The sequence below is a fragment of the Kitasatospora sp. NPDC048365 genome (genome assembly GCF_043200835.1).
Classification (GTDB): Bacteria; Actinomycetota; Actinomycetes; order Streptomycetales; family Streptomycetaceae; genus Kitasatospora; species Kitasatospora terrestris.
This window is the reverse complement of the sequence record NZ_JBICYJ010000036.1, coordinates 1-93,733: the sequence shown is the minus strand read 5'-3', so window position 1 is coordinate 93,733 and position 93,733 is coordinate 1. Positions and strand designations below refer to the sequence as shown.

The 93,733-nt window shown below is 72.3% G+C and carries 88 protein-coding genes and 5 tRNA genes; 72 read left to right on the top strand and 21 right to left on the bottom strand.

Annotated elements, in window-relative coordinates:
• Window positions 1–47: 47 nt before the first annotated feature.
• The 3 genes from ACGFX4_RS30360 to ACGFX4_RS30350 all read right to left on the bottom strand — a co-directional run bounded on the left by ACGFX4_RS30360 (window position 48) and on the right by ACGFX4_RS30350 (window position 4,693).
• On the bottom strand, window positions 48–494 hold the full coding sequence (locus ACGFX4_RS30360) for a DUF742 domain-containing protein (protein WP_393080961.1): 447 nt from the start codon (window positions 492–494) through the stop codon (window positions 48–50).
• Window positions 495–630: 136 nt separating this feature from the next.
• Window positions 631–1,044, bottom strand: coding sequence for a roadblock/LC7 domain-containing protein (locus ACGFX4_RS30355; protein WP_030057391.1), 414 nt, complete (start codon window positions 1,042–1,044; stop codon window positions 631–633).
• Window positions 1,045–1,054: 10 nt separating this feature from the next.
• Window positions 1,055–4,693, bottom strand: a complete 3,639-nt coding sequence (locus tag ACGFX4_RS30350; protein ID WP_393080958.1) for a nitrate- and nitrite sensing domain-containing protein — start codon at window positions 4,691–4,693, stop codon at window positions 1,055–1,057.
• 523 nt (window positions 4,694–5,216) lie between these two features.
• Between ACGFX4_RS30350 and ACGFX4_RS30345 the strand changes: the two genes are divergently transcribed.
• The 8 genes from ACGFX4_RS30345 to ACGFX4_RS30310 all read left to right on the top strand — a co-directional run bounded on the left by ACGFX4_RS30345 (window position 5,217) and on the right by ACGFX4_RS30310 (window position 8,470).
• Complete coding sequence (locus ACGFX4_RS30345) at window positions 5,217–5,438, top strand: hypothetical protein (protein ID WP_393080955.1); 222 nt, start codon at window positions 5,217–5,219, stop codon at window positions 5,436–5,438.
• 132 nt (window positions 5,439–5,570) lie between these two features.
• Complete coding sequence (locus ACGFX4_RS30340; protein WP_393080953.1) at window positions 5,571–6,371, top strand: fumarylacetoacetate hydrolase family protein; 801 nt, start codon at window positions 5,571–5,573, stop codon at window positions 6,369–6,371.
• A complete protein-coding gene (gltX, locus tag ACGFX4_RS30335; protein WP_393080950.1) occupies window positions 6,364–7,860 on the top strand; it encodes a glutamate--tRNA ligase in 1,497 nt (498 codons plus the stop codon). Before ACGFX4_RS30340 ends, gltX begins: the two co-directional genes overlap by 8 nt.
• A 177-nt stretch (window positions 7,861–8,037) precedes the next feature.
• Window positions 8,038–8,109 (top strand) — tRNA-Gln (locus tag ACGFX4_RS30330).
• A 22-nt stretch (window positions 8,110–8,131) separates the two neighbouring features.
• Window positions 8,132–8,204, top strand: a tRNA-Glu gene (locus tag ACGFX4_RS30325).
• Window positions 8,205–8,236: 32 nt separating this feature from the next.
• Window positions 8,237–8,309 (top strand) — tRNA-Glu (locus ACGFX4_RS30320).
• A gap of 9 nt (window positions 8,310–8,318) precedes the next feature.
• A tRNA-Glu gene (locus ACGFX4_RS30315) sits at window positions 8,319–8,391 on the top strand.
• 4 nt (window positions 8,392–8,395) lie between these two features.
• Window positions 8,396–8,470 (top strand) — tRNA-Gln (locus ACGFX4_RS30310).
• 143 nt (window positions 8,471–8,613) lie between these two features.
• On the opposite strand, the gene ACGFX4_RS30305 is transcribed toward ACGFX4_RS30310, so the two are convergent.
• Window positions 8,614–9,327 carry an IclR family transcriptional regulator gene (locus ACGFX4_RS30305; protein ID WP_345699088.1) on the bottom strand — a complete coding sequence of 238 codons (714 nt, stop codon included), beginning with the start codon at window positions 9,325–9,327 and terminating at the stop codon, window positions 8,614–8,616.
• Window positions 9,328–9,497: 170 nt separating this feature from the next.
• Here ACGFX4_RS30305 and leuC point away from each other — a divergent pair, with 170 nt between their 5' ends.
• The 4 genes from leuC (at window position 9,498) to ACGFX4_RS30285 (ending at window position 12,832) form a co-directional block, all read left to right on the top strand.
• The gene (gene leuC / locus ACGFX4_RS30300; RefSeq protein ID WP_393080947.1) at window positions 9,498–10,919 is read left to right on the top strand and encodes a 3-isopropylmalate dehydratase large subunit; all 1,422 of its coding nucleotides are present in this window, start codon (window positions 9,498–9,500) and stop codon (window positions 10,917–10,919) included.
• 3 nt (window positions 10,920–10,922) lie between these two features.
• Complete coding sequence (gene leuD / locus ACGFX4_RS30295) at window positions 10,923–11,519, top strand: 3-isopropylmalate dehydratase small subunit (protein WP_393080944.1); 597 nt, start codon at window positions 10,923–10,925, stop codon at window positions 11,517–11,519.
• A gap of 157 nt (window positions 11,520–11,676) precedes the next feature.
• Complete coding sequence (locus ACGFX4_RS30290) at window positions 11,677–11,967, top strand: hypothetical protein (RefSeq protein WP_393080941.1); 291 nt, start codon at window positions 11,677–11,679, stop codon at window positions 11,965–11,967.
• Window positions 11,968–12,100: 133 nt separating this feature from the next.
• On the top strand, window positions 12,101–12,832 hold the full coding sequence (locus ACGFX4_RS30285; protein ID WP_393080938.1) for an HU family DNA-binding protein: 732 nt from the start codon (window positions 12,101–12,103) through the stop codon (window positions 12,830–12,832).
• Between the two features lie 87 nt (window positions 12,833–12,919).
• Here ACGFX4_RS30285 and ACGFX4_RS30280 read toward each other — a convergent pair whose 3' ends face one another.
• Window positions 12,920–13,660, bottom strand: a complete 741-nt coding sequence (locus ACGFX4_RS30280) for a GntR family transcriptional regulator (RefSeq protein WP_393080935.1) — start codon at window positions 13,658–13,660, stop codon at window positions 12,920–12,922.
• Between the two features lie 118 nt (window positions 13,661–13,778).
• Here ACGFX4_RS30280 and ACGFX4_RS30275 point away from each other — a divergent pair, with 118 nt between their 5' ends.
• Together ACGFX4_RS30275 and ACGFX4_RS30270 are read left to right on the top strand one after the other, a co-directional pair.
• The gene (locus tag ACGFX4_RS30275) at window positions 13,779–14,021 is read left to right on the top strand and encodes a hypothetical protein (RefSeq protein ID WP_345699093.1); all 243 of its coding nucleotides are present in this window, start codon (window positions 13,779–13,781) and stop codon (window positions 14,019–14,021) included.
• A complete protein-coding gene (locus ACGFX4_RS30270) occupies window positions 14,018–14,290 on the top strand; it encodes a hypothetical protein (RefSeq protein WP_345699094.1) in 273 nt (90 codons plus the stop codon). Before ACGFX4_RS30275 ends, ACGFX4_RS30270 begins: the two co-directional genes overlap by 4 nt.
• 441 nt (window positions 14,291–14,731) lie before the next feature.
• On the opposite strand, the gene ACGFX4_RS30265 is transcribed toward ACGFX4_RS30270, so the two are convergent.
• Together ACGFX4_RS30265 and cofC are read right to left on the bottom strand one after the other, a co-directional pair.
• Window positions 14,732–14,953, bottom strand: a complete 222-nt coding sequence (locus tag ACGFX4_RS30265; protein WP_393080931.1) for a hypothetical protein — start codon at window positions 14,951–14,953, stop codon at window positions 14,732–14,734.
• A gap of 22 nt (window positions 14,954–14,975) precedes the next feature.
• Complete coding sequence (gene cofC / locus ACGFX4_RS30260) at window positions 14,976–15,650, bottom strand: 2-phospho-L-lactate guanylyltransferase (protein WP_393080928.1); 675 nt, start codon at window positions 15,648–15,650, stop codon at window positions 14,976–14,978.
• A 215-nt stretch (window positions 15,651–15,865) separates the two neighbouring features.
• On the opposite strand from cofC, the gene ACGFX4_RS30255 reads away from it, so the two are divergent.
• The 3 genes from ACGFX4_RS30255 to ACGFX4_RS30245 are packed head-to-tail and all read left to right on the top strand — an operon-like array spanning window position 15,866 to window position 18,834.
• Window positions 15,866–16,663, top strand: a complete 798-nt coding sequence (locus tag ACGFX4_RS30255; protein WP_393080925.1) for a lysophospholipid acyltransferase family protein — start codon at window positions 15,866–15,868, stop codon at window positions 16,661–16,663.
• Window positions 16,660–17,661, top strand: a complete 1,002-nt coding sequence (locus ACGFX4_RS30250; protein WP_393080923.1) for an NAD(P)H-dependent glycerol-3-phosphate dehydrogenase — start codon at window positions 16,660–16,662, stop codon at window positions 17,659–17,661. Before ACGFX4_RS30255 ends, ACGFX4_RS30250 begins: the two co-directional genes overlap by 4 nt.
• Window positions 17,662–17,691: 30 nt before the next feature.
• Complete coding sequence (locus ACGFX4_RS30245) at window positions 17,692–18,834, top strand: D-alanine--D-alanine ligase family protein (protein ID WP_393080920.1); 1,143 nt, start codon at window positions 17,692–17,694, stop codon at window positions 18,832–18,834.
• A gap of 27 nt (window positions 18,835–18,861) precedes the next feature.
• On the opposite strand, the gene ACGFX4_RS30240 is transcribed toward ACGFX4_RS30245, so the two are convergent.
• The gene (locus tag ACGFX4_RS30240) at window positions 18,862–19,365 is read right to left on the bottom strand and encodes a DUF3515 domain-containing protein (protein WP_393080918.1); all 504 of its coding nucleotides are present in this window, start codon (window positions 19,363–19,365) and stop codon (window positions 18,862–18,864) included.
• Between the two features lie 20 nt (window positions 19,366–19,385).
• Window positions 19,386–19,619 (bottom strand): Lrp/AsnC family transcriptional regulator, encoded by a 234-nt coding sequence (locus ACGFX4_RS30235; RefSeq protein ID WP_393080915.1) that lies wholly within the window; start codon window positions 19,617–19,619, stop codon window positions 19,386–19,388.
• Window positions 19,620–19,792: 173 nt separating this feature from the next.
• Between ACGFX4_RS30235 and ACGFX4_RS30230 the strand changes: the two genes are divergently transcribed.
• The 3 genes from ACGFX4_RS30230 to thiD all read left to right on the top strand — a co-directional run bounded on the left by ACGFX4_RS30230 (window position 19,793) and on the right by thiD (window position 22,761).
• Window positions 19,793–20,761, top strand: a complete 969-nt coding sequence (locus ACGFX4_RS30230; RefSeq protein WP_393080913.1) for a thiamine-phosphate kinase — start codon at window positions 19,793–19,795, stop codon at window positions 20,759–20,761.
• Window positions 20,762–20,914: 153 nt separating this feature from the next.
• Window positions 20,915–21,940, top strand: a complete 1,026-nt coding sequence (locus tag ACGFX4_RS30225; RefSeq protein WP_393080910.1) for an ATP-dependent 6-phosphofructokinase — start codon at window positions 20,915–20,917, stop codon at window positions 21,938–21,940.
• Between the two features lie 23 nt (window positions 21,941–21,963).
• Window positions 21,964–22,761 carry a bifunctional hydroxymethylpyrimidine kinase/phosphomethylpyrimidine kinase gene (thiD, locus tag ACGFX4_RS30220; RefSeq protein WP_393080907.1) on the top strand — a complete coding sequence of 266 codons (798 nt, stop codon included), beginning with the start codon at window positions 21,964–21,966 and terminating at the stop codon, window positions 22,759–22,761.
• A gap of 118 nt (window positions 22,762–22,879) precedes the next feature.
• Here the strand turns inward: thiD and rpmB are convergent, their stop codons facing one another.
• Window positions 22,880–23,065, bottom strand: a complete 186-nt coding sequence (gene rpmB / locus ACGFX4_RS30215) for a 50S ribosomal protein L28 (protein ID WP_344639849.1) — start codon at window positions 23,063–23,065, stop codon at window positions 22,880–22,882.
• A 294-nt stretch (window positions 23,066–23,359) separates the two neighbouring features.
• Between rpmB and ACGFX4_RS30210 the strand changes: the two genes are divergently transcribed.
• The 10 genes from ACGFX4_RS30210 to mutM all read left to right on the top strand — a co-directional run bounded on the left by ACGFX4_RS30210 (window position 23,360) and on the right by mutM (window position 33,010).
• Window positions 23,360–24,982 (top strand): DAK2 domain-containing protein, encoded by a 1,623-nt coding sequence (locus tag ACGFX4_RS30210; protein WP_393080904.1) that lies wholly within the window; start codon window positions 23,360–23,362, stop codon window positions 24,980–24,982.
• Window positions 24,983–25,039: 57 nt separating this feature from the next.
• Window positions 25,040–27,283, top strand: coding sequence for an ATP-dependent DNA helicase RecG (recG, locus tag ACGFX4_RS30205; RefSeq protein WP_393080902.1), 2,244 nt, complete (start codon window positions 25,040–25,042; stop codon window positions 27,281–27,283).
• Between the two features lie 137 nt (window positions 27,284–27,420).
• Window positions 27,421–27,927, top strand: coding sequence for a hypothetical protein (locus tag ACGFX4_RS30200; protein WP_345699106.1), 507 nt, complete (start codon window positions 27,421–27,423; stop codon window positions 27,925–27,927).
• Window positions 27,928–28,003: 76 nt separating this feature from the next.
• Window positions 28,004–28,588 carry a 16S rRNA (guanine(966)-N(2))-methyltransferase RsmD gene (gene rsmD, locus ACGFX4_RS30195; RefSeq protein ID WP_393080899.1) on the top strand — a complete coding sequence of 195 codons (585 nt, stop codon included), beginning with the start codon at window positions 28,004–28,006 and terminating at the stop codon, window positions 28,586–28,588.
• Between the two features lie 27 nt (window positions 28,589–28,615).
• The gene (gene coaD, locus ACGFX4_RS30190; protein ID WP_393080897.1) at window positions 28,616–29,101 is read left to right on the top strand and encodes a pantetheine-phosphate adenylyltransferase; all 486 of its coding nucleotides are present in this window, start codon (window positions 28,616–28,618) and stop codon (window positions 29,099–29,101) included.
• A gap of 125 nt (window positions 29,102–29,226) precedes the next feature.
• Window positions 29,227–30,339, top strand: a complete 1,113-nt coding sequence (locus ACGFX4_RS30185; protein ID WP_393080895.1) for an ATP synthase F0 subunit B — start codon at window positions 29,227–29,229, stop codon at window positions 30,337–30,339.
• Window positions 30,340–30,490: 151 nt separating this feature from the next.
• Window positions 30,491–31,135, top strand: a complete 645-nt coding sequence (locus ACGFX4_RS30180; protein ID WP_393080892.1) for a YceD family protein — start codon at window positions 30,491–30,493, stop codon at window positions 31,133–31,135.
• A gap of 2 nt (window positions 31,136–31,137) precedes the next feature.
• Entirely contained in the window at window positions 31,138–31,311 is a 174-nt protein-coding gene (rpmF, locus tag ACGFX4_RS30175; RefSeq protein WP_344639841.1) for a 50S ribosomal protein L32, read from the top strand.
• Window positions 31,312–31,331: 20 nt separating this feature from the next.
• Window positions 31,332–32,114, top strand: a complete 783-nt coding sequence (gene rnc / locus ACGFX4_RS30170) for a ribonuclease III (RefSeq protein ID WP_393080889.1) — start codon at window positions 31,332–31,334, stop codon at window positions 32,112–32,114.
• A gap of 41 nt (window positions 32,115–32,155) precedes the next feature.
• Window positions 32,156–33,010, top strand: coding sequence for a bifunctional DNA-formamidopyrimidine glycosylase/DNA-(apurinic or apyrimidinic site) lyase (gene mutM, locus ACGFX4_RS30165; protein WP_393080887.1), 855 nt, complete (start codon window positions 32,156–32,158; stop codon window positions 33,008–33,010).
• A 4-nt stretch (window positions 33,011–33,014) separates the two neighbouring features.
• Here mutM and ACGFX4_RS30160 read toward each other — a convergent pair whose 3' ends face one another.
• Window positions 33,015–33,935 (bottom strand): hypothetical protein, encoded by a 921-nt coding sequence (locus tag ACGFX4_RS30160; protein ID WP_393080885.1) that lies wholly within the window; start codon window positions 33,933–33,935, stop codon window positions 33,015–33,017.
• A gap of 182 nt (window positions 33,936–34,117) precedes the next feature.
• Between ACGFX4_RS30160 and ACGFX4_RS30155 the strand changes: the two genes are divergently transcribed.
• The 5 genes from ACGFX4_RS30155 (at window position 34,118) to ftsY (ending at window position 41,447) form a co-directional block, all read left to right on the top strand.
• Complete coding sequence (locus tag ACGFX4_RS30155; RefSeq protein WP_393080883.1) at window positions 34,118–35,467, top strand: hypothetical protein; 1,350 nt, start codon at window positions 34,118–34,120, stop codon at window positions 35,465–35,467.
• Between the two features lie 94 nt (window positions 35,468–35,561).
• Window positions 35,562–35,855, top strand: coding sequence for an acylphosphatase (locus tag ACGFX4_RS30150; protein ID WP_393080880.1), 294 nt, complete (start codon window positions 35,562–35,564; stop codon window positions 35,853–35,855).
• A 381-nt stretch (window positions 35,856–36,236) separates the two neighbouring features.
• Entirely contained in the window at window positions 36,237–36,440 is a 204-nt protein-coding gene (locus tag ACGFX4_RS30145) for a hypothetical protein (RefSeq protein WP_393080878.1), read from the top strand.
• 227 nt (window positions 36,441–36,667) lie between these two features.
• On the top strand, window positions 36,668–40,228 hold the full coding sequence (gene smc, locus ACGFX4_RS30140) for a chromosome segregation protein SMC (protein WP_393080876.1): 3,561 nt from the start codon (window positions 36,668–36,670) through the stop codon (window positions 40,226–40,228).
• A gap of 13 nt (window positions 40,229–40,241) precedes the next feature.
• Window positions 40,242–41,447, top strand: a complete 1,206-nt coding sequence (gene ftsY / locus ACGFX4_RS30135; protein WP_393080875.1) for a signal recognition particle-docking protein FtsY — start codon at window positions 40,242–40,244, stop codon at window positions 41,445–41,447.
• A gap of 48 nt (window positions 41,448–41,495) precedes the next feature.
• Here the strand turns inward: ftsY and ACGFX4_RS30130 are convergent, their stop codons facing one another.
• Window positions 41,496–42,206, bottom strand: coding sequence for a bifunctional DNA primase/polymerase (locus tag ACGFX4_RS30130; protein WP_393080873.1), 711 nt, complete (start codon window positions 42,204–42,206; stop codon window positions 41,496–41,498).
• 366 nt (window positions 42,207–42,572) lie between these two features.
• Between ACGFX4_RS30130 and ACGFX4_RS30125 the strand changes: the two genes are divergently transcribed.
• The 7 genes from ACGFX4_RS30125 (at window position 42,573) to ftsH (ending at window position 52,809) form a co-directional block, all read left to right on the top strand.
• A complete protein-coding gene (locus ACGFX4_RS30125) occupies window positions 42,573–44,027 on the top strand; it encodes a hypothetical protein (protein ID WP_393080870.1) in 1,455 nt (484 codons plus the stop codon).
• Window positions 44,028–44,243: 216 nt separating this feature from the next.
• Window positions 44,244–45,578, top strand: a complete 1,335-nt coding sequence (locus tag ACGFX4_RS30120) for an ammonium transporter (protein ID WP_393080868.1) — start codon at window positions 44,244–44,246, stop codon at window positions 45,576–45,578.
• Entirely contained in the window at window positions 45,578–45,916 is a 339-nt protein-coding gene (locus ACGFX4_RS30115) for a P-II family nitrogen regulator (protein ID WP_345699122.1), read from the top strand. Before ACGFX4_RS30120 ends, ACGFX4_RS30115 begins: the two co-directional genes overlap by 1 nt.
• Before the next feature lie 105 nt (window positions 45,917–46,021).
• Window positions 46,022–48,499 carry a [protein-PII] uridylyltransferase gene (locus ACGFX4_RS30110; RefSeq protein ID WP_393080865.1) on the top strand — a complete coding sequence of 826 codons (2,478 nt, stop codon included), beginning with the start codon at window positions 46,022–46,024 and terminating at the stop codon, window positions 48,497–48,499.
• A 111-nt stretch (window positions 48,500–48,610) separates the two neighbouring features.
• Window positions 48,611–50,176 (top strand): signal recognition particle protein, encoded by a 1,566-nt coding sequence (gene ffh / locus ACGFX4_RS30105; RefSeq protein ID WP_393080863.1) that lies wholly within the window; start codon window positions 48,611–48,613, stop codon window positions 50,174–50,176.
• Between the two features lie 129 nt (window positions 50,177–50,305).
• Window positions 50,306–50,833, top strand: a complete 528-nt coding sequence (locus tag ACGFX4_RS30100) for a GNAT family N-acetyltransferase (protein WP_393080861.1) — start codon at window positions 50,306–50,308, stop codon at window positions 50,831–50,833.
• Between the two features lie 59 nt (window positions 50,834–50,892).
• Window positions 50,893–52,809, top strand: a complete 1,917-nt coding sequence (ftsH, locus tag ACGFX4_RS30095; RefSeq protein WP_393080858.1) for an ATP-dependent zinc metalloprotease FtsH — start codon at window positions 50,893–50,895, stop codon at window positions 52,807–52,809.
• 99 nt (window positions 52,810–52,908) lie between these two features.
• On the opposite strand, the gene ACGFX4_RS30090 is transcribed toward ftsH, so the two are convergent.
• Window positions 52,909–53,904, bottom strand: a complete 996-nt coding sequence (locus tag ACGFX4_RS30090) for an SAM-dependent methyltransferase (RefSeq protein WP_393080856.1) — start codon at window positions 53,902–53,904, stop codon at window positions 52,909–52,911.
• Between the two features lie 251 nt (window positions 53,905–54,155).
• Between ACGFX4_RS30090 and proS the strand changes: the two genes are divergently transcribed.
• The 17 genes from proS (at window position 54,156) to whiG (ending at window position 70,913) form a co-directional block, all read left to right on the top strand.
• Window positions 54,156–55,568 carry a proline--tRNA ligase gene (gene proS, locus ACGFX4_RS30085; protein ID WP_393080854.1) on the top strand — a complete coding sequence of 471 codons (1,413 nt, stop codon included), beginning with the start codon at window positions 54,156–54,158 and terminating at the stop codon, window positions 55,566–55,568.
• A gap of 371 nt (window positions 55,569–55,939) precedes the next feature.
• A complete protein-coding gene (locus ACGFX4_RS30080; protein ID WP_345699128.1) occupies window positions 55,940–56,518 on the top strand; it encodes a hypothetical protein in 579 nt (192 codons plus the stop codon).
• A gap of 414 nt (window positions 56,519–56,932) precedes the next feature.
• Window positions 56,933–57,361 carry a 30S ribosomal protein S16 gene (gene rpsP, locus ACGFX4_RS30075; protein WP_345699129.1) on the top strand — a complete coding sequence of 143 codons (429 nt, stop codon included), beginning with the start codon at window positions 56,933–56,935 and terminating at the stop codon, window positions 57,359–57,361.
• A 2-nt stretch (window positions 57,362–57,363) separates the two neighbouring features.
• Window positions 57,364–57,603, top strand: coding sequence for an RNA-binding protein (locus ACGFX4_RS30070; protein ID WP_014138265.1), 240 nt, complete (start codon window positions 57,364–57,366; stop codon window positions 57,601–57,603).
• A gap of 144 nt (window positions 57,604–57,747) precedes the next feature.
• The gene (rimM, locus tag ACGFX4_RS30065; RefSeq protein WP_393080852.1) at window positions 57,748–58,395 is read left to right on the top strand and encodes a ribosome maturation factor RimM; all 648 of its coding nucleotides are present in this window, start codon (window positions 57,748–57,750) and stop codon (window positions 58,393–58,395) included.
• A 5-nt stretch (window positions 58,396–58,400) separates the two neighbouring features.
• Window positions 58,401–59,219 (top strand): tRNA (guanosine(37)-N1)-methyltransferase TrmD, encoded by an 819-nt coding sequence (gene trmD / locus ACGFX4_RS30060; RefSeq protein WP_393080974.1) that lies wholly within the window; start codon window positions 58,401–58,403, stop codon window positions 59,217–59,219.
• A gap of 153 nt (window positions 59,220–59,372) precedes the next feature.
• On the top strand, window positions 59,373–59,723 hold the full coding sequence (gene rplS, locus ACGFX4_RS30055; protein ID WP_393080849.1) for a 50S ribosomal protein L19: 351 nt from the start codon (window positions 59,373–59,375) through the stop codon (window positions 59,721–59,723).
• A 70-nt stretch (window positions 59,724–59,793) separates the two neighbouring features.
• On the top strand, window positions 59,794–60,759 hold the full coding sequence (gene lepB / locus ACGFX4_RS30050; RefSeq protein ID WP_393080846.1) for a signal peptidase I: 966 nt from the start codon (window positions 59,794–59,796) through the stop codon (window positions 60,757–60,759).
• 181 nt (window positions 60,760–60,940) lie between these two features.
• On the top strand, window positions 60,941–61,711 hold the full coding sequence (gene lepB, locus ACGFX4_RS30045) for a signal peptidase I (protein WP_393080844.1): 771 nt from the start codon (window positions 60,941–60,943) through the stop codon (window positions 61,709–61,711).
• Window positions 61,712–61,958: 247 nt separating this feature from the next.
• Entirely contained in the window at window positions 61,959–62,876 is a 918-nt protein-coding gene (gene lepB, locus ACGFX4_RS30040; protein ID WP_393080971.1) for a signal peptidase I, read from the top strand.
• Between the two features lie 234 nt (window positions 62,877–63,110).
• Window positions 63,111–63,857 carry a signal peptidase I gene (gene lepB / locus ACGFX4_RS30035; RefSeq protein WP_393080841.1) on the top strand — a complete coding sequence of 249 codons (747 nt, stop codon included), beginning with the start codon at window positions 63,111–63,113 and terminating at the stop codon, window positions 63,855–63,857.
• A gap of 46 nt (window positions 63,858–63,903) precedes the next feature.
• A complete protein-coding gene (locus ACGFX4_RS30030; protein WP_393080968.1) occupies window positions 63,904–64,377 on the top strand; it encodes an NUDIX hydrolase in 474 nt (157 codons plus the stop codon).
• A gap of 57 nt (window positions 64,378–64,434) precedes the next feature.
• Window positions 64,435–64,764, top strand: coding sequence for a DUF2469 domain-containing protein (locus ACGFX4_RS30025; RefSeq protein ID WP_345699135.1), 330 nt, complete (start codon window positions 64,435–64,437; stop codon window positions 64,762–64,764).
• Between the two features lie 205 nt (window positions 64,765–64,969).
• Entirely contained in the window at window positions 64,970–65,440 is a 471-nt protein-coding gene (locus ACGFX4_RS30020; protein ID WP_393080838.1) for a YraN family protein, read from the top strand.
• 1 nt (window position 65,441) lies between these two features.
• The gene (locus ACGFX4_RS30015) at window positions 65,442–67,094 is read left to right on the top strand and encodes a YifB family Mg chelatase-like AAA ATPase (RefSeq protein ID WP_393080836.1); all 1,653 of its coding nucleotides are present in this window, start codon (window positions 65,442–65,444) and stop codon (window positions 67,092–67,094) included.
• Window positions 67,095–67,825: 731 nt separating this feature from the next.
• A complete protein-coding gene (gene dprA, locus ACGFX4_RS30010) occupies window positions 67,826–68,860 on the top strand; it encodes a DNA-processing protein DprA (protein ID WP_393080833.1) in 1,035 nt (344 codons plus the stop codon).
• Window positions 68,861–70,079: 1,219 nt separating this feature from the next.
• Window positions 70,080–70,913, top strand: a complete 834-nt coding sequence (gene whiG / locus ACGFX4_RS30005) for an RNA polymerase sigma factor WhiG (RefSeq protein ID WP_393080966.1) — start codon at window positions 70,080–70,082, stop codon at window positions 70,911–70,913.
• Between the two features lie 87 nt (window positions 70,914–71,000).
• Here the strand turns inward: whiG and ACGFX4_RS30000 are convergent, their stop codons facing one another.
• Window positions 71,001–71,567: a murein hydrolase activator EnvC family protein gene (locus tag ACGFX4_RS30000; RefSeq protein ID WP_393080830.1), complete on the bottom strand. Its 567-nt coding sequence runs from the start codon at window positions 71,565–71,567 to the stop codon at window positions 71,001–71,003.
• Between the two features lie 576 nt (window positions 71,568–72,143).
• On the opposite strand from ACGFX4_RS30000, the gene rpsB reads away from it, so the two are divergent.
• The 5 genes from rpsB to ACGFX4_RS29975 all read left to right on the top strand — a co-directional run bounded on the left by rpsB (window position 72,144) and on the right by ACGFX4_RS29975 (window position 76,659).
• Window positions 72,144–73,010, top strand: coding sequence for a 30S ribosomal protein S2 (rpsB, locus tag ACGFX4_RS29995; protein ID WP_345699178.1), 867 nt, complete (start codon window positions 72,144–72,146; stop codon window positions 73,008–73,010).
• Window positions 73,011–73,139: 129 nt separating this feature from the next.
• On the top strand, window positions 73,140–73,979 hold the full coding sequence (tsf, locus tag ACGFX4_RS29990) for a translation elongation factor Ts (protein WP_393080827.1): 840 nt from the start codon (window positions 73,140–73,142) through the stop codon (window positions 73,977–73,979).
• Window positions 73,980–74,230: 251 nt separating this feature from the next.
• Window positions 74,231–74,986 carry a UMP kinase gene (gene pyrH, locus ACGFX4_RS29985; RefSeq protein WP_393080824.1) on the top strand — a complete coding sequence of 252 codons (756 nt, stop codon included), beginning with the start codon at window positions 74,231–74,233 and terminating at the stop codon, window positions 74,984–74,986.
• An 81-nt stretch (window positions 74,987–75,067) separates the two neighbouring features.
• Window positions 75,068–75,625: a ribosome recycling factor gene (frr, locus tag ACGFX4_RS29980; RefSeq protein ID WP_014138333.1), complete on the top strand. Its 558-nt coding sequence runs from the start codon at window positions 75,068–75,070 to the stop codon at window positions 75,623–75,625.
• Entirely contained in the window at window positions 75,622–76,659 is a 1,038-nt protein-coding gene (locus ACGFX4_RS29975) for a phosphatidate cytidylyltransferase (RefSeq protein ID WP_393080964.1), read from the top strand. The genes frr and ACGFX4_RS29975 overlap by 4 nt, the downstream gene beginning before the upstream one ends.
• A gap of 86 nt (window positions 76,660–76,745) precedes the next feature.
• Here the strand turns inward: ACGFX4_RS29975 and ACGFX4_RS29970 are convergent, their stop codons facing one another.
• A complete protein-coding gene (locus ACGFX4_RS29970) occupies window positions 76,746–77,048 on the bottom strand; it encodes a hypothetical protein (RefSeq protein ID WP_393080821.1) in 303 nt (100 codons plus the stop codon).
• 21 nt (window positions 77,049–77,069) lie between these two features.
• The gene (locus tag ACGFX4_RS29965; RefSeq protein WP_393080819.1) at window positions 77,070–77,576 is read right to left on the bottom strand and encodes a hypothetical protein; all 507 of its coding nucleotides are present in this window, start codon (window positions 77,574–77,576) and stop codon (window positions 77,070–77,072) included.
• 219 nt (window positions 77,577–77,795) lie between these two features.
• Between ACGFX4_RS29965 and rlmN the strand changes: the two genes are divergently transcribed.
• Window positions 77,796–78,896: a 23S rRNA (adenine(2503)-C(2))-methyltransferase RlmN gene (gene rlmN, locus ACGFX4_RS29960; protein WP_393080817.1), complete on the top strand. Its 1,101-nt coding sequence runs from the start codon at window positions 77,796–77,798 to the stop codon at window positions 78,894–78,896.
• 78 nt (window positions 78,897–78,974) lie between these two features.
• On the opposite strand, the gene ACGFX4_RS29955 is transcribed toward rlmN, so the two are convergent.
• From ACGFX4_RS29955 to ACGFX4_RS29940, 4 genes are all read right to left on the bottom strand, one after another.
• Complete coding sequence (locus ACGFX4_RS29955; protein WP_393080815.1) at window positions 78,975–80,126, bottom strand: hypothetical protein; 1,152 nt, start codon at window positions 80,124–80,126, stop codon at window positions 78,975–78,977.
• A gap of 11 nt (window positions 80,127–80,137) precedes the next feature.
• Entirely contained in the window at window positions 80,138–80,929 is a 792-nt protein-coding gene (locus ACGFX4_RS29950; protein ID WP_393080812.1) for an ABC transporter ATP-binding protein, read from the bottom strand.
• Window positions 80,930–81,144: 215 nt separating this feature from the next.
• Window positions 81,145–82,539: an aspartate aminotransferase family protein gene (locus tag ACGFX4_RS29945; RefSeq protein ID WP_393080809.1), complete on the bottom strand. Its 1,395-nt coding sequence runs from the start codon at window positions 82,537–82,539 to the stop codon at window positions 81,145–81,147.
• Complete coding sequence (locus ACGFX4_RS29940) at window positions 82,536–83,009, bottom strand: Lrp/AsnC family transcriptional regulator (RefSeq protein WP_345699192.1); 474 nt, start codon at window positions 83,007–83,009, stop codon at window positions 82,536–82,538. Before ACGFX4_RS29940 ends, ACGFX4_RS29945 begins: the two co-directional genes overlap by 4 nt.
• A gap of 264 nt (window positions 83,010–83,273) precedes the next feature.
• On the opposite strand from ACGFX4_RS29940, the gene ACGFX4_RS29935 reads away from it, so the two are divergent.
• The 3 genes from ACGFX4_RS29935 to ACGFX4_RS29925 all read left to right on the top strand — a co-directional run bounded on the left by ACGFX4_RS29935 (window position 83,274) and on the right by ACGFX4_RS29925 (window position 86,903).
• Complete coding sequence (locus ACGFX4_RS29935) at window positions 83,274–84,719, top strand: gamma-aminobutyraldehyde dehydrogenase (protein ID WP_393080805.1); 1,446 nt, start codon at window positions 83,274–83,276, stop codon at window positions 84,717–84,719.
• Between the two features lie 93 nt (window positions 84,720–84,812).
• Window positions 84,813–86,171: an aspartate aminotransferase family protein gene (locus tag ACGFX4_RS29930; RefSeq protein WP_393080803.1), complete on the top strand. Its 1,359-nt coding sequence runs from the start codon at window positions 84,813–84,815 to the stop codon at window positions 86,169–86,171.
• 102 nt (window positions 86,172–86,273) lie between these two features.
• Window positions 86,274–86,903 carry a hypothetical protein gene (locus ACGFX4_RS29925; protein ID WP_393080800.1) on the top strand — a complete coding sequence of 210 codons (630 nt, stop codon included), beginning with the start codon at window positions 86,274–86,276 and terminating at the stop codon, window positions 86,901–86,903.
• 51 nt (window positions 86,904–86,954) lie between these two features.
• Here the strand turns inward: ACGFX4_RS29925 and ACGFX4_RS29920 are convergent, their stop codons facing one another.
• Window positions 86,955–88,604, bottom strand: a complete 1,650-nt coding sequence (locus tag ACGFX4_RS29920) for a PucR family transcriptional regulator (RefSeq protein WP_393080797.1) — start codon at window positions 88,602–88,604, stop codon at window positions 86,955–86,957.
• A 196-nt stretch (window positions 88,605–88,800) separates the two neighbouring features.
• On the opposite strand from ACGFX4_RS29920, the gene ACGFX4_RS29915 reads away from it, so the two are divergent.
• The 4 genes from ACGFX4_RS29915 to ACGFX4_RS29900 all read left to right on the top strand — a co-directional run bounded on the left by ACGFX4_RS29915 (window position 88,801) and on the right by ACGFX4_RS29900 (window position 93,271).
• Window positions 88,801–90,315: a gamma-aminobutyraldehyde dehydrogenase gene (locus ACGFX4_RS29915; protein WP_393080795.1), complete on the top strand. Its 1,515-nt coding sequence runs from the start codon at window positions 88,801–88,803 to the stop codon at window positions 90,313–90,315.
• A gap of 88 nt (window positions 90,316–90,403) precedes the next feature.
• Window positions 90,404–90,844: a hypothetical protein gene (locus ACGFX4_RS29910; RefSeq protein ID WP_393080792.1), complete on the top strand. Its 441-nt coding sequence runs from the start codon at window positions 90,404–90,406 to the stop codon at window positions 90,842–90,844.
• 35 nt (window positions 90,845–90,879) lie between these two features.
• Window positions 90,880–91,635: a hypothetical protein gene (locus ACGFX4_RS29905; protein WP_393080789.1), complete on the top strand. Its 756-nt coding sequence runs from the start codon at window positions 90,880–90,882 to the stop codon at window positions 91,633–91,635.
• 106 nt (window positions 91,636–91,741) lie between these two features.
• Window positions 91,742–93,271 carry a CoA-acylating methylmalonate-semialdehyde dehydrogenase gene (locus ACGFX4_RS29900; RefSeq protein WP_393080786.1) on the top strand — a complete coding sequence of 510 codons (1,530 nt, stop codon included), beginning with the start codon at window positions 91,742–91,744 and terminating at the stop codon, window positions 93,269–93,271.
• Window positions 93,272–93,733 lie beyond the last annotated feature (462 nt).

Below are 93,733 nucleotides of genomic sequence, written 5' to 3'. Positions count from 1 at the left end.
CGACGACGATCTTCGCGGAGGTGGTGGCGCGGCTGGGGGCGGCCGCGTTAGAGCTTGCGAAGTCCACTGAGGACCCTTTCGAGCAGCGTGACGTCAGGCGTACCGCCCGACTCGCCCGCGGCGGCGGGCTGGTGGATGGCGACGAGACCGGCCTCCGCGAGGTCGGCGACGAGGATGCGGGCGACCCCGAGCGGGACCCCGGCCAGGGCCGAGATCTCGGCGACCGACTTGACCTCACGGCACAGCGCGACGATCCGCTGGTGCTCCGGCAGCAGGCCGCCGGAACCGGCGCTGCCGGTCGTCGAGATCAGCGCCTCGATGGCCAGCTGGTAGCGCGGGCGGGTGCGGCCACCGGTCATCGCGTACGGGCGGACCAGCGGCTGCTGCTCGTAGCCGTCGGACTGCTGGCCGCCGTAGCCGCCGCCGGCCTGCTGGCCGCCGTAGCCACTGCCGTACCCGTTGCCGTACCCGGCGGGTGTCGGGGGCGGGGTCATGCGTCCTCCTAGTGCTGCAGCCTGTCGCCGGTGCCCGGCCGGGGGGTTCGGTCGGGAAGGGTGTCAACCACCGGGCGGAGACTGTGGGGTGGAGCGCCGGGCCTGGTCGGGCGGCCCGGCGCCTGGTGAGGGACGGTCAGTGCAGGAGACTGCCCTGGAGTTCCGCGCGCAGTGCGGGGGTGAGGACCGCGCCGGCGCGGTCGACCAGGAGGGCCATCTCGTAGCCGACGAGGCCGATGTCCGAGTCCGGCGAGGCGAGGACGGCGAGGGCGGAGCCGTCGCTGACCGCCATCAGGAACAGGAAGCCGCGCTCCATCTCGACGACGGTCTGGTTGACCTCGCCGCCCTCGAAGATCCGGCTGGCGCCGGAGGTCAGCGAGGTGAGACCGGAGGCGACCGCGGCGAGCTGGTCGGCGCGGTCCCGAGGGAATCCCTCCGACATGCACAGCAGCAGACCGTCGGCGGAGACCACCACCGTGTGGGACACCCCGGGGGTGTTGTCCACGAAATTGGTGATCAGCCAGTTCAGGTTCTGTGCGGCCTGGCTCATCTGGATCAACTCAACGCTCCTGGTACTCGGGGCCGAAGCCGTTGTTGCCCTCGGCGTTGAACTGGCCGCCCTGGGTACCCCGGTTGCCACGGGCCGACCCGCCGAAACCGTCGAAGCCCTGCTGCTGCGGGGCCTGCTGGCCCGCACCGGCCTGGCGGCCCTGCTGGATGCCGCGGCGCAGGTTGGTCAGCCGGCCGCGCACCTCCTCCGGGCTGCGGGAGACCTGCGGACCGGTCAGCGGCGCCGCCTCGGCGGTGCCGGAGACCAGATTGGCCTGCGGGGTGCGACGGGGCAGCCCCGAGGTGGTGAGACCGCTGGTCGAGGGCTCGCGCACCTGCTCGGCCCGGCGCCAGCGCTCGTCGTTGGCCGAGGCGCGCCACGGGGCGTCGTCCTCCGACCGGCCGGGCGGCTGGGCGCCGTACGGCTGCTGCGGCGCCTGCTGGGCCTGCTGGGCCTGCGGAGCCTGCGGCTGCTGGGCCTGGGGCTGCTGGGCCTGCGGGGCCTGCTGCGGCGCGGCCTGGGGGGCCTGCCGCTGCGGGGCCTGCTGCTGGGCGGCCGGCGCCGGCCGGGCCTGGCCGAGGCCGGGAGCGGTGGTGCCGGGCCGCTGCGGCCGGTACGACTGCGACGCCTCGGGGGAGGCGGTCGGCAGCGCCATCGGCTGCGGACGCTCGGCCGGGGCCGGGGCCTGCGGCTGGAACGCCTGCGGAGCGACGGGCTGCTGGCCGGTCGGGTCCGGCAGCACCGGCTCGACCAGACCGAGACCCAGCGGGTCGCGCGGGTCGATGTCGGACGCCTCGAACCGCGGCCGGGCGAACTGCATGGTCGACTCGGCCGGGGACTGCTCGATCGGCGCGGGCGCCTGGCCGGCGCCCGGACGACCCGGCAGCCCCTGGCCCGGGCCCTGCGGCTGCGGACGGCGCTGCGGACCGCCGGTCGGGCCCTGGCCCGCCCAGCCGTGCTGGCCGGCCTCGGTGGGCCGCTGGCGCTCGGGCATCGGACGCCGGGCACCGGGCATGTTCGGAGCCTGCTGACCACCCTGCGGGCCGCCCTGCGGAGCCTGCTGGCCGCCCTGGGGGCCCTGCGGACCGCGGCGGGGCATCCCGCCCTGCGGGGCCTGGCCACCCGGACCGCCCTGGACGCCCGGGGCGCCGGAGGCACCCGGGACCCGGCGCGGGGGCAGGCCCTGCGCGGGGTTCTCGCGCAGCGACTGGCCGACCTCGCGGGTCGGCAGGCCGCCGGCCGGACGCTCGCCCTGCGGCGCCTGGGCACCGCCCTGCGGGGCGAACAGGTCGCCACCGCGCGGGGCGCCGGCCGGGCCGGACGAACCGCCCTGCGGGGCGAAGAGGTTGCCGCCACCCTGCGGAGCGCCGCCCTGCGGGCCCTGGCCCAGCTGCGGACGGCCGCCCGGGGCACCGCCCGCGGTCTGGCCGAGCGCGGCGGCCGGACGGCCACCGGACAGGCCGGCCGCCAGGTCGCCACCGGGACGTCCCTGCTGGCGCGGGGTCGGACCGACGCCGCGCTGCGGACCCTTCGGGCCCTGGCCGGGACGGCCGCCACGGCGGTCGGCGGTGTTGGTGACGTCGACCGGCAGCATGACCAGCGCGGTGGTGCCACCGGAGTCGGACGGGCGGAGCTGGATCCGGATGCCGTGTCGCAGGGACAGGCGGCCGACCACGAACAGACCCATGCGGCGGGAGACCGACACGTCCACGACCGGCGGGTTGGCCAGGCGCTCGTTGATGTCCGCCAGGTCGTCGGGGGAGAGGCCGATGCCGGTGTCGTGGATCTCGATCAGCACCCGGCCGTCCGGCAGGGCGTGGCCGGTGACCCGGACGCGGGTCTGCGGGCTGGAGAACGAGGTGGCGTTCTCCAGCAGCTCGGCGAGCAGGTGGACGAGGTCGTTGACGACGCGGCCGGCGACCTCGGCCGACGGCACGGAAGCCAGCTCGATGCGCTCGTACTGCTCCACCTCGGAGGCGGCGGCGCGGAGCACGTCGACCAGCGGGACCGGGCGGGTCCAGCGACGGCCCGGGTCCTCACCGGCGAGGACGAGGAGGTTTTCACCGTTGCGGCGCATGCGGGTCGCGAGGTGGTCGAGCTTGAACAGCGAGGCCAGCTGGTCCGGGTCGGCCTCGCGGCTCTCCAGCTCGGAGATCAGCGACAGCTGGCGCTGGATGAGGCCCTGGCTGCGGCGCGAGAGGTTGGTGAACATCGCGTTGATGTTGCCTCGCAGCAGCGCCTGCTCGGCGGCGAGGCGGACGGCCTCGCGGTGCACCATGTCGAACGCGTGGGCCACGTGGCCGATCTCGTCCGCGGAGTCGACGCCGACGGGCTCGACGGTGACGTCGACGTCGTGCGGGTCGCTCTCGGAGAGGGTCTTGACCAGCTCGGGGAGGCGGCGCTCGGCGACGTCCTCGGCCGCGGTCTGCAGTCGGGTCAGCGAGCGCACCATCGAGCGGGCCACCAGGGCGGCACCGGCGATGGCCACGATCAGCACCAGTGCGACCAGCGCGGCGTTGATCAGCGACTCGGTGTCGGCGTCGGACTGCAGCTGCTGGGCCTTGCCGTCCAGGTCGTCGAGGAGCGAGGTCTCGATCGACCGCTCGGCGATGATCTTGGCGCTGGCGTCGTCGTACCAGTTCTTGTAGGACCGGCTGTCGGCCTGGCGGATGCCGTTGGTGGTGAGGACGGCCTTGCTGAACCGGTCCGCGTCGGCGATCACCTGGTTCAGGCTGAGCTTGGAGAGCTTGGCGCGGGCCGCGGCCTCACCGTAGATCGCGGAGAAGTTGGCGCGGGCGTTGTCCTCGGTGTTCTGCAGCCGGATGCCGAAGGTCTCGTCCGATGCGGAGAACGAGGCGCCCTGCGGGTTGGCGAGCGCGGCGCTGATCAGCGCGCGCTGCATCGAGGAGGCCTCCTTGGCCAGCGAGAACTGCTGCAGCGCCCGGGTGATCTTGATCAGCTCGGTGGAGTTCGAGGTGATCGCGATGTCCTGGGTGATGCCGACCAGGTCCTTGATGATCACGTCGTAGCTGGTGATCGTGGCCTGGATGTTCTCGGCCTGCTTGTACGCGCTGTTGCGCGCGTCGGTCAGCTGGTTGAGGTCCTTGCGGACCTGCAGCAGCAGGGTCTTCGAGCCGGCCTGGTCGAGGTCGTCGAACTTGTCCGCGCTGGCCGCGAAGGCCTTGCTCAGCGCGTTGGTGTTCTTGTACGCCTCGGCGACCTCGGGGTCGTCGTGGCCGACGCCGGCGGTGAGCGGGCCGGCGCTGATGTCGCGCTCGGTCTGCAGGGCGTCCGCGAGCGCGGTCGCCCGGCGGGCCAGGTCGGCGAGGTCGCTCATCTGGGCGAGCTGACGGGAGTTCTCCATCGAGCTCTGCACGCGCAGGCCGCCGAAGGCGAGCGCCACCACCACGGGGAGCAGCAGCAGCGCGATCAGGCGCGTCCGGATTCGCCAGTTGCGCATGGCGAACCGGCTCATGCCGGTGGCGCGGCGGCGGTTGAGCGTGCCGCGCAGGCGCGAGCGGCGACTGACCTTCTCGGCGTCGCTCTCCTCGGCGGAGCCGGCACCGGCCTCGATGGTGGGCTCGGTGGTACCGCCGAAGGGTCGGTCGCCTGGACCCGTGTTCGGCGCTGCCTGGTGGGGGCCTGCCATGGGCTCCCGCGACTCCGGGTCACCCGCGGCGCCGCTGCCCCTCTTGAAACGTCCCTGCACTGGCGTCGCAACCTCTGGACCGGGCGCCCCTCCCCCTGCTCGGGGGTAGGGCGGTGTCGAGTTTTTCCGTCGCATTCCAGCACAGCGGGAGAAGTCCAACAAGGGCGGTTACGAGTCCGTGTCCTGGGCTACCCACTGCGTGCACCGTCTCACTGACTGTGCGGCTCCGGACCGGTAATACCGCTCTTTTCGGACACTCGCCGGATACATGCCAAGTCATCCGTTGATCGACTTCTGTGGAGAATGTCCGAGATGAGATGAATGCCGGAAATCGACAGCGACCCGAATTGCCCGTCCACGGCCAATTCCAACCACAATTGTGAGCAAAGTCACAGACAAATGTGTAGCTTTGGTCACGGCGGCTGTGGAATGCGATCTCTAACCTGGCAGGGTTGCGATGAGCCTGCCCAGCGGCCGGCCACCGCAAAAGTCCGACCACTCACGAAACCCAAGGTGTGACGCAATGTCCGAGACCCAGCAGGCCACTCGCTCCACGCTGAGCAGCGGTTCCACGGCCAACCCGCGCCGCACGACCCTGGCCTCCGTCGCGGACTTCAGCCGCCTCCCCGGCTTCGTGGCCTCCCAGGAGCCCCGCGAGTACGCCGTCGAGCTGCCCGGCAACACCGCCAACCCGCGCCGCAGCCAGCTGCGGGTCGCCCCCGCGCCCCGCGTCCCCCAGGACTGAGCTGCGGCAATATCGGCAGCGGTACCGATCCGCGGCCACTAACCTGGACAGCGCGAGCCGGGCCCGGGACTGCGGGCTCGGCCACCGTCCGGGAGCGTCCGGGCGGCCGACGAACCGAGAGGTTGCAGGGCAGTGCGTATTGCCAGGTTCTCCGTCCGGGAAGGGAGCCCTGCAGCGGGCTCCGTCTCCTTCGGCGTGGTCGAGGGGGAGGTGAACGAGCCCGACTCGATGGTGGTGCACGCCTTGGCCGGCCACCCCTTCGGCCCCCAGCAGCTGACCGGCGAGAGCTTCCGTCTCCAGGACGTGCGCCTGCTCTCCCCGATGCTGCCCAGCAAGATCGTCGCGGTGGGCCGCAACTACGCGGCGCACGCCGCGGAGCTGGGCAACGAGGTCCCGGCCGTGCCGCTGACCTTCTTCAAGCCCTCCACCGCCGTCATCGGCCCCACCGAGTCGATCGCCTACCCGCCGTTCTCCTCGGACGTGCAGCACGAGGCCGAGCTCGCCGTGGTGATCGGCCGGATGTGCCGCGAGGTGCCGCTGGAGCGGGTGCCCGAGGTGATCTTCGGCTACACCTGCGCCAACGACGTCACCGCGCGCGACGTGCAGCAGCGCGAGGGCCAGTGGGCCCGCGCCAAGGGCTTCGACACCTCCTGCCCGATCGGCCCGTGGATCGAGACCGACCTCGACCCGGACGACCTCGCCGTGACCTGCACGGTCAACGGCGAGCTCCGCCAGGCCGGCCGGACCTCCCAGATGGTCCGTTCGGTGGCCGAGCTGATCGTCCACATCTCCGAGGCGATGACCCTGCTCCCGGGCGACATCGTCCTGACCGGCACCCCCGCGGGTGTCGGCCCCCTCAACGTCGGCGACGAGGTCGCCGTCTCCGTCGAAGGCATCGGCACTCTCGCCAACAAGGTGATCAAGCGTGGCTAACAACCCTGACGTCCGGGTCCGTTTCTGTCCCTCCCCGACCGGCAACCCGCACGTGGGTCTGGTCCGCACCGCCCTGTTCAACTGGGCGTACGCGCGCCACCACGGCGGCACCCTGGTCTTCCGGATCGAGGACACCGACGCGGCCCGCGACTCCGAGGAGTCGTACGACCAGCTGCTCGACGCGATGCGCTGGCTCGGCTTCGACTGGGACGAGGGCCCCGAGGTCGGCGGCCCGCACGCGCCGTACCGGCAGTCGCAGCGGATGGACATCTACGCGGACGTCGCGCAGAAGCTGCTGGCCGCCGGCCACGCGTACCGCTGCTACTGCTCCACCGAGGAGCTGGACGCCCGCCGCGAGGCCGCCCGCGCGGCCGGCAAGCCGTCCGGATACGACGGCCACTGCCGCGAGTTGAGCGACGATCAGGTCGCCGTGTACGAGCAGGAGGGGCGGCAGCCGATCGTCCGCTTCCGGATGCCCGACGCCCCGATCTCCTTCGACGACCTGGTCCGCGGCCCGATCACCTTCGACCCCAAGGACGTGCCGGACTACGGCATCGTCCGGGCCAACGGCGCACCGCTGTACACCCTGGTGAACCCGGTCGACGACGCGCTGATGGAGATCACCCACGTGCTCCGCGGCGAGGACCTGCTCTCCTCGACGCCCCGTCAGATCGCCCTGTACGCCGCCCTCGCCGAGGTCGGCGTCGGCAACGGCACCACCCCGCGCTTCGGCCACCTGCCGTACGTGATGGGCGAGGGCAACAAGAAGCTCTCCAAGCGCGACCCGCAGGCCTCGCTCAACCTGTACCGCGAGCGCGGCTTCCTGCCCGAGGGCCTGCTCAACTACCTGGCCCTGCTGGGCTGGTCGCTCGCCGAGGACCGCGACATCTTCGACACCGACGAGATGGTCGCCGCCTTCGACATCGACGACGTCAACGGCAACCCGGCCCGCTTCGACCTGAAGAAGTGCGAGCACATCAACGCCGAGCACCTGCGCCGCCTCGCGCCGGAGGAGTTCGTCCGGCGCCTGGTGCCGTACCTGCAGGCCCCCGGCCTGCTGCCGGCCGAGCCCACCGCCGCCCAGCTCGACCTGCTGGCGAAGGTGGCGCCGCTCACCCAGGAGCGGATGGTCGTGCTCAGCGAGATCGTCAACATGGCCGGCTTCCTGTTCGTCGCCCCGGCCGACTTCGCGGTCGACCCGGAGGACGCCGCCAAGGTGTTGACCGCGGACGCCGCCCCGGTGCTGGAGGCCTCCATCAAGGCCCTGGAGGGCCTGGCGGACTACACCCCGGACCCGATCCAGGCCGCGCTGCGCGAGGCCCTGGTGGAGGGCCTGGGCATCAAGCCCAAGTTCGCCTTCACCCCGCTGCGGGTGGCGGTCACCGGCCGCCGGGTCTCCCCGCCGCTGTTCGAGTCGATGGAGCTGCTCGGCCGCGAGGAGACGCTGCGCCGTCTGCGCGCCGCGCTGGAGCTGGTCCCGGCCTCCTGACGGCCGCCCGCGGTGGCTGCGGGCCCGGTCGCTGACCAGGCCCGCAGCCACCCGGGGCCCTGCCTGCGGTTATCGATTTTGGAGCGGGGCCGCGCGTCGGGTAATGTTCTTTCTGCGCCGCCCGGTCCGGGAGGCGCAAGACACCGAGGAAGACCCCGCAAGGGGGTTGAACTCTGGTGGGGTATGGTGTAATTGGCAGCACGACTGATTCTGGTTCAGTTAGTCTAGGTTCGAGTCCTGGTACCCCAGCGCAGCACCCAGTGTGACGCAAGCCCCCGTTGTGTAGCGGCCTAGCACGCCGCCCTCTCAAGGCGGTAGCGCCGGTTCGAATCCGGTCGGGGGTACGCAATCTCAACAATTGCAAAATGATGAGCAAGCCCCCGTTGTGTAGCGGCCTAGCACGCCGCCCTCTCAAGGCGGTAGCGCCGGTTCGAATCCGGTCGGGGGTACTCATCAAGGCCCCCGTTGTGTAGCGGCCTAGCACGCCGCCCTCTCAAGGCGGTAGCGCCGGTTCGAATCCGGTCGGGGGTACTTTTGGGGTATGGTGTAATTGGCAGCACGAGTGATTCTGGTTCATTTAGTCTAGGTTCGAGTCCTGGTACCCCAGCCAGAAATCCGAGAAGCTCCGGCGAAAAGCCGGGGCTTTTTTTGCATTTCCGGCCCATCGGGGGGGCGCGGACCGCGCGGGCCGGGGCGCGCGGGCCGGGGCACGCGGAAGGGCCCGCCCCTCGGGGGCGGGCCCTCGCGCGTGGCTCAGCCGCGGCGCAGTGCCTCGGTGAGGCGGTTGGCGGCCTCGATGATGGCCTGGGCGTGCAGCCGGCCGGGGTGGCGGGTCAGGCGCTCGATCGGGCCGGACACCGACACGGCGGCCACCACCCGGTTGGAGGGGCCGCGGACGGGCGCGGAGACGGACGCCACGCCCGGCTCCCGCTCGCCGATCGACTGGGCCCAGCCGCGCCGCCGGACGCCGCTCAGCGCGGTGGCGGTGAAGCGGGCGCCCTGGAGGCCGCGGTGCAGGCGCTCGGGCTCCTCCCAGGCCAGCAGGACCTGGGCGGCGGAGCCGGCCTTCATCGGCAGCGTGGAGCCGACCGGCACGGTGTCCCGCAGGCCCGAGAGGCGCTCGGCGGCGGCCACGCAGATCCGCATCTCGCCCTGCCGGCGGTAGAGCTGGGCGCTCTCGCCGGTGACGTCGCGCAGGTGCGTGAGCACCGGGCCGGCGGCGGCCAGCAGCCGGTCCTCGCCGGCCGCGGCCGAGAGCTCGGCGAGTCGGGGGCCGAGGATGAACCGGCCCTGCATGTCCCTGGTGACCAGGCGGTGGTGTTCGAGAGCGACGGCGAGCCGGTGGGCCGTGGGCCGCGCCAGACCGGTGGCGGCGACCAGCCCCGCCAACGTGGCGGGGCCCGACTCCAGTGCGCTGAGCACCAGAGCGGCCTTGTCGAGAACGCCGACGCCGCTAGTGTTGTCCATGCTCCGATACTGCAGTCTCAGTCCGCGAGACGCAAGTTCAATCTTCCGAGAAAAGCGCCACTCTTGATGCAGCAGCCCGGAAGACACCCAGGATGGACCCTTACCAGGCTGTCCACATCCTGGACAACAGAGACGAGCGGCCGGCAACGCGGCCGGCTGGAGGGATTCCGATGGGACGGACACTGGCAGAGAAGGTCTGGGACGACCACGTCGTCAGGCGCGCCGAGGGCGAGCCCGACCTGCTCTACATCGACCTGCACCTGCTGCACGAGGTGACCAGCCCGCAGGCGTTCGACGGCCTCCGTCTGGCCGGCCGGAAGGTCCGCCGGACCGATCTGACGATCGCGACCGAGGACCACAACACCCCGACCCTGGACATCGACAAGCCGATCGCCGACCCGGTCTCCCGGGTCCAGCTGGAGACGCTGCGCAGGAACGCCGAGGAGTTCGGCGTGCGCATCCACTCGCTGGGCGACGTCGAGCAGGGCGTGGTCCACGTGGTCGGCCCGCAGCTGGGTCTGACCCAGCCCGGCACCACCGTGGTCTGCGGCGACTCCCACACCTCCACCCACGGCGCCTTCGGCGCACTGGCGTTCGGCATCGGCACCAGCCAGGTCGAGCACGTGCTGGCCACCCAGACGCTGCCGCTGGCCCCGTTCAAGACCATGGCCATCACGGTCGAGGGCGAGCTGCCCGAGGGCGTCACCGCCAAGGACCTGATCCTGGCCATCATCACCAAGATCGGCACCGGCGGCGGCCAGGGCTACGTCCTGGAGTACCGCGGCTCGGCGATCCGCAGCCTCTCCATGGAGGCCCGGATGACCATCTGCAACATGTCCATCGAGGCGGGTGCCCGGGCCGGCATGATCGCCCCGGACCGGACCACCTTCGACTACCTCGAGGGCCGTCCGCACGCCCCCCAGGGCGAGGACTGGGACGCCGCCGTCGCGTACTGGAGCACCCTGACCACCGACGAGGACGCGGTCTTCGACGCCGAGGTCTTCATCGACGCGAACGAGCTGACCCCGTTCGTCACCTGGGGCACCAACCCCGGCCAGGGCGCGCCGCTGGGCGCCAACGTGCCGAGCCCCGAGGACTTCGAGGACCCGCAGGAGAAGATCGCCGCGGAGAACGCCCTCAAGTACATGGGCCTGGAGGCCGGCACCCCGCTGCGCGAGGTCAAGGTCGACGCCGTCTTCGTCGGCTCCTGCACCAACGGCCGGATCGAGGACCTGCGCGCCGCCGCAGCGATCCTGGAGGGCCGGCAGATCGCCGAGGGCCTGCGGATGCTGGTCGTCCCCGGCTCGGTGCGGGTCGCCCTGCAGGCCGTCGAGGAGGGCCTGGACAAGGTCTTCACCGCCGCGGGTGCCGAGTGGCGCCACGCCGGCTGCTCGATGTGCCTGGGCATGAACCCGGACCAGCTCGCCCCGGGCGAGCGCTGCGCCTCGACCTCGAACCGCAACTTCGAGGGCCGCCAGGGCAAGGGTGGCCGCACCCACCTGGTCTCCCCCCAGGTGGCCGCCGCCACCGCGCTGGTGGGCCGTCTGGCCGCACCGTCCGACCTGACCGACCGCGTCGCCGTGGAGGCCTGAGCCATGGAGAAGTTCACCACCCACACCGGCCGCGCCGTCCCGCTGCGCCGCTCGAACGTGGACACCGACCAGATCATCCCGGCGCACTGGCTGAAGAAGGTCACCCGCTCCGGCTTCGAGGACGGCCTGTTCGAGGCCTGGCGCAAGGACGAGGACTTCGTCCTCAACCGCCCCGAGCGGCAGGGCGCCAGCGTGCTGGTGACCGGCCCCGAGTTCGGCACCGGCTCCTCCCGCGAGCACGCCGTCTGGGCGCTGCAGAACTACGGCTTCCAGGCGGTCATCTCCTCCCGCTTCGCCGACATCTTCCGCGGCAACTCGCTGAAGAACGGCCTGCTGACGGTCCTCCTCCCGCAGGAGACCGTGGAGGCGCTGTGGGCGCTGATCGAGGCGGACCCGACCGCCGAGATCACCGTCGACCTGGAGGCCCGCGAGGTGCGCGCCGAGGGCATCACGGCCTCGTTCGAACTGGACGACAACGTCCGCTGGCGCCTGCTGAACGGCCTGGACGACATCTCCATCACCCTTCAGAACGAGGGCGACATCGCGGCGTTCGAAGGCACCCGGCCCGCGTTCAAGCCGCGTACTCTGCCGGCCGCCTGAGTGGCGACCGAGTAGCACCTTTCTGACGCAGCGACGGAAGACCCGCCCCCACCCCGGGGGCGGGTCTTCCGCGTTGAGTGCGCGTAATCAACCCGCATCAACCCGCTGAAAGCCGCCCTGGTGTAGTGCAACTCGCAACAGATGGCACAATCGTTGCGTGCACCGGAACCCCGAACCTCCGTACCCGGGTGGCGAACCCGCGTCACCGGAGGGGACGGACGGTGCTACCGACTCGGAAGTCACCGCGCTCTACGCGCTGGTGGCCGAGCGGTTGAAGCAAGCCCATGCCCGCGTTCATGCGCTGAACGTGTCAACGGACGCAAAGACCGCTCTCACCCGTCAACTGCTCATCGTCACCGAGACCGCCAAGCGTGATCTCCCGGAGGCGGCGCGGCGGTTGAGTCGCTTTGTGCAGGACCTCGACGAGGGGCGCATCCCGCCCACCTGAGGTCGCCGATGCGCAAATTCGTTGCGACACTAGGGTGATTCACGCGTTTGGTAATTGAAAGTCCGCACATACATACCTAACGTGCGAAATGAACGGATGGATTCATCCGGCGCCCGTTTCCGAAGGGGAAGACGTGAACAAGGCTCAGCTTGTCGAAGCGGTGGCCGAGCAGCTGGGCGGTCGCAAGGCTGCCGCAGAGGCCGTCGACGCAGTGCTCGACACCATGGTGCGTGCCGTCGTGGCGGGTGACCGCGTGTCGGTCACCGGTTTCGGCACCTTCGAGAAGGTGGAGCGCTCGGCGCGCTTCGCCCGCAACCCGCAGACCGGCGAGCGGGTGAAGGTCAAGAAGACCTCCGTGCCGCGGTTCCGTCCGGGTCAGGGCTTCAAGGACCTCGTCTCCGGCAGCAAGAAGCTGCCGAAGGAGGGCCCCTCCGTGAAGAAGGCGCCCAAGGGCTCGCTCACCCCGGGCAAGTCCGGTGTCGCCGCCACCCCCGCCGCCAAGCGTGCCGCCACCAAGCGCGCCGCGGCCGCCGCCGCCGCCCCGGCCACCAAGAAGGCCGCCGCCGCGAAGAAGACCACCACCGCCACCGCCGCGAAGAAGGCGACCGCGGTCAAGAAGACCACGGCCACCAAGACCACCGCCGCGAAGACGACCGCTGCGAAGACGACCGCCGCGAAGACCACGGCGGCCAAGACCACCGCGGCCAAGACCGCCGCGGCGAAGAAGGCCGCTCCGGCCAAGACCGCCGCCGCCGCCAAGAAGGCCGCTCCGGCGAAGAAGGCCGCGACCACCGCGAAGAAGACCGCTCCGGCGAAGAAGACCGCCACGCGCAAGACCGCCGCGCGCAAGTCGACCGCCAAGTAGTCGCCCCGACGGCCGGTCAGGCCGTCAACAGCTGCGGCGGCCCACCCCGGTGCAATACCGGGGCGGGCCGCCGCAGCTGTCTGCTGTTCAGGAGAATTCGCCGACCGGGAGCTCGTAGACGATTTCCCAGCGGGAATCCGGAACGACCAGATCGGCGGTCTCCACCGCGCGGCCGGCGTCGTCGTAGTGCGTCCGCTCGATGACGGTGACCAGATCACCCGCCGAAATGCCGAGCAGCAGAGCCTGCTCCACGGTCGCGCGCGCCGGGCGCGGACGCTCCACCACCCGCACCACGCGTACGCCGATCGAGTCCATCCGCTTCAGCACGCCGCGCCCCGAACCGATCGGGTTCCGCTCCGGCAGCAGCACCGGCTGGCCGCGGGTGATGGCCATCGGCTCCCAGCTGTCGGCGAGTTGGACCGGTCGGCGGTCGGCGAAGAACTCGTACCGGGTGCGCACGGTGGGCTCGCCCGGCGCGATGCCCAGCCGCTCGGCGATGTGCTCGGGCGCCGGCTCGCGGGCGAAGGAGTGCGAGTCGTAGCTGTCCGGCTTCAGCTCGTTCGGGAAGGACGAGCCCAGGCGCGAGCGGACCATCGTGCGGTGCTCCGGCGGCTGCCGGACGTACGTCCCCGAGCCGGCCCGGCCCTCCAACAGGTTCTGCTCGATGAGGAGTTCCTGCGCGCGCTGCAGCACGTTCGGCCCCACGCCGTAGTCCTGGGCCAGCCGGGCCCGGGACGGCAGCCGCTCACCGACCGACCACTCGCCGGCCGCGATGCGGCGGCGCAGGTCCTCGGCGATCCGCTGGTACGGGGGCTCCTGCGACGGCATCTGGCTCTCCCGGCGGCAGCTGACGGGTGATACGAGGTTGACAATCTAATGCATCAGGTGGAATCTAATGCGTTAGATTCACTTTGCGTGACCAGCTGCTCTCGGGGAGAGGCGTTGCGTGCGAACCACCAGGGCGTTTGACCTCGCCGCCCGCCTGGCGACCGCGACCGGTGGCCGGGCACGCATCCGCCGCCTTCCCGGTGGCGGCTTCCGGGTGGAGGCCGAACTGCCCGCGGAGCTCGACCGGGACGCCCACCTGGAGATGCTGGCCGCGCTGTCCTCGGCCGACCGCTTCGGCCACCAGTACATCGCCACGGTCCACCTGGTGTGGGCCGAACTCGACGAGGAGTCAGTGCAATGAACGCCACCGCGCCCGCGCCCAAGGGGTACACCGTCTCGATCGAGGACATCACCGAGCCGGCCACCTTCACCCGGCTCCCGGACGCGCTCGACGCGCTCTGGCAGTCGCTCCGCGTCCTCCCGCTCGGGTGGACCCAGTACGAGGCCTACCGCTACTTCTTCGGGCCGGGCGCCGTCGAACGCGTCGAGACCTTCCTCGCCCGCGACGGCCGACTCACCCTCAGCTTCCACATGGCCGGCCGCGCCCACGCGATCCGTCTCGACACCTGACCCCCGAGCGCACGACGAACCCCCCACTCCCGGCAGGACGCGCCCCCTGGCCGGGATTTCGCCTGTCCGGACCTGATGCGCCTCCGGCGGACCGGCCGTTGCCGCCTTCGGCGGGGGCCGCGCAGCGGTAAGGACTTGGCGGGTCGCCCGGGCGCAATTCGCCTTCGGCGGCTCGGCGTTGCCGGGGGAGTCCGCCTCCGGCGGGGCCGCGTGGCGGTGGGCCGGCGGCCGGCAGGGTCCGCCCCCGGCGGGGATTCCGGTCGCCCGGACGCGATTCGCCTCCGGCGGGGCCGCGAAGCGGTAAGGACTTGGCCGGTCGCCCGGACGCGATTCGCCTTCGGCGGGCCGGTGTTGCCGGGGGAGCCCGCCTCCGGCGGGGTGCGCCGGCGGTGGGGTTTCGACTGCCTGCGGGGCTGCGGGGCTGCGGGGCCTGGTGGCCGGTCAGGCGTCGGCGGGGTCGGGGAAGGTCTGGAGGGTGATGAAGACGACGCGGCGGGCGTCGCCGCTGCCCTCGGTGCGGATGCGGACGCGCTGGCCGGGGCGGAGCAGTCGCAGGCCGCCGGCGTCGAAGGCGGCGGCGTCGAACGGGACGGGGGTGCCGTCGTCGAGGAGGACGGAACCGGTCCGGGTCGCCGGGTCGAAGGTGAAGGAGGTGGCCTGCATGCAGGCAGCATAGCGAGCCCGGTCAGTGGAGCAGGGCGGCCGTGTGCGGGCCGACGCCGAGGGCGAGGGCCTCGGCGAGGTCGGCGGGGGTGTCGACGTCCCGGCGGACGGACGGTACGTCGGCGACGGCGAGTTCGCGGGCGCCGCCGCTCGCGTGGTCGCGCCGCGAGGTCGGCCCGAACGCGGGGGAGAGCGGCGCCCCGGGCCGGCAGGCGAGCAGGACGGTGCCGGTGCCGGGTGCGTCGGGCAGGAAGGCGCGGCCGACGGCCGGCACCGCGCCGAGCACCCGGCCGAGTTCGCCGGCCCGCAGGGCGGGCAGGTCGGCGGAGAGGGTGGCGACCGGCGCGTGCGGGTCGCTCTCGCGTGCCCGCCGCACGCCGTGCGCGAGGGCGGGGTTGAGTCCGCCGCCGGGTTCGTCGGCGACGACGGTGGCGCCGAGCGCGGTGAGCCGGCGGCCGGCGGCGGGGTCGCGGGTGACCACCAGGACGCGGTGGACCTCGCGGCAGGCGAGGGCGGCGGTGACGGTGTCCAGGGCGAAGGCGAGCGCGAGGTCCGGCCGCCGTGCGCCGGGGAATCCGGCGAGCCGGCTCTTGGCGAGTTCCAGCCGCTTCACGGGCAGCACCAGGGACCAGCCGGCGCCGCCACCGGACGGTCCGGGCGGGACGGGCGCGACGGGGCGTACGGTGTCCTCTGTCATCGGCGTCAATTCTGGCGCCGGTGCCAATGCGCAGGCCAACCCCGTCGGGCCCCGGCGGTGCGTGTGCCTGATCACTCGCGCCGGGCCACCGGCGGGGGCTGCTCGACAGCCGGTCCGCCCACGGGCGAGACTGGTCGCCGCTCGGAGCCGAGACCGGCCCAGGTGAGGACAGACCGCGGCACCCCGGGTGCCGCACCGGATGAGGAGGAGCTGGGGTGGCGCGCCGCTCTAACGCCAGGTTCGGCAATCCCGACTACGGGATCTGGTACCGCTTCGCGGCCGTGCTCGTGAAGCCGGTGACCCTCGCCCTGGCGACGCGGGACTGGCGCGGCTGGGAGCACCTGCCCGAGAAGGGCGGGTTCATCGCCGCGGTGAACCACAACTCGGTCATCGACCCGGTGTTCTACGCGCACTGGCAGTACAACAGCGGCCGCCCGCCGCGGATCCTCGGCAAGTCCTCGCTGTTCTCGATCCCGTTCATCGGGTTCATGCTGCGCAAGACCGGCCAGATCCCGGTGTTCCGGGAGTCGACGGACGCCGCCGAGGCGTTCCGCGCCGCGATCGAGGCGATCGACAACGGCCAGTGCGTGCAGTTCTACCCGGAGGGCACGCTGACCCGGGACCCGGAGCTGTGGCCGATGACCGGCAAGAGCGGCGCCGCCCGGGTCGCGCTGATGACCGGCGCGCCGGTGATCCCGGTGGCGCACTGGGGCGCGCACGAGATCATCCCGCCTTACGGGCGCGGCGGCGGTGCCAAGTACCGGCCGTTCCCGCGGCACAAGGTGATCGTGTCGGCGGGCCCGGCGGTCGACCTGTCCAAGTACCAGGGGCAGGAGATCACCGCGCAGGTGCTGCGGGACGCCACGGACGACATCCTGGCGGCGATCACCGAGGTGCTGGAGGGGATCCGCGGGGAGAAGGCGCCCGCCGAGCGGTACGACATGCGCAGGGCGGCCCGGGAACGGGCGGCCGCGGCGGAGGCGAAGAAGGACCGGGCGGAGGGCGGCCGATGACCCGCTGCGCCGTGATGGGCACCGGCTCCTGGGGCACCGCGTTCGCGATGATCCTGGCCGACGCCGGCTGCGAGGTGGTCCTGTGGGGCCGCCGCAAGGAACTGGTCGACGCGATCGACCGGGACCACGTCAACCCGGACTACCTGCCGAACCTGCGGCTGCCGGAGTCGATCCGGGCCACCACCGACCCGGCCGAGGCGCTGGCCGGCGCGGACTTCGCGGTGCTCTCGGTGCCGTCCCAGACGCTGCGCGACAACCTCGCGCACTGGGCGCCGCTGCTGGGCCCCGAGACCGTGCTGGTCTCGCTGATGAAGGGCATCGAGCTCGGCACCGCGAAGCGGATGAGCGAGGTCGTCCAGGAGGTCGCCGGGGTCGGCCCGGAGCGGGTCGCGGTGGTCTCCGGACCCAACCTGGCCGGCGAGATCGCCAACCGGCAGCCCGCCGCCACCGTGGTCGCGTGCACCGACGAGGCGGTCGCCAAGCGCTTCCAGACCGCCTGCCACACCCCGTACTTCCGCCCGTACACCAACACCGACGTGATCGGCTGCGAGCTCGGCGGCGCGGTGAAGAACGTGATCGGCCTGGCGGTCGGCATGGCCAACGGCATGGGCCTGGGCGACAACACCAAGGCCACCCTGATCACCCGCGGCCTGGCCGAGACCACCCGGCTGGGACTGGCGCTCGGTGCCGACGCGCACACCTTCGCGGGCCTGGCCGGCATGGGCGACCTGGTGGCCACCTGCTCCTCGCCGCTGTCGCGCAACAACACCTTCGGCACCAATCTCGGCCGCGGCATGACGCTGGCCGAGACGATCGCCGCAACCAGCCAGACCGCGGAGGGCGTCAAGTCCTGCGAGTCGGTGCTCGACCTGGCCCGGCGCAACGGCGTCGACATGCCGATCGTCGAGGCCGTGGTCGACGTCGTGCACAACGGCCGGCCCACCCAGGAGGTGCTCAAGGGCCTCATGGCCCGTTCGGCCAAGCCGGAGCGCCGGTGACCGAAAACGGACGGTAGTCTCAAAAGCGATATGAGCATCGAACAGACCTCCCCGAACCACGCGGCCAAGCCGCGCGTCGCGATCGTCTTCGGCGGCCGCAGCTCGGAGCACGGCATCTCGGTCTCCACGGCCGGCAGCGTGCTCAAGGCGATCGACCGGAGCAAGTACGAGGTGCTGCCGATCGGCATCACCCACGAGGGCCGCTGGGCGCTGGTCGCCGACGCGCCGGCCCGGATGTCCATCACCGACGGCCGGCTGCCGGACGTCGACCAGGTCGCCGAGTCGACCGAGGGCCAGGTCGCGCTGCCGGGCAGCCCGGCCAGCCGCGAGGTGGTCCTGAGCGAGCCGGGCGCCACCCCGAAGGTGCTCGGCGAGGTCGACGTGGTGCTGCCGCTGCTGCACGGCCCGTGGGGCGAGGACGGCACCATCCAGGGCCTGCTGGAGCTCTCCGGCGTCCCGTACGTCGGCTCCGGCGTGCTCGCCAGCGCGGTCGGCATGGACAAGGAGTTCACCAAGCGGGTCCTGGAGTCCAACGGGATCTTCGCCGGCAGCTACACGGTGATCAAGCCGCGCGAGTGGGAGAGCGAGGCCGGCCGCGCCGCCGCGCGCTCCCGCGTCGAGGCGCTCGGGCTGCCGCTGTTCGTCAAGCCCTGCCGGGCCGGCTCGTCCATCGGCATCACCAAGGTCAAGGACCTCGCCGACCTGGACGGGGCGATCGAGGAGGCCCGCCGGCACGACCCCAAGGTGATCGTCGAGCTGGGCGTCGAGGGCCGCGAGATCGAGTGCGCGGTGCTGGAGTTCGAGGACGGCCCGCGGGCCAGCGTCCCGGCCGAGATCCTGGTCGGCGGCGACTTCGAGTTCTACGACTTCGAGGCCAAGTACATCGACTCCTCCGAGGTCGAGATCCCGGCCAGGCTGTCGGAGGACGAGACGGCGGAGATCCGCCGGCAGGCCGTCGCCGCGTTCGAGGCGCTCGGCTGCGAGGGCCTCGCCCGGGTCGACTTCTTCCTGCTGAACGACGGCCGGTGGATGGTCAACGAGATCAACACCATGCCCGGCTTCACCCCCATCTCGGCGTACCCGAAGATGTGGGAGGCCAGCGGCCTGTCCTACAGCGAGCTGATCGACCGCCTGCTCGGTGCCGCGCTGCGCCGCTCCACCGGCCTGCGCTGACCCCCGCGCCCCTCGGTCCCCGCCGGCCTACAGGCCGGGGGGGACCGTCGCGGTGATGGCGTCGGTCAGCGAGTTCAGCGGGTCCAGCGGGCCCGGGTACGCGCCCTTCGGCACGTGGATCTCCACGTACGCCCGGCGCAGCGTGGTGACGAACCAGTACCCGCCCGCACCGTCCGGGCCCATGCCGAACTGCACGCCGTTGACCTCGGGGGACTGCTTCAGCGGGTCGTCGTCCAGGTAGTCGGGCCGCTCGATGCCGCAGCGCAGCACGGTGCGCGGCGAGCTGCCCCAGGCCGCCGTGTACGGGGAGGCGGGGGAGGGGTCCTGGCGCTCGTGGCCGAGCACCTTCGCGGGCAGTGCCCGGTCCAGCGCCTCGCACGCGGCCACCGCCGACGCGCGCGGCACCGGCGGCGCGACGTCCTCGGGCGAGGACCACGCGGTCGCCAGCAGGACCGTGCAGCCCAGCAGGGCGGCGGGGGGCGCGAGCCAGCGCACCGGCGCGGGCAGTCGGCTCAGAACGGATCGGACCACCCGCCGATGGTAACCGGGCCCTACAGCCGGACCACCGGACAGGTCAGCGTCCGCGTGATGCCCTCGACCTGCTGGACCTGTGCCACCACCAGCCGGCCCAGGTCGTCGATCGAGCCGGCCTCGGCGCGCACGATCACGTCGTACGGGCCGGTGACGTCCTCGGCGGTGACCACGCCCGGGATCTTGGTGATGGACTGCGCCACCGCGGTGGCCTTGCCCACCTCGGTCTGAATCAGGATGTACGCCTGTACCACGGAGACCTCCAGCGGCATGGGTGGGTGGACCGGCCAGCGGTCTGATCACCACGCTACCGCGCCCCACCCCGGGTAGGGGAGACATCTGCACGGGCACAGGGCGTACGCTGCGCGCGGGGGCGCGTGCGTCCAGGCACTGACTACTCGACACCGTTGGACCGGGAGGACGGCTGATGCAGGGGACCGTGGGCGAGCTCGGTGAGTTCGGCCTCATCCGGGAGCTGACCGCCCGGCTGCCGCTGACCCCGGCCGTCGACCTCGGGCCGGGCGACGACGCCGCCGTGGTGAAGGCCTCGGACGGCCGGGTGGTCGCCACCACCGACGTGCTGATCGAGGGTCGGCACTTCCGCCGGGACTGGTCCACCGCGTACGACGTGGGCCGCAAGTCCGCCGCGCAGAACCTCGCCGACGTGGCGGCGATGGGCGCGGTGCCCACCGCGATCCTGCTCGGCCTGGTCGCGCCCGCCGACCTGCCCACCACCTGGGCCACCGAGCTGATGGACGGGCTGCGCGACGAGTGCCAGGTGGCCGGCGCCACCGTGGTCGGCGGGGACGTGGTCCGCGGCGACACCATCACGCTGGCGATCACCGCGCTCGGCGACCTGCAGGGCCGGGCGCCGGTGGTGCGCAGCGGCGCGCAGGTCGGCGACGTGGTGGCGGTGACCGGCTGGCTGGGCTGGTCGGCCGCCGGGCTGACCGTGCTGCAGCGCGGCTTCCGCTCACCGCGCGCGTTCGTCGAGGCGCACCGCCGGCCCGAGCCGCCGTACCACGCGGGCCCCGCCGGGGCCGACCTCGGCGCCACCGCGATGGTGGACGTCAGCGACGGCCTGGTCGCCGACCTCGGCCACGTCGCCAAGGCCAGCGGGGTCGACATCGACCTGCACGCCGCCGACTTCGACGTGCCTGCCCAGATGGCGGACATCGGCCAGGCCGTGGGCGTGGATCCGCTTGTATGGGTGCTCTCCGGCGGGGAGGACCACGCGATCGTGGCGACCTTCCCGAAGACCGTCCAGCTGCCGGCCCGCTGGCGGGTGGTCGGCGAGGTGGTCCGGACCGCCAACCCCGCGCGCGGGGGCCGCGTCACCGTCGACGGCGCCCCCTGGGACCGCGCGGGCGGCTGGGACCACTTCGGCTCGGAGTAGCCCGGCTTGCGGTGGCGCGCTGAGGGGTCCCCGGACGGGCGGAGCGCGTAGTCTTGCGCTGTCGGACGGTCCGGTATGTCCGGGTCCGTCCGGATGTTCGGATCCAACTACTCGGGGGCCTGCGCCGCCCCAGGAGCGGGAGACCCAGCCACCATGCGAATCGGCGTCCTGACCAGCGGCGGTGACTGCCCGGGCCTCAACGCGGTGATCCGGTCCGTGGTGCACCGCGGCACCGACGTCCACGGCGACGAGATCATCGGCATCGAGGACGGCTTCCTCGGCCTGATCGAGGGCCGGGCCCGGCCGATCTCGCACGACGACGTGACCGGTCTGCTCACCCTGGGCGGCACCGTCCTCGGCTCGGCCCGGGTCCAGCGCGAGCGGATCCGCTGGGCCGTCGACAACGCCGCGGAGCTCGCCCGGGGCCTGGACATCGACGCGCTGATCGCGATCGGCGGCGAGGGCACGCTGACCGCGGCCAAGCTGTTCAGCGACGCCGGACTGCCGGTCGTCGGCGTGCCGAAGACCATCGACAACGACATCGACGCCACCGACGTCACCTTCGGCTTCGACACCGCCGTGCACGTCGCCACCGAGGCGATCGACCGGCTCAAGACCACCGCCGAGTCCCACCAGCGGGTGATGGTGGTGGAGCTGATGGGCCGGCACACCGGCTGGATCACGCTGACCGCGGGCGTGGCCGGCGGCGCCCACGGCATCCTCATCCCGGAGAAGCCGTTCGACATCGAGGCGGTCGCCAGGATGGTCGAGGAGCGCTTCCGGCGCGGCAAGAAGTTCGCCATCATCGCGGTCGCCGAGGGCGCCAAGCCGGCGCCCGGCACGCTGCGCTTCGAGCACGGCCAGGTCGACCAGTACGGCCACCAGACCTTCGGCGGCATCGGCAACCGGCTCGCCCACGAGCTGGAGGACATCCTCGGCACGGAGGCCCGTCCGGTCATCCTCGGCCACACCCAGCGCGGCGGCACCCCCACCGCCCGCGACCGCGTCCTCGCCACCCGGTTCGGCTGGCACGCCGTCGAGGCCGTCCACAAGGGCGCCTTCGGCCACTTCACCGCGCTGCGCGGCAACAATGTCGAGCTGCTGCCGATCGCCGACGCGGTGGTGCAGCTGAAGACGGTGCCCGAGGACCGCTGGGCGGAATCCGAAGCCGTGCTGTAGCAGCGGCCCGGTAGGTTGGGCGCATGGTCTCCAGCGCTCCGCCCCGTGTCCTCACCGTCGCCGGCTCCGACAGCGGCGGCGGCGCCGGCATCCAGGCCGACCTCAAGGCGATGCTCGCCCTCGGCGTCCACGGGATGAGCGTGATCACCGCGGTCACCGCGCAGAACTCGCTCGGCGTCCAGGGCTACTGGGAACTGCCCGCCGAGGCCGTCCGCGCCCAGTTCCGCAGCGTCGTCGACGACATCGGCGTGCAGGCCGTGAAGACCGGCATGCTCGCCTCGATCGAGCTGGTCGAGACGGTGTCCGAGCTGCTCGCCGGCGTGGACGCGCCGGTCGTCGTCGACCCGGTCGGCGTCTCCAAGCACGGCGACGCGCTGCTCGCCGCCGAGGCCGTCGCGACCGTCCGCGAGCGGCTGCTGCCGGTCGCCACCCTCGCCACCCCCAACCTGCACGAGGTGACCCAGCTCACCGGCCGGGTGGTGGCGAGCGAGGCGCAGATGGCCGACGCGGCGAAGGCGCTGCTCGACCTCGGGCCGCGCTGGGTGCTGGTCAAGGGCGGCCACCTGGAGGGCGAGGCCGCCGACCTGCTGCTGGGCGCCGACGGCGAACAGCACTGGTACCGCGCGCCGCGCCACGACAACCGGCACACCCACGGCACCGGCTGCACCCTGGCCAGCTCGATCGCCGCGGAGCTCGCCAAGGGCGCCGACCTGCCGGACGCGGTCGCGGCCGCGAAGGCCTACATCACCGGCGCCATCGAGCACGGCTTCGCGCTCGGCGCCGGCATCGGCCCGGTCGACCACTTCTGGCGCGAGCGCTGAGGCGCCCGGGCGGCCCCGCCCCGGCGGGGCCGCGCACCGCACGGCACCGGAAAAACAGAGAGCCGACCCACCCGAGGGTGGATCGGCTTTCCGGAGGACCGGCTTACCGGTCTGCGCGTCAGCGCGAGACCTTACCGGCCTTGATGCACGAGGTGCAGACATTGAGCCGCTTCGGCGTACGCCCAATCACAGCGCGCACCGTCTGAATGTTGGGGTTCCAACGACGGGAGGTACGGCGGTGCGAGTGGGAGATGCTGTTGCCGAAGCCCGGCCCCTTGCCGCAGACGTCGCAGTTGGCAGCCACAGGAGTCACTCCAAGACTTCAGATCAGTTACTTTCGGAAAACCCCGGCTGAGCCCTCCGGACCACTCGCGTGGACCGGATCGGATCAAGGGGTGAGCCCGGGTTGTTCCAGGCAACCGTGAGAGCATACAACGGTTGCTCCCGCCCCACGAAACTACCACGCCCGGGGCCGTGATCGTCGGCGTACAAGCCGTCCTGCCAGCGCGGACGCGACTCCCGCACCGATAACCTGCCAGCATCGCCCCCGCCACCGCGTCCCGTCGCGTTCCCGTGGCGTTCACCCGGAGGAGACCTGGTGCTGGACACGCTCGACGCCATCGCCGTCCGCACCTGGTGCCGCCTGGCGCTGACCGCCCTCGGTCAGGCCCGCGAGGAGATCGACGCGCTCAACGTCTACCCGGTTCCGGACGGCGACACCGGCACCAACCTCTACCTGACCGTGGAGTCCGCCGCCGAGGCGCTGGACGCGGCGTTCGCCGGGCCCGAGCAGCCCGCGCTCGGACCGGCCGCCACCGCCGCCGCGCGCGGGGCGCTGATCGGGGCGCGCGGCAACTCCGGGGTGATCCTCGCGCAGTGGCTGCGCGGCTTCGCCGAGGTGCTGGCCGCGCACGGCGGCAGCCCCCAGGCGCTGCGCAAGGCACTGCTGCGGGCCGCCGAGGCGGCCTACCAGGCCGTCGCCGAACCGGTCGAGGGGACGCTGCTCACCGTCGCGGCCACCGCCGCGCGGACCGCGGACCGGCAGCAGGAAGGCCTGACCGCGGTGGCCGAGACCGCCTACCGGGCCGCCCGCGAGGCGCTGCTGCGCACCCCCGACCAGCTGGACGTGCTCGCCGAGGCCGGGGTGGTCGACGCCGGCGGGCGCGGACTGGTCGCGGTGCTCGGCGCGCTGGTCGACGCCGTCGCCGGCCAGACCCCGATGGGCCCGGTCGCCCTGCGGCAGGAGATCTCCGTCGCGCACGCCCCCGGCTGCGAGGGCCACGAGCGGCCGCCCGGCCCCGGGCACCCCGCCTTCGAGGTGATCTACCTGCTGGACGCGCCGGACCACGCGCTGCCCGTACTGCGCGAACGGCTCGCCGGGCTCGGCGACTCCCTGGTGATCGGCGGCGGCGACGGCCTGTGGAACGTCCACGTGCACGTGGACGACGCGGGCGCCGCCGTGGAGGCCGGCGTCGAGGCCGGCCGGCCGTACCGGATCCGGATCACGCACTTCGCCGAGGCGGCCGCCCGCGCCGGCGAGCGGGAGGAGACCGTCTCGCACGGCCGCGCCGTGCTCAGCGTGGTCTCCGGCACCGGCCTCGCCGAACTCTGCGCCCAGGCCGGCTCCGCCGTGCTGCCCGCCGACCCGGACCGGCCGCCGGCCAGCGCCGAACTCGCCGAGGCGGTCCGCCGCTGCGCCGCCCGCGAGGTGATCCTGCTGCTCAACGACCCCGAACTGCGGGCCGCCGCCGGGGCCGCCGCCGACCAGCTGCGCGAGGAGGGCCTGCGGATCGCCGTGCTGCCCACCCGCTCCCCGGTCCAGGGCCTGGCGGCGCTCGCCGTGCACGACGCCACCCGGCGCTTCGACGAGGACGTGGTCACCATGACCTCCGCCGCCGGCGCCACCCGGCACGCCGAACTCGCCCTCGCCGAAGGGGAGTCCTGGACCATGGCGGGCGTCTGCCAGGCCGGCGACGTGCTCGGCCTGATCGACGGCGACGTGGTGGTGATCGGCGACGACATCGGCGACACCGCCGTCACCCTGCTCGACCGGATGCTGGCCGGCGGCGGCGAGCTGGTCACCCTGGTCCTCGGCGACGAGCTCCCCGCCGGCCTCACCGACCGGCTGCTCGCGCACGCCCGCCGGACCCGCCCCGAGGTCGACACCGTCGCCTACCCCGGCGGCCAGGAGGCGGCCCTGCTGCTGATCGGCGTCGAGTGACCGGCGTCGAGTGAGCGCTCGCCCGGTCTGTCCCCGCGGTGGTGTAAACAGGTCACGATGGGCGCTCTCGATGAACCACTGACCAAGCTGGTCGGCGACCGTACCGCCAAGGTCCTCGCCGACAGCCTCAAGCTGCGCACGGTCGGCGACCTGCTGCACCACTACCCGCGCCGGTACGTCGAGCGCGGCCAGCTCACCAGCCTGGACGAGCTGGAGGTCGACGAACACGTCACCGTGCTGGCCCGGATCGAGAAGGTCACCCTGATCCCCTTCCGCGGCCGCAAGGGCGACCGGCTGGAGGTCGTGGTCACCGACGGCCGGGCCCGGCTGTCGCTGGTCTTCTTCAACCAGGGCTGGCGGCAGAAGGAGCTGCGCCCCGGCGCGCAGGGCCTGTTCGCCGGCAAGGTCGGCCTGTTCAACCGCACCCGGCAGCTCGCCTCGCCCGACTACCAGCTGCTCGACGAGACCGAAGGCAGCGAAGGCACCGCCGCCGCGCAGTTCGCCGGGCGGCTGATCCCGGTCTACCCGGCCAGCGCCCAGATGCCCAGCTGGAAGCTGTCCATCTGCATCGACACCGCGCTCACCAAGCACCTCGGCGACGTCGGCGAACCGCTGCCCGCCGAGCTGCGCGCCGACCACGACCTGATCCCGCTGCCCGAGGCACTGGAGCTGATCCACCGCCCGCGCAGCCAGGCCGACCGCGAGCGCGCCCAGCAACGCCTGCCCTGGGACGAGGCGTTCGTCCTCCAGGTCGCGCTCGCCCAGCGCCGGGCCGCCGACTCCGCGCTGCCAGCCGTCCCGCGCGAGGCCGTCCCCGGCGGTCTGCTGGACGCCTTCGACGCCCGACTGCCCTTCACCCTGACCGAGGGGCAGCAGAAGGTGTGCGGCGAGATCTTCGCCGACCTCGCCACCGACCACCCGATGCACCGGCTGCTCCAGGGCGAGGTCGGCTCCGGCAAGACGCTGGTCGCGCTGCGCGCGATGCTCGCCGTGGTCGACGCCGGCGGGCAGGCCGCGCTGCTCGCGCCCACCGAGGTGCTCGCCCAGCAGCACCACCGCTCGATCGTCGAGATGATGGGCGACCTCGCCGAGGGCGGCATGCTCGGCGGCTCCGAGCAGGGCACCCGGGTCGCGCTGCTCACCGGCTCGATGGGCACCCCCGCGCGGCGCCAGGCGATGCTCGACATGGCCTGCGGCGACGCCGGCATCACCATCGGCACCCACGCCCTGATCGAGGACAAGGTCCAGTTCCAGGACCTCGGCCTGGTCGTCGTCGACGAGCAGCACCGCTTCGGCGTCGAGCAGCGGGACGCGCTGCGCGCCAAGGGCGGCCAGCCGCCGCACCTGCTGGTGATGACCGCGACGCCGATCCCGCGGACCGTCGCGATGACCGTCTTCGGCGACCTGGAGACCTCGGTGCTGGACCAGCTGCCGAGCGGGCGCTCGCCGATCTCCACCCACGTGGTGCCCTCGCTGGAGAAGCCCAACTTCCTGGCCCGCACCTGGGAACGGGTCCGCGAGGAGGTCGGCAAGGGCCACCAGGCGTACGTGGTCTGCCCGCGGATCGGCGACGAGGAGCCGGACGCGAAGGGCGCCGGGAAGAAGAAGCGGAAGGCGGCGGAGGACCTGGAGGACCTCACCGGCCTCGGCGACCCCGGCGACGCGGGCGCGGACAGCGACGAGCGGCGGCCGCCGCTGTCGGTGGTGGAGACCGCGGCGATGCTCACCAGGGGCCCGCTCGCCGGGCTGCGGGTGGAGATCCTGCACGGGCGGCTCGCGCCCGAGGCCAAGGACGACGTGATGAAGCGCTTCGCGGCGGGGGAGGTGGACGTCCTGGTCGCCACCACCGTGATCGAGGTCGGCGTCAACGTCCCCAACTCCACCGTGATGGTGATCATGGACGCGGACCGGTTCGGCGTCTCCCAGCTCCACCAGCTGCGCGGCCGGGTCGGCCGCGGCAGCGCCGCAGGGCTGTGCCTGCTGGTCAGCGAGATGCCCGGGGCGAGCTCCGCGCGGGCCCGGCTGGACGCGGTGGCCGACACGCTGGACGGCTTCGCGCTCTCCCGGATCGACCTGGAGCAGCGGCGCGAGGGCGACGTCCTCGGCCAGGCCCAGTCCGGGGTGAAGTCCTCGCTCAAGGTCCTCTCGGTGCTCGACGACGAGGAGGTCATCGCCACCGCCCGGGCCGAGGCCACCCGGCTGGTCGCCGCCGACCCCGACCTCGCCGCCCACCCCGAGCTGCGCACCGCCCTGGAGAGCCTGCTCGACGAGGACCGCGCGGAGTACCTGGAGAAGGGCTGACCCCCGTCGGCCCCTCCGACCCCGCCGACCGTGCCCCGGCCTGACGGGACGCCGATTGTCAGTGCCCCAAGAGAGAATGAAGTTGTTCGGGGAGCACGCCAACGGGCTTCCCCGGCACGAGAATTGGGGGTCATTGCATGGCATTCCGTCACCTCAACGAGCTCCCGCTCGGCGACAAGGTCTTCCGGATCGAGCTCGCCAGCGAGGACGACCGCGAAGTCGCCCTCACCCTGACCGGCTGGCGTGAGGGCGCGTCCGCCATCCCGATCGCCAGCGGCGAACTGCGGCTGCCGGTGGAGGACGTCGCCTCCCTGCGGATCGCGCTCAACCGCGCCCTGCGCGCGCTGTCCATCGTCGCCGACGTCTCCGAGCCGATCCCCGACCGGGACGTGCTGCGCGAGCTGTACCCCGGGCACGGCGCGCCGTGGGTGCCGCAGCACGAGGAGGAGCTGGTCCGCCGCTTCCACGACGGCGAGACCATCGCCCGGATCGCCGCCCGCTACGGGCGGACGCCCGACTCCGTCCGCACCAAGCTCCGCGAGCTCGGCCACGACCCGCGCCGTCCCGAGTACTGCCCGCCCGACGGCTGCCTGAGCTGGTCCCGCTACGCCTCGCCGGCGCTGCTGGGGGCGGCCGAGGCGTAGGCGCAACCGAAAACAGGGGCGCGAGGCCGAGCCTCGCGCCCCTTATCGTGGTTGCCGAACTGCGAGAAGGAGACCCATGACCCGCGTGATTGCCGGGGTGGCCGGTGGCCGCCGGTTGGCGGTGCCGCCGGGCCGGAACACCCGGCCGACGTCCGACAAGGCGCGGGAGGCGATGTTCTCCACGCTGGAGGCGCTGGGCGGGCCGATCCGCGGTGCCCGGATGCTCGACCTGTTCGGCGGCAGCGGCGCGGTCGGCCTGGAGGCGCTGTCCCGGGGCGCGGAGCACGCGCTGCTGGTGGAGTCCGACGCGAGCGCGGTGCGCACCATCCGGGAGAACGTCCGGACGCTGGGCCTGCCCGGTGCCGAGGTGCGCGCCGACAAGGCCGAACGGGTGATCGCCGGCCCGCCGCCGGCGACCCCGTACGACCTGGTCTTCCTCGATCCGCCGTACGCGGTGACCGACGAGGAGGTGCGCGAGATGCTGATCACACTGACAGCCGGGGGCTGGCTAGCGGAGCATGCACTCGTCACCGTGGAACGCAGTACTCGCGGCGGCGAGTTCCTGTGGCCGGAGGGCTTCGACGCACTCCGCTCGCGCCGGTACGGCGAGGGCACCCTCTGGTACGGTCGCGCCGCCGACGAGTCCGATCAAGACTCGTAGCACCGACCCCACAAGGGAGCACCCGACATGCGCCGCGCCGTCTGCCCTGGGTCGTTCGACCCGATCACCAACGGCCACCTCGACATCATCGAGCGGGCCTCGAAGCTGTACGACGTCGTGCACGTCGCGGTGCTGATCAACAAGAACAAGCAGGGCATGTTCACCATCGAGGAGCGCATCGCGCTGATCGAGGAGACCACCGCCCAGTACGGCAACATCGAGGTGGAGTCGCACAGCGGCCTGTTGGTGGACTTCTGCCGGGACCGCGGCATCCCGGCGATCATCAAGGGCCTGCGCGCGGTCAGCGACTTCGACTACGAGCTGCAGATGGCCCAGATGAACCACGGGCTGACCGGCGTGGAGACGCTCTTCGTGCCGACCTCGCCGACCTACAGCTTCCTCTCCTCCAGCCTGGTGAAGGAGGTCGCCTCGTACGGGGGCGACGTCTCCCACCTGCTGCCCGGGGTGGTCAACGCCCGACTGGTCGAGCGGATCGCCGAACGGAAGAACTGACAGGGCGTTGTGAGGTCGGGGGGCCGGGGACGTACAGTCTGTATCCCCGCCCCGTGGGCGCCGCGACGCCGACGGGGTCTGCCTCCGCCGCACCTCGGCGGCACACGGAAAGACTGAAGACGCCCGTGGACGTGCAGCAGAAGCTCGACGAGATCGTCTCCATGGTCGAGAAGGCCAAGGCGATGCCGATGTCCGCCTCCTGCGTGGTGAACCGTGCCGAGCTGACCGGGATGCTCCGCGACCTGCGCGAGGCGATGCCGGCCGAGCTGGCGCAGGCCCAGTCGGTGGTCGCCGACCACCAGAGCATGGTGGCCGACGCCCAGGCGCAGGCGGACCAGATCATCCGCGGGGCGCACGACGAGCGCGGCTCGCTGATCTCCGACACCGAGGTGGTCCGCCAGGCCCAGGCGGAGGCGGACCGGATCCTCGCCGAGGCCCGCGCCGAGGTGCAGGGCAAGCGCGCCGAGGCGGACGACTACGTCGACTCCAAGCTGGCCAACTTCGAGGTCGTGCTGACCAAGACGCTGGGCGCGGTCGGCCGCGGCCGGGTCAAGCTGCGCGGCGAGTCCGGCATCTACGAGCCGGAGGCGGAGGGCGAGGCCGACGGCGAGGAGTTCCAGCCGCGGCTCAGCCCCAGCCCCGAGGTGGACGAGTACGTCGATGTGAAGCTCGCCACCCTGGAGGGCGTGCTGAGCGCCACCCTGCAGGCGGTCGGCAAGGGCCGCGACACGCTGCTCGGCAAGGCGCCGATCGACGAGCTGGGCGCCTACCTGGCCGCCGCCGACGAGGCCCAGCAGCTCAAGGACCGGGCCGAGGCGGTCGCCGCCGGCTTCGCCGCGGAGGACGCCGAGCAGCCCTGGTACCGCGAAGAGGTCCCGCAGCAGCAGAGCTGGCCGGAGCAGACCCCGGCCGCGGCCGGCTGGCAGGCCCCCGGCGAGGACCCGTACGCGCAGCCGCAGGCCCCCCAGTACGCCGAGGTGTACGGCGGCGGCTACGACCCGGCCCAGGCGCCGCAGGTCGACCCGTACGGCAACCAGTACGCCTACCAGCAGCAGCCGGTGGACCCGTACTACCAGCAGCAGCAGGCGGGCTACCAGCAGGGCTACGACCAGTACGGCTACCCGCAGCAGCAGCAGCAGGCCGCGCAGCTGCCGCAGCAGGGCAGCCTGGACGAGACCAGCTTCTTCGACACCAGCATGATCGACATGACCCGGCTGCGGGAGCTCGGCGGCCGCTGACGGCGACCGAAGTTGGGCCTGGCGCCTCTCTCCGGTAGTCTGACCACTCCGGCCTGTTCGCGCTGGGGCCGCCGTGTGCCCGCGAACGGGCTCCGCAAGAACCATCCGCGCCACGCAGGGATGCGTGCCGCCGCCAGGAAGTCAGGACACCTTGAACCGCCTCGACCACCGCGACCCGCTCGTGTTCGACACGCATGAGCTCGGCCGTCGCCCCGGCTCGATGCGCAAGGTGTCCCGCTCCCTGGAGGCCCCCGAGGGCCTGGGGATCGCGGACGTGATCGGCGTTCCCGAGAAGAGCGGGATCACGCTGGAGCTCCGCCTGGAGTCGGTGGTCGAGGGCGTGCTGGTGACCGGCACCGCCGAGGCCCACGTCGAGGGCGAGTGCTCCCGCTGCCTGGAGCCGGTGGAGGACGACCTGGAGGTCGACTTCCAGGAGCTGTACTACTACCCGGAGTCCGACGAGCGTCACCGCGCCCGGACCACCGGGACCGACGACCTCGACGAGGAGTCGGACGAGGAGACTTACCGCCTGGAGGGCGACCTGTTCGACCTCCAGCCGGTGCTGCGTGACGCGGTGGTGCTCGCACTGCCGCTGCAGCCGGTGTGCCAGGACGACTGCCTGGGCCTGTGCTCCGAGTGCGGGGCACGCCTGAGCGACGACCCGGACCACCACCACGACGCCGCCGACCCCCGGTGGGCGGCTCTGCAGGGACTCTCCGCCGCCCCCGGCGACGAGGGTGACGAAGACAAGAACAGCGGTACCCGTGAGGGTCTCGCCGAGAACCAGGAGAAGTAGCCGTGGCTGTTCCGAAGCGGAAGATGTCGCGCAGCAACACGCGCCACCGCCGTTCGCAGTGGAAGGCTGTCGCCCCCGCGCTCGTCGCGTGCGACCGCTGCCACGAGCCGAAGCTGGCGCACATCGCGTGCCCGAGCTGCGGCACGTACAACCGTCGCCAGGTCCTCTCGGTCTGATCGGCGGGGTGCACGGTTCGATGTCGGACGGAAACAACTCCTCTCGCAAGCAGGCTCCCGCAGGGGGCAAGAGCGGCGGGCCGGCTTCGACCGAATACGACGTTCTGGAAGGGCGCCTCGGGTACACGCTCGAGCGCGCCCTTCTGGTACGCGCCTTGACCCACCGCTCGTACGCGTACGAGAACGGTGGCCTGCCCACCAACGAGCGCCTGGAGTTCCTCGGCGACTCGGTGCTGGGCCTCGTGGTGACCGACACCCTCTACCGCCTCCACCCGGAGGTCGCCGAGGGCACGCTCGCCAAGCTCCGTGCCGCGGTGGTCAATTCCCGCGCGCTCGCCGAGGTCGGCCGCGGCCTGGATCTCGGCTCCTTCATCCGCCTCGGCAAGGGCGAAGAGGGCACCGGCGGCCGTGACAAGTCGTCGATCCTCGCCGACACCGTCGAGGCCGTGATCGGCGCGGTCTACCTCGACCAGGGCCTGGACGCCGCCACGGTGTTCGTCCACCGCCTGTTCGATCCGCTGATCGCGGAGTCCGCCCAGCTCGGCGCCGGTCTCGACTGGAAGACCAGCCTGCAGGAGCTGACCGCGGCGGTCGGTATCGGTGTGCCCGAGTACGTGGTCACCGAGACCGGTCCCGACCACGAGAAGACCTTCACCGCCGCGGCCCGGGTGGCCGGCGACGACTACGGCACCGGCAGCGGCCGCTCCAAGAAGGAAGCGGAGCAGAAGGCCGCCGAGTCCGCGTGGCGGGCGATCAAGGCGAAGTTCGGCGACGACCGGCCCGGTTCGGGCGCAGCCGCCTGAGGCCTGCCGGCCCGATGGGCCGGTAGGCCTAGACTTGCCGGGTGCCTGAGCTTCCCGAGGTCGAGGTGGTACGGCGCGGTCTGGCCCGCTGGGTCGCCGGCCGCACCGTCGCCGACGCCCAAGTCCTCCACCCGCGCGCCGTCCGCCGACAGGGCGGCGGTGCCGACGAGTTCACCGCGATGCTGGCCGGCGCCACCCTCGGCGCGGCGCAGCGGCGCGGCAAGTACCTCTGGGTGCCGATGGGCAACGGGCTCTCGATGGTCGGCCACCTCGGCATGAGCGGCCAACTGCTGGTGCAGGACGCCGCGGTGCCCGACGAGATCCACCTGCGGGTGCGGCTGCGCTTCTCCGACGGCGGCCGGGAGCTGCGCTTCGTCGACCAGCGGACCTTCGGCGGCCTCGCCGTCGAGGAGGCCGAGCCGGACGACCCCGAGCACACCCCGGTCTCCATCGCGCACATCGCCCGCGACCCGCTCGACCCGCGCTTCGACGACGAGGCGTTCGTCCGCGCGCTGCGGGCCAAGCGCACCACCGTGAAGCGGGCGCTGCTCGACCAGACGCTGATCAGCGGCGTCGGCAACATCTACGCCGACGAGGCGCTCTGGCGGACGAAGCTGCACTACGACCGGGCGACCGCCACGCTGACCCGGCCGCTCGCCCTGCAACTGCTCGGCCACGCACGGGACGTGATGAACGCGGCGCTGGCGGTCGGCGGCACCAGCTTCGACAGCCTGTACGTGAACGTCAACGGCGAGAGCGGGTACTTCTCGCGCGACCTGGACGCGTACGGGCGGGAGGGCGAGCCGTGCCGGCGGTGCGGGACGCCGATGCGACGGGCCGCCTGGATGAACCGGTCCAGCTACTTCTGCCCGCGCTGCCAGCGCCCCCCACGCTGAGCCGTCAGAGCTGCGGGGCCGCCGACGGCTCCTCCTCGCGGCTGCGGTGGTTCGCGTCCTCCGTCTCGTGCTCGCCGAAGTAGGCGACGCCGACGGCGCTGACGACGGCGAGGACGAAGCCGAAGGCGGCGAGCCAGCCGAGGCCGGCCCGGGAGGAGTCGCCGAGCCAGATGACGCCGACCGCGCCCGGGACGACGGTCTCGCCGACCACCAGGGCGGCGGTCGCGCCGTTCACCGAGCCGACCTGCAGGGCGACGGTGTGCAGGTACATCCCGCCGATGCCGCCGACCAGGATCGCGTACAGCGCCGGGTCGGAGAGCAGCTGCCCGAGGTGGAAGGGCTCGACGCCGTTCAGGATGCGCACGCCGATGCCGAGCGCGCCGAAGCCGAGGCCGGAGAGCAGGCCGGCGACGATGGCGCCGCTGCGGCCGAGCCGGCGGACGATCAGGCTGCCGCCGGCGATCAGCACCACGGACCCGGCCAGCAGCCACCAGTGGAAGGACATCGGCGCGTGGTGCTCGCCCTCCGGCCCGGCGGCGACGGCGAGCAGGACCAGGGCACTGCACAGCACCCCGATCGAGACCCACTCCAGCTGCTTCAGCCGCAGGCCGAGCAGTTTGACGCTGAGCACCGCGGTGATCACCAGGTTGGCGCTGATGATGGTCTGCGACAGGAACAGCGGCAGCAGGCGCGCGGCCAGCGCGCCCAGCCCGAAGCCGATGAAGTCGAGCACCGTGCCGAGGATGAATTCCCAGGTCACCGCCGCCTTCGCGGTGGAGGACAGGCTCGGCCCGCCGTGTTCGGTCGTCGCGCCGCCGGCGGCGGTCTCCTGCCGGGCCGAGCGGCGGGTGCCGAGGGCTTGCAGGACCGAGCCGGTGCCGTAGCAGGCGGAGGCGGCGACGGCGGTGACAAGGCCGATGATCAAGGACTGGCTCCGGTTCCGAGCATGGTGACGCGTGGGCAGGCACCACTATGCCCGGTGCCGGCGGGCCCCGGCATCGTCCGCTCGGCGGGGACCGACCCCGCCTCCGGGAGGACGCGGAAGGGGGAGTGTCTCCACCTTGGGTAGCGGGGGGTCCGGCCGGTCGGCCGAGTACCGTTCGAGGTATGAGAACCGCGATCGCGCGTCCCCTGGCCACGGTGCCCGCCGCCCTGCTGGCGGCGCTGCTCGGGTTGCTGCTGCTCGCCGCCGGACCGGCCCGGGCGGCCGGCGGGGTGGACGCGGCGTCCGCCGCCCTGAAGCAGACGCAGGTCTACGTCGACCCGGCGATGACCGGCCGCTTCTCCGAGGCGCAGGCGGCCGACCTGGCGAAGAAGCTGGAGAAGGCGGACAAGCCGATCTTCGTGATGGTGGTGCCCGCGACCCCCGAGTACCCGGCGGCGACGATCGCCGGTGACATCCGCGCCAAGGTCGGCGTGGTCGGCGTGTACGCGATCTGGCGCGGCGACCAGTTCAAGGCGTTCTCCGACCCGAAGGCGCTGCCCCCGGCGTCCGCCGACCGGATCGCGGGCGCGGCCTTCCGGGCCCACCCGAACGACATCGGCGCCACCGTGAACGACTTCGTCGACCAGGCGATCCCGCAGACCAAGGGGAGCGGAGTGAGCGGCGGGGGTGTCTCGGCCGCCGCGATCGTGGTCCCGGTGGCATTGCTGGCACTGGCCGGCGGCGGCGGGTTCCTGCTGCTGCGGCGGTCGAAGAGGCGCAAGGCCGAGCAGGCCCGGGCCGAGCTGGCGCAGCTGCGCACCGTGGTGGACGAGGACATCACCGCCTTCGGCGAGGAGCTCGACCGGCTGGACTTCCACCCCGGCGCCGCCGACGCGGACGACGCCCAGCGCGCCGACTACACGCACGCCCTGGACTCGTACGAGCGGGCCAAGCGGATCATGGAGCAGGCGAAGGCGCCGGCGGAGGTCCGGCCGGTCACCGAGGCGCTGGAGGACGGGCGCTTCGCGCTGGCGACGCTGGCCGCGCGGCGGGAGAAGCTGCCGCTGCCGGAGCGCCGGGTGCCCTGCTTCTTCGACCCGCGGCACGGGCCGTCGGTGCAGGACGTGGACTACGCCCCGGCGGGCGGCGCCGCGCGGACCGTCCCGGCGTGCGCGGCCGACGCCGCCCGGCTGGCGAGCGGGCAGGCGCCGGACGTCCGGACGGTCGACACCGAGCACGGCCGCCAGCCGTACTGGAACGCCGGCCCGGCCTACAGCCCGTGGGCGGGCGGCTACTTCGGCGGCGGGATGCTGCCCGGCCTGCTGGTGGGCACCATGCTCGGCTCGGCGCTGGCCAGCCCCGGCTACGCGTACGCGGCCGGGGTGGACCCCAACGGCGGGGCGGACGCGGGCGAGTACTCCGGCGCGGAGTTCGACTCCGACAATTTCGGCGGCTTCGACGGCGGGTCGGACGGCGGCTTCGGCGGCGGCGGTGACTTCGGCGGTGGGGGAGACTTCGGCGGTGGCTTCTGACCGTCGCGCGGTGTGCGAAGGGTCGGTGGGGGTCGGTGGAAGGCCGGTGAAGCCCGCTCCGTTCGGGCACTGGATGCCCGACCATGGTGGACACATGCAAGGTCACGACGGCCTGCGGCCGGTCCGCGCCACCATCTGGGTGCGCGGCCGGGTGCAGGAGGTCGGTTTCCGCTGGTGGACCAGAGCCCGGGCGTTGGAGATCGGGCTGACCGGTTACACCGCCAACCTCGGCGACGGCCGGGTCCAGGTGGTGGCGGAAGGGCTGCACGGCGAGTGCGAGCAACTGCTCGCCGCGCTGCGCGGCCCGGACACTCCGGGTGAGGTCACCGGCGTGACCGAGATCTGGTCGGCCACCGGGGACGGGTACGACGGCTTCGTGATCCGATGAGCACACCGCAGTTGCCGGTAGGAGGAGAGCCTCCGGCAACTGCCGGTGTCATGCGGTTGCCTTCTGGGCGGACTCGTGGTTGACTCCGCAGCGTAGTGATCCTTTGACCCCTACCCATGGTGTGTCCATCCCGCCATGCAGGTGACAGGGGCGCGGTAGCGTGCGGTGATCGTGTTGACCCGTAGGGTCTTTGGTGAGACGCTGGAAGCCCGCGCACAGGTCTGCGTTTATGTCGACGGGGCCATGCCGAGTGGGCCCAGCTCATCCCGGTCGCCCCGCAGTGCCCAGCCAGCACGTCCGACGGCGTGGACGCGTGCGCACCCTTCCCCCAAGACCCATACCGTACACGGTTCGGTCACTCAGCGTGGAGGACCATACATCATGGCAAAGGCGCTTCTCGGGTACGTCGGCGGCCCCGACCCGCGAATGCTCTCCGAGATGCGACGGCTGCAGCAGCGCGTCCTGGACCTGGAGAACGAGCTCATCAAGCTCCAGGCCGAGAACGACGCTCTCGCCGCTGTCGCTGACGAGCACTCGCTGCTCAACAGCATCGACCTGGACCAGCGGGAGCCGGCCCTCACCTGATAACTGCGATCTCTCGGATCGACGCTGTTGTGCACTCAGCCTCCCCACAGGGCGGCAGCATGCAAGGGACGTCCTGGCCGACGTCCCTTCGTCGTGTCCGAGACACCTTTGCCGTGAGGCTGCCCAGCCCCCGGCGTGGTGAAACCACCTCCTCGACGTCCGGTACGCACCTGTCCGGATACAGTCGCCAGCGGTAGACCCGGCGGCCCGGCGAGGAGGACGGACACGTGCACCTGAAGAGCCTGACCCTGCGCGGGTTCAAGTCCTTCGCCTCGGCCACCACGCTGCGCTTCGAGCCGGGCATCACCTGCGTGGTCGGCCCCAACGGCTCCGGCAAGTCCAACGTCGTCGACGCGCTCTCCTGGGTCATGGGCGAGCAGGGCGCCAAGTCCCTGCGCGGCGGCAAGATGGAGGACGTCATCTTCGCCGGGACCAGCGGCCGCGCGCCGCTCGGCCGCGCCGAGGTCAGCCTCACCATCGACAACACCGACGGCGCGCTGCCCATCGACTACACCGAAGTCACCATCACCCGGACCATGTTCCGCAACGGCGGCAGCGAGTACGCGCTCAACGGCAACGTCTGCCGGCTGCTCGACATCCAGGAGCTGCTCTCCGACTCCGGCATCGGCCGCGAGATGCACGTCATCGTCGGCCAGGGGCAGCTCGACTCCGTGCTGCACGCCGACCCGATGGGCCGCCGCGCCTTCATCGAGGAGGCGGCCGGCGTCCTCAAGCACCGCAAGCGGAAAGAGAAGGCGCTGCGGAAGCTCGACGCGATGCAGGGCAACCTCAACCGCGTCCAGGACCTGGTCGCCGAGCTGCGCCGTCAGCTCGGGCCGCTGGGCCGCCAGGCGAAGATCGCCCGGCGTGCGGCCGGCATCCAGGCCGAGCTGCGGGACGCCCGGCTGCGCCTGCTCGCCGACGACCTGCTGAGCCTGCGCCGGGCCGTGGAGGCCGAGGTCGCCGACGAACTGGCGCTGAAGCTGCGCCGCTCGACCGTGGAGCAGGAGCTGGCCCGGGCGATCCAGCGGGAAGCCGTACTGGAGGCCCAGGTCGAGCAGCTCGGCCCGCAGTTGGAGGCCGCCCGGCAGACCTGGTACCGGCTGTCCTCGCTGGGGGAGCGGACCCGCGGCACGATCGGGCTGGCCGAGGCCCGGGTCCGGTCCGCGGTCGGCGCCGGGCAGACCGAGGAACGGCGCGGGCGCGACCCGGAGGAGCTGGAACGGGAGGCCGAGCGCGTCCGGGAGGAGGAGGCCGCGCTGGCCGAGGCGCTGGAGGAGGCCCAGTACGCGCTGGCCGAGGCGGTCGAGTCGCGCGGCGAGCTGGAGCGCGGACTGGCCGCGGAGGAAGGCCGGCTGAAGGCGGCCGCCCGGGCCATCGCCGACCGTCGGGAAGGCCTCGCCCGCCTGCAGGGGCAGGCGGCCGCGGCACGGTCCGGGGCGGCCGCCGCCGAGGCCGAGATCGGACGGCTGGCCGCCGCCCGCGACGAGGCCGTCGAGCGCGCCGGGAAGGCCGAGGCCGAGTACCGCGACCTGCGCGAGGAGGCCGAAGGGCTGGAGGTCGGCGACGAGCAGCTGGAGGCGGCGTACGAGGCCGCGCGGGCGGCGCTGGCCGAGCTCGAACGGGAGCTGGGCGACGTCCGGGACGCCGGCGCCGCCGCGGAGCGGGAACGCGCCGGACTGGCGGCGCGGCACGAGACGCTGGCGCTCGGATTGCGCCGCAAGGACGGCAGCGGAGCGCTGCTGAACGGCCCGGACCGGCCCGGCGGCGTGCTGGGCGCGGCGGCCGAGCTGCTGGTGGTCGAGCCCGGGTACGAGGTCGCCGTCGCGGCCGCGCTCGGCGCGGCGGCGGACGCGGTGGCGGTGGACGGGGTCGGGGCCGCCGTCGAGGCCCTGCACCTGCTGCGCAAGCAGGACGCGGGCCGGGCGGCGCTGCTCGTCACCGGGCCGGTCGCGCAGGTCCCCGCGCCCTCGGCGGGGCGCGGAGTCGGCGACCTGATCTCCGGTCCGGCGGAGGTCGTGGCCGCGGCGCGGGCCCTGCTGGCGGGTGCCGTGGTCGCCGAGGACCTGGCCGCGGCGGCGGAACTGGTGGCGGCGCGGCCGGAGCTGACGGCGGTGACCCGGGGCGGGGACGTGCTGTCGGCGACCTTCGCGCAGGGTGGCGCGGCGGGGGCGCCCAGCCTGCTGGAGACCCAGGCGGCGGTCGCCGACGCGGCCCGGAAGATCGACGAACTGGACGTGCGGTGCCAGGAGTTGGCCTCGCAGCTGGACGGCTGCAAGGAGCGCGGGCGGGAACTGGCCGCCGAGGTCGAGGCGGTGGGGGCCGAGCGGCGTCGCGGGGAGAAGGAGCGCGCGCAGCTGGCCGGCGCGCTGGGCCGTTCGGGCGGTCAGGCGCGTGCGGCGGCTGGCGAGGCGGAGCGGCTGGCGGCGGCGGTCGCCACGGCGGAACAGGGGCTGACCGAGGCCCGCGAGGCGGCCGAGGAGCTGGCCGAACGGCTGCTGGTGGCGGAGGAGTCGGCGGAGTCCGGCGAGGACGAGCCGGACGGCGCCGAGCGCGACCGGCTGGCGGCGGCCGGGTCGGCGGCGCGGCAGGCGGAGATGGAGGCGCGGCTGGCGGTCCGGACCCACGAGGAGCGGGTCCGCGGGCTGGCGGGCCGCGCCGACCAGCTGGACCGGGCGGCGCGCGCCGAGCGGGAGGCGCGGGCGCGGGCGGCCGAGCGGCGCGAGCGGGCCCGCCGGGAGGCGGCGGTGGCCTCGGCGGTGGCGTCCGGTGCGCGGCAGCTGCTGGGCCGGCTGGAGGAGGCGCTGACCGCCGCGGAGGCCGAGCGCGCCGAGGTGGAGCAGCTGCGGGCCGAGCGGGAGGCGGAGCTGCGCTCCTTCCGCGAGCACGGCCGCGAACTGAAGGCGGAGCTCGACAAGCTGGTCGACGCGAGCCACCGGGACGAGGTGCTGCGGGCCGAGAAGCGGCTGCGGATCGAGCAGTTGGAGGCGCGGGCGCTGGAGGAGTTCGGCATCGAGGGCGGCGAACTGCTCGGCACGTACGGCCCGGACACCCTGGTGCCGCCGCCCGTCCCGGAGGAGGGCGAGGAGCCGGGCGAGCCCCGGCCGTACGTCCGCGCCGAGCAGGAGAAGCGGCTGAAGGCGGCCGAGCGGGCGTACCAGCAGCTGGGCAAGGTCAACCCGCTGGCGCTGGAGGAGTTCGCGGCGCTGGAGGAGCGCCACCGCTTCCTCGGGGAGCAGCTGGACGACCTGAAGAAGAGCCGGCGCGACCTGATGGACATCGTGAAGGACGTCGACGCCCGGGTCGAGCAGCTGTTCACGGCGGCGTACCACGACACGGCGGCGCAGTTCGAGGGCGTCTTCTCGCGGCTGTTCCCGGGCGGCGAGGGCCGGCTGGTGCTGACCGACCCGGAGAACATGCTGACCACCGGCGTGGAGGTGGAGGCGCGGCCGCCGGGCAAGAAGGTGAAGCGGCTGTCGCTGCTGTCCGGCGGCGAGCGTTCGCTGACCGCGGTGGCGATGCTGGTGTCGATCTTCAAGGCGCGTCCCAGCCCGTTCTACGTGATGGACGAGGTGGAGGCGGCGCTGGACGAGACCAACCTGCGCCGGCTGGTCGCGATCATGGAGGAACTGCGGGAGAGCTCCCAGCTGATCGTGATCACCCACCAGAAGCTGACCATGGAGTCCGCGGACGCCCTCTACGGCGTGACCATGAAGGGGGACGGCATCTCCCAGGTGATCAGCCAGCGGCTCCGCGAGGAGCACAAGGAACGCAAGACCCCTACGTGATACTGGACGGGTTATGGAATACGTGATCCTTGCCGTAGTCATCGCCGTGGTCGCCGTCGGCGCGACCGTGGGCCTCGTCGTTTCCGGCAGACGACGCAAGCAGGTGGAGCCCCCGGCGCCGGCGCGGACCCCGGTGGTCACCGCGCCGCCCGCCCCGAAGACCGAGGCGCCCGCCGAGGTCGCGGAGGAGGGCGCCGCGCCGCCGACGGCGGAGACCGCCGCTCCCGAGGTCGTCGAGCCCGAGGTCGAGGAGGTGGTGGTCGAGGAGGCCGTCGCCGCTCCGGCGATCGAGGTCCCGGAGCCGACCGCCGGCCGGCTGGTGCGGCTGCGCTCGCGGCTCTCGCGCTCGCAGTCCACGCTCGGCAAGGGCCTGCTCACCCTGCTCTCCCGGGACCGTCTCGACGACGACACCTGGGAGGAGATCGAGGACACCCTGCTGACGGCGGACGTCGGCGTCGCCGCCACCCAGGAGCTGGTGGAGAACCTCCGCACCCGGGTCAAGGTGCTCGGCACCCGCACCCCGGACGAGCTGCGCGCGCTGCTCCGCGAGGAGCTGATCAACCTGATCGGCCCGGACTTCGACCGGACCGTCCGCTCGGTGAAGCACGAGGAGGGCCCGGCGGTCGTCCTGGTCGTCGGCGTCAACGGCGTCGGCAAGACCACCACCACCGGCAAGCTGGCCCGCGTCCTGGTGGCCGACGGCCGCCGGGTGGTGCTCGGCGCGGCCGACACCTTCCGGGCCGCCGCCGCCGACCAGCTGCAGACCTGGGGCGAGCGGGTCGGCGCGCACACCGTCCGCGGTCCGGAGGGCGGCGACCCGGCGTCGGTGGCCTTCGACGCGGTCAAGCAGGGCATCACCGAGGGCGTGGACACCGTGCTGGTGGACACCGCCGGCCGGCTGCACACCAAGACCGGTCTGATGGACGAGCTGGGCAAGGTCAAGCGGGTCGTGGAGAAGCACGGGCCGGTCGACGAGGTGCTGCTGGTGCTGGACGCCACCACCGGTCAGAACGGGCTGGTCCAGGCGCGGGTGTTCGCCGAGGTCGTGGACATCACCGGCATCGTGCTGACCAAGCTGGACGGCACGGCCAAGGGCGGCATCGTGGTCTCGGTCCAGCGCGAGCTGGGCGTGCCGGTCAAGCTGATCGGTCTCGGCGAGGGCGCGGACGACCTGGCGCCGTTCGAGCCGGGCGCGTTCGTGGACGCGTTGCTCGGCTGACAGCCCGGGTTCTCAGGGGCGCGAGGAACTGCGCGACCGGCACACGCTCTACGTGAGCGCGTGGTCGGGCGCGCAGTTCCTCGCGCCCCTGTTGTGGTTGACCGTGTCGCGCAGGTGCCGGTGGCAGGCGTACGCCAGGGTGCCGAGCAGGAGGCGGGCCTCCGGGGGGCAGGCGGCGTTCTCCCGGGTGGGGCGGCGCAGCCAGCGCATCGGGCCGAGCCCGCCGAGCGGGGTGGGCGGCGCGGCGATGTAGCCGCCGGTGCCGTGGCAGGCGAGGTCGAGCGAGGCGTCGTCCCAGCCCATCCGGTAGAGCAGGTCGGGGAGGCGCTGGGCGGTGCCGGGGGCGACGAAGAACAGCAGCCGCCCGGTGGGGGAGGCGAGCACCGGGCCGAGCTGGGTGCCCATCCGCTCCAGCCGGACCAGGGCCTGCAGGCCGGGCTGGGCCTGCACGTCGAGCACGTCGAAGTGCAGGCCGGTGGGGAGCAGCAGCGGCCCGTCGGCGGTGCGCGGCAGGTCGAGCTCGCGGGCGGTGAGCGCGGGGCCGGCGCCGGCGTGCAGACCGGGCGCGGCGCAGTGCGCGGTGCCGCAGTCGCACCGGCCGTCGGTACGCGTCGGCGCGGCGCCGACGGCGACGGACCAGCCCCAGCGGCCGGTGTACTCGGCGGCCGCCCGGGGCGCGGAGGGCTTGGTGCGGCGGCGAGCGGCGAGCGGGGCGAACCGCAGGGTGCCGAGCCGGAGATCGCCCAACAGGTTGTCCATGCCTCCCCCAACAGATTCTGGTTGCCGGTGGTTACGGGACGGTGACATTGCGTCGATTGTCCGACGCGTAGCGCGCTGTGTGTTCGAGGCGCGCGCGGCGTGGCGCACACCGATTCGATCCGGTCGCTTCCGTCCCGGCAATTGCCGGGGTCATGGGGAGCTGAGTATTAGTGAAGCGCGCCGCGGGCCGTGGTTGTTCACTCGTGGGGGTGGCGAAAGGTGGCGTTTCCCCGGCGGTGCTCCCCCGGATGGCGCAAGGCCCGCTACGTTCAACACTACGGAATGCAGTGGACTGCTCACACCGGTGGCGGTAGGGCAGGTCGGACGAGCAGGGCCCCGGACTCGGGGCGGGATGGGGACGGTCCCATGGCAGACAAGCAACCGAACGAGAAGCTCACCTCGTGGTTCACCCGCAGCGGATGGTCCAAGGGCGAGCTCGCGCGCCAGGTGAACCGCAGGGCGCGCCAGATCGGTGCTCACCACGTCTCCACCGACACCTCCCGGGTCCGCCGCTGGTTGGACGGCGAGCAGCCGCGCGAGCCGATCCCGAAGATCATGTCCGAGCTGTTCTCCGAGCGCTTCGGCTCGGTGGTCTCGATCGAGGACCTGGGCCTGCGCACCACGGTCCAGGTCTCCACCGCCGGCAGCACGGTGGACCTGCCGTGGAGCGCCCCGCAGACCGTCCAGCTGATCAGCGAGTACTCGCGCAGCGACCTGATGCTCAACCGGCGCGGCTTCCTCGGCACCTCGCTGGCGCTGACCGCCGGCGCGGCGCTGATCGAGCCGATGCAGCGCTGGCTCACCCCCGGCCCGAGCGGCGCGCCCACGCCGATCCTGGCCGCGGCCAACGGCGGCGAGCCGTACACCGGCCGGCTGTCCGAGCCCGAGCTGCAGCTGCTCGAACAGACCACCGAGATGTTCCGCCAGTGGGACGCGCAGAACGGCGGCGGCCTGCGCCGCAAGGCCGTGGTCGGCCAGCTCCACGAGGTCACCGACCTGCTGCAGGAGACCTACCCGGAGTCGACCACCAAGCGGCTGTTCCGGCTGACCGCCGAGCTGGCCCACCTGGCCGGCTGGATGTCGTACGACGTCGGCATGCACCCGAGCGCGCAGAAGTACTACGTGCTCGCGCTGCACGCGGCGAAGGAGGCCGGCGACCGCCCGTTCGGCGCGCTGATCCTGACCGACATGAGCCGGCAGATGATCCACCTCAACCGCGGCGAGGACGCGCTGGAGCTGATCCACCTCGCCCAGTACGGCAGCCGGGACACCGCCACCGCCCGGCAGCAGTCGCTGCTGTACGCGATGGAGGCGCGCGCCTACGCCACCATCGGCGAGGTCAACCGGTGCGCCCGGGCGGCCCGGCTGGCGGAGGACACCTTCAGCGACACCCGCGCCAACGACGGCAGCCCGGACTGGCTCAAGTTCTTCTCCGAGGCCGAGCTGAACGCGGAGAACGCGCACTCCTTCCGCGACCTGGCCTACACCTCCAGCCGCAGCCCGCTGTACGCGCAGATGGCGGCGCCGGTGATGGAGCGCGCGGTCGACCTGTTCCGCCGGGACGGCGACCACGTCCGCAGCTACGCCTTCAATCTGGTCGGAATGGCCAGTGTGCACCTCTTGCAGAACGAGCCGGAGCAGGCTGCGGCGATGTGCGAGCAGGCGGTGGACATCGCCAAGAAGGTGCGCTCCGAACGGCTGAACACCCGGGTCCGCAAGACCTCCGAGGCAGCCAGTCGGCAGTACAAGGGCGTGCCCGGGGTGGAGCGGCTCTCCGAGCGGGTGGTCCAGGACATCCCCGAGTTCGTCCCGGTCGGGTAGCCGCCGTGTTCTGACCCAGCGCGGTCAAACGGCTCGTTTTCGGCCAGCGGTTCACGTGCTCGTAACGCCCGCGACAACCGTGTCACTGGCGCGAAACACCGAGCCGCATCGGTCGAAATCAGCCTTCGGCACTCTCCTCTTCATCGCCGACCACCCGGGATGGCACGGGACAGGTATCCCGGGTGTGGAGCGGCTTTCATCTCGGAGGAGACGCCGATGCCGGACGGCTTCAGCGCGGGCGATACCGCCTTTGTGTTCATCTGTGCGGCCCTGGTCATGTTGATGACCCCGGGCCTGGCCTTCTTCTACGGAGGCATGGTCAGGGTCAAGAGCACGCTCAACATGCTGGTGATGAGCTTCATCTCGCTCGCGATCGTCAGCGTGCTGTGGGTCCTCTACGGCTACTCGCTGTCCTTCGGCCCCGACGCAGGCGCCGGTCTGATCGGCAACCTGGACTACCTGGGGATGCGCGGCATCGACCTGAACGCCATCACCGGCACCATCCCGGTCACCGCGTTCGCCGCCTTCCAGCTGATGTTCGCGATCATCACCCCGGCGCTGATCAGCGGCGCCATCGCGGACCGCGCCAAGTTCACCGCGTGGAGCCTGTTCGTGGCGCTCTGGGTGACCGTCGTCTACTTCCCGGTCGCGCACTGGGTGTTCTTCTTCGACGGCGGCAACGGCGGCTGGCTCGGTGACCGCAACGGCGTGATCGACTTCGCCGGCGGTACCGCGGTCCACATCAACGCCGGTGCGGCCGGCCTCGCCCTGGCCCTGGTGCTCGGCAAGCGGATCGGCTTCAAGAAGGACCCGATGCGCCCGCACAGCCTGCCGCTGGTGATGCTCGGCTCCGGTCTGCTCTGGTTCGGCTGGTTCGGCTTCAACGCCGGCTCGGCGCTCGCCGCCAACGGCGTGGCCGGCATGGCGTTCATGAACACCCAGGTCGCCACCGCCGCCGCGGTGCTCGGCTGGCTCGCCTACGAGAAGATCAAGCACGGCGCGTTCACCTCGCTCGGCGCCGCCTCCGGTGCGGTGGCCGGCCTGGTCGCCATCACCCCCGCCTGCGGCTCGGTCTCGATGCTCGGCGCCATCGCCATCGGCCTGATCGCCGGTGCGGTCTGCGCCGCGGCGATCAGCCTGAAGTACAAGCTCGGCTTCGACGACTCGCTCGACGTGGTCGGCGTCCACCTGGTCGGCGGCATCATCGGCTCGCTGCTGATCGGCTTCTTCGCCACCGGCCACGTCGGCCAGACCGCCTCCGGCCTGTTCTACGGCGGCGGCGTGACCCAGCTGGGCAAGCAGGCCCTCGGCGTGGTCGTGGTCCTGGTCTACTCCTTCGTCCTCTCCTGGCTGCTGGGCATGGCGATCCAGAAGACCATCGGCTTCCGGGTCTCCGAGGACGTCGAGGTCGCCGGCATCGACCAGGCCGAGCACGCCGAGTCCGCGTACGACTTCACCGCGGTCGGCGCCAGCATCGCCCGCGCCGTGGCGGCCACCGCCACCGTCTCCGCCGCCACCGCCACCGCCGAGAAGACCGAGGTCGACGCCTGATGAAGCTCATCACCGCCGTCATCAAGCCGCACCGCCTGGACGAGGTCAAGGAGGCCCTGCAGGCCTTCGGAGTCCACGGCCTGACCGTCACCGAGGCCAGCGGCTACGGCCGCCAGCGCGGCCACACCGAGGTCTACCGGGGCGCGGAGTACACCGTCGACCTGGTGCCCAAGGTCCGGATCGAGATCCTGGTCGACGACGAGGACGCCGAGCAGCTGATCGACGTCGTGGTCAAGGCCGCCCGCACCGGCAAGATCGGTGACGGCAAGGTCTGGTCCGTCCCGGTCGACACCGCGGTCCGCGTCCGCACCGGCGAACGCGGTCCGGACGCCCTGTAGCCCTAGCATTCAGCACAACGCATTCAGCACGACTCCTGGCGGATCCGCTGCCCACCCGGCGGCGGGTCCGCCGCAGGCGTACCGGCACACGGACGGGGACACAACGTGACGACGACCGGAACCCAGCCGACCCCCACGCCCGACGAGGGCCCGCTCGGCACCGGCGACCACGCCGCCGAACGCGCCGCGCTGCTCGCCGATCCCGCCCTCGGCGGCGTCGAACGACGGACCGCGCTGGCCGCGCTGACCGACCGCTGGCTCACCGGGCTGTACCGGGCGGCCGGCTCCCCGCCCGGCACCGCGCTGGTCGCCGTCGGCGGCTACGGCCGCGGCGAGCTCTCCCCGCGCAGCGACCTGGACGTCCTGCTGCTGCACGAGGGTCCGCTCGACGACGAGCTCGCCGAACGGATCTGGTACCCGGTCTGGGACAGCGGTGCCGCGCTGGACCACTCCGTCCGCACCCCCGCCGAGGCCCGCGCGGTGGCCGCCGAGGACCTCAAGGCCCAGCTCGGCCTGCTGGACGCCCGCCACCTGGCCGGCGACCCGGCGCTCACCGCCGCGCTGCGCTCCACCGTCCTCGCCGACTGGCGCACCGGCGCCCCCGCGCGCCTCCCCGAACTCCACGAGCTGTGCACCGCCCGGGCCGAACGCCACGGCGAGCTCTCCTTCCTGCTCGAACCCGACCTCAAGGAGGCCAGGGGAGGTCTGCGCGACGTGGTCGCGCTCAACGCCATCGCCGCCACCTGGCTCGCCGACGCCCCGCGCGACGGCCTCGACGCGGCCGCCGAGCGGCTCGCCGACGTCCGCGACGCCCTGCACCTGGCCACCGGCCGGGCCACCGAGCGGCTCAGCCTCCAGGACCAGGACCAGGTCGCCGCCCAGCTCGGCGTGCTGGACGCCGACACCCTGCTGCGCCAGGTCTACGAGTCCGCCCGGACCGTCGCCTACGCCTCCGACGTCACCTGGCGCTCGGTCGAGCGTGTGCTCGCCGCCCGGTCCAACCGGGGCCGGCGGATCGCCCGGCTGGGCTTCCCGTTCAGCGGCGTCGGGCGGACCGGCGGCGCGGTCGGCAAGGGCGCGGTGGAGCGCCGCCCGCTCGCCGAGGGCGTGGTCGAGCAGGACGGCGAGGCGGTGCTCGCCCAGGGCGCCCGCCCGGCCACCGACCCGGTGCTGCCGCTGCGCGCGGCCGCCGCGGCCGCCCAGGCCGGCCTCACCGTCTCGTACGCCACCGTCCGGCGGCTGGCCGCCGAGGCCAAGCCGCTGCCGGTGCCCTGGCCGGACGAGGCCCGCGAGCAGCTGGTCACCCTGCTCGGCGCCGGCGAGGCCTGCCTGCCGGTCTGGGAGGCGCTGGAGGCCGAGGGGGTGATCAGCCGGCTGCTGCCGGACTGGGAGCGGGTCCGCTGCCGCCCGCAGCGCAACGCCGTGCACCGCTGGACCGTCGACCGGCACCTGATCGAGACCGCGGTGAAGGCCGCCGCGATGACCCGCCGGGTCGCCCGGCCCGACCTGCTGCTGGTCGCCGCGCTGCTGCACGACATCGGCAAGGGCTGGCCCGGCGACCACTCCGAGGCCGGCGAGGTGATCATCCGCGACCTGGCCGTCCGGATGGGCTTCGACAAGACCGACACCGACACCCTGGCCCTGCTGGTCCGCCACCACCTGACGCTGGTCGACACCGCCACCCGGCGCGACCCGGACGACCCGGCCACCGTCGACCTGATCACCAAGGTGGTCGGCACCCTGCCGCACCTGGAGCTGCTGCACGCCCTCACCGAGGCCGACGCCACCGCCACCGGCCCCGCCGCCTGGTCGAGCTGGCGGGCCTCGCTGGTGCACGGCCTGGTCGCCCGGGCCGCCGCCCAGCTGGCCGGCGGCCTCGTCCTGCCGGTCGACGCCGAGCCGACCGCCGACGAGGAGCGGCTCGCCGTCGAGGCCGCCCGCACCCTCGCGCCCGCGCTCGCCCTGCACGCCCAGACCGAGGCCGGCGCGGGAGGAGTCGCCGAGCCGGGCGTGCCGGAGCCGATGGGCGTCGAGCTGACCCTGGCCATCCCGGACCAGCCCGGCCTGCTCGGCACCGTCGCCGGGGTGCTCGCGCTGCACCGGCTCACCGTCCGCAAGGCGGGCCTGCGCGAGCTCGACCCGATCGGCGCCGGGCCGGTCCTGCTGCTGTCCTGGACGGTCGCCGCCGAGTACGGCGAGCTGCCGGAGGCCGCGCGGCTCCGCGCCGACCTGCGGCGCGCCCTGGACGGCTCGCTGGACGTCGCCCGCAAGCTCGCCGAACGGGACGCCGCCGCCCCGAAACGGCGCGGCATCGCCACCCCGCCGCCGGTGGTCACGGTCGCCCCCGGCGCGGTCTCGCTCAGCGCCACCGTGCTGGAGGTCCGCGCCCACGACGCCCCCGGGCTGCTGCACCGGATCGGCCGGGCCCTGGACGCCGCCGGCGTCCGGGTCCGCACCGCGCACGTCTCCACGCTCGGCGCGGACGCGGTGGACGCCTTCTACGTGACCGACCCGGACGGCCGCCCGCTCGCCGCCGGGCGGGCCGCGCAGGTCGCCCGCTCGGTGCAGGAGGCGCTCGGCTGAGCCGGTGTTCGGCCTGCTGGGTACCGGGGTGGAGACCGTTCGACGGGCGGCCGGATACCCTGGGGGCGACGACCATACCCGTACCGATGCCGCAAGGGACCCGCGACCGACGTGTTCGACACTCTCTCCGACCGCCTCGCAGCGACGTTCAAGAACCTCCGGGGCAAGGGCCGCCTCAGCGAGGCGGACATCGACGCCACCGCGCGCGAGATCCGGATCGCGCTGCTGGAGGCGGATGTCGCGCTGCCGGTGGTGCGGGCCTTCATCAAGCAGATCAAGGACCGGGCGCTCGGCGCCGAGGTCTCCGGCGCGCTGAACCCGGCGCAGCAGATCATCAAGATCGTCAACGAGGAGCTCATCGCGATCCTCGGTGGCGAGACCCGCCGTCTGCGCTACGCCAAGAACGGCCCGACCGTCATCATGCTGGCAGGTCTGCAGGGTGCCGGTAAGACCACCCTGGCGGGCAAGCTCGGCCACTGGCTGAAGCAGCAGAAGCACACCCCGCTGCTGGTCGCCTGCGACCTCCAGCGCCCCAACGCGGTCAACCAGCTCCAGGTGGTCGCCGAGCGCGCCGGGGTCGCCTTCTACGGCCCGCAGCCCGGCAACGGCGTCGGCGACCCGGTGCAGGTGGCCAGGGACTCGATCGAGTACGCCAAGCAGAAGCAGTACGACGTCGTCGTCGTCGACACCGCCGGCCGCCTGGGCATCGACGCCGAGCTGATGCAGCAGGCCGCGGACATCCGCGCCGCCGTCCAGCCGGACGAGGTGCTGTTCGTGGTCGACGCCATGGTCGGCCAGGACGCGGTCACCACCGCCCAGGCCTTCCTCGAGGGCGTCGACTTCACCGGCGTGGTGCTCTCCAAGCTGGACGGCGACGCCCGAGGCGGCGCGGCCCTCTCGGTCGCCCACGTGACCGGCCGTCAGATCATGTTCGCCTCCAACGGCGAGAAGGTCGACGACTTCGACGCCTTCCACCCCGACCGGATGGCCTCGCGCATCCTCGGCATGGGTGACGTCCTCTCCCTGATCGAGAAGGCCGAGCAGACCTTCTCGCAGGAGGAGGCCGAGAAGATGGCCGCCAAGCTGCGCGGCGGTCCGAAGGCCTTCACCCTGGACGACTTCCTGTCCCAGCTGGAGCAGGTCCAGAAGATGGGCTCGATCTCCAAGCTGCTCGGCATGCTGCCGGGCATGGGCCAGATCCGGGACCAGATCAACAACATCGACGACAAGGACGTCAACCGGGTCGGCGCGATCATCAAGTCGATGACGCCGCTCGAGCGCGCCGAGCCGGAACTGATCAACGGGTCCCGCCGGGCCCGTATCGCCAAGGGTTCGGGCGTCCAGGTCGGCGAGGTGAAGAACCTGGTCGAGCGGTTCTTCGAGGCGCGGAAGATGATGTCCGCGATGGCCTCCGGCAAGGGCATCCCCGGCATGCCGGGCATCCCCGGCATGGGTGGCGGCGCCAAGAAGTCCGCGAAGAAGGCGCCGGTCGCCAAGGGCAAGCGCAAGAGCGGCAACCCGCTGAAGCGCGCGCAGGAGGAGGCCGAGGCCGCCCAGCGCAAGGCGCTCGGCCCGGCCGGCGAGCAGCCCGCCGCCCCCGGCGGTGCCTTCGGCCTCGGTGCGGGCAAGGGCCCGTCGGACTTCCAGCTCCCGCCGGAGTTCAAGGACCTGCTGTAGGACCTGCTGCAGGATCCGCCGCAGGACCCGACGCAGGGCCCACCGCGGGGTCGCCCGTGGAGAAGCAACGACGGCCGGGGGTGCGCACAGCGCCCCCGGCCGTGCGCTTCCCGGTGCTTTGATGGATCCATGCGAGTGAGGATCCGGGCGCCGAGGCGCGAGGACGTGCAGGCGTACGCGGAGGCGGTGCGACGGTCCGCCGAGCACATCGGCCGGTGGAACCCGGTCGAGCCGGACGGGCTCCCCGAGCTGCTGGACCGCCAGGGCGCCGGGCTGAGGACCTACCTGATCGAGGACGTCGAGACCGGGGGCCTGGTCGGCAAGTGCAACGTGGCCAACATCGTGATGGGCCGCTTCTGCAACGCCGCGCTCGGCTACGACTCCTACCTGCCGTTCGCCGGCACCGGCCGGATGGGCGAGGGCATGCGGCTGGTGGTCGACCGCTGCTTCGCCGTGGAGGACCTCGGCGGTCTCGGGCTGCACCGCCTGGAGATCAACATCCAGCCGGACAACGAGCGCTCGATCGCGCTGGCCCGCCGGCTCGGCTTCCGCCACGAGGGCTTCACGCCGCGGATGCTCTTCCTGCAGGGCGCGTGGCGCGACCACGAGCGGTTCGCGCTCACCGCCGAGGAGTGGCCGACCCCGACCCGGATCTGAGCCGCGCGCCGCCTCGCGCCGCCTGGATCAAGGTTCGGCATGTCCGTATTGTCCGATGGGTGACCAATCCCGTACCGCCCCGTCAGACCCCCGACCAGCCGTGGCGGTCCGAGGGCGCCCCGCCGCCCCCGCCGCGCCGCCGGATGCCCGGCGGCTGGGGCGGGCTGATCCTCACCGCGCTGGTGGTGTTCCTGATCTCCGACCTGCTGCTGAGCTTCGTCGGCAACGGCGGGTCGACCACGATCTCGTACACCGAGTTCAACAACCAGCTGAACAGCGGCAACATCACCAAGATCTACTCCAAGGGCGACGCCATCGAGGGCAGCCTGAAGAACAAGGCGCCCAAGCCCGACGGCGGCAAGGGCGACTACACCGACTTCACCACCCAGCGCCCGGTGTTCGCCGACGACAACCTCTGGGGCACCCTCCAGGCGCAGAACGTCACCGTCACCGCCGAGCCGGTCGTACAGCAGCGCAGCTTCCTCGCCAACCTGCTGATCTCGCTGGCGCCGATGCTGCTGCTGATCCTGGTGTGGGTGCTGATGGCCCGTCGGATGGCCGGCGGCATGGGCGCGGGGGCGCTCGGGCGGAAGGCGCCGCCGAAGCCGGTCGACACCAGCGCCGGCCGGCGCACCACCTTCGCCGACGTGGCCGGCATCGACGAGGTCGAGGCCGAGCTGAGCGAGGTGGTCGACTTCCTCAAAAACCCGCAGGAGTACCGGAGGCTCGGCGCCAAGATGCCGCGCGGCGTGCTGCTCGCAGGCCCGCCCGGCACCGGCAAGACCCTGCTGGCCCGGGCGGTGGCGGGCGAGGCGGACGTGCCGTTCTTCTCCGCGTCCGCCTCCGAGTTCATCGAGATGATCGTCGGCGTCGGCGCCAGCCGGGTCCGCGAACTCTTCGCCGAGGCCCGCAAGGTGGCGCCCGCGATCGTCTTCATCGACGAGATCGACACCATCGGCCGGCAGCGCGGCGGCGGTGGCGGCATGGGCGGCCACGACGAGCGCGAGCAGACGCTCAACCAGATCCTCACCGAGATGGACGGCTTCTCCGGCTCCGAGGGCGTCATCGTCATCGCCGCCACCAACCGGGTCGAGATCCTCGACCAGGCGCTGCTGCGCCCCGGGCGCTTCGACCGCCGGATCACCGTCAGCCCGCCCGACCGCGGCGGCCGCGAGGAGATCCTGAAGATCCACACCAGGTCCGTCCCGCTGGCCACCGGAACCGACCTCGACCAGGTCGCCCGCACCACCCCCGGCATGACCGGCGCCGACCTGGCCAACCTGGTCAACGAGGCGGCGCTGCTCGCGGTCAAGCGCAAGCAGGACGCGGTCGCGCAGGCCGACCTCTCCGACGCGCTGGAGAAGGTCCAGCTGGGAGCCGTCCGGCCGCTGGTGATGCCCGCCGGGGAGCGCGAGCGCACCGCCTACCACGAGAGCGGCCACGCCCTGCTGGGCATGCTGCAGCCCGGTGCCGACCCGGTCCGCAAGATCACCATCGTGCCCCGCGGACGGGCGCTCGGCGTCACCCTCTCCACCCCCGACACCGACCGCTACTCCTACACCGAGCCCTACCTGCGCGGCCGGATCATCGGCGCACTCGGCGGCATGGCGGCCGAGCAGGTGGTCTACGGCATCGTCACCACCGGCGCCGAGAGCGACCTGGAGCAGGTCACCAACATCGCCCGCGGGATGGCCGGCCGCTGGGGCATGAGCGAGCGGGTCGGCCGGCTCACCGCCATCCCCAACGACAGCCAGGGCGCGTACGGGCTGTCCGCCGCGCCGACCACCCTGGACGCGGTGGACGAGGAGGCGCGGCGGATCGTCGCCGAGTGCTACGAGGACGCGGTGCGGTTGCTGGGCGAGCACCGCGGGAAGCTGGACGCCCTCGCCCGCGCCCTGCTCGACGCCGAGACGCTGGACGAGGAGGCCGCGTACGAGGCGGCCGGCGTGCCGCGCAAGGCGCTCGACCGGGCGTGAACGCCGCTCGGCCGCCTGTCCGACCGGATGTGAACGTCCCTCGGCGGCCTGTCCGACCCCGGGTGCCGGGCTCAGCCTGTCCGACTCAGGGTGCCGGGCTCAGCGCTCGGCGACGACGTAGCGGAAGAGGTTGACCATCCGGACCGAGCCGTCCGCCTGGACGTACGGATGCAGCGCCTCCTCCAGCTCCTTGGCCACCAGCGCCTCCCCGGCGTCCGCCACCGCCCGCTCGAACAGCCCGGTGGAGAGCATGCCGCGCACCGCCTCGTCCAGGTCCGCGTAGGCGAACGGGCAGCTGACCCGTCCGCTGCCCGCCGGCCGCAGACCGGCACCGTTCAGCAGCCGCTCCATCGCTCCCGGAGCACTCAACCCGAACGGACCGCGCGCCGGGGGGCGCGGGGCGTGCCGGTGCGCCACCGCCAACACCGACGCGCTCTCGCAGCGCTCCGGCGGACCCCAGCTCGCCAGCACCACCTGACCACCCGGCAGCGTCCGCCGGGCAGCCGCGGCCACCAGCTCGGTCGGCCGCTCGGCGAGCGGCAGCTGCTCGAAAACCGTCACCAGCGAGTGGGCCGGCCGGGCGACGCCGTACGCCGAACGGGCGGCCACGCCGGCCGGTGAGGGGGAGAAGCGCGCGGCGCTGTCGAGGGCCGGCGGGGCGAAGCGTGCGGCGCTGTCCAGGACCGACGGGGCGAAGCGTGCGGCGGAGCCGGCGGCCCGCGAGGGCTCGGAACCGGGCGGCGAGGGTTCGAAGCCGGCTGCCGCGGGCTCCAGGCCGGCCGCCGACGCGGCGGGCCCGGGGGAGACCGCGAGGCCCCGACCCTGCGCCAGCTCCCGCAGCTCGGCGACGTCCTCCTCGCCGGTGACCTGCGCCCCGCGCTCCGCCGCCAGCAGCAGAGCCAGCCCCGAACGGCAGCCCAGGGCCAGCAGGCTGGTCGCCGCACCGACCTCCAGCCGCTGGTAGACGGACTGGTAGAGCGGGACCAGCATCCGCTCCTGGATCTCCGCCCAGTCCCGCGCCCGACCGTGCGACCCCGCGAGGGCCTGCGCCCCCGGGCGTTGTGCGGTGTCGCCGGTCATTTGCGCTGAAGCCATTCCGGTCTCCATTCCCGTCCGTGAGTCCCGGTGCCACCACGGATCCCGCTGTCACTCCGGATCCCGATGCCACCCTGAGTCCCGATGCCACGCTGCCGCCACCGGATGTCCTGCTCCCGCCCCCGGTCGAGCCCGCCCCGGTACCAGCGAACAGCGGCTCGGCCCCGGCGTCCAGACGGGCGGCGCGGGTTGTTGGTCGGACGGTGAAACCGATTCACAGTCCGCGCCCGGATCCCCGTACCATCTGCCCCATGGCTAAGGCACCCGTTCTCACCCCTCAGGCGGAAGACTTCCCCCGCTGGTACCAGGACCTCATCAACAAGGCCGAGCTGGCCGACAACGGTCCGGTGCGCGGCACCATGGTCATCCGACCGTACGGCTACAGCCTGTGGGAGCGGATGCAGCAGGAGATGGACGCCCGGATCAAGAAGGCCGGCGCCCAGAACGCCTACTTCCCGATGTTCATCCCGCAGTCGTACCTGACCAAGGAGGCCGAGCACGTCGAGGGCTTCGCCCCCGAGCTCGCGGTGGTCACCCACGGCGGCGGCAAGGAGCTGGACGAGCCGGTCGTGGTCCGGCCCACCTCCGAGACGATCATCAACGAGTACTTCTCCAAGTGGGTGCAGAGCCACCGCGACCTGCCGCTGCTGATCAACCAGTGGGCCAACGTGGTCCGCTGGGAGCTGCGCCCGCGCGTCTTCCTGCGCACCACCGAGTTCCTCTGGCAGGAGGGCCACACCGCCCACGCCACCTACGAGGACGCCCGCGACTACGCCTCGAAGATCCACACCGACGTGTACGGCGACTTCATGGTCAACGTCCTCGGCATCGACGTGGTGCTCGGCCGCAAGACCGCCAAGGAGCGCTTCGCCGGCGCCATCAACACCCTCACCCTCGAGGGCATGATGGGCGACGGCAAGGCCCTGCAGATGGGCACCAGCCACGAGCTGGGCCAGAACTTCGCCAAGGCGTTCAACACCACCTACCTGTCCGGCGGCTCCGAGCGCGAGCACGTCTGGCAGACCTCGTGGGGCGTCTCCACCCGCATGGTGGGCGGCCTGATCATGTCGCACGGCGACGACAACGGCCTGCGCGTCCCGCCGCGGCTCGCCGCCGTCCAGGCCGTCGTCCTCGCCATCAAGGGTGACGACGCGGTGCTGGCGAAGGTCCGCGAGATCGGCGCCGCGCTGGAGGCCGCCGGCGTCCGCGTGGTGGTCGACGACCGGACCGACACCCCCTTCGGCCGCCGCGCCGTCGACTGGGAGCTCAAGGGCGTCCCGCTGCGCATCGAGGTCGGCCCGCGCGACGTCGAGGCCGGTACCGCGATGCTCGCCCGCCGCATCGCCGGCGGCAAGGAGCCGGTCTCCATCGACTCGCTGGCCGCGACCGTGCCCGGCATCCTCGAGGAGGACCAGGCGCTGCTGCTCCGTCAGTCCCGCGAGCGCCGCGAGGCCCGCACGGTGGACGTCAAGACCATCGACGAGGCCATCGAGGCCGCCGCGACCGGCTGGGGCCGGATCTCCTGGGCCGAGCTCGGCCCGGAGGGCGAGGCCAAGCTGGCCGCGCAGGGCGTCTCGGTGCGCTGCATCATCGCGGCCGACGGCTCCGTCCCGGCCACCGACGACCAGGCCGGCAATCTGGCGCTCGTCGCCCGTGCCTACTGAGCGTCACCGCACCGTTCGACCTGCGTTCCGGCTGACGGACGTTCGAATTCAAGAACCCAGGTTCGCGTACTAGCAGTTGAGACTACTGACCGGTCAACTCCCGGCGGTCGAAAACTAGCGGTACGGTATACGGCCCGTGGCCCTGTCAATTCTCGGCGGGTCACGGGCCGTCCGCTTGGGGGTGCTGGGCCCCCGTGCGGTGCCGAGAGTCCGGCGAAACCCGTCGGGCACGAGAGTTGCAGGGGGTTGGTCTTGCGTCAGATCGGATCAGCGCAATTCGCGCGCGGATGTGCATTCCTGAGAGTTTGCTGGGAATTCCCGGAGGCCGGGAACTCGCGGAACATCGGCTCTCTTCCCATCGTTGGTACAGCGTGAGCACGACACAGCCCCTCGTCCTGGCGGCCGAACTGGCCGCCGCCTGGAGCGACATCCAGGCCCACCACCAGGACCTCCCCGACCTGGCCTCGCCCGAGGCGCTGATCGGCGAGTCCTCCTCGGCCTGTGGCACCCAGCTCAACTTCGAGCGGCTGCTGCACGAGGCCGCCCACGGGCTGGCTGCCGCCCGCGAGATCCGCGACACCTCGCGAGCCGGCCGCTACCACAACCGCCGCTTCCTGATGCTCGCCTCCGAGCTGGGCCTGGCCCACCCGGTCGAGCCGCACGCCAGCAGCGGTTTCTCCCAGGTCACCATGGACATCGCCACCCGCGAGCGCTACACCGGGACCATCGAGCGTCTCGACCGCGCCCTCGGTGCCCACCAGCTCGCCGTCACCGGCGAGGGCAACCACCGGACGTTCCGTGGCCCGGCGGCCCGGCACGGCTCCTCCGGCGGCGGCGTCCGCGTCAAGGCCGTCTGTGGCTGCGGCCGCAACGTCCGGGTCGTGCCGTCCGTGCTCGCCCAGGCCTCGATCGTCTGTGGCGCCTGCCAGCAGCCGTTCAAGATCGCCTGAAGCGGCTGACCTGGACTGAAAGCCGGGCCGGGACCATTGGTCGACGGCTCTACCGGGGGCGGGGGCCCTCGGTCGGGTCGTGGCCGGTCGTGACCGGTCGTGGTCGTGCCGTGGTCGCGTGCTTCCGCCGTGTCATCGGCATGCCGTGCTCTGCTGCTGCCGCTCTCCCCGGGCGCTGCTCCCCGTCCTGGCGCTGCCGCTGTGCGTTCCTCGGGGTGCCTGCGCTGCGCGCTCTCGGGGTGCCTGCGGTCAGGTCGACCTGCCCCTGTGTGGCACAATGGACAGCTGAGTACTCGGCAGCCGAGCAGGACCCTCTCTCCTAAAGGCTGGCGTGTCCCTTGAACGGCCCACCCCGCAACCCCACGCGAGGGTCGGTGCTGCTCACCCACGTCAAGTTCAGGAGAACCCACTCCAGTGGCAGTCAAGATCAAGCTCAAGCGTCTCGGCAAGATTCGCTCCCCGCACTACCGCATCGTCGTTGCCGACTCCCGCACCAAGCGTGACGGCCGCGCGATCGAGGAGATCGGCATCTACCAGCCGACCTACAACCCCTCGAAGATCGAGGTCGACAGCGACCGCGCCCAGTACTGGCTGTCCGTCGGCGCCCAGCCGACCGAGCCGGTGCTCGCCATCCTCAAGCTGACCGGTGACTGGCAGAAGTTCAAGGGCCTGCCGGCTCCGGAGCCGCTGAAGGTCGCGGAGCCGAAGGTCGAGGACTTCTCGCACCTGTTCGCGAAGGCCGTCGCCGGCTTCGAGGACGCCACCACCGGTGTCGCCATCACCCCGAAGGCCAAGAAGTCGGACAAGGCTGACGAGGCCGAGGCCGCTTCCACCGAGGCCTGAGCGTGATCGAGGAAGCCCTCGACCACCTGGTGAAGGGCATCGTCGAGCACCCGGACGAGGTGCAGGTGCGCTCGCGCAACCTGCGTCGCGGCCACACCATCGAGGTGCGGGTGCACCCCGACGACCTGGGCAAGGTGATCGGCCGGGGCGGCCGGACCGCGCGCGCACTGCGCACCGTGGTCGGCGCCCTGGGCGGACGCAACGTCCGGGTCGACCTGGTCGACGTGGACAGCCTCCGCTGACCTGCGACCACAGGATGTGAGGACCGGCCGGGACGTGACCGTCCCGGCCGGTCCTTCTGCATTCCCCGCTCCACGCTTCTCCTCTCCTGTTCTTCCCAGTTCACTTCCCCTCCCGTCCGCTCATTCGCTTGGAGAACGATCACCGTGCAGCTCGTCGTCGGCAGGATCGGCCGTGCCCACGGCATCAAGGGGGACGTCAGCGTCGAGGTCCGCACCGATGAGCCGGAGCTCCGGCTCGGCCCGGGTGCTGTGGTGATGACCGACCCGGCATCGGTCGGCCCGCTGACCGTCGAGTCCGGCCGCGTCCACAGCGGGCGGCTGCTGCTGCGTTTCGCCGGAGTCAAGGACCGCAACGACGCCGAGGCGCTGCGCGGAACGCTGCTGATCTCCGAGGTCGACCCCGAGGAGCGCCCGGACGACCCGGAGGAGTACTACGACCACCAGCTGATCGGCCTGGACGTCGTCCTCACCGACGGCACCCTGGTCGGCGAGCTCACCGAGGTCGTCCACCTCCCGTACCAGGACCTGCTCACCGTCACCAAGCCGGACGGCACCGAGGTGCTGGTCCCGTTCGTCTCGCAGATCGTGCCGACCATCGACCTGGAGAACCAGCGTGCCGTCATCACCCCGCCGGCCGGTCTGATCGACCCGGCGGACGCGGTGGTGGCCGGTTCCCGTGAGGTCGATGCCGATGCCGATGCGGGGGCCGGGGCTGCTGCCGATGTCGAGGCCGCTGCTGAGGCTGCTGCCGAGGCTGCTGCCGAGGCCGAGGGCGGGAGCGAGTCGGCGTGAGCGAGATGCGGATCGACGTCGTCACGATCTTCCCCGAGTACCTGGAGCCGTTGAACGTCTCCCTGGTCGGGAAGGCCCGTGCCCGCGGCCAGCTGGACGTGCACCTGCACGACCTGCGCGGGTGGACCACGGACATCCACCGGACCGTCGACGACACCCCCTACGGTGGCGGCCCCGGCATGGTGATGAAGCCCGAGCCGTGGGGCGCCGCGCTGGACTCCGTGCTGGGCCAGGGGCCCGAGGGCGAGGTGCCCACCCTGGTGGTGCCCACCCCGAGCGGTCGGCCGTTCACCCAGGAACTCGCGCAGGAGCTGGCCGGCTGCCGCTGGCTGGCCTTCGCCCCCGCCCGGTACGAGGGCATCGACCGGCGGGTCATCGAGGAGGCGGCCACCCGGATGCCGGTGGTCGAGGCGTCGATCGGCGACTACGTGCTGGCCGGCGGCGAGGTCGCCGTCCTGGTGATGGTCGAGGCGATCGCCCGGCTGCTGCCGGGGGTGCTCGGCAACGCCGAGTCGCACCGCGACGACTCCTTCGCCCCGGGAGCCATGGCCGACCTGCTGGAAGGCCCGGTGTACACCAAGCCGGCCGAGTGGCGCGGCCGGGAGGTGCCCGAGATCCTGCTCAGCGGCCACCACGGCAAGATCGCGCAGTGGCGGCGGGAGCAGGCCTTCGCCCGCACCCTCGCCAACCGGCCCGACCTGGTCGCCCGCTGGCAGCGTGCCGACTTCAGCAAGAAGGAGCGGGAGGCGCTCAGCGTGCTCGGCCTGGCGTGGGACGAGCAGCAAGGCCGATTTCTGAGCATGGCCGAGGCTGTGGAAGAATAGGCGACTGTTGTCTGTCGCTGGGCTCCCGCAAGGGGTCACGTGGACCGGTGCCCCCGCCACGGGGGGATCATCGTCAGCCGATGCGACCCGCAACACCTTCCCATTGAGACGAATTTCCGTGGGCGGCCCGTGGCGCCTGCGATGGAGAGCAACATGAGCAACAAGCTCGCTGCTGTCGACGCGGCTTCGCTGCGCACCGACATCCCGTCCTTCCGTCCGGGTGACACCCTCAAGGTGCACGTCCGGGTTATCGAAGGCAACCGCTCGCGCGTCCAGGTCTTCCAGGGCGTTGTCATCCGTCGTCACGGCTCCGGCATCGGTGAGACCTTCACCGTTCGCAAGGTCAGCTTCAACGTCGGTGTCGAGCGCACCTTCCCGGTGCACACCCCGGTCGTCGAGAAGATCGAGGTCGTGACCCGCGGTGCGGTTCGTCGCGCCAAGCTGTACTACCTGCGTGACCTCCGCGGCAAGGCTGCGAAGATCAAGGAGAAGCGCGACGCCTGATCGGCTGCGCTCCTGCTCAGCCCGGACGGGGCCTCCGAACGGCGTACGCCGTGAGGATAAGCTCAGCCCGATGAGCACGCACGAACCACCCGCGGACCGCGATGGCCGTCCTGTCCCTTCGGGGGCGGACCGGCCGTCGCGGTCCGTGGTCGTTTCCGGGGCTGAGGTCGCGGCCGCTTCTGAGGCGGCGGTCGCTTCTGAGGTCGCGGTGGCTTCTGATGCCATGGCCGAGGCGACCGGGACGCTCGTGGCGGAAGCGGTCACGGCTCCGGAGACCGGTGCCGATGGCAGTGGTGGTTCCGACGTCGCTGCGGCCGATGGAGCCGGGGCCGGCTCCGAGGAGGACTCCGCCGCTGCCGGGGAGCCTGCGGGCCACCGCTGGACGCGCGATCTGCTGTGGCTGGCGGCGGTGTGCGTCGCGGTGCTGCTCGTCGTGAACGCCTTCGTCGCTCGGCCGTTCGCGGTGCCGTCGGGCTCGATGGAGGGCACGCTGCAGCCGGGCGACAGGCTGGTGGTGAACCAGCTGGCGTACGCCTTCGGCGGGCACGTCCAGCGGGGCGACGTGGTGGTCTTCGACGGCATCGGTTCGTTCCTTCCGTACGCGGCGGAGCCGGCCGCGCCGCGCCGTGTCCTGTCGGGACTCGGGCTGGCGCCGGCGGGAGACACGGTCTTTGTGAAGCGGGTGATCGGCGTGGGCGGGGACCGGGTCACCTGCTGCGGCTCGGACGGGCGTCTCCGAGTCAACGGGGTCGCCCTGGACGAGTCGGACTATCTCTTCCCGGGGGACACGGCGTCCTCGGTGCCGTTCGACATCGTGGTGCCGCGAGGTGAGCTGTGGCTGATGGGTGACCACCGCAGTGCCTCCCGCGACTCCCGGGACCACCTCGGCGAGCCGGGTGGCGGGACGGTGTCGGAGGACAAGGTGATCGGCCGCGCGGACTGGGTGGTCTTCCCGGTCGGCCGGTGGACTTCGCTGGAGCGGCCTGCCGCCTTCGCCGCGACAGGGGGAACTGGTACGCATGGGGACCAGGGGTAAGGGCAGGTCCTCGGCCGGGGTTCAGCAGAGCCGGTCGGACGGCTCCCGGGCCGACGCGGACGTGACGGGCACGCGTGGGGGTAGGGACGTGGCCCGCGGGGGCTCGGGCGGTGACGTCCCGCGGGGGCGGGCCGAGCGCCGACGGACCGCGAAGCGGGCTGCCAAGCGCCAGCGCCGCTCGTTGTTGCGCGAGCTGCCGCTGATCGCGGTCGTCGCCGTGGTCATCGCGCTGGTGCTGAAGACGTTCCTGGTGCAGGTCTTCGTGATCCCCTCCGGGTCGATGGAGCAGACCCTGCAGATCGGCGACCGCGTCCTCGTGGACAAGCTGACCCCGTGGTTCGGCAATGAGCCGAGCCGGGGCGACGTGGTGGTGTTCAAGGACCCCGGTGGCTGGTTGGAACCGGACCACAAGCCCTCCTCGGACGGACCGGCGATGCGCCGGGTGAAGGGCGTACTGTCGGCTGCGGGTCTCCTTCCGTCCGAGGACGAGCGCGACTTGATCAAGCGGGTCATCGGTGTCGCGGGCGACACCGTCGAGTGCTGCGACGCACAGGGAAAGTTGAGCGTCAATGGAAAGCCGCTCGACGAGCCGTACCTGGCCGCGGGCAACGACCCGTCCAAGCTGACCTTCAAGGTGACGGTGCCGGCGGGCCGGCTGTGGGTGATGGGCGACCATCGGGACATCTCCGCCGACTCCCGCTACCACATGGCGAATCCCGGCTCGGGGACGATTCCGGTCGAGGACGTGGTGGGCCGCGCGTTCGTGGTGGCCTGGCCGCTCTCGCACTTCCGTCAACTCGAAGTGCCGGATTCACTCTCCTCGTTGCCGACCAGGGCGGCGGGCGAATCAGGGGCCGTTCGGCCGGATCCTGCGGAACCTCCGCTCGTTATGGGTGTGTTGGGTGTGCTTCCGGCCTTGGCGCGGCGCCGGAGGGCCAGCCGCGGGACCTGATCCGGGGGCCGGCGGGCGACCCGGCGAACTCACCCCGTCGGCGCGTGGGGCTCCGGCACGTCGATCGGGAGTGATAGAGAAGTGAAGTGCCGAAGTGCTCGGATCGGCGCCGGTGTCGGGCGTGCCCATGACGGGCAGGTCTGAGGCGGGCCGAGGGCCGATCACGAAGTGCGGTGCCCGCTGTGCGGCACTGAGGAGCGCGGGCGCGCGGGCGTCCGCACAGCAGGGAGGAGATGTCGTGGGGGATCTGGTGATCGGTGCTCGTTCGGGCACCCCGGAGCCCGAAGGGGAGCATGTGAGCGGCCCCGGCGAGTCGGATGGCATGGAGGGCGACTCCTTGGACGGAACTGGCACGGGCGAGGACCGGGCCGAGACGGCGGAGGACGGCGAGGAGGGCACCACCAGGCGTCCCAAGCAGCGGTCCTTCTGGAAGGAACTGCCGATCCTGATCGGCATCGCGCTGATCCTCGCCCTGGTGATCAAGACTTTCTTCGTCCAGGCGTTCTCCATCCCGTCGGGATCGATGGAGAACACCCTGCAGGTCGGTGACCGCGTCCTGGTGGACAAGCTCACCCCCTGGTTCGGCTCCGAGCCGGAGCGCGGTGAGGTCGTGGTCTTCCGTGACCCGGGCGGCTGGCTGAACGACGAGCCGGCCCAGCGGAGCGACAACGCCTTCGTCCGGGGCATCCAGGACGTCTTCAGCTTCATCGGCCTGATGCCGTCCAGCGACGAGAAGGACCTGATCAAGCGGGTCATCGCGATCGGCGGCGACACCGTCGAGTGCCAGGGCACCGGGCCGGTCAAGGTGAACGGCGTTGCGCTCGACGAGCCGTACATCTACCCGGGCAACACCCCCTGTGGCGAGAAGCCCTTCGGGCCGGTCCACGTGCCGAAGGGCAGCATCTGGGTGATGGGCGACCACCGCGGCGACTCGCTGGACTCCCGTTTCCACCAGGACCAGCCGGGTGGCGGCACGGTGCCGGTGGACAACGTGGTCGGTCGGGCGTTCGTGGTCGCGTGGCCGATCAGTGACTGGGCGACGCTGCCGGTGCCGGCGACCTTCGACCAGAAGGGGCTCTCTGCCGCCGCGCCGTTCGCTCCTCCGCTGGCCGGGGCCGCCGCGGCAGTGCCCGCGGTCTGGCTGCTGCGTCGGCGCCGCCGCTGACGTCGGCTCGGCACCGGGTCTCTGCCCCGGTGCCGCCGACGCGGATCCGGAGCCTGCTCCCGGTACGGATCCGCTTCCGCTGATCCGCGGCGAAGGCTTGCGCGGGCCGTGGTACTCGTGAGTAATCTGCTCGCACGTGCCACGGCCCGCAGCTTTTGCTCCGGCAGGCTGCGGCCGCCGGGCACGTCGGCGTCTCCGTCCGGAGCGCCAACCGGTGAGGAGAGGGCCAAGGCGATGAGCAGTGTCGCGGAGCGGACCACGCCCGCCCGTCCGGCCGGCCGTACCCGCCGCAGCACGGCCTCGGTCGTCCAGGGCCTGGTGATCGCGCTCGGGTTCGTGATGATGGTCGGCGGATTCGCGCTGATCGCCGTCGACTACCGGCCCTACAAGATCCCGACCGCGTCGATGACGCCCACCCTGGCGATCGGCGACACCGTCCTCGCCCGGAAGGCCGACGGCGGGTCGGTCGGGCGCGGCGACATCGTGGTCTTCCAGGACGACACCTGGGGCGCCGAGTCCATGGTCAAGCGCGTGGTCGCGGTCGGCGGCGACACCGTCGCCGGTGACGAGCGGGGGCGGCTGACCGTCAACGGCACGCCCGTACGCGAGCCGTACCTCGAGGACAAGCCGATACTCTCGGTGGCCTTCTCCGTGGCCGTGCCCGAGGGGCGGCTCTTCCTGCTCGGCGACGACCGGACCAACTCGCTCGACTCGCGCAGCCACCTCGAACTGGCGGCGGGCACGGTGCCGGCCACCGGGGTGCAGGCCCGGGTGGAGGCCATCGTCCTGCCGTTCTCCCGCGCGGGGACGCAGAGCCGGACGACCGCGTTCGACGGTCTCGGTGGCGAGCCGGCGCACCAGCCGGGGCCGCTTGTGCCGGCCGCCTGGGCGGCTGCGGGCGGTGCGGCGACGGTGGTGCTGGCCTCCGCCGCAGGCGGCGCGGTCCAGCTGGTCCGGCGCCTCCGCGGGCGGAGGGCCTGACCCGGGGCCCACGCGGGCACAGAGTCTCAGGACAGAGGTGATCCAGATGGCGGTGGAACGGCGTCGGGCCGTGCGCGTGCTGCTGCTGGACGCGGCCGACCGGATCCTGCTGCTGCACGGCTTCGACCCGGCCGTACCGGGCGTGACCTGGTGGATCACCCCGGGCGGCGGGATGGAGGCCGGCGAGGACGCGGTGGCGGCGGCCCGGCGGGAGCTGGCCGAGGAGACCGGGCTGACCGGGGTGGAGATCGGTCCACTGGTGGCGTACGGCATGACTGCTTTCTCCTTCCGAGGGCAGGAATTCGAGCAGGAACAGTGGTTCCACCTGGCCCGCACGGTGCGGACGGACGTGGAACCGACGGGAGGCGGCGCCGATGAACACGCTGTGCTGACGGCGGCTCGCTGGTGGACGGTGGACGATCTGCGGACCACTGGCGAAACCGTGTACCCGGCAGGTCTGGCCGATTTGGTCGAGCGCTTGCTCTCCGAAGGGCCACCAGTACCGCCGGTCACGCTCTGAGCGCGGTTGCGGTGGTCCACAATGGGGTGGACGTGACGAGTTGAGGGGACGCTTGGAATGAGTGCCGAAGACCTCGAGAAGTACGAGACCGAGATGGAGCTCAAGCTCTATCGGGAGTACCGGGACGTCGTCGGCCTGTTCAAGTACGTGATCGAGACGGAACGACGCTTCTATCTCACGAACGACTACGACCTGCAGGTGCACTCGGTGCAGGGCGAGGTGTTCTTCGAGGTGTCGATGGCGGATGCCTGGGTCTGGGACATGTACCGGCCGGCCCGGTTCGTTCGGAAGGTCCGGGTGCTGACCTTCAAGGACGTCAACATCGAGGAGCTCGCCAAGAGCGACCTGGAGCTTCCGTCGGACGACTCGGCCTTCGGCAACAACTGACCGGGGCGGCGACCGGAAGCAGCGGCAGTCCGGGACGGGGGTGCCCGGGCCACGAGACTGAACGGCGTCCACTGCCCCTGTCCAGAGGCGAGCCGGATTCTCACCCCCGCGGGTGACCCCGGTTGTCCACAACCCCGAGTTGTCCACAGGAATCCGGTGGGCGCTGGCCCGCCCGGCGCGACCACGGCAACCTCCCGACCCGGAGGTGACAGCCGTGCAGAGTTCCAACAACGGCCTCGGCCGCTACGGCGAAGAGGTGGCCGCCCGACGTCTCACCGAGGGCGGCCTGCGCATCCTGGAGCGCAACTGGCGGTGCCCGGACGGAGAGCTCGACATCGTTGCGCTGGACGGGGACACGATCGCTGTCTGCGAGGTGAAGACCCGCTCCGAGCGGGGCTTCCAGCAGCCCAGCGAAGGCATCGACGAGACCAAGGCCGACCGATTGCGCCGACTCGCCGAGCGCTGGCTGGCGGAGCGCTGGCCGGTCCATTTCTCCCGCCTCGCGCACGTCGTCGAGCAGACGTCAGGTAGCGGCGCTCCGGGCGAGCCACCCGTCGACGGGACCGCGCGAGGCCCAGCACCCCCACCGCCGGGCGGCGTCCGGATCGACCTGGTCGCCGTCGTCAACCGGGTCAAGGGCGCGGCCGAGGTCGAGCACCTGCGCGGGGCGGTGTGACATGGCCTTCGCCCGTACCTGCTCGGTCGCCCTGCTCGGCGTCGACGGTGTCGTCGTCGAGGTCCAGGCCGACCTGGAGCCCGGCATCGCCACATTCAGTCTGGTCGGCCTGGCGGACAAGGCCCTGTTGGAGGCCCGCGACCGGGTGCGGGCCGCCGTGGTCAACAGCGGCGAGAAATGGCCGCAGCGCAAGCTCACGGTCGGGCTCACCCCGGCTTCGGTCCCGAAGAGCGGAAGCGGGTACGACCTCGCCGTCGCCTGCGCCGTGCTCGCCGCCGCCGAGCGCCTGGATCCGTCCTCGATCGCGGGCCTGCTGATCATCGGCGAGCTCGGCCTGGACGGCCGGGTCCGCCCCGTCCGCGGTGTCCTGCCGGCGGTGCTCGCCGCCGCCGACGCCGGATACCGCGAGGTGGTCGTCGCCGAGCAGACCGCCGCCGAAGCAGCCCTGGTGCCCGGAGTGTCCGTCCGCGGAGTGCGCAGCCTCCGCCAGCTGATCGCCCTGCTCACCGGCGCGCCCGAGCCGGAGGAGCCGCCGGTCCTCGGCGCCGGCCTGCCCGACCCGATGGCCGCCGGGCTGCTGGTGCCCGGAGTCGGAGTCCGCAACCTCGCCGCCAACCACGACATCCGACCCGACCTCTCCGACGTCGCGGGCCAGTACGAGGCCCGACGCGCCCTGGAGATCGCCGCCGCCGGTGGACACCACCTCTACCTCAAAGGCCCGCCGGGCGCGGGGAAGACCATGCTCGCCGAGCGCCTGCCCGCCCTGCTTCCACCGCTCACCCACGCCGAGGCACTCGAAGTCACCGCGGTCCACTCCGTGGCCGGCCTCCTCCCCGCCGACCGACCCCTGGTCGACGCCCCGCCCTACTGCGCACCGCACCACTCGACCACCATGCCCGCGATCGTCGGCGGTGGCACCGGCCTGCCGAGACCCGGCGCCGTCTCGGTGGCCCACCGGGGCGTGCTGTTCCTCGACGAGGCACCCGAGTTCCCGGTCCGGGTGCTCGATGCCCTCCGCCAGCCCTTGGAGTCCGGCGAGGTGACCATCGCCCGCTCGGCAGGCTCGATGCGGCTGCCGGCCCGCTTCCTGCTCTGCCTGGCGGCCAATCCCTGCCCCTGCGGTCAGTACTCGATGAGAGGAGGGGGCTGCGAATGCACCCCGGTCATGGTCAACCGCTATCAGGCGCGACTCTCCGGGCCGCTGCTCGACCGGGTCGACCTCCAGGTGCAGGTCGCGGCCGTCACCAAGACCGAACTGATGGAGCGCGACCGCACGTCGGAGACCACCGCCACGGTCGCCGCCCGCGTACGCGCCGCCCGCGAGCGAGCGGCCGCCCGGCTCGTCGACACCCCCTGGCGCACCAACGGCGAGGTGCCCGGGCATGAGCTCCGCACCCGCTGGCGGCTCGCCCCAGGATCACTCGCCGACGCGGAGCGGGACCTGGAACGCGGCCTGCTGACCGCCCGCGGTCTCGATCGCGTCCTCCGCGTCGCCTGGACGGTCGCCGACCTGGCCGGCCGACCCCGGCCCGAACGCAGCGACATCAGGACCGCACTGACCCTGCGCACCGGTGTCCACCGCGGCCAGCCGCTCACCGACCCGCGGGCCGATCCGCACCGGGACCCCGACGCCGACCTGGGCGGCGAGTTCTGACGCCACGTCCGACCAGCCCCGACCAGCCCCGACCCGCGAAGGAGACGATCGTGACCCAGAGTTCAACGCCGAGCCTGACCAGTGGCCACCACAGCCCGGCCGCCGTCACGGCCTGCCGCGCCGAGACGGCTGCGGGCTCGCCCGTGCCGGCGGTCCAGATCGCGGTCCCCGTGCCGCTCCCCGAGCCGGGCCTTGCCGCGCGGCTGCGCCCTCGGCCGAGGCGGCCCCGCAACCGGCCGACCACACCCGGTCCGGTCGCCGGGCACGTCCGAGCGACGCCGTCGGCCGAGGCACGCGGCGCGCCTCGGCGAGGACCGGCGGCCTGCGCCCCGGGAGGACAGGCCGTGCCGTCAGCGGGGGGTGACCTCGACGTCGAGAACGTCTCCGATGCTGCGGTCACCGTCGGGGACGGTGGCCGCGCCGGAACCGGGGTCGGGGCCGGCTCCGACGCCGGTACCAGTGCGGGCATCAGCCCCGGGAACGGTGGTGAGGACGGCGCCAGGGGCGAGGGCGCCGCGTCGACCGCGCCGGGTACGGGGCGGTGGTCGGCGGACCGGGCCGCGCCCGAGACGGTGGGTGGCGGCCCCGCAGCGGCCGCTCCTGTGCCTCCAGCCGTCGAGTCACCCGCCGAGGTCGACCCCGAGAGGTGGGCCCGGGCCGCGCTCACCCGCCTGATCGAACCGGGCGACGCCACCATCGGGCGCGCCGTCGCACGGCTCGGCGCCCTGACGGTGGTGCGGGCGATCAGGAACGGCACAGCACCGGAACACCTCGGGCTCAGCTCGGCCAGGCTGGCCGCCTATCGAGCGCGCCTTCCGGAGATCAACCCGAGGGTGGATCTGGAGCGTGTGCGAACCCGCGGCGGCCGGTTCATCATTCCGGGGGACTCGGAGTGGCCCTCGCAGCTCGAGGATCTGGGGGACGGCCGGCCGGTCGGGCTGTGGATCCGCGGCACCGGTTCGCTGCGCCTGCTCGCCCTCCGCTCGGTCGCCGTAGTGGGATCCCGGGCCTGCACGCCGTACGGGAGGTATGTGGCCGGTCAGCTCTGCTCACAGCTCGCCGAGCGGGGGTGGGTGATCGTCTCGGGTGCGGCGTACGGCATCGATTCCGCCGCTCACCAGGGCGCCCTTGCGGTGGGCGGTACGACCGTGGCGGTACTCGCGTGTGGCGTCGACGTCGCGTACCCGCCCGGAAATGCGGGGCTGATCGAGCGCATCGCCGCGCAGGGGCTGGTGGTCAGCGAGCTCCCGCTCGGCACCCACCCCAACCGGTTCCGCTTCGTCCTCCGAAACCGCGTCATCGCCGCGCTCACCCGCGGGACGGTCGTGGTCGAGGCGGCGCTGCGCAGTGGTGCACTGAGTACGGCACGGCGGGCCCGGGACCTCAACCGGCACACCATGGGCGTCGCCGGGCCGGTGACCTCCGAACTGTCGGCCGGAGTCCACGCCCTGATCCGGAGTGGGGCGGCCACCCTGGTGACGGACGGGGCCGAAGTCGGCGAACTGATCGGCGCGATCGGCGAGGACCTCGCGCCTCGGCGCGCCGGACCGGTTCTCCCACGAGACCTGTTGGAACCCCCGGTGGCCAGGGTCCTGGAGGCGGTCCCGGCCAACGCCGAGGGCGCGCCACCCGAACGGCTCGCCCGCCAGGCGGGCCTGACGCTCGACGAAACGATGAAACGGCTCTACGAGCTCGGTTCGCTGGGCTACGTCGAACGCTTCGGCACCCACTGGCGGCTTGTCAGGCGACGCCGGCAGGAACTGTAGGAGGCCGCGGTCGGAGGCCGGAGAGGGGAGGGCATCGGGGAGGTGGTCGACGGACACACGGTGATTGCCGGAGATCGCCGAGCCGAAGACCGTCGACCGGGGGGCGACGCGCACATGGTGGCGACCGGTGATCGGCACCGGCGACCACCGCGGGCGACCCCGGTCCCGGTCCAACCCCCGCCCAGCTCCGGAACCGGCGATCGGCGACACGAGGCGGCGCGCGCCGCGCCGTCCGCGCCGCCCGTCGGACCGGCCAGTTCAGCGGGACACGCCGGGGCGGAGCAGTGGCGCCACCGGATCGGGGGACGACCGAGTGGCGGTAGCACTATGCAGCGACTTGGTCACGCTACGCTCCCTATGGCTTCCCTATCAGCACATGACTCGGCAGAACGGCGCAGACCAACGCATGCCCACACACATTCCCGGACACCGGGTGACCGGTGGCGCCCGGTCCCCCGAAGGGACGGGGGCCGAGAACCGCTCCGCCGCAGAGCTCCAGCCGAAGGGGCCGGGGCGGCTGGGGCTGGCGCGCAAGGTCGCCCCGCCGCAGGCGCCCGGCCAGCCCGTCGCGGGTCAGCCGATGACGACGGGCCAGCCGTCAGCCCTGCGGCGAGCCGTCGGTCCGGCCGGCCCGGGCCGCCCTTCGGACGACCGTCCAGTCACAGCCGTGCCCCCTGCGCCGTCCGCGCCACCGGTGGCTCCACCTGCAGGGCCAGCGGTGCCTGGCATTCCCGCCGCGCCCAGCATTCCCGCGGCACCCGCCGGCCCGCCGGTGCCCACCATTCCGGGTGCACCTGGTGTGCCCGGTGGGCCGGCTCCGGCTGTGCCCGCTGGACCCGGGGCGTCCCTGCCAGGTCGGCCGGCCGGCCCCCGGAGCGCTGCGGCTCAGGCTGCCGGTGGCCCCGGAGCGGTGGGTCAGCCGACCATCGGTCAGTCGCCGTCCGGTCGCCGGCGGGAGCGTGATGGCCGGACCGCCTCCGGGCCGTCGGTGACGAAGCCGTCGGCGGCGCGGCCCGCAGGAGCCAGAAGGGCTGCGAACAAGCCTCCGGCAGCTCGCTCCGAGACGGCTCGGCCGGCGGACGCCGGTGCGGAGGCCGCCACGCAGGGCAGCCGGTCCGGACCGGGCGCGGCAGCCGCGCCGACGCTGGTTCCCGCTCCGGTCCCTGCCCCGGCGTCGTCGGCTCCTGCCGCTGCCCCCGCCGCGTCTGCAGCGGCCTCGATCCCTGCCGCCACCGCCCCCGGTTCTGCCGGGAAAGGCGCCAACCCCAACCCCAACCCGAGCCCCAACCCCGAGCGCACGGAGCTGGAGAATCTCTGGCGCTCCTACAAAGAGACCGCTGACCCCCGGCTGCGCGAGCAGCTGATCCTGCACTACTCACCGCTGGTCAAGTACGTGGCCGGCCGGGTCGGTGTCGGTCTGCCGGCCAACGTCGAGCAGGCGGACTTCGTCTCGTCGGGCGTGTTCGGGCTGATCGACGCGATCGAGAAGTTCGACATCGACCGGGCGATCAAGTTCGAGACCTACGCGATCAGCCGGATCCGCGGCGCGATCATCGACGAACTCCGCGCGCTCGACTGGATTCCACGTTCGGTCCGGCAGAAGGCAAAAGCGGTCGAGCGGACCTACGCCACCCTGGAGGCACGGCTGCGGCGTACGCCGCACGAGCCCGAGGTCGCGGCGGAGATGGGCATCTCGCTGGACGACCTGCGCACGATCTTCAGCCAGCTGTCTCTGGCCAACGTGGTCGCCCTGGACGAGCTGCTGCATTCGGCGGGCGACGGCGGCGATCGGCTCACGCTGATGGAGACGCTGGAGGACAGCGGTGCCGACAACCCGGTCGAGATCGCGGAGGACCGCGAGCTGCGCCGACTGCTGGCGACGGCCGTCAACACGCTGCCGGAGCGGGAGAAGACCGTGGTGACGCTCTACTACTACGAGGGGCTGACGCTCGCGGAGATCGGACAGGTGCTCGGGGTCACCGAGAGCCGGGTCAGCCAGATCCATACCAAGTCGGTGCTGCAGCTCAGGGCCAAGCTCTCCGACGCGCGGTGAGCACCCGCACGCCCCGGTGAGCACCCGCAGGCCCCGGCGGGCGGGCGAACCTGTGGTGACTCGCCCCGCCGCCGCCCCATCTCCTCCTCAGTGGAGGTCGTGGTCGAGTGGGAGCAGCCGTGCCCGCCCGACGCCGAACAGGGCGAGCGGGTCGAGATAGCGGTCGCCCCGTAGTAGTCCCCAGTGCAGGCAGTCCGTCGCGCAGTGGCCCGTGCCCGTGGCGACGGTGCCGATGGGCTGGCCGGCGGCCACGGCGGTGCCGACCGGTACGGTGCCCGCGACCGGCAGGTAGGTGGTCCGCAGCGGCGGACTGCCCGAACCGGGGTGGGTGACGGTCACCACGGGGCGGCCGGCGACCATCCCGGAGAAGGTCACCACCCCGGGTGCAGCCGCCCGTACGGTCGCGCCCTCGGAGGCGGCGAGGTCGACCCCGCGATGCCCCGGCGCCCAGCGGACCGGCGGGGCGTCGAAGCGCTGCCGCAGCCCGTCCCGCCCGCCCACCGGCCACGCCCGCCCCGCACCGGGGCCGACCCCGCTCGTCAGCGGCCCGCCCCGGGGCGGCATCGCTCCGCCCCCGGCCACCACCGATCCCGCCGAGACCAGCGCCACCGCGGACCCAACCGGCGCGACCGGCCCCACCGGCCCGCCGGTCATCGCCCCCAACAATGCCAGCCCCACCACTAATGCCGGCCCCACCACGCATGCAGACCCCGTCACCCGACCGCCATCACCCCGCGTACGAACAGCCATGCACCAGAGCTTGCCGCCGCCCGCCGTTCCCGGCGACGGCCGACGCGGCCCCTGTGGACAACTCCGCCCTGTGGACGACCGCTGTCCCTCACATGGGTGAACCTGGGTGAACGGCAGACGGCGACAGCGCGTCCCGGCCGCCCCGACGGGCGTGGTCGCCCGCCTGGAGTCGCCCGCTGCTCGGCGCTTCCCGTACACTTCACACGCGACCCGGTCTGCCGGGTCGACTTCGCACGCCCCGCCACCGGTGGAGCGGCCGCCCCTTCGAGGGTCCGGTCGCCGCCCGCCCGGTGCGAGTGCCGCTCGGTCCGCCGGGCCTGTCGCAGCCGAAAGGCCGCACAGGCGGCGCGGCTGGCACGTCGGGGCGTCAGGCGTGGCGGTCGCCCGACTGCCGCGGACAAACCGAGAGCCCCGGCACCCCGTCCTCCCGCCCCTGGCGGGCCGGCGGCGCGCCGGGCAAGCACACGAGGAGTACGGCACATGGCCGTCGTCACGATGCGGGAGCTGCTGGAGAGCGGCGTCCACTTCGGTCACCAGACCCGTCGTTGGAACCCGAAGATGAAGCGCTTCATCTTCACGGAGCGCAACGGCATCTACATCATCGACCTCCTGCAGTCGCTGAACTACATCGACCGCGCCTTCGAGTTCGTCAAGGAGACCGTTGCCCACGGTGGCAGCATCCTCTTCGTCGGCACCAAGAAGCAGGCCCAGGAGGCCATCGCCGAGCAGGCTGCGCGCGTGGGCATGCCCTACGTCAACCAGCGCTGGCTCGGCGGCATGCTGACCAACTTCTCGACCGTCTACAAGCGCCTGCAGCGCCTGAAGGAGCTCGGCGAGATCGACTTCACGGATGTGGCCGGCTCGGGCCTCACCAAGAAGGAGCTCCTGGTCCTCCAGCGCGAGTACGACAAGCTGGAGAAGACCCTCGGCGGTATCCGCGACATGCAGCGCGTGCCCAGCGCGATCTGGATCGTGGACACCAAGAAGGAGCACATCGCGGTCGGCGAGGCCCGCAAGCTCAACATCCCGGTTGTCGCGATCCTCGACACCAACTGCGACCCCGACGAGGTCGACTACAAGATCCCGGGCAACGACGACGCGATCCGCTCCGTCACCCTGCTGACCCGCGTGATCGCCGACGCCGTCGCCGAGGGTCTGAAGTCCCGTGCCGGTGTCGCCAAGGGCGACGTCAAGGCTGAGCCGGGTGCCGACCAGCCGCTGGCCGACTGGGAGAAGGACATCATCGAGGGCGCCAAGGCCGACGAGGCCCCCGCCGCCGAGGCTGTCACCGAGGCCCCCGCCGAGGCTGCTGCCGAGGCTCCGGCCGCCGAGGCCGAGCAGGCCTGACGCACTACAGGGTGAGGGGCACCGGCCGGTAGGAAGCCGGTGGGTGCCCCTCTCTCCCGTGCCGGGGCTGAACCACGAGCCCCGGCGCCTCCCCACGCAGACACGCGAGACGTGAGAAGAGATCACACCATGGCGAACTTCACCGCCGCGGACGTCAAGAAGCTCCGTGAGCTGACCGGCGCCGGCATGATGGACTGCAAGAAGGCGCTGGACGAGGCCGAGGGCGACGTCCAGAAGGCCGTCGAGCTCCTTCGCATCAAGGGCCAGAAGGGCGTTGCCAAGCGTGAGGGCCGTGACGCCTCCAACGGCGCCGTCGCCTCCCTCATCGCCGAGGACGGCAAGTCCGGCGTCCTGGTCGAGCTGAACTGCGAGACCGACTTCGTCGCCAAGGGTGGCAAGTTCGTCGAGGTCGCCAACGCGATCGCCGCGCACGTCGCCGCCACCTCCCCGGCCGACCTCGACGCCGCCCTGGCCTCCGAGATCGCCGCCGGCCAGACCGTCCAGCAGTTCGTGGACGAGGCCAACGCGACCCTGGGCGAGAAGATCGTCTTCCGTCGCTTCGCGCAGTTCGACAACGACGGCTTCGTCGGTGTCTACATGCACAAGTCCGACCCGGACCTGCCGCCGACCATCGGTGTCCTGGTCGAGCTGGACAAGGCCGACGCCGCCACCGCCAAGGACGTCGCGCAGCACATCGCCGCCTTCGCGCCGAAGTACCTCTCCCGCGAGGAGATCCCGGCCGAGGACCTGGAGAACGAGCGCCGCGTCGCCGAGGCCACCGCTCGCGAGGAGGGCAAGCCCGAGGCTGCCCTGCCGAAGATCGTCGAGGGTCGCGTCACCGGCTTCGTCAAGGAGAACGCCGTTCTCGAGCAGGCCTTCGCGAAGGACAACAAGAAGACCGTCGCCAAGGTCCTCGAGGAGGCCGGCGTCTCCCTCAAGCGCTTCGTCCGCTTCCGCGTCGGCGCCTGAGACCGTTCCCTCACGCTTCCGACCTAAGGTAGGAAGCGGCCCGCTCGACAGGGCGGGAGGAACGCGCCGTGCGCGCCCCCAGCACCCTTCGGGGGCGGCGTCGGCACCATGAACGACGAGGAGGCCATTGCCGTGCAGGACACCGAACCGGTTCCCGCGGCAATGGCCTCCTCTTGTGTAACCGCAGGTCCGGGTCCGCACACCCGGCTCTGCGCGCAGTAGCCGAACAGCAGGCGGAGAAGGAGAAGTCCATGCAGGAGACGCAGGAGACCGCACCGGACGGCGCGCGCCGTCGGGTTCTGCTCAAGCTGTCCGGCGAGGCGTTCGCCGGCGGTGGCGGCCTCGGCGTCGACCCGGACGTGGTGCACGCCATCGCCCGTGAGATCGCCACCGTGGTCCGCTCGGGCACCGAGGTCGCGATCGTGATCGGCGGCGGTAACTTCTTCCGTGGCGCGGAGCTGCAGGTCCGCGGCATGGACCGGTCCCGCTCCGACTACATGGGCATGCTCGGCACCGTGATGAACTGCCTGGCGCTCCAGGACTTCCTGATCAAGGAGGGCATGGAGACCCGGGTCCAGACCGCCATCACCATGGGCCAGGTCGCCGAGCCGTACCTGCCGCTGCGGGCGATCCGGCACCTGGAGAAGGGCCGAGTGGTGATCTTCGGCGCCGGTATGGGCATGCCGTACTTCTCCACCGACACCACGGCCGTCCAGCGCGCGCTGGAGATCCACGCCGACGTCCTGCTGATGGGCAAGAACGGCGTGGACGGCGTCTACGACTCCGACCCGCGGTCCAACCCGGCGGCGGTCAAGTTCGACGCGCTGGACTACACCGAGGTGATCTCCCGCGACCTCAAGGTGGCGGACCTGACCGCGATCACGCTGTGCAAGGACAACGGCCTGCCGATCCTGGTCTTCGAGCTGCTCGCCGAGGGCAATATCGCCCGTGCGGTGAAGGGTGAGAAGATCGGCACACTCATCAGCGAGGATTCCGCCCGGGCCTGACGGCCGGGGGCCATGAGCAGCAACAGCCGTCCGGGCCACCGGTACGGGACAACAGCAGATGATCCGGACAGGGAGCAGACAGTGATCGATGAGACCCTCCTCGAGGCCGAGGAGAAGATGGAGAAGGCCGTCGGGGTCGCCAAGGACGACCTCGCCGCCATCCGTACCGGCCGCGCGCACCCGGCGATGTTCGCCAAGATCGTCGCGGAGTACTACGGCGCCCTGACGCCGATCAACCAGCTCGCCTCCTTCTCCGTCCCGGAGCCGCGGATGGCCATGGTCACCCCGTTCGACAAGACGGCGCTGAAGGCCATCGAGACCGCGATCCGCGACTCCGACCTGGGCGTCAACCCGTCGAACGACGGCTCCGTCATCCGCGTGGTGCTCCCGCAGCTCACGGAGGAGCGCCGCCGCGAGTACATCAAGCAGGCCCGCGGCAAGGGCGAGGACGCCAAGGTCTCCGTCCGCTCCATCCGCCGCAAGGCGAAGGACGCGATCGACAAGCTGGTCAAGGACAAGGAGATCGGCGAGGACGACGGCCGCCGCGGCGAGAAGGAGCTCGACGACCTGACGGCCAAGTTCGTGGCCCAGATCGACGAGCTGCTGAAGCACAAGGAAGCCGAGCTGCTGGAGGTCTGACGCCGCCGCCCGGGCCGCCCGCCCGGGTACGACCGCAGACCCGCAGACCCCGCTACCGCCCCGGGCCGACATCCGACCCGGGGCGGCGGCCCCGGCCCGGGCCGACCCGAACGGGCCACGCGCGGCTGCCTCCGGTGTACCCGGAGGGCAACGCGGCACAGACTCTGATCATGCCTGTCCAGGAGACCTCCGTGGCCCAGCCCGACCAGCAGCCCCGCAAGCCGCGCGGCGGCCGCAATCTGCCCGCCGCGATAGGCGTGGGCGTCGGACTCGGCGCGGTGATCGTCGCTTCGCTGTTCGTGGTGAAGGCCGTCTTCCTCGCCGTGGTGGCCGCCGCCGTCGTGGTCGGCATCTGGGAGCTGACCAGCCGGCTCGCCGAGCGCAAGGACATCCACGTCCCGCTGCCCCCGCTGCTGATCGGCGGCGTGGCGATGCTGGTCACCGGCTACTTCGCCGGCGCCCAGTGGGCGGCCGCGCTGCTCGGCCTGACCGGCGTGGCGCTGATGATCGCCCGGATGTCCACCCCGCCGGAGAACTACCTCCGCGACATAACGGCCGGCGTCTTCACCGCCTTCTACGTGCCGTTCCTCGCCACCTTCGTCGCGCTGATGCTGGCCGCCGACGACGGCGCCTGGCGGATCCTGATCTTCCTGGTCGTCACCATCTGCAGCGACACCGGCGCGTACGCGGTGGGCTACAAGTTCGGGAAGAACAAGCTCGCGCCGACCATCAGCCCCGGCAAGACCCGCGAGGGCCTGGCGGGCGGCATCGGACTGTCGATGCTGGCCGGCGCGCTGCTGATGCAGTACGTCATCGACGACGGCACCTGGTGGCAGGGCCTGATCCTGGGCGGCTGCGCGGCCGTCACCGCGACCCTCGGCGACCTCGCCGAGTCGATGATCAAGCGCGACCTCGGCATCAAGGACATGGGCACCCTGCTCCCCGGCCACGGCGGCATCATGGACCGGCTCGACTCCCTGCTGCCGACCGCGCCGGTGGTCTGGTTCCTCCTCACCGCCTTCGTCGGCGGCTGACCGGGCGGCCCACCCGCACACCACGGAGCCCCCGCACCACACGAAGCCCCCGGCCGCCCGAGCGGCCGGGGGCTTCGCCGTTCCCCTCAGAGCACGCCCACCAGCACGATGACCAGGGCGGGCAGTGCGACGAAGACGGTGCCGAGATACGCGGCGAGGACCCACCGGCGCTCGGAGGCGAGGCGGGCGAGGCTCTCGGCGCAGAACAGCGGTACGGGCCGCAGGAACGGGATCACGTAGATCGCGACGATCGCGAAGACGTTGTAGATCAGGTGCACGAAGGCCGCCTGCAGGCCGATCTTCGCGTCCTGGCCGACGCCCGCGAACGCCGCGAAGACCACCGTGAACGTCGTGCCGAGGTTGGAGCCGACGACGGGCGGGCGGACCACCGCCCTCGCCCGGCGCCGGGCTCACGGACACCAGGAGCCGCCGGTCCGGCTCGCCCGGGCTTCCACCGTGTAGCCCTGCTCCCCCTCGAATGCCCAGGACACCGCGAGATGGGAGGTGACGCCGTCGATCTGCTTGGTGAAGCAGAGGCCGATCCGTTCGCCGGTCGGGTCGTGGCGCCAGGTGGGTTCGTCCGGCTCGGGCGGAGCCGCCAGCCAGCCGTTGCGGACGGCGGCCGCCCGGTAATGGGCGACGACGTCCGCGCGCCGGGTGGGCTCGGCGTACGACTGGCCGGCGTACGCGAAGCGGTCGTCCTCGTCGCAACCGGTGGACGACTCGCCGTCGACCTGCGCTCCTTGCGGAGTGCCGAGCGTCCGGACCTGGGCGGCCAAGGGGTCCTGCAGTGCCGCGTCCGCGGAGGTGCAGCCGTAGATCCCGCCGTTGAGGGCCCACCAGCCGCCGGCGACGGCGAGTGTGCCGAAGACCAGTCCGCCCGCAACGGCGGACACCCCCACCCGAAGATCGTTCACGGCCGGGAGCGTACCGGCCGGCAGCGGCCGGGAGAACCCCGAGCACCCGTACCTGGAGTGAGGGCACCGGTCCGTCAGGCGGAGTTCACGTCCGGGGGCCGTCCATGGGCCGTCTGCCGTCTGCCGTCTGCCGTCTGCCGTCTGCCGACAGTCGAGGGCGGGCCCCTGGGCCAAGCGGGACACGGGCCAGTACTCCGGATCTGCGACACTGGACGGACCATGCCTAAGCCCGGAGAACTGACCTTTGTCGCGCCGCGCGGCGCAAAGCCCCCGCGACACCTCGCCGACCTCAGCCCTGCCGAGCGCAAGGAGGCCGTCGCCGAGCTGGGCGAGCAGCCGTTCCGCGCGAAGCAGCTGTCCAACCACTACTTCGGCCGGATGTCGAACGACCCGGCGGGCTGGACGGACATTCCCGCCGCCAGCCGGGAGAAGCTGACCGAGGCGCTGCTGCCGGACCTGATGTCGGTGGTGCGGCACGTGTCGTGCGACGACGACGACACCCGCAAGACGCTGTGGAAGCTGTTCGACGGCACGCTGGTCGAGTCGGTGCTGATGCGCTACCCGGACCGGGTCACCATGTGCATCAGCTCGCAGGCCGGCTGCGGCATGAACTGCCCGTTCTGCGCCACCGGCCAGGCGGGGCTGACCCGCAACCTGTCGACGGCGGAGATCGTCGAGCAGATCGCCTCGGGCATGCGCGACCTGAAGACCGGTGCGGTGCCGGGTGGCGAGGCGCGGCTGTCGAACGTCGTGTTCATGGGCATGGGCGAGCCGCTCGCCAACTACAACCGGGTGCTCGCGGCGATCCGCCGTCTCACCGATCCGGCGCCGGACGGCTTCGGGCTGTCGCAGCGCGGCATCACGGTGTCGACGGTCGGCCTGGTGCCGGCGATGAACCGGTTCGCGGACGAGGGCCTGAGCTGCCGGCTGGCGCTGTCGCTGCACGCGCCGGACGACGAGCTGCGGGACGAGCTCGTCCCGGTCAACACCCGGTGGAAGGTCGCCGAGGTGCTGGACGCCGCGTGGAACTACGCGGAGAAGTCCGGCCGGCGGGTGTCGATCGAGTACGCGCTGATCAAGGACATCAACGACCAGGCATGGCGGGCGGACCTGCTCGGCCGGCTGATCAAGAACCACCGCGTGCACGTGAACCTGATCCCGCTGAACCCGACCCCGGGCTCGAAGTGGACGGCCTCCCGGCCGGAAGACGAGCGCGAGTTCGTCCGCCGCCTGCAGGCGCACGGCGTCCCGACGACGGTCCGTGACACCCGCGGCCAGGAGATCGACGGCGCCTGCGGTCAGCTCGCCGCGGCGGGCTAGGCAGCAAGCACACGCAAGGACGCAAGCAAGCAGCAGGGGCGCGAGGGGTATCTCCCTCGCGCCCCTGCTGCTGTTCGGCTAGCCGAGTGCGTAGGCCGCCAGGATCGCGGTGGCCCCGCCGGTGATCAGCAGCACGGTGCCGGCGGCGACGGTGCGCAGGGTGGCGGCGCCGGCGAGCAGGCCGGGCGGGGTGCCGAGGCGCAGCAGGTCGTCGGTGACGGGGCGGCGGGCGGCGCGGAGTTCGAGGACCCGGGCGACGACCGCGGCGCCGGCGCAGCCGATGATGAGGACGCCCTCGATGACCGGGAGCGGTTCGGCGGTGCCGGGTGTGCCGGTCCAGTGCCGGGCGGCGGTGAGGACGAGGGCGACCGCGAGGGCGAGGACGGCCAGCGGACTGCCGAGGCCGCGGGCCTGGGCGGTGAGGCCGCGGCCGGCGAGCAGGCGCAGCGGGGCGGGCCGTCCGAGCGGGAGCAGCCGCCCGGCGACGGCGAGCAGCGGCGCGGTGAGCAGGGCGATGCCGGTGGCAGCGAGGGCCCAGCCGATGAGGACGGCGGCGCTGGTGGCGCCGAGTCCGGCGGGCAGGTCGATGGGCTTGCCGTCGACGGCGGCGCCGGGGCGCAGCCCGTACAGCTCGAGGGCGAGGCCGACGAGGGTGAGGCCGATCGGCAGGGCGAGCCGGAGCGGGGCGAAGTCGTAGTCGGCGGCGGGTTCGGCGGGCCGTCCGGGCAGGCCGTCGGGGAACCGGATCGCGCAGGCGGCGGAGACTCCGGCGACCAGCGGGAGGGCGGCGAGCAGGACGACCGGTGCGGCGGCGGGCAGCGGGACTCCCATGCCGAGGTCGGCGGCGAGCTCGGGTCCGGCGATGTCGTTGCGCAGAATCAGGAAGACCAGCAGGGTGGCGGCGCCGCCGAGGGTGCAGGCGGCGGCGATCTCGCCGCCGACGAGCAGGCGGATTCGGCGCGGTCCGGCACCGGCGGCGGTCAGACCGGTGATCCGTTCGGGCTGCTGCGCGGGGACGGCGCGGGCGGCGACGGCGGCGAACCAGGCCACGGCGGCGAGCGGCGGCAGGCACCAGAGCAGGCGGGGGAGCGAGGCTCCGGCGGGCTCGCTGAGGGCGCGGCCGAGGGCGCGGAGCAGGAAGGCGGCGACCACGGCGGCGGCCGCGGTGGTGAGCGTCCAGCGCGCGAGGTCGAGGGTGCGGTAGCCGCGGGCGAGTCTGAGGTAGTACACCGGGCTTCCCCCTACCGGCTCGTCACGCCGGCGGCCGGGGCGGCGGCGGGAGCGGCGGTGGAGGGAGCGGCGGTGGAGGACGGGGCGGCGGTGGCAACCGCTCCGGGGGCGGCCGCCGAGGGGGCCGGGACGAGGCGTCCGTCGACCAGGGTGACGGTGCGGTCGGCGTAGCGGGCGAGCTCCGGGTCGTGGGTGGCGAGCACCAGGGTGAGCTGGTGGGAGCGGGCGGCGCTGGCGAGTATCCGCAGGACCTGGTCCTGGGCGTCGTGGTGCAGGGTGGCGGTCGGCTCGTCGGCGAAGACGACGGGCGGCATCGGGGCCAGGGCCCGGGCGACGGCGATCCGCTGGCGCTGGCTCTGGACCAGCTCGGCCGGGCGCAGTCGGGCGCAGTCGGCGACGTCGAGGCGGTCGAGCCATTCGCCCGCGGCGGTGTACGCGGCCTTGTGGCCGGCGCCGGCGAGCAGCAGCGGCAGGGCGACGTTCTCCCGGGCGGTGAGCTCGGGGACGAGGTGGGGCTCGGAGCCGACGAAGCCGAAGCGTTCGCGACGGAGCTTCTCCCGGCCCGCCCGGCCGAGGGTGTGGACGGGGGAGCTGTTGAACCAGACCTCGCCCTCGTCGACCGGGAGCAGGGCGGAGAGGCAGCCGAGCAGGGTGGACTTGCCGCTGCCGCGCGGGCCGGTGACGGCCAGCATCTCGCCCTCGCGGACGCCGAGGGACACCCCGCGCAGGGCGGGACTGCCGTGGTGGGACTTGACGATCCCCCGGGCCCAGAGCACGTCGTTGTCGGGCGGGGCCGCTGACATGAGTTCCATCCAGGTGCCGACGCGAATATGACAGTCGTCAGATTAGAACGATCAGGTCGCGGCGCGGTTGCGGCGCACGGATCCATTCAGGGGCATTTGCCCACGAAAGCGGCGCGTTGTGCCGGGAATTACGTCGCGAACTACGCCACGGGTACGCCGAAGGGCGGTCCCGGAGACACTCGGGACCGCCCTTCGGCGGAGGGTGGGACGAAAGGTCAGATCTTGGCCCACGCGTCGGTGAGGCTGACCCGCAGGATCTGCTCGATCTCGTCGAAGGTCGACTGGTTCGAGATCAGCGGCGGGGCCAGCTGGATGACCGGGTCGCCACGGTCGTCGGCGCGGCAGTACAGGCCGTTGTCGAAGAGCGCCTTCGACAGGAAGCCGTAGAGGACGCGCTCGACCTCGTCGTCGTTGAACGACTCCTTGGTGACCTTGTCCTTCACGAGCTCGATGCCGTAGAAGTACCCGTTGCCGCGCACGTCGCCGACGATCGGGAGGTCGCGCAGCTTGTCCAGGGTGCCGAGGAAGTTCGCCTCGTTGTCCAGGACGTGCTGGTTGAGGCCCTCGCGCTCGAAGATGTCGAGGTTGGCCAGCGCCACCGCGGAGGACACCGGGTGACCGCCGAAGGTGTAGCCGTGCAGGAAGGTGTTGTCACCCTTGTAGAACGGCTCGGCGATGCGGTCCGAGATGATCGTGGCGCCGATCGGGGAGTAGCCCGAGGTCATGCCCTTGGCGCAGGTGATCATGTCCGGCACGTAGCCGAACTTGTCGGCGCCGAACATGGTGCCGAGGCGGCCGAAGGCGCAGATGACCTCGTCCGAGACCAGCAGCACGTCGTGGCGGTCGCAGATCTCGCGCAGGCGCTGGAAGTACCCGGGCGGCGGCGGGAAGCAGCCGCCGGCGTTCTGCACCGGCTCGACGAAGACGGCGGCGACGGTCTCGGGGCCCTCGAAGAGGATGGCCTGCTCGATCTCGTCGGCGCACCAGCGGCCGTACGCCTCGGGGTCGACGGTGCCGTCGGGGCCCGCCAGGTACGCCGGGGCGCGGTAGATGTTGGTGTTCGGCGCCTTGTGGGTGCCCGGCACCAGCGGCTCGAACGGGGCCTTCAGGCCCGGCAGGCCGGTGATGGACAGGGCGCCCTGCGGGGTGCCGTGGTAGGCGACGGCGCGCGAGATGACCTTGTACTTGGTCGGCTTGCCGGTCAGCTTGAAGTACTGCTTGGCCAGCTTCCAGGCGGTCTCGACCGCCTCGCCGCCACCGGTGGAGAAGAACACCTTGTTGAGGTCGCCCGGCGCGTAGTTGGCGAGGCGCTCGGCCAGCTCGACGGCCTTCGGGTGGGCGTAGCTCCACACCGGGAAGAAGGCGAGCTCCTTGGCCTGCTTGGCGGCGGCCTCGGCCAGCTCCTCGCGGCCGTGGCCCGCCTGGACCACGAACAGGCCGGCGAGGCCGTCGAGGTACTTGCGGCCCTTGTCGTCCCAGACGTAGGTGCCTTCGCCCTTGACGATGGTCGGCACGGGGGAGTTCTCGTACGACGACATGCGGGTGAAGTGCATCCACAGGTGGTCGTAGGCGGTCTTGGAAAGGTCCTTCGAAGCCGGCTCGGCTGTCATCGGGTGCCCCAGGTGTAGGTCTGTTTCCGGAGCTTCAGATAAACGAAGCTCTCGGTGCTCCGCACGCCGGGAAGCGCGCGGATGCGCTTGTTGATCAGTTCGAGCAGGTGCTCGTCGTCCTCGCAGACCAGTTCGGCCAGCAGGTCGAACGAGCCTGCGGTGCAGACCACGTAGTCGACCTCGTCGAGGGCGGCCAGTGCGTCGGCGACCGGCTCGACGTCACCTTCGATCTTGATCCCCACCATCGCCTGACGGGTGAACCCGACGGTGAGGGGATCGGTGACGGCGACGATCTGCATCACGCCCTGGTCGAGCAGCTTCTGGACCCGCTGGCGTACGGCCGCTTCGGACAGGCCAACGGCCTTGCCGATCGCGGCGTACGGGCGGCGCCCGTCCTCCTGGAGCTGCTCGATGATCGCCTTGGAGGCGGCGTCGAGGGGAACGCTGGCGTTCCGGTCGCGGTTGGCCACGTCGCCACTGTGCCCGATCGACCTCGGAAGCGCAACCCGCTCTGCTGCTGATTTCGTCGTGGTTTCGACGAACGGGTGCGGATTGCGTCGTGTTCCGTTCGGAGCCCTGCCGATAACGCCAGGTGCCGAGGTACCCTGGCGAGGTACACGCGCAGGCGTGCACACACCCGAATGTGGTTCGCGGCTGACATGCCCCGGCCACCCGGTGCCGGGTAACCTGGCGCCGGATCTGCAACGCCGCAGGCCCAGACCGAGGAGAGACCCGTGAGCGAGCTTCGTACGCTGCGCAACTACATCAACGGTGAATTCGTCGACGCTGCGGACGGCCGCACGCTCGACATCGTCGACCCGACCATGGGTGAGGTCTACGCGACGTCGCCGCTGTCCGGTGCCGCCGACGTGGACGCCGCGATGGCCGCCGCCGATGCCGCCTTCCCGATCTGGCGCGACGCCACCCCGAGCACCCGGCAGAAGCTGCTGCTGAAGATCGCCGACGCCGTCGAGGCGCGGGCCGACGAGATCGTGGACGCCGAGGTCCGCAACACCGGCAAGCCGCGCGGTCTGACCCTCTCCGAGGAGATCGGCCCGATGGTCGACCAGATCCGCTTCTTCGCCGGCGCCGCCCGCCTGCTGGAGGGCAAGGCCGCGGGCGAGTACATGGACGGGATGACCTCGATCGTCCGCCGCGAGCCGGTCGGCGTCTGCGCCCAGGTCGCGCCGTGGAACTACCCGATGATGATGGCCGTGTGGAAGTTCGCCCCGGCCATCGCCGCGGGCAACACCGTGGTGCTCAAGCCCTCCGACACCACCCCGGCCTCCACCGTGCTGCTCGCCGAGATCATCGGCGGCATCCTCAAGGACCTCGACCTCCCGGCCGGCGTCTTCAACGTGATCTGCGGTGACCGCGAGACCGGCAAGCTGATGGTCGAGCACAAGACCCCGGCGATGGCCTCCATCACCGGTTCGGTGCGCGCCGGCATCTCGGTCGCCGAGTCGGCGTCCAAGGACGTCAAGCGCGTCCACCTGGAGCTGGGCGGCAAGGCCCCGGTCGTGGTCTTCGAGGACGCCGACATCGCCGAGGCGGTCGAGGGCATCTCGGTGGCCGGCTTCTTCAACGCCGGCCAGGACTGCACCGCCGCCACCCGCGTGCTGGTGCACGAGTCGATCCACGACGCCTTCGTCGAGGCGCTCGCCAAGGCCGCCGCCGAGACCAAGACCGGCGGGGTGGACGACGAGGACGTGCTGTACGGCCCGCTCAACAACGCCAACCAGCTGAAGCAGGTGGCCGGCTTCGTCGACCGCCTGCCCGCGCACGCCAAGGTCGAGGCCGGTGGCCACCAGGTCGGCGACAAGGGCTACTTCTACGCCCCGACCGTCGTCTCCGGCCTGAACCAGGACGACGAGATCATCCAGAACGAGGTCTTCGGCCCGGTCATCACCGTGCAGAAGTTCACCGACGAGGACCAGGCCGTCTCCTACGCCAACGGCGTCGAGTACGCGCTCGCCTCCTCGGTCTGGACCAAGGACCACGCCCGCGCCATGCGGATGTCCCGCCGCCTGGACTTCGGCTGCGTGTGGATCAACACCCACATCCCGCTGGTCGCCGAGATGCCGCACGGCGGCTTCAAGAAGTCCGGCTACGGCAAGGACCTGTCGTCCTACGGCTTCGAGGACTACACCCGCGTGAAGCACGTCATGACCGCCATCTGAGGCTGAGCGCCTTTGCACCCTGTCATGGCGACGCGCGTGTCCCGTGACAGGGTGCAACTGCATCTGGAGCCCGTGGCTCCCTACGCTGGGGACATGAGCATCCCCACCGCTGACTCAGCCGCCGGGCAGGCCGTCAAGGCTGCCGACCGCGCGCACGTCTTCCACTCGTGGTCCGCCCAGGCACTGATCGACCCCCTCGCGGTGGCCGGTGCCGAGGGCTCCTACTTCTGGGACTACGACGGCAACCGCTACCTCGACTTCTCCTCGCAGCTGGTGAACACCAACATCGGCCACCAGCACCCGAAGGTGGTCGCCGCGATCCAGGAGAAGGCCGGGCAGCTGTGCACCATCGCTCCCGGCTTCGCCGAGGAGTCGCGCAGCGAGGCCGCCCGCCTGATCGCCGAGCGCACCCCGGGCGACCTGGACAAGGTGTTCTTCACCAACGGCGGCGCCGAGGCGAACGAGAACGCGATCCGGATGGCCCGGCTGCACACCGGCCGGCACAAGGTGCTCTCCACCTACCGCTCGTACCACGGCGCCACCGCCAACGCGATCACGCTGACCGGCGACCCCCGCCGCTGGGCCAACGAGACCGGCGTCTCGGGCATCGTGCACTTCTGGGGCCCGTACGCCTACCGCTCCAACTTCCACGCCGAGAACGAGGCGCAGGAGTGCGAGCGCGCGCTCGCCCACCTGGAGCAGACCCTCGCGTTCGAGGGCCCCGGCACCGTCGCCGCGATCATCCTGGAGACCGTGGTCGGCACCGCCGGCATCCTGGTCCCGCCGGCCGGCTACCTGGCGGGCGTCCGGGAGATCTGCGACCGGTACGGCATCGTCTTCATCCTGGACGAGGTGATGGCCGGCTTCGGCCGCACCGGCGCGTGGTTCGCCGCCGACCACTGGGGCATCACCCCGGACCTGCTGACCTTCGCCAAGGGCGTCAACTCCGGCTACGTGCCGCTGGGCGGCGTGGCCATCTCGGCGAAGATCGCCGCGACCTTCGCCGAGCGTCCCTTCCCCGGCGGTCTGACCTACTCCGGCCACCCGCTGGCCTGCGCCTCCGCCGTCGCGACCATCAACGTGATGGCCGAGGAGGGCATCGTCGAGAACGCCAAGCACATCGGCGAGACCGTGCTCGGCCCGGGCCTGCGCGAGCTGGCCGAGCGTCACCCGTCGATCGGCGAGGTCCGCGGCCTGGGCGTGTTCTGGGCGCTCGACCTGGTGAAGAATCGGGAGACCCGCGAGCCGATGGTGCCGTACAACGCGGCCGGCCCCGCCAACGCCCCGATGGCCGAGCTGGCCGCCGCCTGCAAGCAGCGCGGGCTGTGGCCGTTCGTCAACATGAACCGCTTCCACGTCGTCCCGCCGTGCACCGTCACGGAGGAGGAGGCCAAGACCGGTCTCGCCGTCCTGGACGAGGTCCTCACCCTCACCGACGCGCACACCGTCTGACGACCGACCGCCGAAGGCCCCGGACTCCTGGAGAGAAGCCCGGGGCCTTCGGCCTGTCCGGCCACTAGGCTGGGCGGTCGGGTCGAGCGAGGAGGCGGGTACATGACAGGCAGTCAGTACGGCGCGGTGCACGGCGTGTTCGAGCCGCGGCGGAACGACGAGGGCACCTACGCGGCCCTCGCCCGACCGCTGCTGGCCCCCGACGAGCCGCTGCGCGGGATCGTCGCGGCCGAGCTGCACAACCTGGTCCGCCGGCTGCCGCGCCGCCACCGCGGCAAGGACAAAGCCGGGCCGGCCGTGGTTGCGTGGGCGGCCCTGGAGATCGTCACCGACCTCTTCGGTGCCCTCGTCGACCTCGTCCTGGAACTGCCCGGCCTGCTGATCGGCGCCGTCCGCCGGCTGGCCCGCGGCCGCGCCCTGGTCGGCGGCTGGCGCAGCACCGCCGGGCGGCTGGCCGTCGACGTCCGGCACGGCCCGTCCTGGTGTCCCGTGCCCGACAACGACGAGGTGCTGCTGGTCTTCACCGACGGCCGGATCCTGCTCGCCGCCGAGGCGAAGGGCGGCCTGATGGAGGTCTTCGGCGAACTGCCCCGCGCCGAGCTGCGCCGGGTGACCGTCCGGCACACCTGGATCTCCAACCGGGTCGACCTGCGGTTCGCCGACGGCTCGCTGCTGGCGGTCGAGGCCGGCCTGGACAACGCCCGGGCCCTGGAGGCCCTGGTCCGCGACTGAGCCCCGCCCGACCGGCCCGGGACCGTCCGACCGGCCCGGCGCGGCGGACGGTCAGCGGCGCACCGCGTCCAGCGCCAGCAGCGCCACGTGCAGCGACAGGCAGGACTCCACCTGGTCCAGGTCCACCCCGAGGATCCGCTCCACCTTGTGCAGCCGGTCGTAGAACGACGGCCGGGACAGGTGCGCCGCATCGGCCGCCGCCGACTTGTTCCGGCCCTGCTCCAGGTAGATCCGCAGCATCTGCACCAACTGCCCGCCGTGCTCCGCGTCGTACGCCAGCAGCGGCCCCAGCTCGCGCTCCACGTACGTCTGCAGCCGCGCGTCGTCGCGCAGCAGGTGCAGCAGACCGCGCAGCCGCACGTCCGGCAGCCGGTAGTACGCCGCGGCCCGGCCGCCCGGGGCGTCGTGCAGCGCCGCGTCCGCGACCTGCGTCGCCTCCAGCAGGGTGCGCCGCGCGTCGCGGACCGAGCCGACCGAGGAGCCGACCGCTATCACCGGCGGCGCGGCCGAACCGTCCCGCGCCGCCTCCTGCACCAGCTTGCGCAGCGCCGCCGCGAACGCCTCCAGCGCCGCGTGCTCGTCCTGCTGCGAACCCAGCGCGATCAGCACCCCCACGCCCTCGTCGTCCAACGCGCCGACCAGCGCCGACAGCCGGCCGCCGCGGATCGCGGTGGCCGCCAGCTCGGTGAAGTCCCGCAGCCTGGCCTGCGCCTCCAGCGCCGCCGGGATCTGCCCCTGCCGCTGCCGCAGCACCACACCGACCAGCCGCCGGCCCTCCAGCGGCACCCCCAGCGCCTGCGCCCGTAGCGACACCTCGGACACCGTCAGCGCGTGGGTCAGGATGCCGGACAGCAGCGTGCGATGGGTCTGCCGCTCCAGCGACTCCCGGTCGCGCAGCACCAGCCGGTTCAGCGCCAGCGTCGCCGCGCCGCGCTCCAGCAGCATCGCGTGCGGGTGCGCGGTGTCCGGCGGCAGCACCACCGGCTCGTCGATCAGCACCAGCCGGCCCCAGTCCTGCCCGCGCGCCCCGACCGTGGTCACCAGCCAGCCGCTGCGCTGGTCGTACCCGGTCCGGCCCTGCGGGTGCACGCCGCGCGAGCGCTTCTCCCAGTCCTCCAGCAGCTCGGTCTCCGGCCGGCCCGCCGTCTCGTGCGCCAGCACCTGGTGAGCCAGGTTCTCCAGCACCACCGGCGCACCCGCCATCCGGGCGACCTGCCGGACCACCTCGCCCGGCTCCGCCCCCTCCACCGCCAGCTCGTTGAAGACCTGGTGCACCGCCTCCGACACCCGCAACTGCTCCAACTGGGCGTTCACCACCAGCGCGTGCACCGCCTCGGTCACCGCCACGAAACGCAGCTCCCGGCGCAGCACGATCAGCGGCAGACCGTGCCGCTCCGCCGCGGTCACCAGCGCCTTCGGCAGCGAGTCGAAGTACCGCCGGCCGAACTCGATCACCAGCCCGGCCACCCCGACCTCGTCCAGCTCCCGGACGTACCGGGCCAGCCCCTCGCGGTCCTCGGGCAGCGCGATACCGGTGGACAGCACCAGCTCACCGCCCTGCAGCACCCCCGCCACATCGGGCAGCTCGCTGACGTGCACCCAGCGCACCGGGCGCTCCAGCGCACCGGCGCCGGCCACCACCTGGGGCAGGCCGCGGCGCATCACGTCGAGGTCGAGTACACGGGCGACGGTGGGGAGCATCGCGGGGGTCTCCTGGGTCGGCGGCGGGGGTGCAGGGTGTCAACTGAATCATCCATCGTCCAGACGGGCTGTCACCCTTTCGAGACCTTGCAGGCTGTAAGTCCCTTCCGTCCCGGCCTGGCGGTATGAACCTTGCCTCACACACCCGGCACCGGGCATCGTCGGCCGGGGACGGACCGGACGACGGAGGCAATGCATGGACCTGACCAGCTTCGACGAGGGCGCGCAGTACATCGCGGGCCGGCTCACCACCGGCACCGGCGGTGAGCGCTTCAGCGTGGTCAACCCCGCCGACGGCTCCACCGTCCAGGAGCTCACCCTGGCCGGCACCGAGGACGTGGACACCGCCGTCGCCGCCGCGAAGGCCGCCCTGCCCGAGTGGTCCCGGGCCACCCCCGGCACCCGCGCCGAGGCGCTGCTCAAGCTGGCCGCCGTGCTCGGCGAGCACGCCGAGGACTTCGCCCGCGTCGAGACCGCGCAGACCGGCAAGCCGATCAAGCTCTCCACCGAGTTCGACGTACCCGGCACCGTGGACAACACCTCGTTCTTCGCCGGCGCCGCCCGCAACCTGGAGGGCAAGGCCGCCGGCGAGTACAGCGGCGACCACACCTCGTACGTCCGCCGCGAGGCGATCGGCGTGGTCGGCTCCATCTCGCCGTGGAACTACCCGCTGCAGATGGCCGCCTGGAAGATCCTCCCGGCCGTCGCCGCCGGCAACACCATCGTGCTCAAGCCCGCCGAGCTCACCCCGCTCACCTCGCTGATGTTCGCCCGCGCCTGCACCGAGGCCGGCATCCCCGACGGCGTGGTCAACGTCGTCACCGGCGCCGGCCGGGTCGCCGGCGAGCACCTGATCTCGCACGCCGACGTCTCGATGGTCTCCTTCACCGGCTCCACCGCCGTCGGCAAGCGGGTCGCCGAGATCGCCACCGCCACCGTCAAGCGCACCCACCTCGAACTCGGCGGCAAGGCCCCGTTCGTGGTCTTCGACGACGCCGACCTGGACGCCGCGGTCAACGGCGCCGTCGCCGCCTCGCTGATCAACAGCGGCCAGGACTGCACCGCCGCCACCCGCGCCTACGTCCAGCGCCCGCTCTACCGGGCCTTCGTCGACGGCGTCGCGGAGCTCTACCGCGCCGTCCGCCTGGGCCACCCGCTCAACCCGCAGACCGACCTCGGCCCGCTGGTCTCCTTCACCCACCGCGACCGCGTCGCCGGCTTCGTCGAGCGCGCCCGCTCCTACGCCACCGTGGTCACCGGCGGCCCCGCCGACGGCAAGGGCCACGACGGCACCGACCTCGGCCTCGGCGCCTACTACCGCCCCACCCTGATCACCGACGCCGCCCAGGACAGCGAGGTCGTCCAGGGCGAGATCTTCGGTCCGGTGCTCGTGGTCCTCCCCTTCGACAGCGACGAGGAGGGCCTGCGGCTCGCCAACGACACGCCGTACGGCCTCGCCGCCTCCGCCTGGACCACCAACGTCCACCGCTCGCTGCGCGCCACCCGCGAGATCGCCGCCGGCTGCGTCTGGGTCAACGACCACATCCCGATCATCAGCGAGATGCCGCACGGCGGGTACAAGGCCTCCGGCTACGGCAAGGACATGTCCCAGTACTCCCTCGACGAGTACACCCAGGTGAAGCACGTCATGTACGACACCACCGCGGTCGCCCGCAAGGACTGGCACCGGACGATCTTCGGCGACCGCTGAGTGGTGTAAGACCTCACCCCTTCCGCGCTCTCCCCGGGTGACACCGGCCGACCCGGGCCCGCCGCCCGGGAGAGACGAGGAAGATTCAGTGGAGAGCACCCGCCACCCCCGCAGCGCGCTGCACTGGCTGAGCGAGGCCGCCGCCGACCCCGACACCTGCCGCGAGGCATGGGAACGGACCGGCTGCGGCCTCGCCCTGCTCCCCGCCGGACGCCACTGGGACGTCCTGCTCGCCCCCGGCGCCCTCGGACTGCTCACCGCCCCGCTCCTCCAGCACCTTGGCTCACCCGGCCCGGTCTACGCCGATGTCGCCGACACCGGCTTCCTGGTCCCGGTCGGCACCGCCGCCCGCTGGCTCGGCACCGGCGTCCGCGGCATCGGCGCCGGCACCTGGGTCGCCCTCCCGCACCCCGCCCGCCGCCACCACGGCCTGCGCTGGCTCACCCCACCGGACGGCAGCGGCCGCCTGGTCGACCCCGTCCTGCTCGAACTCGCCCTGCACGACGCCGCCACCCGGGTGCCACGCTGAACGCACCGGAGCGGCGGAAGCGCAAGACTGGTGCCATGAGCAGCACCACCGACGAACCGGTCCTGTTCGGCCCGCCACCGGGCGCGGCCGGCCCGGAACGCGCCGGCCTGCTGGAGACCCTCCAGCCGTTCTGCCTGCGCCACGCCCTCGCCCTGGCCGGCACCGACGCCCTGCGCCTGCACGGCCTCACCACCGCGCGGCCCGGCGCCGTCGTCCTGGTCTGCACCGAGGGCCCGCCGCTCGCCGACCTCGCCACCGGCCTCGCCGAGACCCTCCGCGCGGCCGGCCACCCCGTCCAGGAACAGCCCGGCACCGCCCGCCGGATCACCCTCACCGGCACCCGCTGGCCCGTCGAACTCCGCAAGGAGCCGCTGCGCCACGCCCCCGTCCTGCTCGGCGCCCCCGTCCCGGTGGTCGCCCTGGAGGACGCCGCCGGGCTCGCCGTCCTCGCCTTCTGCGACCGCGGCCTGCCCGGTGACCTCGCCACCCTGCACAGCCTGACCCGCCGCACCGGCCGGCTCGCCGAGGGCGCCCTGCTCGCCCTGGCCGCCGGCCTCGACGAGGACTTCTCGACCCGGCAGCTCGCCGACCGGCTGGACACCGCCACCGCGCGCCTCAACGACGAGCGGGTGCAGGCCTGGGCCGAGCAGTGGTCGCAGGACCTGCGGCTCGACCTGCTGGAGACCACCGAGCTCCCGGACGGGCTGCACGACCCGTACCTGGAGGAGGAAGAGGAGAACGCGGCCCCGGCCGAGGAGAGCTCCGAGCGGGACCGGCCCTACGACCTGTAAGGGTGAATCTTCGTTCCCCGTCAGAGTGCTCGTTGAGTGCGGCTTGCCAGGTGCGCAGACTGGAGTGGAGCGCGGAACTTCCGTGGGACTTCGGAGGCAGAGACCCTTGAGCAGCAGCAAGCACATCACGCACTGGATCGGCGGCGCGTCCGTCCCGACCGCAGGTTCCGCGCCGCGCCGCGGCGACATCTTCGACCCGGCCACCGGTCAGGTCTCCGGCAAGGTCGACTTCGCCGAGATCGCCGAGGTCGACCAGGCCGTCGCCGCCGCCGCGTCCGCCTTCGCCGAGTGGCGTCACGCCTCGATCGCCAAGCGCACCCAGGTGCTCTTCAACTTCCGCGAGCTGTTCAACGCCCGCAAGGACGAGCTCGCCGCGATCATCGTCTCCGAGCACGGCAAGGTCCACTCCGACGCGCTCGGCGAGCTGGCCCGCGGCCAGGAGGTCGTCGAGTACGCCTGCGGCATCCCGCAGCTGATCAAGGGCGGCTTCACCGAGCAGGCCTCCACCGGCATCGACGTCTACTCGATCCGCCAGCCGCTCGGCCCGGTCGCCATCATCTCGCCGTTCAACTTCCCGGCCATGGTGCCGATGTGGTTCTTCCCGATCGCCATCGCGGCCGGCAACACCGTGGTGCTCAAGCCCTCCGAGAAGGACCCGTCCGCCGCCAACTTCATCGCCGAGCTGTGGAAGGAGGCCGGCCTCCCGGACGGCGTGTTCAACGTCGTGCACGGTGACAAGGTCGCCGTCGACCGCCTGCTCGAGCACCCCGACATCAAGTCGGTCAGCTTCGTCGGCTCCACCCCGATCGCCCGCTACGTGTACGAGACCGGCACCCGCTACGGCAAGCGCGTGCAGGCCCTCGGCGGTGCCAAGAACCACATGCTGGTCCTGCCCGACGCAGACCTGGACCTCGCCGCCGACGCCGCCATCAACGCCGGCTTCGGCGCGGCCGGCGAGCGCTGCATGGCCATCTCCGTGCTCGTCGCGGTCGACCCGATCGGCGACGAGCTGGTCGAGAAGATCAAGCAGCGCATGGCCACCCTCAAGGTCGGCCCGGGCTGCAACGGCGACAGTGAGATGGGCCCGCTGGTCACCGGCCAGCACCGCGACAAGGTCACCTCGTACGTCGAGTCCGGCCTCGCCGACGGCGCCGAGCTCGCCGTGGACGGCCGCAAGCACCCGATCGCGGGCGAGGACCGGACCGGCGCCCCGACCACCGACGGCTTCTGGCTCGGCCCCACCCTGTTCGACCACGTGAAGCCGGGCATGTCCGTCTACAACGACGAGATCTTCGGCCCGATCCTCTCCGTCGTCCGCGTCGACTCCTACGCCGACGGCCTGGAGCTCATCAACTCCAACCCGTACGGCAACGGCACCGCGATCTTCACCAACGACGGCGGCGCCGCCCGGCGCTTCCAGAACGAGGTCGAGGTCGGCATGGTCGGCATCAACGTGCCGATCCCGGTCCCCGTCGCCTACTACTCCTTCGGCGGCTGGAAGGCCTCGCTCTTCGGCGACACCCACGCCTACGGCCCCGACGGCGTCCAGTTCTTCACCCGCGGCAAGGCCGTGACCCAGCGCTGGCTCGACCCGTCGCACGGCGGCATCAACCTGGGCTTCCCCACCAACAGCTGACGCACCCCGTCCGCGCCCGGCGCAGGCCGGCCTCCCGGATCACACCGATCCGCGGGGGCCGGCCTGCGCCGTTTGCATCGGCAGACGGTTGGGCGTAGTGTTTCCTAGTCGCTCGGCAGGGAGCACCGGACACGTTTCTGCGTGGACGGTCCCGGGGCGGCCAATCCTTGGAACACCACTTCTGATCCGTGACGGGTCGCGTCTGTTCGCGTCTCCGTTCGTATTTGCTGTGCGCGTTTATATGGATTGCGGCCGGATTCGCTTTTCGGAGCGGGGATCGGCTAGAGTTTGAAACGTCGGACGGGCCGTCAGGCCACAGAAGACGAAAGCGAGTCGGGAAAGCACACGGTGCGGATCTGATAAGCTGGAAACACGAAAGAACGAAGCGCCCGGAGGGCCCGCTGGAAGGCGGTCCGAAGGAAGCGTCCGTTCCTTGAGAACTCAACAGCGTGCCAAAAGTCA

Excerpts from the sequence above, each read along its gene's own strand:
- proS (WP_393080854.1), top strand. The coding sequence starts at position 54,156 with ATGGCTAAGGCACCCGTTCTCACCCCTCAGGCGGAAGACTTCCCCCGC.
- ACGFX4_RS29905 (WP_393080789.1), top strand. The coding sequence starts at position 90,880 with ATGAGCAGCACCACCGACGAACCGGTCCTGTTCGGCCCGCCACCGGGC.
- ACGFX4_RS29915 (WP_393080795.1), top strand. The coding sequence starts at position 88,801 with ATGGACCTGACCAGCTTCGACGAGGGCGCGCAGTACATCGCGGGCCGG.
- ACGFX4_RS30155 (WP_393080883.1), top strand. The coding sequence starts at position 34,118 with ATGAGAACCGCGATCGCGCGTCCCCTGGCCACGGTGCCCGCCGCCCTG.
- trmD (WP_393080974.1), top strand. The coding sequence starts at position 58,401 with ATGCGGATCGACGTCGTCACGATCTTCCCCGAGTACCTGGAGCCGTTG.
- ACGFX4_RS30030 (WP_393080968.1), top strand. The coding sequence starts at position 63,904 with ATGGCGGTGGAACGGCGTCGGGCCGTGCGCGTGCTGCTGCTGGACGCG.
- rnc (WP_393080889.1), top strand. The coding sequence starts at position 31,332 with ATGTCGGACGGAAACAACTCCTCTCGCAAGCAGGCTCCCGCAGGGGGC.
- lepB (WP_393080846.1), top strand. The coding sequence starts at position 59,794 with ATGAGCACGCACGAACCACCCGCGGACCGCGATGGCCGTCCTGTCCCT.
- cofC (WP_393080928.1), bottom strand. The coding sequence starts at position 15,650 with ATGACAGAGGACACCGTACGCCCCGTCGCGCCCGTCCCGCCCGGACCG.
- ACGFX4_RS30025 (WP_345699135.1), top strand. The coding sequence starts at position 64,435 with ATGAGTGCCGAAGACCTCGAGAAGTACGAGACCGAGATGGAGCTCAAG.
- ACGFX4_RS30145 (WP_393080878.1), top strand. The coding sequence starts at position 36,237 with ATGGCAAAGGCGCTTCTCGGGTACGTCGGCGGCCCCGACCCGCGAATG.
- ACGFX4_RS30150 (WP_393080880.1), top strand. The coding sequence starts at position 35,562 with ATGCAAGGTCACGACGGCCTGCGGCCGGTCCGCGCCACCATCTGGGTG.
- ACGFX4_RS30125 (WP_393080870.1), top strand. The coding sequence starts at position 42,573 with ATGGCAGACAAGCAACCGAACGAGAAGCTCACCTCGTGGTTCACCCGC.
- ACGFX4_RS29925 (WP_393080800.1), top strand. The coding sequence starts at position 86,274 with ATGACAGGCAGTCAGTACGGCGCGGTGCACGGCGTGTTCGAGCCGCGG.
- lepB (WP_393080841.1), top strand. The coding sequence starts at position 63,111 with ATGAGCAGTGTCGCGGAGCGGACCACGCCCGCCCGTCCGGCCGGCCGT.
- ACGFX4_RS30225 (WP_393080910.1), top strand. The coding sequence starts at position 20,915 with ATGCGAATCGGCGTCCTGACCAGCGGCGGTGACTGCCCGGGCCTCAAC.
- ACGFX4_RS30230 (WP_393080913.1), top strand. The coding sequence starts at position 19,793 with ATGCAGGGGACCGTGGGCGAGCTCGGTGAGTTCGGCCTCATCCGGGAG.
- rlmN (WP_393080817.1), top strand. The coding sequence starts at position 77,796 with ATGCCTAAGCCCGGAGAACTGACCTTTGTCGCGCCGCGCGGCGCAAAG.
- ACGFX4_RS30270 (WP_345699094.1), top strand. The coding sequence starts at position 14,018 with ATGAACGCCACCGCGCCCGCGCCCAAGGGGTACACCGTCTCGATCGAG.
- coaD (WP_393080897.1), top strand. The coding sequence starts at position 28,616 with ATGCGCCGCGCCGTCTGCCCTGGGTCGTTCGACCCGATCACCAACGGC.
- ACGFX4_RS30305 (WP_345699088.1), bottom strand. The coding sequence starts at position 9,327 with ATGGACAACACTAGCGGCGTCGGCGTTCTCGACAAGGCCGCTCTGGTG.
- ACGFX4_RS30245 (WP_393080920.1), top strand. The coding sequence starts at position 17,692 with ATGAGCATCGAACAGACCTCCCCGAACCACGCGGCCAAGCCGCGCGTC.
- ACGFX4_RS29950 (WP_393080812.1), bottom strand. The coding sequence starts at position 80,929 with ATGTCAGCGGCCCCGCCCGACAACGACGTGCTCTGGGCCCGGGGGATC.
- ACGFX4_RS30090 (WP_393080856.1), bottom strand. The coding sequence starts at position 53,904 with ATGGCTTCAGCGCAAATGACCGGCGACACCGCACAACGCCCGGGGGCG.
- rpsB (WP_345699178.1), top strand. The coding sequence starts at position 72,144 with ATGGCCGTCGTCACGATGCGGGAGCTGCTGGAGAGCGGCGTCCACTTC.
- ACGFX4_RS30345 (WP_393080955.1), top strand. The coding sequence starts at position 5,217 with ATGTCCGAGACCCAGCAGGCCACTCGCTCCACGCTGAGCAGCGGTTCC.
- ACGFX4_RS29930 (WP_393080803.1), top strand. The coding sequence starts at position 84,813 with ATGAGCATCCCCACCGCTGACTCAGCCGCCGGGCAGGCCGTCAAGGCT.
- ACGFX4_RS30115 (WP_345699122.1), top strand. The coding sequence starts at position 45,578 with ATGAAGCTCATCACCGCCGTCATCAAGCCGCACCGCCTGGACGAGGTC.
- ACGFX4_RS30280 (WP_393080935.1), bottom strand. The coding sequence starts at position 13,660 with ATGCCGTCGCAGGAGCCCCCGTACCAGCGGATCGCCGAGGACCTGCGC.
- ftsY (WP_393080875.1), top strand. The coding sequence starts at position 40,242 with ATGGAATACGTGATCCTTGCCGTAGTCATCGCCGTGGTCGCCGTCGGC.
- ACGFX4_RS30355 (WP_030057391.1), bottom strand. The coding sequence starts at position 1,044 with ATGAGCCAGGCCGCACAGAACCTGAACTGGCTGATCACCAATTTCGTG.
- ACGFX4_RS30250 (WP_393080923.1), top strand. The coding sequence starts at position 16,660 with ATGACCCGCTGCGCCGTGATGGGCACCGGCTCCTGGGGCACCGCGTTC.
- ACGFX4_RS30360 (WP_393080961.1), bottom strand. The coding sequence starts at position 494 with ATGACCCCGCCCCCGACACCCGCCGGGTACGGCAACGGGTACGGCAGT.
- ACGFX4_RS30000 (WP_393080830.1), bottom strand. The coding sequence starts at position 71,567 with ATGACCGGCGGGCCGGTGGGGCCGGTCGCGCCGGTTGGGTCCGCGGTG.
- leuC (WP_393080947.1), top strand. The coding sequence starts at position 9,498 with ATGGGACGGACACTGGCAGAGAAGGTCTGGGACGACCACGTCGTCAGG.
- ACGFX4_RS30120 (WP_393080868.1), top strand. The coding sequence starts at position 44,244 with ATGCCGGACGGCTTCAGCGCGGGCGATACCGCCTTTGTGTTCATCTGT.
- ACGFX4_RS30015 (WP_393080836.1), top strand. The coding sequence starts at position 65,442 with ATGGCCTTCGCCCGTACCTGCTCGGTCGCCCTGCTCGGCGTCGACGGT.
- ACGFX4_RS30100 (WP_393080861.1), top strand. The coding sequence starts at position 50,306 with ATGCGAGTGAGGATCCGGGCGCCGAGGCGCGAGGACGTGCAGGCGTAC.
- ACGFX4_RS30350 (WP_393080958.1), bottom strand. The coding sequence starts at position 4,693 with ATGGCAGGCCCCCACCAGGCAGCGCCGAACACGGGTCCAGGCGACCGA.
- ACGFX4_RS29945 (WP_393080809.1), bottom strand. The coding sequence starts at position 82,539 with ATGACAGCCGAGCCGGCTTCGAAGGACCTTTCCAAGACCGCCTACGAC.
- ACGFX4_RS30130 (WP_393080873.1), bottom strand. The coding sequence starts at position 42,206 with ATGGACAACCTGTTGGGCGATCTCCGGCTCGGCACCCTGCGGTTCGCC.
- recG (WP_393080902.1), top strand. The coding sequence starts at position 25,040 with ATGGGCGCTCTCGATGAACCACTGACCAAGCTGGTCGGCGACCGTACC.
- leuD (WP_393080944.1), top strand. The coding sequence starts at position 10,923 with ATGGAGAAGTTCACCACCCACACCGGCCGCGCCGTCCCGCTGCGCCGC.
- pyrH (WP_393080824.1), top strand. The coding sequence starts at position 74,231 with ATGCAGGAGACGCAGGAGACCGCACCGGACGGCGCGCGCCGTCGGGTT.
- ACGFX4_RS29920 (WP_393080797.1), bottom strand. The coding sequence starts at position 88,604 with ATGCTCCCCACCGTCGCCCGTGTACTCGACCTCGACGTGATGCGCCGC.
- ACGFX4_RS30200 (WP_345699106.1), top strand. The coding sequence starts at position 27,421 with ATGGCATTCCGTCACCTCAACGAGCTCCCGCTCGGCGACAAGGTCTTC.
- rsmD (WP_393080899.1), top strand. The coding sequence starts at position 28,004 with ATGACCCGCGTGATTGCCGGGGTGGCCGGTGGCCGCCGGTTGGCGGTG.
- rplS (WP_393080849.1), top strand. The coding sequence starts at position 59,373 with ATGAGCAACAAGCTCGCTGCTGTCGACGCGGCTTCGCTGCGCACCGAC.
- tsf (WP_393080827.1), top strand. The coding sequence starts at position 73,140 with ATGGCGAACTTCACCGCCGCGGACGTCAAGAAGCTCCGTGAGCTGACC.
- ACGFX4_RS30265 (WP_393080931.1), bottom strand. The coding sequence starts at position 14,953 with ATGCAGGCCACCTCCTTCACCTTCGACCCGGCGACCCGGACCGGTTCC.
- thiD (WP_393080907.1), top strand. The coding sequence starts at position 21,964 with ATGGTCTCCAGCGCTCCGCCCCGTGTCCTCACCGTCGCCGGCTCCGAC.